Here is a 115,343-nt window from a genome sequence, read left to right on the forward strand (position 1 = left end):
TCCAGGGCTTTGTCATAAGATGCGAGCGCTTCCTCATTGCGTCCTAAATTAAATAGCGCATTCCCCCGGTTGTCCCAAGCGTAGTGGTAATCAGGTTGAAATTCCAGGGCTTTGTCATAAGATGCGATCGCCTCTTCATAGCGTTCTAAATTAAATAGCGCATTCCCCCGGTTGTCCCAAGCGTAGTGGTAATCAGGTTGAAATTCCAGGGCTTTGTCATAAGATGCGAGCGCTTTTTCATTGCATCCTAATTTCCTGAGCGCAACCCCCCGGTTGAACCAAGCTTGGTGGTAATCAGGTTGAAATTCCAGGGCTTTGTCATAAGATGCGAGCGCTTCCTCATAGCGTCCTAATTTCCCCAGCGCAACCCCCCGGTTGAACCAAGCTTGGTGGTCATCAGGTTGAAATTCCAGGGCTTTGTCAAAAGATGCGATCGCTTCCTCATTGCGTCCTAAATTCCCCAGCGCAACCCCTCTGTTGTCCCAAGCGTAGTGGTAATCAGGTTGAAATTCCAGGGCTTTGTCATAAGATGCGATCGCCTCTTCATAGCGTTCTAAATTAAATAGCGCATTCCCCCTCAAGTGCCAAGCTTTGTGGTAATCAGGTTGAATTTCCAGGGCTTTGTCATAAGATGCAAGTGCTGGTTGATAATCTTGTCCAGCAGACTGTAACCTTCCCAACTTAATAAGTAAATCGTATTGACGCTCAGGTGTTTGATGTTCTTCTGCAATTAGCCCTTGAATTTCTAGAATTTGTTGATTTCTTTGTTCTGGAGTTAGCTGAAGTAGTTTTTCATAATCCTCTGCCAAAGAATGACGTAATGATTCTTGCTCTAAAATTTCTGGATCTATAGGAAATTCAAATAAACCAGAACGCCAGTCAAAGAAATCGGGAGCGCGTTGAATAAAATATTTAATAGCAAACTGAGGCAGCAAGAATACAAAACAAATCTTAAAATTATCCCTAAACCGTTCTCGTTGTTGGTTAAGGTTAATTAAAACAGGTGGTACACCCTTCCAACTATATGAATAAATATCCCTACTATTCCATCCCATGAAACTTTTGCATTCTTCGTATTTAATCAAAGAATGCTCTAAGCCTGTAATAAATAAAATTTTAATTTGTTCTTTACTATCTAATTTCTCAATTATTTCATATAAATTATTAACTGATTCCGTCAGCCTCAATACCTGGATATGTTTATTGGCAATATCTGCTTTGATTTTGGTAATTATCTGTTCACCTTCTGCCGGAGAACAACGAGCAAAGAATAAGCCAAAGCCTTCTGTAAATTTCAGAGCGCGGACTAAGGCTTGATATTCTTCATCGCCTTCTGATGGTAAGTTGTTATCCCAATCAGTCAGTTCTAGTGTCATAAACTTCACCAATAAATGCTAACTGTTAATGGGTAATGCCCAAACTGGTTTTATTACGGATATAATTTATTAAAAGCATCTTTAAATTCTTTAACTCCTTTAAGAAGGGGATGAATATCATACCAAACTCGACTTTCTTCATTCTTATCAATATATCTATATTCCAAAATACAGCGATTAAATAATAAACCCCGATATAATTGATCGTTTTGTTTCTCTTTAGAATGATGCACTGTTGCTAGTGCTTCCCATTCATTAGCAAAAACAGTATTACTATACGTATTTCTTAACTCGCTAATTGAACGTTTTACGGCTTTGGTAGGGATAGGCAGTTTGTTAGTGTATTTCATCGCTTCCTTCATTAATAATAATAAATTTCGCACATGACCCCCACTCATCAAGCATATTGCCTCTAATGCCTGACGTTCCTCAAATATATCAACAATAGATAGATTAGGGTCTATCAAACTCAGACGTTTTTGTAACAATTCGGTAACTTTATTAATTCCCCGGTCATATTTTTGATTTTCAGGAGTTTGCACCATAATCATCGGTAATACCTGAGTTTTTCCATAGATATCGGCTACATTAGTCGCGTGGTTAGAATAAAGTAAAGAAATTGGCACTGTATAAATCAGATGGCAATCTAATTCTTGGAGTTGTCCACTGCGGTCTATAAAAATTTGCTCATGATTGCTGCGTCCACCTTCTTGAGGTATAGGCACAATCCGATCTAGATTGTCAGCAATTAATACCAGTTGAGAATAACCTGGAGGTAAGTTTTTTTTAGCATCTCTAATAAACTGATTCAACGCCTTAATCAAAGTGATTGTATGAGGGTTAACTTTTTCGCGAATTTTTTGGCGTTGGCTAGGTTCGGTTTTCAAATTGGCGGTAATTTTGGCAAATTGGGAAATTTGCGCCTCTATACTTAAGCTATCTAGTGATACCTCAGTCAGTGCTAAATCCTTTAAATCTTGCCAACGGTCGTTTAACCAGTTCAATAAACTGTCTGGAGAAGCGTTATCTTTTAACGCCCTCAATAAATGACGCGTACAAGCTAAAAGAATATCTGTATATTGGGCATCTTCTGGATCAATATCTTCTTCATCAGCAGCAAAATAGACAACAAAGCAACCGTTTTCATCTAAATATTTCTGAAGACGCAACAATTCTGTTGATTTACCAGCACCGCGATGACCTGCATAAAGTTGAGAGGTCATTCTGTCGGATAATAAAATCTCTCTTCCCACTTCTACCAAGATGTCACCATCTCCCCGCACTTCTGAACAATCGACATAAGCTGGATCTCCAGCAGGTAAGGGTCGAAATGGGTCAAAGGAGTTATATATCCGTTTTAATATGGCAAAATCTTGGGTCATAAGTTGGAATTTAGCACTGTAGCGTCATATTAACTCAAATATACGGATATAGGTGCGCTCAAACTCAAGTCTGGCGCTACAGGGGTAAACTTTGCCTACGGGGTAGTCTGTAACACGCAATAGATTTCATGGATGGTGGTGGGTTACGCTGTCGCTAACCCACCCTACAATCGTCGTCCAATTTTTGGGGAATTTATTTTTGGGTAATCCCTAATGTGAGTTCGCCAGTGTTTCACAGCCATTTTTAAATCACCTGTCATCCAATTATCAAACTGTGGATAAATAGGCAAACGTGGCACTAACTCCCACCCCGCAGGTTGTAAAATTTCTCTCAAAACTTGTTCCTGAATATGAGGATAATCAGGATTCACTTCATCTTTGGGGCTAATTCCGCCTAAATCTCTCGCGCCAGCTTCGATACAAGCCAGTAACCATCGTTCATCTGCAACTAAATTCGGCGGAATTTGAATTGTAATATCTGGCGGTAAAATCTGACGTGCTTTGGCAATTACTTCTGGTAATTGATGAGGGTCAAAAGCTGCTGCATCAAAGCTTTGCTGATTTCCTGGGCTGTGGGGTTGCAAGATGACTTCTTGAATGTGATGGTAACGCTGATGTAAATCAGATATCGCCGCTAAAGTTTCCCAGCAATCATCTTCAGTTTCCCCAATTCCTAAAAGTAAACCCGTGGTAAAGGGAATCTGCAACTCTCCCGCCCATGCTAATTGTTGCAATCTAATTTCTGGTAATTTACTTGGCGCGTGTCGATGCACAGTCTGTAACAATGTTGGGGTTAACTGTTCCAGCATCAAACCCATCGAAACATTGACATTCTTTAGCTTTTGCATCTCCGCAAAACTTAGTATTCCGGCATTAGTGTGTGGTAAAAATCCCATTCCCAAAGCTAACTCACACAAATCATAAATCCTCTGAAACCACTGCTGACGCTGGGGTGAATGAGGATGCACTTCACCACTGAGGATGAGGATTTCACAGACTTGCTGGCTTTGAAGTTGTAGCAAAATTATTTCTGCTGCTGATAAAGTCATCCAGGGACTTTGACCTGGTGCGGTGCGAAAGTTGCAGTATGTACAACGATTGAAGCACTCGTAAGTCGGAACGATGGTATAAGCCGGGCTATAGGTAACTGTGGAAGAATGAAAATTTGGCATAAGACACTATATATATAGATGTTGATTTGCTCAGATTCCCTACTGCATCAAATATATGGTTTTGCTTGCAGCATCGGGTTTTGGAGGTTTGCACAGGGTGATTGTAAATATATTTGTTAAAAAGCTTTACAAATCTAAATAAATGGTTTAGTATGTGAACAACAGGTAGAAAGACCTACCTGATTCATAAAAACAACCGCAATTATAAAAACATGACTACTACCTTACAACAGCGCCAAAGCGCTAACGTATGGGATCGCTTCTGCGAATGGATCACCAGCACCGATAACCGCATTTACATCGGTTGGTTTGGTGTCCTAATGATCCCAACCCTACTAGCTGCTACAACTTGCTTCATCATCGCTTTCGTTGCAGCACCTCCCGTAGACATTGACGGTATCCGCGAACCCGTAGCTGGTTCCTTGATTTACGGAAACAACATCATCTCCGGTGCAGTTGTTCCTTCTTCTAACGCGATCGGCTTGCACTTCTACCCAATCTGGGAAGCAGCTTCCTTAGATGAGTGGTTGTACAACGGCGGTCCTTACCAATTGGTAATTTTCCACTTCTTGATCGGTTGCGCTTGCTACTTAGGTCGTCAGTGGGAACTATCTTACCGCTTGGGTATGCGTCCTTGGATCTGTGTAGCTTACTCTGCGCCTTTGGCTTCTGCTACAGCAGTATTCTTGATCTACCCCATCGGACAAGGTTCATTCTCCGACGGTATGCCTTTGGGTATCTCCGGAACCTTCAACTTCATGATTGTGTTCCAAGCAGAACACAACATCTTGATGCACCCCTTCCATATGTTGGGAGTAGCTGGTGTCTTCGGTGGTTCTTTGTTCTCCGCAATGCACGGTTCCTTGGTAACTTCCTCCTTGGTACGTGAAACAACCGAAACCGAATCACAAAACTACGGTTACAAGTTCGGACAAGAAGAAGAAACCTACAACATCGTTGCAGCCCACGGCTACTTCGGTCGGTTAATCTTCCAATACGCTTCCTTCAACAACAGCCGTTCACTTCACTTCTTCCTAGCTGCTTGGCCTGTAATCGGTATCTGGTTTACCGCTTTGGGTATCAGCACAATGGCTTTCAACTTGAACGGTTTCAACTTCAACCAATCAGTAATTGATTCTCAAGGTCGGGTTATCGCTACCTGGGCTGACGTAATCAACCGCGCTAACTTAGGTATGGAAGTAATGCACGAGCGTAACGCTCACAACTTCCCCCTAGACTTGGCTGCTGCTGATGTTGCTCCTGTTGCTTTGACTGCACCTGCAATCAACGGTTAATCATTAAGTTTAGCTGAATAAAAATCGCCTCTCAGAAATGGGGGGCGTTTTTTATTATTAGGACTTACGCAAAAACTCTTTCAGACTCTTATTCCTTCGTGTCCTTTGCGCCCTTTGTGGTTCGTTTTTTCTTAATTTTGGGTAAGTCCCGTCCTTAACTGAACGTATTTAAGTTAGAACTAAGACTCTTTTTTTTAACGAACCGCCTTGGCGCTAGCCTCTCCCTTTGGGAGAAGAACGCCAAGGACGCAAAGTAAAGAAAGAGAAGGAAGAAATTCTTAACTGAACTGTATTGCTTCCTATTCCCCATTCCTAACTAAATTGTTGAGCGTAAAATCGCGCGTAGCGTTGCTCAAGTTTTAGCAGTTCTTCGTGGGTTCCTGATTCTACAATTTGTCCCCGTTCGAGAACTAATATGCGATCGCATCTTCGGACTGTGCTTAAACGGTGAGCAATAATAAATACTGTCCGATTCTGCATTAGTCTTTCTAAGGCTTCTTGTACTAAGGCTTCTGATTCGGAATCTAAGGCGGATGTGGCTTCGTCTAATATCAGGATTTGCGGGTTGAGAAATACCGCACGGGCGATCGCAATTCTTTGGCGTTGTCCACCAGATAAATTGATTCCTCTCTCTCCCACCCAGGTATAGTAACCTTCTGGTAACTGAGTAATAAATTGGTGGGCGTTGGCAATTTTAGCGGCTTCTGCAACTGCTTCCATGTCAAAGGAATTTTGTCCAAAGGCAATATTTTGGGCTATTGTCCCGGAAAACATCACGGTTTCTTGGGGAACAATCCCAATTTGTCGCCGCAAACTCTGAAGTTTCACATCGCGAATATCTACACCGTCAATCAAAATTTCACCGGCTTCTGGATCATAAAAGCGGGGAAGTAAATTCATAAAGGTGGTTTTACCAGCACCGGAAGCACCAACTAAGGCGATCGCTTCTCCTGGTAATGCCAATAAACTGATATCTTTTAATACAGGTTCACCGGGTTTGTAGGCAAAGGAAACATGACGATATTCTACTTTACCTTTAACTGGTGGTAAGGCGATCGCATTCGGCTTTTCTAATACGATTGGTTGAATAGCCATCAATTCAAAAACGCGGTCAACCGATGCCTCGCCTTGTTTAAACTCGTTGTAATTATTAGTAGTATGACCAATAGGATCAATTAACAATGCTGCCGCAGTTAAGTAACTAAAAAACGCTTCCACCGTTAAGTTATTTTGGGAAATTTGCCATGTTCCCACTATTACTAAAGATACTGCACTTAAAGCTTCTAGAAAGCCCACTATCGGTATTTGAATTGCTTTTAGGCGTTCGGCAGAGTATTTGGCTTTAAAACTCTGTTCAGCTTCATTGCTAAATCGAGCGATTTCATAGTTTTCAGCAGCGAAGGCTTGTACTAAACGGATACCACTAAATACTTCGGTGAGAATTGCCGATAACCCAGAAACACGATTTTGACTTTTGAGGGAATACTTCCGTAACCTTTCCCCAAACCAGCCAATTAAAATACCCATGATTGGCGCAATCACCACTGTAGCTAGTGTCAATTGCCAATTCAGGTAAATCATGTAGATGGGTATAGCTAGCAATTGCAAAATGCAGGGGATAAAGTCGTGAAATACTTTATTCACAACTTCCCCAACTCGGTCAATATCTTCGGTGAGGCGGTAAGATAAATCACCGGCTTTTGCTGTTTCAAAATAACTGAGATCCAGTTTTTGCAAATGGGAGTAAACCCGCTTGCGGAGGTCAAAAGCCACCCTTAAAGCCACTTTAGCCATGTACATATCTTGCACAGACTGAAAAAAGCCCCGCACGAGAAATACTAAAACCAGGATTCCGGCTAATTGCGCGATCGCTACTACATTACCTTCACTAAAGGGAGTTGCCAATCTACCCGCGAGATTAATTAGGGTTAAAGTCGCCAGGACATAACCGATAATTCCAATAAATCCCTTGGTGATGTTTTGCCAATGGGGTCGGAGATAGGGTGATAATTGCCAGTAATTAGACGGGGTTTTCAAGCTGTAACTTCCACAAAGATATTTTCTATTGTTTGACGCTATCAGCTTTTGACTAGTTTCAGGATATTTATCTGTTTTTCTTGGGAATGTTTGGAGGAAATGATGACGTTAATTTTAGCGCTGGATTTTGGTGGAACGAAACTGGCCGCAGCAGCGGTAAATTCTGGTTCTAGGGAATGGTTAAGCTATGAACGTCGCCTTTCGCCAGATCATGCCAATGCTAGCACTGACTTGGACATCATGCGATCGCTGATTAATTCTTTAATCCAAGAAGAAAAACCTGATGCGATTGGTGTCAGTTTTGGGGGGCCAGTAGATGCTGACACTGGGACTGTGCGACTGTCTCATCATGTGGCTGGTTGGGAAAATATTCCCCTCAAAGAGTTGCTAGAGAATGAGTTTAGCGTTCCTGTGATTGTGGACAATGACGCTAATGTGGCGGCTTTGGGTGAATATCGCTTTGGTGCTGGTGAGGGACACGATAGCTTGTTTTATATCACTATTAGTACTGGTGTCGGTGGTGGTTGGATACTCAATGGCCAGCCTTGGCGGGGTGTGGGCGGAATGGCTGGTGAAATTGGACACATGGTTGTCGATCCTGCGGGGCCTATGTGTTTGTGTGGGAAGCGGGGATGTGTGGAAAGGTTGGCTTCGGGGCCTTATATGGCGAGGAATGTTAGGGAATTTTTGGAAAACGAACCACAGAGGCGCAGAGGACGCGGAGGAGAGATTTTGAGGGGGTTGGTGAGTGATAATTTGGATTTGATTACGGGAAAGGTGGTGAGTGATGCTGCGGCGCAAGGTGATGAGTTAGCGCGGGATGTTTTATTTAAGGGTGCTTGGGCTTTGGGTGTGGGTATTGGTAATGTGGCGAATTTAATTAATCCCCAGTTGTTTATTTTGGGTGGGAGTGTAATTAAGGCTGGGAATAATTGGTGGAATGTGGTGCGAAAGGTGTCACGGGAAACGGCTTTACCGGAAGTTGATTTTAAAGTTGTCCCGGCGGCTTTGGGTGATGATGCGCCGCTTTGGGGTGCTGTGGCTTTGGCTGAATCGGTTTTATAATTCGTAATTAATATTAAAATCATTCATGGGGGTATAATAAACTTTTTTTTACCGAGGTTTTAATGACTATAAATAATCAAGACTATGAGATACATATCCTGAGAAAAGTAATTACTGATCATTTAGATCAGGTTATACCACTTACAGATGAAGGTTTAAATCATCTACTGTCCCACCATGATGATATGGTTTGGAATATAACTACAAAAATTTATAGTCAGAGTGGATACAAGCTTGAGTTTTATTTTACCCGTGATGTTCTTAACTCCTGGATTGAAGTTTTAAAGGAGCGTATAGCGGCTGAAAAAGCTAAACGCGCAGAACAAGCACGACTTCAGGCTGAACGACAAGTAGAACAAGCCCGGATTCAAGCTGAACGACAAGCAGAACAAGCCCGGATTAAGGCTGGATGGCAAGCAAAACAACCAATAATTCAGGCTAAAAGACAAGCAGAACAGACACGAATTGAGGCTGAACGCCACTTGGAGTTAACTAGACAATTAGAAGTGTCTGCTAGCGATAAGAAAAAAACTGAACTTTTTGAAAAGGTGAGAAAGATAATAGTTGATCAGTTATGCGTTGAGTCGGATAGAGTGACTTTAAGTAGTCACATATCTAATGATTTAGGTGCAGATGAGTATGATACTTGTGAACTTGCAAAGGCACTAGAAGAAGAACTTGATATTGAAATACCTTATCATTATAGTCCTGGGAATATTTGGAATTTCTCATCTTATAGTAAGCCAGTATTTTCTCATCCTTGGAGTTCTTGTGTTGGAGAACTCTTGGACTATATTCACCAAAGAATTTCTGAGAAAAATCTTAGCTAACTGAGATTTTTATGAACAAAAATCATCAAGAATATGAGCTAAATATTCTGAAAAAAGTTATTAATGAACATTTAGATAAGAGTATACCAGTTACAGAGGAAGGTTTAAATCATCTACTATCCCACCATGATAATACAATATGGAATATAACTACAAAAATTTATAGTCAGAGTGGTTATAAGGTTGAATTTACTTTTATCCGTGACGTTGTTAACTCTTGGATAGAAGTTTTGAAAAAGCGTATAGCGGCTGAAAAAGCAACAGCATACAAGCGTTTACAATTACCAAAAATAGAACAAGCTAAACAATCAGAGATAGCACGAATTGAGAAAGCTAAATTAGCAGAATTATCACGAATCAGCATCTCTGATCTGTTTCTCAAAGTTAAACCCATGATTAGTGAAGCGTTTAGGCTTGAATTAGATAAGGTGACTTTAATTACTCCCATAAAGAACTTTAAATGGTCATGGAGTGGGGAGGGGAATGCTGAGGATTTGTATTTTTGTGAACTTATAATGGAAATTGAAGAGAAATTTGATATTGAAATACCTGATGAGGATGCTGACCGACTAAGCACTGTTGGAGAACTTTTGGAATATATTCACCAGAATTTGTCTAATAAATATGTTTGATACGAGAAGATTCACCCTGCTTTGCGTCAAAATGATGAATAGTTAACCGTAAAGAGGATGAGCGATCGCAATTAAAATTCCTTCATTTTACACATAATTGATGTTAACTTTAAAAATAGAATTTCATATAAGAGCATTACACTATGTCTTCAGCACCTATCACTACAGTAGTGAAAATGATGGAGTCTTTACCGATTGAGGTACAGAACCAAGTTGCAGACCATCTTCGAGATTACATTAATGATATGCAAGATGAAATTCAATGGAGCGAATCTTTCCAGAAAACGCAACAAAAACTGGTAGCAGCTGCACAACGCGCTAAACAAGAAATCGCTGAGGGACAGGCTAAGGCTTTGGATTATGAGCAACTATAAAATCGGCAGTACTGCCCTCTTTTTGGTCTGAATATCGCCATTTGAGCGATAATATCAGACAAAGTGCTAGGAAAAATTATCGGTTATGGGCAGAAAATCCATTTCACCCTTCTTTGCATTTCAAGTGCATCAATAGCCAAGAGGGTATTTGGTCTGTAAGAGTGACGAGGGGTTATCGCGCACTTGGGCTGCTAGAAGGTGATACTGTTACATGGTTTTGGATTGGTAGCCATGATGATTATGAGCGGTTTTTCTCGTAAATCGTCTTTCAATTAATTGAACTACAGCTACTCCCAACTCCTTATTTATTGATACATTTGCGTTGCTTTGAGCATATGGTAGGTAATAATCAACTGAGTCAGCGCTAAAGGATAACTTTGCAGTGTTTCTCCAGTTGTACCCGCAATTTTACCCAATTCTGGATTACTTTCGCGATCGCATACATTTAATAAATAAGGCATATCCGAACATAATATATGCTCTAACTTATTCACCTGTTCCAAAGTCGCATGACCATCAACTTCCAACACATCCACAGGTTTACTCATATCCCTGTCTAATCCCAGGCGAATCGCTGACTCAGAACTACCGTTAGTTAAATTCAGAATTGGTGTAAAATCAGGATGAGGGATGGTTGGCCGCAGCACCAACCGCACATTTAAATCTCCCTGATTGTCCTCGTCTTCTTCATTACCGGGATAAAAACTCACCACTATATCCGACCATTGACGTTGGGGACGAATATAATTTGCTGAGTCTGGTTCACGCTTTTCTAGTTCTGCCAATACTTGTTCTTCAGTATAGCCCCGTTTTTGAGTATCCCGCTTTACTTTCCACTCAGCGCGTAGTTTTTCAGGAGGTGCAAGGTAAACTTTCACATCGTAGGACTCACGGGCTGCACGGGTAGAATAACCAAGTAAACCTTCAATTATGACGAATTTATTCGGCTTAATATATTGTGGAGCCTCAAACATACCTGTTTTGTGGCTATAAACGGGTTTGAGAATCGGCTGTCCTGTGCGTAACAGCGATAGGTGCTGCTGCATGATATCTAAATGATTACAATCAGGGTGAAGGGCAGTGATCCCAATTTCTGCACGTTGTTGACGATCATAACTGTGATAATCATCGGTACAGATGAGCGTCACATTTTCTGGCCCTAGTACCTGAGCAATTCCCCTAGTCAGTGTTGTTTTCCCTGCGGCGCTATCACCGACAATTCCCAAAATTATTGGACGACCCATCATTCCCCTCCCGATATGAACAATAAGTACAGTGATAAACTTTTCTAGATAATGTTTTTTATTTTAAGAGGGAATTGACCAACTAACTCAAGCAAAACTAGTTACGCAACATCTCTATACATACAATTTATTTATGTCTATTTATTTACAAAAAATCGAGAAAATCTATATTGCATTTAAATAAGTGCTAAATATCGTCAAATATGACAAATATATCCATCCACAGCCCTTTCTAATGAACAAAGATGAATAAAATTTGACTTTTAGTCCTGGTGTTAAATCTACGTGTTTTCTGACGATTCAATTGGGATTGCTATAGTTGTTTGTATGGTTTTCAGAATACAGGCAATATCTGACAAAAATATCTTTTTTTACTGTTGTGTATTTTTACTTCTTGACTCAGCACAGGCTCATAGCAGTCAAAGAAGTGTTGCATATTAGCTGTATCTGACTGGCTTTGGTATATACCAGAGTAGTAAAGCAGTATTGGGGTTCAATACAGGGAAGGGATTATGGAGATGCTGAATATTTCAGAGTTAGACAAAGTTGATAAGTTTCGCCATCTTCAGTTAACTTTATGCGATCGCTGGCCGACCATTGAGCTATTTGACTATGGTGAGGCGGATATTTTAATTATTCCCTCCCTCAGCATCGACCAGCATGAACTGCATAAAATCGAAGGTTGTGAGCATTATGAAGAAAGACTATTATTCTCTTTAATGCGCTTGCGAAACCCCCGGACTCGGTTGATTTACGTCACATCAATGCCTTTACATCCGAGTGTGATTGATTACTATTTGCAATTGTTACCGGGAATTCCCTTTTCCCATGCGCGTAATCGCTTGCTGCTACTTTCAACTTATGATTCGTCCCTCAGACCTCTAACTGCCAAGATTTTAGAACGTCCTCGGCTACTAGAGCGAATTCGCCAAGCCTTGAGACTAGAAAAATCATTTATGACTTGCTACAATTCCACATTTTTAGAAGCTGAATTATCTCTACAATTAAATGTGCCATTGTATGCTGTTGCACCAAATTTACAGATTTGGGGGACAAAAAGTGGTAGTCGCCAAATCTTTGCCGAAAGTGGCGTTCCTCTTCCAGATGGCAGCGAAAAGGTGCTTAATCAGCAAGATTTGGCAGAAGTTGCGGGTAAATTATGGGAACGCCAACCGACATTACAAAGAATAGTCGTGAAACTCAATGAAGGTATTTCAGGAGAAGGAAATGCACTTCTAGATTTGAGACCAATCATGAATCTCGCACCGGGGAAAGTTTCTCATAGCCAAACAGTAGCAGCAATTAGCGATCGCTTCTCCACCATGCGCTTTCAATCCACACACGAGACTTGGGGAAATTTTGCCAACCGAATTACAGAATTAGGTGCGATCGCCGAAGCATTTGTCGAAGGAGAAATTAAGCGATCGCCAAGTGTGCAAGGACGCATCACACCCACAGGTGAAGTCGAAATTGTCTCCACCCATGACCAAATACTCGGCGGACCAGACGGACAAATTTATCTTGGTTGTAGATTTCCGGCTGATTCCCGCTATCGGCTGCAATTACAGCAATGCGGTTTGCAAATTGGGAGAAAACTCTCAGAAAAAGGTGCAGTTGAAAGATTTGGCGTAGACTTTATCACCGTAGACCAAGGAAATGGCCAGTGGGACATTCAGGCGATTGAAATTAACTTGCGTAAAGGTGGGACTACGCATCCGTTCATGACCCTGAAATTGTTAACAAATGGACGCTACGACCTTTCAACCGGGTTATTTTACAGTCAGCAAGGACGACCCAAATACTATATAGCCACCGACAACCTGCAAAAAGACCGCTATCGGGGATTGTTACCGAACGATTTGATGGATATTATTGCCCATCACCGACTGCACTTTGATAGCGGTACAGAAACCGGCACAGTTTTTCATCTCATGGGTTGTCTTTCCCAGTTTGGCAAGTTGGGATTAACCAGCATTGGCGACTCCCCACAACAAGCAGAAGACATTTATCACAAAGTAATAAAAGTCCTGGACGAAGAAACCCGCAGAGAAAACACAGATTTTCCCTTGTTCTCAGATTACACTTTCCCGATGGCTTGGGATGGATATAGCTAGTACCGCCGCAAGGCGGAAAAAAGTCAAAAGTCAAAAAGCCTATAAAATAATCAGCTTTTCATTGATTTAAAACGGTTGGCTATTTGCGCCCACCTGTACTAGAGACTGGGGAATGGGGGAAGAATTTAACTAAGGGAACACCAAAAAATAAATTACCCAAAAATTGTAGGGTGGGTTACGCTGCGCTAACCCACCATTATCCTTAAGTTTATCGTGGGTTACGGACTAATGTCCTAAACTACAAATTAATTGGGGATTTTATTCCTTGGAAGTCCCTGAATACTCGATACCCAAACTTTGGGATTTCCGATAAGTTCGGTCTGGGGACAAAAAACAGGCCGGACTTTTTTGCATAACTTGCATAACTTTAATATGTGCAACTGTGGCTAGATAGGGTTTTCAACCATAGTTGTGACCCCATTAGCTACAAATGACTCAAAAAATTTCAGAAATTTTTAGCATATCATACAGATTTGCTTTGACGACCTCCAACCCCAGTAAAACTACACAGCCCAAGCACCATAACAATTAGAGGTGCAGGTTTTTTAATCAACTTTCTTAAATCATGCTGACTTATCACTCTTTTTACCTGTGGGCGCTGATGAGGTTTTCTGGGAATTTGGCAGTTCCATGTCATTTTTAGCTAACCAATCTTCAATAAGTTCAGCAGAAACGTCAGACATATTCAATCCTTTAAAAAAGCAAATTGTTTTAAACCTGTCTTTGATGTCAGGGGGTAGGTAAACCCGAATCGAAGCTTCTCCTTGTGCCACACTATACTCCAGCTAATAAACTTATTCACTAGTTTATTGGTGTAATGGTTCATCGGGGAAAATTATTCATTAGTTGACTAATGCACCAATGCATTGGTATAGTATCACCTATACCCAAAGAAAGAGAAGTAACTCTCTCCAAGGGGTGACACACAACAAAGGCAATAGAAGCCAGAAAGTGTCAGATTGAGAAAACACATATCAGAATCGCAACAGCCGCTAAATTTTCCTGAATTTGGCTAATTTACCCTGCAATCAATACTTTTAATCAAAACAAAACCAAATGATTGTTGTAAAACCAAGCACAGAAAATACTCGAAAAAATCTTTGAGCGCTAAAGCACTCACTACAAGCCAAAAGTTCAGTTAGATTTTGCAATAGCTTTAGAAACTCAGTCTTCTTCAACCGCAATTTAGTATAAAAAACCACTTTAATTCAAGGTTTAGGAAATTAGGGATGCTAAAAAACTTCTGGTACGCTTGTGAATTTAGTTCTGCTGTTACTAAAAATCCGCAGCAAATTGCGATGTTAAATCAAAAGTTTGTCCTCTATCGTAATTCGCAAGGACAAGTAGTTGTATTGAAAGACCAGTGTTCTCATCGCGGTGCAGCATTATCTATGGGCTGGCTAGAAGACAACTGTATTCGTTGTCCTTATCATGGATGGAAATTTCAAGCTGATGGAAAATGTGTGCAAATTCCTTCTAATGATATTGGTGTACCTATTCCGAAGAAAGCTAATGTAAACAGCTATCCAGTACAAGAAAAATATGGTTTCATCTGGCTATTTTATGGAGATTTGCCAGAATCAGAACGTCCACCAATTCCTGCGTTACCAGAGTTTGACGATCCGAATTTACATCGTTCTTTTTTAGATTTTTCAGTAAATACTCACTATACTAGAGTTATAGAAAATGCTCTAGATGTATCCCATTCACCGATAGTTCATGCTAATTCTTTTGGAGCGGGATTCGCTGAGGATTCCAGGTTTGAAATGTATGATATTCAAGATGAATCCTGGGGTATTAGTGCTAAAAGTAAATACAAAAATTACACTAAACCAAAAGGTTTATTCAAGCTATTTTTTAGAGAAAAAAGCACAGACATCAACTTAAAATGCACCTTCTACTTGCCCAATATTACTAAACTGGAAACTAGTTCTAATAGCATCAAAATTGTCAACTTTGCTATTCATCTTCCTGTTGATGAAAACACAACGATAAGTAAGCGAATCCATTTCCGCAGTTTCCTACGCTACTCTTGGTTAGATGGGATATTTTTAAAATACTATACTAAGATTCATGGCGAAGATATTACTGTTAGCGAGTCACAATATCCCAAAGTTATACCTGAGAGTTTATCAACAGAAGTTCATGTAAATGCTGATGCTTTTACCCTTAATTATCGCCAACTTCGTCAGAAATATTTAGCTATGGGCTGGGGCTTAAAGGCTAATAAAATCGCATCAGATAACTTTCAAAAAAATCAAATACAACATTTTGACACCGCATTCAGAAATTAGAATTACAGTATATTGCAGCGCTGGTTGTATTGACTGAAATAACTTTACCTATAGTGCAGCGAATCGCCAGTGAATTTGCTCTGGATGAATGTGAAAACTATGTTAAATTCTGCTTACCATATATTGTGTATTGTGTTGAAGTGAATTTGGCTAGTGTAAGTTGATATAAAACCACTAAGACAAGATATCTAAAAAGAATAGGAGACAAATATGTTGAAGGACTTTTGGTATGCTTGTGAATTTAGTTCGGCAATTACCAATAAGCCAAAGCAAGTTTTGATGTTCAATCAAAGATTTGTGCTTTATCGCAACTCTCAAGGACAAATAGTAGCTTTAGATGATAAATGTCCTCATCGCGGTGCGGCTTTGTCTCTTGGTTGGATTGAAAAAGATTGTCTTCGTTGTCCTTATCATGGATGGAAATTTCAAGCTGATGGTGAATGTGTGGAAATTCCTTCTAATGGGACTGAAACGCCTATTCCTAAAAAAGCTCGTGTTAATCACTACTCAGTTAAGGAAAAATATGGTTTTGTCTGGCTGTTTTATGGAGACTTACCAGATGCTGAACGTCCTCCTTTACCGACTTTTCCAGAATACATGGTCGCGACTATGCGTCCTGTGTACGATGATGGTATAGATAATGCTAACTATGCTCGTCTCATGGAAGCTAATCTTGATTTTACCCATGTGATTGCAGTTCATAAAAAATCATTTGGTCAGAGAATCCCCATCAATACAACTATTAAATATCAAGTTGATAAATATGATTGGGGTGCAGTTGCTAATGTTAACTATGAATCTTTAGGTAACTCGAAAAGTTTCTTGAACTTTTTACTGGGTGGACGACCAGAATTGAAAACCAAATTGACTTTATATCTACCTAATGTTACGCTCGCAGAAATTAGTGTCGGTCGAGGGAGCAGATTTGATATTAAGTTTGGCATTTTAGTTGCTCACCTGCCCATTGATGAAAATAGAACTCGTGTTAAACGCGTTTTATATCGCAATATTTTACCCCTACCTTGGTTAGATGGCTTCTTCCGAAAAATTGACCATAAGTTAGCCCAAGAAGACACCGTAGTAGTTTCAACTTTACAGTCTCAATCAATGCCGCAAATATCAGAGGAACTTCATGTGGCGGCGGATGCTTTAGATATTACTTTTCGCCAGTTTCTGCAAAAGTCTCAGGCTGATTTTTTGGCATCCAATCAGGAGAAAATAAAGCAACCGCTTGATGTGAAGTAATGCTTTGGTGTGAGCGCCGGGAAGAAATTAGAACCACAGATAACCACAGATCAGAAGAATTTGTTTTGGGTGCAAGCTTACGGTTGTGAAATCGAAAAATTAATCTTGGTTTCACTTGTATAGCACTCATGATTTTGGGCAAATAGTTACACATATATAGACGTACTTCATCAATAGTGGGGAGATAAGTATGACCGATATTCTCGAAAGATCAGTTACACAACACTCAAAAATGCGTGGAGTAATCGACAAGTATTTCAGACAGATGTTTGATAATACTTGCCAAGCGCTGGAACTGTTAGATGGTAAAAAGTTTTCTGAACAGTCCTGGAATCGTGACCATAAGGGAATTTGGACGGTTGGTGAAAGTAGTGAAGACGCTATATATATTGACCGGGTTCTGCACAATGGTAATGTCTTGGAAAAGGTAGGAGTTAATTATGTAGCCATAGATGGTGAGTTACCTCCGGGAATAACCTTTGAGAACTCAGGCGCTCTCGCGACAAATGCAGCAGATAAAATGATTACTAGCAAAGGGAACCGCTTTTTCGCTACAGGTTCTAGCTTTGTTATTCATCCTCATAACCCGATGGCTCCTACGGCTCATGTCAACTATCGCTATTTCGAGATTCGTAATGCTAATCAGCCTGTGTATTGGTGGTTTGGCGGCGGCGCTGATTTAACACCGGCATATCTTTTTGAGGAAGATGCAGTTCATTTTCATCAGGTGCATAAAGATGTTTGTGATCAGTATGGTTCTGCTTATTATCCCCGCTTTAAAAATGCCTGTGATGAATATTTCCACATCCCACATCGCGGCGAACATCGCGGTATAGGGGGAATTTTCTTTGACAATTTAAATCACGAAAATCATGAAATATTGTTGCCATTAGTAACTAATTGTGCTACAGCTTTTCTCCCTGCTTATATGCCTATTTTGGAAAGGCGTAAAAATATGCCTTTTACAGAAGCAAATAAGTATTGGCAACATCTGGTGCGTGGGCGCTATGTGGAGTTTATTTTATCGTGCGATCGCGGAATTCGTTTTGGTTTAGCTAGCGGTATGGTGAAGCAGCAAAGTGTGTTTAATTGTATGCCTCCTGCTGCTAGCTGGGAATATGACGATCAACCTATCCACGGTAGCCAAGAGGCTATGTTGAAAGAAGTCCTAAAAAATCCTCGTGAGTGGCTATAGATTTTTTTGATTGCAACTGATAGAAACTTGAATAAAGGCGACGCTGTAATGAGAAAACCTAAATCAGTCAACATCAGACAATCATTAGCCAAAAGTTTATTTAATAATCGCTCCCAAACCCACACGCAGCCACTACAGGTAATGACAAAAAACTTCATTCTTAACCAACCCAGACAACAGAAATATATTACGAGCGAGCTAGAAATAGACATTGCATTATCCTGTCTTAATGCTTGTAAATATGTCCTAGTTTTGATACTTGGCCTTTGTTTGTATTCAAGTATGTAAGTGAATCTTTACCAGCAGTATCAGGGTATAAGCATAGAAAAATGAGCATGGAAAAGGAACTAGCTACAGGTAATCTCCGCATGGAAGATATCATCAAGTTAGATGAATCTAAAGCCATAAATTTGTTCAGAAAGAGATTTCAAAAATATAAAAATCTGGTAGCAGAAAAAGGAGACGCAGCTGCTTTTGAACAGATGATGGAAAAATATCCTGAACAACAAAAGGCGTTGATGGGTACTTTCATCGATCACAATACCCTAGCCAAAGGTTTCACCCAAGCTGCACCTTTATTGGGACTGATGGGCTTTGTCATGGATGTCGTAGATGTTTCTCAAAATGATACAGATGCAGCATTAGAAATTCAAAGAGTTTGCCCAGTTTTATCTATCGCCAAAGAATACGGTTTTGATAGTCCTTGTCGTGTGTTCTGCGAGATGGAACAAGAAGCTACTAGAAGGGCTTTTCCGGGAATAAAGGCAGCAATTTTGAGTAAACAAGCTGAAGGTGATTGTGTCTGTGTATTTAAGTATGAAAGGAATACAAATAACTTGCTAGTAGATACGACAGATACTCAAAATAGTTTTTCTCAATTAATATCTCGTGTTATTGCTTTTATCGGATTAATTCCAAATTTGTTTAAGGTTGGCTTTAGGATGCTGAAAATACGTTTTTTAAATTAATTTTGGAGAAACGAACCGCCAAGACGCAAAGAACGCCAAGGGAAGAGGGTATAAGAGGTTTTCTCATTGGTATTATGTATTTTTACCAGATTGGGATTGTCGCACTTTTTCACTCACGATTTTCAAATGCCTATTCTTTATTCCTCTGTGTCCTCTGCGTCTCTGTGGTTAGATTAAAATCTTAATTAGAATAACAAAATGAACAACGTTCTCGCTGATTTAAAACAGATTATTTCTGGGGAAGTTAGTAATAAGAAATCAGAGTTAGAAGCAGTTTCTCAGGATTTTGGAAACATTGTTAAAAAACAGCCTCAAGTTGTGATTCGTCCGCAAAATTCGAGTGATATTGCTGCTGCAATTAAATATGCTGCTAAACAAGGTTTAACAATTTCTTCACGGGCTGCGGGACATTCTTTAAGTGGTCAATCTTTGAATCAAGGCGGAATCCTCTTAGATATGAGGAATCTGAATCAAATTGATGAATTTAAACCCAATGAACTTTGGTTTCAAGCTGATCCTGGTGTGACTTGGAAGCAAGTTGTTGATATTGCTATACCTGATGGTGTGATTCCACCTGTCCTGACTAATAACTTTGAAGTCACTTTGGGGGGAACTCTCTCGGCTGGTGGTTTAGGTTTGAGTTCTTTTCGTTACGGTTCTCAAGCTGATAATTGTTTGGGTTTGGAAGTTGTTACTGGTACTGGTGAGATTGTTTGGTGTACACCAGAAGAAAATAGCGAACTTTTTTATCATGTTCTGTGTGGTTATGGTCAGTTTGGTATCATCACTAAAGTAAAAAATCGTTTAAGAAAATATCGCCCTTACACTCGCAGTTATTTTCTTTGCTATGACGATTTAGATCAGCTTTTACATGATGCACGTCGTCTGGTTTCAGAAGGTCGGATTGATGGTTTGGTATCTTTATTTTCACCCTGTTTACAAGGAATAAGCAGGAAAGAAAATCAGATGAAACCTTTAATTCAATGGTTCTACAGGATGCAAATTACGATAGAAGTTGATTCTGTACATGAGATAAATGAGGCAGAATTGCTTGGTAGTTTAAATTTTTATCGTCATATCCACACGGAAGACTTGACCTTTGAGAAGTTCATTCAACCATTAGGTCAAGTTCCTCATCCTGTAAATACTGCTAATACTTGGATAGATGTACTTTTACCAGCTTCTAGGGCAAAGGAATTTATTGATATTGCTATCCAGCGTTTACCTGGGTTTGTTGATTTTCGCACCGTACCTGTAGGTTCGTTTTGTCTCAATTCTTGTAAGCATAAAATGCCAATGTTTCCTTTACCTGATGATGAGTTAATTATCGGGTTGGGAATGTATCCGACTATTCCGAAAGCTCAGGTTCAAGTTGTGTTAGAGCAGTTAAATTTACTCACTGATTTGGGTTTGCAAATGGGCGGAAAAAGATATATGGCGACTTGGGCGGATTTTGATTTGCCAAGATGGCGATCGCAATTCGGGAATTACTGGTCTACTGTCAATGACATGAAACGCAAGTATGACCCTTGTGGGATTCTGAATCCTGGTTTCTTTAAGTATGAACAGCTTGTGGAGACAGGGGCGAATAGGAACCCCACCCCTAGCCCCTCCCCGCAAGCGAGGAGGGGGACAGGAATTTAATATTTTAAACCGCTATACAAGGAATTATAGAATGTTGCGAAATTCTGAGGAAATTAGAAAGTCGTCTTTGTTTCCACCCAATTTACGTTGGTTAGTCGCTTTGGGTATTACCTCGGTAATGGGGATGGGGGCTGGTGTCGTTTATGTGACTCGCCCAAAAACTAGTCCCACTCCAGTTGTGTCCACACAAGTTAGTCCACCAGTTACGCCAAAAATAAATGCGTTGGGAAGATTGTCACCAGCCGGGGAAGTTGTTAGAATTTCGGCTCCTACTGATCCTAGTGGTGGTAGTCGTGTGGCTCAATTGTTGGTTGATGAAGGTCAGCAAGTTAGGGCTGGAGATGTGATTGCTATTTTGGATAATCGCGATCGCCTGCAAGCTAATCTTAAGGAAGCACAGCAACAAGTCCGAGTGGCGAGATCACGGTTAGATCAGGTGAGGGCTGGTGCAAAACAAGGTGAAATATCCGCTAGAGAAGCCACTGTGAGAAATCTGCAAGCACAGTTAGATGGTGAAATCCAAACCCAGGAAGCTACTAATGCTCGTCTGGAAGCTGAGTTACAAAATGCAGAGATGGAATTTCGCCGCTATGAAAGTCTTTACCAGGAAGGTGCGATCGCTGCTTCAGCCCTCGATACTCGCAGATTAACCGTCAAAACCGCCGAAGAGGAATTAAATGGTGCTAAAGCCAGTTTAGGCAGAACTCAACGCACTCTCACAGCACAGATTCAAGAAGCCAAAGCCACCTTAGAGCAAACAGCAGAGGTACGTCCTACAGATGTAGCCATAGCACAAGCAGAAGTCGATAGTGCGATCGCCACTGTGGCAAAAATGCAAGTTGAGCTGGATGTCGCATACATTCGCGCTCCCCAAGCAGGTCAAATTCTCCGCGTTCAAGCTCGTCCCGGTGAAACCATCGGCGAGGAGGGAATTGTCGAACTTGGGGAAACTGATCAGATGTATGCGATCGCCGAAATCTATGAAAGTGATATTGCTAAAATTCGCCCTGGTCAAACTGCGATCATTACCAGTTCTAGTAATGCTTTTAAAGGTGAATTAAGCGGCACAGTGGATCGTATTGGCTTGAAGGTGGCTAAGAAAGATGTGTTAGATAGTGACCCCACGGCCGCTACAGATGCCAGGGTAATTGAAGCCAAAATTCGTTTAGATGAAGCTTCTAGTCAGCAAGTGGCTAATTTTACCAATCTTCAGGTGAATGTTGAAATAGTCATTAGTCCTTAGTCATTAGTTATTATCCGTATGTTTAAGCGTAAAATTCCTTTAGCTTGGCGGCAATTAATGAAGCAAAAAGGCCGGTTTTTAGTAGCTCTTTGTGGAATTACTTTTGCTGACTTTTTGATGTTAATGCAGTTAGGCTTTCAATCGGCTTTATATGATAGTAATACTCGCTTTCATGAACTTTTACAAGCTGATGTGGTGTTGGTGAGCCGCCAAGCGCAAAATTTCGGGCTTCTCAGTAGTTTTCCTCGTCGTCGTTTGTTTCAAGCTGCTAACTTCTCGGAAATTGAGTCTGTTAATCCTTTGTATGTCCGCTTAGGTGTTTGGAAAAGTCCCCAAACGAAGCTGGATGAATCAATTTTAGTCATCGGCTTTAATCCAGAACAACCAGCGTTCAATTTACCGGAAGTAAATCAAAGACTGGATCAGATTAAATATCCCAACACGCTGTTATTTGACCGCAACTCTAGCGGAAAATATGAACAGGCGATCGCACAAATTGCTGAGGGTAAACCTGTCACCACAGAACTGCAAGGGCGTAAAGTGCAAATTGGCGGTTTGTATGAAGTTGGCGCTTCTTTTGTAGCTAATGCTAGTGTGATCACTAGTGACCAAAACTATTTGCGGATTTTTTCAGGACAACAACCAGGTCAAGTTAATTTAGGTTTAATTAACCTCAAACCGGGTAGTGATGCGGATTTAGTCGCCAAAGCCTTGGAGTCTTACCTGACTGATGATGTGCAAGTTTTCACCCGTCAAGAATTTATTGATTTTGAAAAGAAATATTGGCAAGAAAATGGCGCGATTGGTTTTATCTTTTCCTTGGGTGTGACCATCGGCTTTTTCGTGGGTGTAATTATTGTTTATCAAATTATTTACAGTGATGTCATGGATCACTTGCCTGAATATGCCACACTCAAAGCAATGGGTTATCGTAATACCTATTTATTATTGGTCGTATTTCAAGAAGCATTAATATTAGCTATCTGCGGTTTTGTTCCTGGTGGTGTTGTTTCCTTTTTTATGTATGCCTTTACCCGCAATGTAACAAAATTACCGCTATTTATGACTCCTGACCGGATAATTTTAGTTTTAATTTTGACACTGACCATGTGTTTGATTTCCGGCGCGATCGCTATGCGAAAATTAAACTCCGCAGACCCAGCCGATATTTTTTAAACAAGAATAAATTTATAATCATGACATTTTAGCATAATAGCCGTGTTATCATGCTAAAATGATAGTATCATTTAAAGATAAAGGAACTGAAGATATTTTCGATGGTAAGGACTCAAAAGATGCTAGAAAGAAGTGTTCCACTAATCTTTGGGAAGTTACACAGAGAAAATTAGACCAACTGAATGCAGCTTTTTGTTTAGATGATATGAAAGTGCCACCAGGCAATAGGTTAGAAGCACTAAAAGGAGATAAAAAAGGTGATTACAGTATTCGCATTAATGACCAATATCGAGTTTGTTTTGCATGGACACCAGAAGGACCATCTCTTGTTGAAATAGTGGATTATCATTAAGAAGTAATACGCATATGAGAACCCCAAAAAATAGACCTCCGACACATCCGGGAGAAATTCTGCTTAAAGATTTTTTAGAACCAATGAAAATATCGCAAACTCAACTTGCACAATCAATTCATGTCCCCTACCAGCGAATTAATGAACTAGTGAATGGGAAGCGTGGTGTAACCCCAAGCACTGCATTACGTCTGTCTAAGTTCTTGGGAAATAGTTCTGAGTTTTGGCTCAATCTTCAACAAAATTGGGAACTGTACCATGTACTCAAGGAGGAAGAAGATGACCTCAATACTATATTAAGCTTCAGTGAAAACCAAGACCAAAAAATTGCAATCTAACTAATAATTAGTAAAAAACTTGATTAATTACTAATTACCAGTTACTGATCACAAAGTTTCAGGTACTATCGGCACACCATCTTTGAGATTTAACAGTCCTGAAGTCACAATTTGATCTTCTGGCTGTAATCCTGCCAAAACTTGATAATGATCATCTTTAATATTGCCTAACTTTACCGGCTTTTGCCGAGCTATGAGTTGAGATATCCCTTGTGGCGATTCTTCCCTTTTGATCACATAGACAAAAGTTTCCCCACCTAGACGAGACACTGCTTTTGTAGGAACTAATACCCCAGAACGCTGATTCAAAATCACTCTCGCCCGCACTAATTGATCGGGTTTTAGCTGACCTTCGGAATTATTAAAAAGTGCTTTAACTAGAATTGATTGCTGCTCATTATTAGTATCAGGAGCAATTAAAGATATTTTACTAGTACTCAGAATTTGACCTTGTGGATTCAAAACTTCTACAGGCATTCCCTTCCGTAATTGGGTGGTTTCTTCAGGTGGAACAGAAATATTTACTTCTAAAGGTTGTTTCTGTGAAACAGTAACCAGTGGCGTAGAAGTATTGACTAAATCACCTACTTTCACCGGAATTTTGCCAACTATGCCGCTAAAAGGGGCTGTGATTTTGTAATTTTGAGGCTGGACTTGTTGGTTTCTCGTATTTGCCTCAGTTTGTTGCAAGGCTTTTTCAGCCTGTGATATGGTGATTTGCTCTGCTTGAATCTGAGCATTAATTGCACCAAGATTCGCCTTGGCTGTAGCCAGTCTGCTGGCATACTGATCCCTAGAACGTCGAGATACGGCTCCTTGATTTGCTAATTCAGCATACCGATCATATTCCTGTTGCTGCAATTGCAAATCAGTAATTTGAGATTGGCGTGCTGCTGACAAGGACTGAACTTTAGCACGGGAATTTTCCAGTTGGGCGACAGCAGCTTGTCTCGCAGCATTAGTTTCAGCGATTGTTGCTTGTCTAGAGTCTACTTGGATAATTGCTGTTCCGGCTGCAACTGGATCTCCGGATTTGAGAAATATTTGGGTAACTTGTCCCGGAATTTTTGATGGTATTTGTACTGAACGCTGAGAATCTAAGCTAGCAACAAAGTCTGAACTTTCCTCAACAGTACCAACTTGTACTCTTGATACCTTGACTCTTACCCCTGGAGTTTTAATATTAGTAACTGGTGCTTGATTTGGAGGGTTTAGAACACGCCAAACTATAGCCGTGCCACCACCAAAAATTAGTATAAAAGCTAACAATAATCGTAGCCACCGCCGTTGTTTTAAGGGTGACTTGTCTGAGGTTTGTGAAAGATTGTCTGCAAAATCAGTTTGCGGATCAGGGGATGTCATAGAAAACCTAAAAACAAATTTACTAACACACTAAATCAGGATTTGGTATTTTGCCATGAAAATAATTGATTTAGGATGAAACTTTGTGAAATATGATCTAATACATATCTAAATATACTGTTTAATCAATTCTGCTTAAATCTATCTCAAGGTGCATGATAAAATCAACTTAAAAGGTGATGGGAAAAAATTCGGTTGAGCTTTGCCATACTGCCCACACCTGCGCCGTCATGGCTTGGTAAAAATAATTCGTAATTTGTAGTTAAAAACACATAAACAAATTTGATAAGTGGAAATATTGTTTGTATTTCTGTTTTCATCATTGATAAATTCAGAGAAATGTATGATTAATTACGAATTACGAATTACGAATTACGAATTATAGACTACTAATTTCTTTGGCAAATAGCTGAGAAACAAAAGGTAAAATATCCCGCCTTTTAGCGTTGGCTTTACCTTCAGTAAATACTACTAAAATATAAGGACGCTGTTCTGGTAACTCAATATATGCTGCGTCATGGCGAACTTGACTTGTCCAACCGGCCTTTGACCAAATTTGAGCATCTTGAGTAAGTCCACCCCCCAAAAAACCTGTTACCTGATCTTCTTCAACGTCAGTGGGCGAATCATCAGGGTTGAGACTACGTTTGAGCAAACTCATCATGGCTTGCGATCGCGCGCTAGACACTGCCACCCCACCCACAATACTATGAACTAACTTGGCGATCGCATTGGTAGTTACCATATTGCGATTATCGAGCATTTCCCCATAAAATGCCCGTTCCCTACCATAGGGGCCATCACCCCAAGTTTTTTGACAGACGTTAATTGTTTCCATTTCCTCCCAGCCCAAAGACTGGAAATAGCGGTTGACAATCTGACGCTGATATTTCCAAGTTTCAAAGGGGCCAACAGGTAACTCTGGGCCGGAAGTAGTGCCACTGAGGATATCTACAACTAAGCTGGTAGCATCATTGCTAGAATCAACAATCATATCTTTTAAGGCTCTTGACAACTCCTGGGAAGGCGAAGTCATGCCTTTTTCCAGCCATTCGTTCACAGCTACCAAATAAAACAGTTTGACTACACTCGCCGGGTAAATCCGCTCAACACCGCGATAAGTAAAACCACGGACTGAATGATTCCAAAAAGCGTCAGGAGTCAAAGCCCCACCAGTATTTACAGGGACTGGGGGATCGTAAACAATCCAAGTTAAAGCGACTTGGTTACGGGCTAAAGTGGGAAATGTTGACCAAGTTGCCTCTAAAATGCCATTACCAATATTTTCGAGTTGTTCGTCTTTTCTAAAGAAAATCATTGCAGAATGCTCTCTAATCCAGAATCCCAAATCATAAATTTGACATCGGCAGAATACCACTGTATTGCTGACCTGAATTTATATGACTCTCCTGAATGTACGCGCCTGACAACTCAAGCAGCTGCTGGGCGACATTTGCGGATCAGATCAAATCATCAGGTGTCAGCAGTGGAGGTGTGTTTGTGTGAGGATGACTATCCAGGGTGGGTATCTTTTGCCGATTTGGGTATATTACAACCTGCTACTGTACTTTATCAGGCTAAATCATTTTCTGAGTCTGAAATTACGAAACTACTACCAAATGTGATTGCTTTTACCCAAAAAGCGATGCAACAGTCAAATTATTATCTGTGGGGTGGTACAGTCGCGCCAAATTACGACTGTTCGGGGTTAATGCAGGCGGCTTTTGTTTCGGTGGGTGTTTGGTTACCCAGAGATGCTTATCAACAGGAAGCTTTTACTGAGAAAATTCCTTTGACAGAGTTAGCGCTTGGGGATTTGGTGTTTTTTGGCACTCCCGAAAAGGCTACTCATGTGGGGCTGTATTTGGGTGATGGTTATTACATTCATAGTTCGGGAAAAGATCAGGGGCGAAATGGGATTGGAATTGATATTCTCTCGGAACAGGGCGATAGGGTAAGTCAGTCATATTATCAGCAGCTGCGAGGTGCTGGTAGGGTGATGAAGAGTTACAAACCACAGAGACGCTGAGAAATATGAAGGGTGGGTTAATTTCCAAGGAGTTAAATGGGGAAATTGGGGCGATTTCGGTGATTGTCCCCGATGTTTCCGTGGTTGTGCCGGTGCGGGATGAGGTGGAAAGTTTACCACTTTTGCTAGAGGCGATCGCTTCCAATATCATCTCTAGTAATTTTAGTTATGAAATCATTTGTGTAGATGATGGTTCTACAGATGGATCGGCTGAATTTCTCAAGGAACAGGCAAAAATCCGGACTGATTTAAAGGCGGTGCTGTTGCGTCGTAACTATGGACAAAGTGCAGCGATGGCGGCTGGGTTTAAGTATGCGATCGGCAAAGTGATTGTCACCTTGGATGCTGATTTGCAAAATGACCCGGCTGATATCCCCTTATTATTAGCTAAATTGGCAGAAGGCTATGATTTGGTGAGTGGTTGGCGACATGAACGCCAAGATGCGGTAGTTTCCCGCTTAATTCCTTCTAAAATTGCCAATTGGCTAATTGGAAAAGTGACCGAAGTTAAGTTACATGATTACGGTTGTTCTCTCAAAGCTTATCGGTCGGAAGTTTTGGCAGATATGAATCTCTACGGTGAACTGCACCGATTTTTACCTGCTTTGGCTTACATTGAAGGGGCGCGAATCACCGAAATCCAGGTGCGTCACCATGCGCGGCGCTTTGGTCGCAGTAAGTATGGCATTTGGCGGACGTTCCGCGTGATGATGGATTTGTTAACTATCTACTTTATGAAGAAGTTCCTTACCCGCCCGATGCACGTTTTTGGGCTATTGGGTTTAGGTTCGATGGTGACAGGAACGCTGATTGGGATTTACTTAACTTTTATTAAATTAGCTTTCGGTGAAGCTATCGGTAATCGCCCTTTGCTGATTTTGGCAGTTCTGCTGCTAGTCACTGGGGTACAGTTGTTTTGCTTTGGTCTGTTAGCTGAATTATTGATGCGGACTTACCATGAATCTCAAGGTCGTCCCATCTATCGGGTGCGAGAAGTAGTAGCGAAAAATGTTAAGTAACGTAACAATGTGATTAACACTCTGGAAATAAACTTACATTTATTTTGAAAGTTCTTCATACATTGGACGCTAAACTACGACGTAACCTGCTGGTGTTATTTACAGCAGGTTTATTATTCTGGTCTAGCATTGCTTCATTACTGCCCACTCTACCCCTGTATATCGAAGATATCGGCGCAACCAGTCAACAGATTGGCATTGTTATGGGTAGTTTTGCTATCGGGATGTTGCTATTTCGCCCTTGGTGTAGCAATTTAGCCGATCGCCGGGGTCGTAAGATTGTTTTGCTAATTGGGATGTCAGCAGCTGCGATCGCACCTCTAGGTTATATCTTCGCCACGACAATCATCCCATTAATGGTGTTACGAGCCTTTCACGGCATCAGTATTGCCGCTTTTGGGACTGCTTATATCGCATTAGTAGGAGATTTAGCCCCTGCAAAAAATCGTGGTGAAGTGATTGGCTACATGAGTTTGGTCAATCCGATGGGTGTAGCCATTGGCCCAGCCTTGGGGGGATATTTACAAGCCGCAGCTGGTTACACTCCATTATTTATCTTATCTGCGGCTTTGGGTTTGGCAGGAATGTTATGTATTGTACCTATCATCAATCCCCCTATCGCTGATTCCCTCCATACCAGCCCCGCTGATCACCAATTTTGGGGACTTCTATTCAGTCCTCGTGTGCGGATTCCCGCAATTGTCATGTTGTTAATTGGTGTGGCTTTAGGTACTTTGCATACCTTTGTGCCGTTGTTTATCAAATCAACTAATATAGATTTGAATCCAGGACTGTTTTATACAGTAGCTGCGATCGCCAGTTTTAACGTCAGGTTGTTCACTGGTCGAGCTTCTGATAAATATGGCAGAGGTTTATTTATCACCCTCAGCTTGATTGCCTTCACCTTAGCATTGGTAGGTATTTGGCAAGCCAACAGCGCCCCGATGTTCTTACTCTCAGCATTTGTCGAAGGTGCTGCTTCTGGGACAGCAATCCCCATGATGGCGGCGATGATGACAGACCGCGCCCTACCTCATGAACGAGGGCGAATCTTTGGCGTATCTTTGATCGGATTGGATATTGGGATTGCGATCGCCGGGCCGGTTCTCGGTTCCATCGCCGAACAAGTAGGTTACCGCAATATGTTTGGTTATGGTGCTGGTTTAACTTTTTTAGCGATTATCATCTTTCTCACCCAGTCTAGCCATGACCTCAACAATTCCCTGCGCTTTGCTTTGGGGCGTGCTAAAGATACTTATGCGTTAAATAATGGCAACTAGTACCGCTGCGCGGAAGTCAAAAATCAAAAGTCAAAAGTCAAAATTTCAGCCGTTCTGTACTAGAAATTAAAAAAAGGCAAAATAGAATTATCTCTACTTTGCCTTTTTCTTTTTTCAAACGGGCGAGGAGGGATTCGAACCCCCGACACCGTGGTCCGTAGCCACGTGCTCTAGTCCACTGAGCTACACACCCTCACAAGAATTTCATATTAACACTACTATCAAAATAATGCAAGACCATTTTTTATCTAATTCTGCCGATTTAACGCATCTTGATAATCAGGGCGAAGCACAGATGGTTGATGTGTCTGGAAAAGTGCCTACTATCAGAGAAGCAGTAGCCGTGGCTCAGGTGCGAATGTTGCCAGAAACCTTCGCTGCAATTCAAGCCGGCAATGCCCCAAAAGGGGATGTATTAGCCACGGCGAGGTTGGCGGGAATTATGGCAGCTAAACAGACAGCTACATTGATTCCCCTGTGTCATCCTTTGCCACTACAAAAAATTACAGTTGAAGTCACACCCGACCCCCAACTTCCTGGCTATCAAATTCATGCCATAGTCAAAACCAAAGCCGAAACAGGTGTAGAAATGGAAGCATTAACAGCCGTTTCTGTGGCGGCTTTGACTTTATACGATATGGCCAAAGCTTTAGAAAAGTCTATTGTAATTGAATCGATTCAACTAGTAAGTAAAACTGGCGGGAAATCAGGCGACTATTCCTCGCCAGTAGCATCATCTAAATAATGTTGCCGATGGCTTTATTGAGATCAGTTGGAGTTTCGTACTCTTGGTTTTCTGGTAGTTGCTCTAATATGGAAAGTAAGTCTTGATCCGCGCCTTGTTTTTGTGCGTGCTGAATTAATTCTTGCTTGCTAGCCGGATAATCAACACCTTTCAAATGTTTTTGGATTTCAACGGGATTTGCTTTCGTCATTTTGATCAACCTCTAATGCTTATTAATCAGGACTTACGCAACAATTGCCAAAAATCTTGATTTATCGAACCGCCAAGCCGCCAAGAACGCCAAGAAAACGTAGATTATGCGTAAGTCCTATTAATATCTTGACAAGTTAAGGAATTAACTCCGTCTGTCAAAAAGATGAATCATTTTTTACGAAGATAAATTAAAAGCTCAACCAATTGGTTGATGTAGAAATATTTGTCTTTGATAGCTTCTGTAGTTGGTAATATTCATAGCGATTAATCAAGATTGATCACCAGATGTCACTAATCACAGATGAACACAGATAAATTTGTACCTGATCTGATTTTCGAGGTTTTGTGGCCAGAGAACCCTAAAAACCTTAAAATGAGTAAGTACATGGCAATCAGCTGTGTTTCTACTGTGTTCAAGTCTGTAATAAATAAATTTTTATGCCTCCTCGTTGGCCTCGCAAACCCGACCGCAAAGACCCAGCATTCCGCAAGTTAGATGACCGGATTAATTTTGCTGTTCATGTAGCACTGACTACAGCTGTTAATTCTAGTTTATGGTTTATCCACAACCTCAAAGCAGCTACCTGGGAGTGGCTACCCTGGTTAACAGCAGGTTGGATATTAGTATTGTTGGTGCATCTGATTTATATTAGTGCGATCGCTAACTATACCGAAACTCCACCGAAATCCACCTGAAGACAGACTGTTGAGGCTAGGGCGGTTATAACCTGTGGTGGTAGATTCAGCTTGATAATTGCGCGATAATATTAAAGACCCTGATAGTTAACGCTCTTTGTTGATATAAGGTGATTTTTATGGCGACAACTCACACCACAGAATTACTGGAAGCCCTAGCTGCCGAAATTGGCGAAGCCGTCTATATAGACATTGCTAAGTGGCATCTTTATTTATCTGATGCCAAACTACATACTGTCGTGGCTGAACAGATGTATCCCTTAATTAGTTCTAAAACTGTAGATGAAGACCGAGTGATAGCAGTATTGGAATCTATCCCCGTAAAAATTGGTGGTGGGAGAAAAGAATTGCCTTTAAATGATCTACTACCACTGCAATGCCAAGTAAACCTAGTAGATATTTTAGAAAAATATCAAAGTCAGATTTAATTTCTGCGTTCTGAGCGTTAATCATTTGCTTTTTGGGCAACCTCGACCAGGAGGTGAAGGATATGAGTACATATCAGTTTCACGACGAATACAGTTTAGCCGAAACAGCAGAAGAACTTGGTAAAAAAGCTTTAAGCTTGGGTTTAATACCCAGTTTTCTCGTGCGCCATTTTCCTGACAGCAGGCAATACTACATCCCCAACGAAGAAGAATCGGAACCGCTAACGCCAGAACAGGCATATCTGCGGTTTAAGAAACTGGTGGAAAAATCTCATTAAGTAAGAAATTTTTCGGAAAATTCGCATCAATTGTGATTACAAATTTAGTGAGGTTAATTAGATGTTTTTACAACTCAAAGATTCTGAAGATATCATCAAAGTTCTTGATATTCAGGAATTAATCGATCCCAATACTAACATTATCCACGCCCAAGACCAATTAGGTGAAGAAGAACAAGAACCGGATGCCTATAAAAAGCAAAATCTCATATTCCCCTCTGGTGAAGGTCTACCACGTTGTTGGGTAGATGCAAATTATAGACATCCTCAACTTTCATCATCATCTAGCACCGAAAAACAGAGATAAATATCTACGTACTAGGTTGGGTTGTTCGCTTCAGCGTTGCGGAGCAAGGAACGTAGCTTGCTTCCCACAGGTTAACCCCATATTTGCGAGGCTTTGTTGGGATAAATGGGCGGTAAAAAAGCCCAACCCACAAAAATAAACCTAATATTGCCTAACACGAGAATATTTATAGCAACCGCCAAGAAGGTTAAGACATAAACAGATAAGGGAACACCAAAAAATAAATTACCCAAAAATTGTAGGGTGGGTATAGCCCAAGGGGCATGGCTTCGCTAAAGCGCAGCGTAACCCACCATTATCCTGAAGTTTATGCTGGGTTACGGACTAATGTTTTAACCCACTCCCCACTCCCCAGCTATATCTGTGTTTATCTGTGGTTAATTTTTCTGAATCTAACTGCTACTGGAAGAAACAGCCTCTTCTACTACCGCTTCACCTGTCTGTGAATTGGGGAAAAAAGCCTTAGTAATCCAGTCAGTCAAGATATGCGACAGTAAACCCAAAGGGCCAGCAAACAAACATAAGGCAATAGAGTGAATTGTCCAGATACCTGTTTTCTGACCCTCTAAATAAATCCAGCGACCGACAAATAAATCCATCACTAGAAAATGAATCCAACCTGTTGCAGCAGCCGTTTCATCGCTAAAGAATCGGGCAATATCGGCTAATTGGGGATTGGATAAAGCTGCGGCATTTTCTGGCGTAATGCTGTTGACAAACAAATACAAATATGTGCCAGCCAGCACCACAAAAGGTAAATATGATGACATTACCCCCCGTGTTAATTTCCAGTTGGGTAGGAAAATCATCAACACCCAAAAGGGTAAAACGAAAATATTGGCAATGTCAAATAGTTGCGAGATATTCATAAATTTGGGGAGATTATAAAGCTACCAATTGTGATTCTATTTCTGAAGATTTTAAATCACGACCAATGAAAACTAAACTGGTTTGTTTAGCTTCTTGTGGTTTCCAGGGACGATCATAAAATTTATCAAATCGAGTTCCGACACCTTGCATTACTAAGCGCATGGGTTTGTTAGCCACTGCGACAAAGCCTTTGATACGATATATTTCTTGTTGGTTAGCCAGTTTTTGCAGTTGTGCTTGCAGTTTCTCTGGGTCAAAGGTGCGGTCTAAAACTAAGTGAGTTGAGGTAATCTCTTCGTCGTGTTCGTGGTCTTCTTCGCTGTCGTGATGGCTGGGACGACTATCTAAATTATCTTCCACTGCGGCTTGGAATCCTAATAAGATAGAAGCATCCAGTTTACCGCGATCGCTTGACACAATCTTCACCACTCTGGGCAACTCTTGCTTAATCAATTCCTCTACTCGATGTTTGGTGGCAATATCTACTAAATCAGTTTTATTCAACACCACCAAGTCTGCACAAGCCAGTTGGTCTTCAAACAGTTCTTGCAAGGGTGTTTCATGTTCTAGACTATCATCTGCTTGCCGTTGGGCGGCGATCGCATCTGGATTACTGGCAAATGTGCCTGATGCTACTGCTGCACAATCTACTACGGTAATCACTGCATCGACTGTAGCGGCGGCGCGAATTTCTTGCCAGCGAAAGGCTTTAATTAACGGTTTTGGTAAAGCTAAACCAGAAGTTTCAATTAAAATACAGTCAATACTATCTCGCCGCTTGATTAATTCTTGCATCGTGGGATAGAATTCTTCCTGCACGGTACAGCATAAGCAGCCGTTGGTTAATTCAAAAATATTACTTTCATCGTCCCCATCTTCGGGGCAGATTTGACAAGATTTCAACAATTCGCCATCAATACCCAGTTCGCCAAACTCGTTGACTAACACTGCAATGCGGCGACCTTGGTTGTTTTGTAGTAGGTGGCGAATTAAGCTGGTTTTACCACTGCCTAAAAAGCCTGTAATCACTGTGACAGGAATTTTTGTAGCCATAATTTTGCTTTTGCCTGATTTCCACTGGATTTTAAGTGTCAATAATTACAAATTAGAATACTGGTGGTAAGCTGATTTTCAAGTTTGACTCAGTTATTCTAAGCTGAAATCTCACAGGAATGCTCAAAAATTGGTTCATGAAACCTTTGTTGGTGTCTAACGCTTTTTTATGACTCTGATGAAAGAAAAGAAATTTAGGTTGGGTTAAACGAAGTGAAATCCCACAAAACCAAAGATTTTTGGCGTTGGGTTCCGTTTCTTGCTCCGCAACGCTAACGCGAATAACCCAACCTACGCCTAAATTTATCAAAGTCTACAAGTATAACTCTATGCTTTGTCTCCCCTCCTCCCTTGCGCTACGGTAGACACAAATCTTTATCCAGAAAGGGTTTCCCGCCCCTAAAAACAAGGTTTAAGCGGAAATCCAGTTCCCCTCCTCGCTTGCGGGGAGGGGCTAGGGGTGGGGTGTTTTTAGCGAATTACTATAATCACAGAGCAAGTTTACTTATTTTTTAGTGGATTTACTTAAATTTTTAATCTGTTGGAAAATTGCTTTAATTGCAGATAAGAATTGGGGAAAATTATCAGGTATTTCTGGACGACAATTTGACCAAGGTGATTTTTTTAAGTATGTCCAGTAAATCCCTTTATCAGGACTAATACACCAGCTATGCCAGGGTTTTAAAGAACCAGTAAAGTGAACTACAATTGATTGATCATTAGCTTGGGAATTACCCCCATATAAATCAATCAATGAATTCCATTTTGGGTCTACATTCAGAAATTGACCATCAATCACTTTATTTAAAGCATCTTGATCCCATAGCTTGATCATCTCAGGACGATCGCGAATCAATTCAATACATTTATTCCCAATATTCAGATTGCGCCAAGTTTCTAAGTTAATTAACATGACACCGGAGTTGAAATAGTAATTGCTATTAAGTTCTAGCCTTTTTTTGTTGGTGACAACTTTTTTGCCATGAGCTGCAATTATATAATTCGATATGTCATAATTATATAGTTCTAGAATTGAACCATTAACAATTAAATCGGAATCAAGATAAAGTATTTTATCAAGATTATTTGGCAAAATCTCCGCAGCTAGTAATCTATAATATGCAGCAGAAGATATATGTTGAGAGACTTTTAAGTTTTTAACTTCTGCATCGTCTACTTCATAAATCAAAAAATCAATTTTAGCTTGTGTCTTGAGTTGATCAATTTTTTGCTGAAAGTTGCTAGTGATTTTTTTAGTTATTATATGGACTTTGGTTAAATTATCCAGGTTATTCAATATCAGGGAAGTTACAGCTGCACCAAAGTGTTGTTCATACTTGCCATCAAAACAAAACAAAACTTCCATATTCTGATTCCTTAAGTCTTATCCATACTCTAAATATTTTACAAGCACAATATTATTACTTGTTAACCCATAAAACAGATTAACTTGACTTGTCAGGAAGATTTCAAAGTTTTATTTTGCCAGCAAGTTAAGTAAAACGTGACTAAACTCAACTTTATCCATTTACCTGATGGTGACTCCATCGGCTGGAACCCATATCTATCAAGGCTTTAAACTTTGGTAACTTCCCCATTCAGAATTAAAAGCTTTGAGAAATCATGGGATTTGAACCCTTTGTCTGGATAAAGCTGAGTTTAGTATTTTGATTTTAAGGGTGATGAAAATCACTCCTGATTGTTGACTATGTTATTCAGCCGTAGCGAGTTCGGTGGTGCCACGATGGCGGCGGCGTGTGAGACTGTTAAACAGCATGACACCGATGGATTTGATCAGATTACCTTCCAATTCTTGGAACATCTTCATGTTCATGCCAAAAGCGGCGTTAGCTTCATCGACAATGCGATCGCCTGTAGCTTCATCCAGGGGTAATTCATCCAGAGTTTGCCGATATTGGGTTTTGAATGCCTTCTCGTCGGTAATTTCGGCAAATTCATAGAAAGCAGTACCTTGATTTTCAGACAAATTCATCGCTGTGACTGCAATGTTTTTCAGAATTTGACCCCCGGATAGATCACCCAAGTAACGAGTATAGGAATGGGCGATAAGTAATTCTGGTGCTGTTTGAGATATTTCGCGGATGCGTTGCACATAAGCTTCACCTGCTGGCGAAAGTTTCACTTCTTCCCGCCAGTTTGCACCAAAATAGTAACTCAAGTCTTGCTCTAAGGTCTGCTTGCGATTGAGTTGGGGAAAATTAATTTTCGCGAGAATCGGGTGCTGATGGTGCTTTTGCATCTCCTCTTCCATCGCGGAGTAGATGAAGTAAAAGTTAGCAACTAGTTTCCGGTAAGAGTGTTTCTCTACCACTCCTTTTAAAAAGCACTTGACAAAACCCACATTTTCTGCCATTGTGTGCGCTTTTTTAGTACCTAGACGTAATTTGCTGGCTAAATTGCTGCTCATACTAAATTTCTCAACTTAAAAGGTTAACTGCTGAAGTTACGATTTATGAATGGCTAAAAAAGACCATCAAAAAGTTAGATTAAAACTATTTGATGAGAATTTATATTAAAATTTTTTAAGTAGCCGGAATTTGTACTTGAATGCAAACATCAATGAGGCTCAGTAATTGAGAAAGTCCATAAGCAAGTTTTGATGAATTTTTTGTGGTTCTGAGCTAAATTTTGGTTTTACCTTTAATATCGCGGCAAAATTCTCATATTCACAGTTTTTCAGCCTTTGATAAACTTGGCAAATAGCCGCAAATAACTATCGCTAGGAAGAATTTCATTGAAAACCATTAAATACGAAAAAATTAGAGTTACATAAAATACTGACATTTCCAAAAAGAAAACCTCAGTAAATATACTTAAAAAAATCGAATTAAGCTGATTTTTGAAATAAAAATCAGTATATATTACAGATAAACGTTTAGCTCAGTTGAAATTGCTGAATTAACGTGTAAAGTGATATTTTCCAATGTGATGGTGTGAGGAGTTTAAACTTATGGTTACATCTATAAATAAAACCCAAGGCGAGATTCGAGGTAGTTCTAAGTCCGAATCTCACAAACCAGCAAAAGGTTTGGATGGCAATTTTGCACTGAACTTATTATCACTACCGACGACGGCCTTATTTGGCACAGACGGCATTCGTGGAGAAGTCGGAGAATTACTGAATGCGCCCTTAGCATTACAAGTGGGTTTTTGGGCGGGTATGGTTTTGCAAAATCATAGTTGTCACCCAGGGCCAGTCATCCTGGGGCAAGATTCCCGAAATTCTAGCGATATGCTGGCGATGGCTTTAAGTGCCGGGTTAACAGCAGCCGGGGTGGAGGTTTGGTATTTGGGGTTATGTCCCACTCCTGCGGTTGCTTATCTCACCAGTATTAGTGAAGCGATCGGTGGAGTGATGATTTCTGCCAGCCATAATCCCCCAGAAGACAACGGCATTAAGATTTTTAATGGCAATGGTGCGAAGTTATCTCCAGCATTGCAGGCAGAGATTGAGGCGGGACTACGTGGACATACAGTTGCAGGTAAAGTTAGTCATTGTGGACGGCATTATTCCCGCTGGGAATTAGTGGATCAGTATGGCGAAACTTTGAAAGCATCTTTGCAGAAAACGGAAAATCTGCAAGGGCTGAAAATTGTTTTAGATTTAGCCTGGGGTGCAGCCGTTGGGTTAGCCGCCAAAGTCTTTACCCAAATGGGGGCAGAGGTAATCTGCTTACATAATCAAGCTGATGGCGATCGCATTAACGTTAATTGCGGTTCCACTCACTTAGCAATTCTCCAAGCCACAGTCCAGGAACATCACGCCGACTTGGGTTTTGCCTTTGATGGCGATGCTGATCGCGTCTTAGCTGTCGATCATACTGGTAGAGAAGTCGATGGCGATTACATTCTGTACTTGTGGGGAAAACACTTACAACAACAGCAACAACTGCCAGATAACCTGATTGTTTCTACAGTCATGGCCAACTTAGGCTTTGAGAGGGCGTGGGAACAACAAGGTGGGAACTTAATTCGTACCGCCGTCGGTGATCAATATGTCCAAGCAGAAATGATGCGGACTGGGGGAATGTTAGGCGGTGAACAGTCTGGTCATATTCTGTGCCGCCATTACGCCATGACCGGGGATGGCTTGTTAACAGCTTTACATATAGCAGCTTTAGTCAAACAGGCTGGTGTTCCCCTCAGCGAAATGGTAGATCAAAGCTTTGAAACTTATCCCCAATTTTTGCGGAATGTCCGAGTTGTAGATCGCGATCGCCGTTTGAATTGGCAAAATTGTATACCAGTACAACAAGCGATCGCCTTAGCCGAAACAGCAATGGGTGATGCAGGCCGAATCTTAGTCCGAGCTTCTGGTACAGAACCAGTCATCAGAGTCATGGTCGAAGCCGCCAATGCAGAACTGGCTAACCACTGGACAAACGAATTAGTCTATCAAGTCCAGCAACACTTAGCCCGATAAAGTCTGGGAAATTTGCCACAGGTAGATTTGGGTTAAATGCCCAGATAAAATCCCAAATCTGGAATTTTACCTAAAATATCGCCATCCAATTTTATGCTAGGAGTCCTATATGCTGAACACCAAACGCAAATCGAAAAACTCAAAAAAACAGCAGACCAAGCAAGCTGCAACTTCTAGCCTCAAAGAACGGTTAGCCCAAAAAAGTAAAGCAGCTCAAGCACATAAAGAATTTACCACCCTGCTGGGCGTAACTGTCTTTGCCAGTGTCTTATTTGGCATTCTATTTTTTTTCGTAGGTGGAATTAAGGCAGTAATTCCTGGGGTTTTGGCAATCCTGGTCATGACCTTTTCCTACAAATATCCTCGCCCAGCCTTGTTTGCTTTTCTGATTTATATGCCCTTTGGGGGTACGATCACCTACTACATCGGCAACAGTCCCATTCTGCAACTGGCTAAAGATTCTTTCTACATTCCCGCCTTGATTGCATTTTGGCAGACTTGCCGCCAGCAAAAGCTACCACTGATAATTCCCAAAGCTTTGAAGATTCCTCTGTTTATTTTCGGGGGTTTTTGCCTGCTAACGCTGATATTTATCAATGGTGGACAACAGTTCAATCCTGCCGCCGTGGGACTTCTAGAAACATCAGCCAAAGAAAATCCTTTAGCTATGGGTATTCTGGGACTCAAAGTATATTTGGGCTATATACCGTTGATTGGCTGTGCTTACTATTTAATTCGGAATAAAAAAGACTTCCTATTTTTATCGCGCCTACAGGTAGGAATCATACTTATCTGCTGTACTCTGGGAATTATTCAATATATGTTACTAGTAAGCGGAGTCTGTGAAGGTACTAGAAACGCCACAGGAGCAGATTTATTTAAAGCCACAGTAGAAGCCCGGTGTTATTTCGGGGGTTCTCTACTTTATAGTCCTAGCCAGGGAGTAATTCGATTACCAGGAACCTTTGTAGCCCCTTGGCAATGGGCATGGTTTTTGATTTCTAGCACCTTTTTTGCCTTTGCCACCAGTTTCACTGATCCGGCAATTATTTGGCGGGTACTAGGTTTAGGTTCTTTGGCAACGGTTTTTATCAATGCAGTCATCTCTGGACAGAGAATTTCCTTAGCCCTAGTACCTGTCTGCTTTACAGCCTTGCTAATAGTTACAGGTGAAATTCGTAACCTGAAACGCTTTATCCCGATGGGGCTAGCACTTTCCCTGATTCTGGGAATAGCTATGGCAATTAACCCAGGCGTTGTCCAACAGAGGATAGATAGTTTTGTGAATCGAGTGGAAGCTGCACCTCCCGAAACCTTTATCGTCCAGCAGTTTAAAGAAAATTGGCAGAATGTAGCTAGCCCCATTGGTAGTGGTTTAGGTCGGGCGACTAACTCCGCTCGCTCATTGGGTAGAACCAAGCTTGTAGAAACATACTACCCTAAATTGTTATGGGAAATAGGTATTGTGGGAGTCCTGGGATTTTTCGCCTTGGTCACAACCCTGACAATTACTGGTTTCAAAACATATCGTTCGATCAGAGACCCTAATCTCCGGACTTATGCTGGTGCTTTGTGGGTGTTTATCCTATTTATTAGCTATAACACTTACTATTATCCTTTAGATGTTGATCCGGTAGCTGTATACTACTGGTTTTCTGCCGGGTTACTGTTCAAATTGCCAATCCTGGATAAACAAGAAAGACAAAATGCTCATCTGCTAAAAACCACAAAGCAGAAAGTTTCCCCGATCAAAATTTAACGCTTCTATTGCCATTGTTAGTGAAATAAAATGGTCAATAGTAACTTCATTAGACAATTCCATGATCAAACCGCAAGTTTATTTGAATATCAAAAAAGATGAATGATTTGCCTTTGATTTCTGTCATTATTCCCACCTATGGAAGAGAAGAAACACTGCGGGATAGTATTATAGATGTTTTAAATCAGCACTATCCCAACTTTGAGGTTTTGGTAGTAGACCAATCTCCCACGCACAAACCAGAAATTCAATCTTACCTAGCAGAAATCTCAGCCGCAGATAAAATTCAATGGTTTCGCTTAGATTGGGCGAGTTTACCAGGGGCGCGTAATTATGGTGTGCGGCGCTCAAAAGGTGAAATAATTTTATTTATTGATGATGATGTGAAAATCACCCCGGAATTCTTAGCCGCCCATGCCAAAAACTATGTGCAGAATCCAGAAATTGGGGCTGTGGCTGGGCGGGTATTTGACAGAGATAAATTAAGTGATTCGGGTGGAGAGTTGCAGATTGAATATTTACCTCCCGAAGCAATGGACCCTGGAATTGCTTGGTATCACATTGATTTAGTCCACACAATCAAACCCCAGCAAGTCCTCACAGCCAGGGGTTGCAATATGTCTTTTCGCCGCGAAATTTTTACTCAACACGGATTGAACTTTGACGAGAGGTTTCGCGGTAGTGCGGTGCGCGAAGAATCAGACTTTTGTTTACGAATCCGACAGACGGGATATAAAATTTGGTATGATCCAGACGCTTGTTTGATCCATTTGGGCGAAGAAACTGGGGGTTGTCATGATATTAGTATGCGATCGCTCAAGTATCAACTCACCTTCTATCACAATCATTTCTTAATGGGGCTAAAGAACCTCAACGCCATGCAAGCTTTACGTCTCTACGCCGCTTTATTTGACTGTCACGTCCTCGGACACCCGCCTTGTAACAAAAGTGGTTCCCCCATGAAAATTGTGACTCGCGGGATTTTTTACACTTTAGGTTTTTTCAAAGCCTTGGGTACTGTCATTCAGTCAATCTGGAATGATGGTCAAACTTATAGTCACCTTGATCAACAAGTTTAGTCATTGGTCATTGGTCATTAGTCATTTCTGATATCTGGCTATTAACAAATACCCAAATTTTATGAAAATCTTAGTTGCAAGTCATTCTTATATTGTAGACCTTAATTGTGAAAAGTTACGCGCTTTAGCTCAATTAAAACCAGGAATTGAAGTAACAGTTGTCGTTCCTAAAACCTGGAAACCTGGGGGTGTACAAAATAAAATTATTACTACTGAATACCGCGACGAAGGCAATTTTAAAATTGTCCCAATTTCTAACTTTAGTCAAAATCATCAAGGTCTTCTCACCTTTGGAACTGACTTAATCTCTTTATTACGAGAATTTCGCCCTCAAATTATCCAAGTGGAACAAGGTTCTAGAGGACTAGCATATACTCAGATGATTGTTCTGAATCAGCTATTAGGACTCAAAGCAAAAAATATCTTTTTTACTTGGTGGAATCTGCCCTACGAACTAAAATTCCCTATTGCTTTATTAGAAAAATTTAATCTTAACCATAGTCACGGTATTATTTCTGGGAATCAAGATGGGGCAGAAGTTCTCAGAGAACGGGGATATCAAGGTAAAATTAAAGTTATGCCACAATTGGGTGTTGATGAACGCTTATTTATGCCGCAAAAGCAACCAGAATTAGCCGATAAATTGGATATTAATTCTGATGATTTTGTGGTGGGATTTGTGGGGCGTTTTGTCCCAGAAAAAGGTTTATTGACTCTGCTGCAAGCTTTATTAACTATCTTAAATAAACCTTGGAAATTATTATTACTAGGACGGGGAGAGTTACAAGTAGAATTAATCAAAATTACTACAGAAAATAATATTAGAGAACGGGTGATTGTGGTCGAAAGTGTCCCCCATGATCAAGTTGTCAATTATATCAACTTAATGAATACTTTGGTACTACCTTCAGAAACTACTTATAAATTTAAAACTTTGACTGCTGTAGGCTGGAAAGAACAATTTGGTCATGTCCTAATAGAGGCTATGGCTTGCAAAGTTCCGGTGATTGGTTCTGATTCTGGAGAAATTCCCCATGTAATTGGTGATGCTGGTTTAGTCTTTCCTGAAGGTGATATTCCAGCTTTGGCTAATTGCTTAATTCAGTTAATGGAAAAACCAGATTTTGCTGAGAGTATGGCTGAAAAAGGTTACGAAAAGGCAATGAATAAATATACTAATCAGGCTTTAGCACAGCAGCAATTTGAGTTTTATCAAGAATTGATTAACGGATATAACCCCTCTCCAAACCTCTCCCCTGTAAGGAGAGAGGCTTAAAAAGCCTATTATTTCGTACCAAATTAGAGATTTTTTGCCCCTTCCCTACCAGGGAAGGGGTTGGGGTTAGGTTCCGTCTAACTCACTTTGGTTAATAGTTAAAGGTTCGCATACGGACGCAAAGAAGAACGCAAAAATATGAAAATTTTACAAATTATTCCTTCTATTTCTCTGGTTTATGGTGGTCCCAGTCAAATGGTAATTGGGCTGGCTTCTGCTTTGGCGAAAGAAAACGTAGAAGTTACGATTCTCACAACTGATAGTAATGGTGATAGTGGACAAAAATCTCTGGATGTGACTTTAAATTGTCCAGTGAAACAAGATGGTTATGAAATTATTTATTTTCGTTGCGCGCCATTTCGTCGCTATAAGTTTTCTCTGGATTTACTAAAATGGTTAAAAGTTCACGCTTGTGAATATGATTTGGCACATATTCATGCTTTATTCTCTCCGGTAAGCAGTGCGGCGGCTAGGGTCTGTCATCAGCAAAAGCTACCTTATATTTTGCGTCCTTTGGGAACTCTTGATCCGGCTGATTTACGCAAGAAAAAGCAATTAAAACAGATTTATGCTGGACTTATTGAACGGCGTAATTTAGCTGATGCAGCAGCAATTCATTTTACAAGTGAACAAGAAGCGAAAATATCAGAACGCTTTGGGGTAATCACACGAGATTTGGTGATTCCTTTGGGTGTGATTCCCCCGGAAAAGATAGCAAATCAGGAGAATTTAGTACGCAATAAATTGGGAATACCGCCAGATTCGCCTTTAGTGTTGTTTATGTCGCGCATTGACCAAAAAAAAGGCTTAGATTTGTTGATTCCAGCTTTAGAACAGCTTTTAGAGTCTGAGTGCAATTTTCACTTTGTTTTAGCTGGGACAAATTCTCAAGATCCAGATTATGAGCAAAAGATTAAAGCTCAGATTGCCAATTCACTATTGCGATCGCAAACTACGATTACAGGCTTTGTCAGTGGTGAGTTAAAAGCTAGTTTACTACAAGCTGCTGATTTATTCGTTTTGCCTTCTTACTATGAAAATTTTGGGATTGCTGTCGCTGAGGCTATGGTAGCAGGTATACCCGTGGTTATTTCTGACCAGGTGCATATTTGGCAACAGGTGCGTGATAGCAAGTCGGGTTGGGTAGGTGCAACAGAGGTAGAAGCTTTTGTCGAATTAATTAGAGAAGCTTTGCAAAATCCCCAAGAATGTCAGCAACGGGGAATAAATGCCCAGAAATATGCTTTAGAGTATTTTAGTTGGAGTGCGATCGCGCGTCAAATTATCCAAGCCTACCAAAAAATTATCACAGATTAAGAAATGCTATGTTTATTAAAATTTAATTAATTTGTACTTCTTGATACGTTAAAAAATTAAAATTTTGTTACAAACTGCTAAAAGCCGATGGAGAAACCGTGATTTATGCCATGATCGCAATGTAGAATACATAAGCCTTTCTAAATTACAGGGAATCTTGCATGACTCTCCGTCTTGGTGATACAGTACCCAACTTTACACAAGCCTCTACACACGGCGATATCAACTTTCACGAATGGGCGGGTGACAGCTGGGTAGTGCTGTTTTCTCACCCTGCTGACTTCACGCCTGTTTGTACCACAGAATTAGGCACAGTTGCCAAACTGAAGCCAGAATTTGACAAGCGTAACGTCAAAGCGATCGCACTCAGTGTAGATGATGTTGACTCCCATAATGGCTGGGTAGGAGACATCGAAGAAACTCAAGGAACTGCTCTCAATTATCCCATTCTCGCAGATGCAGACAAAAAGGTTTCTGACCTTTATGACATGATTCACCCCAACGCAGCTGCAAACATCACAGTGCGTTCCGTATTCGTTATCGACCCCAACAAAAAACTGCGTCTTAGCTTCACCTATCCCCCCAGCACCGGACGCAACTTTGATGAACTATTGCGAGTAATTGATTCTCTGCAATTAACAGATGATTACAGCGTAGCCACACCAGCTGACTGGAAAGATGGAGAAGACTGCGTAATTGTACCCTCATTGAAAGATCCCGAAGTTCTCAAAGAGAAATTCCCCAAAGGTTACAAAGAAATCAAACCTTATTTGCGGATGACACCTCAACCTAACAAGTAAATTTCAGTAACACCAATATTAGTATATTCCTAGGGTGGGTTAGCGATCGCGGAACCCACCATTTTTATATATAGATATAATTAACTTATTTGGGTTAGCAAAGTAGGAGAGATTTACCATGCTTTCATCCCCTTTGATATTGCATTTTCCCTCATCAATGCCCATGACAGACGAACAATTCTTTGAGTTCTGTCAAGAAAACCGCGACTTACGCATTGAGAGGAATAAATGTGGAGAAATCTCAATTATGCCGCCCACAGGTTCAGAAACAGGAAACCGCAACTTTAATATAGCTGGACAGTTATATGTTTGGGCAGAACAAGACAACACGGGTATTTGTTTTGATTCTAGCACAGGGTTTAAACTATCAACAGGTGCAGAGCGATCGCCTGATGCTTCCTGGATAAAATTAGCCAGGTGGAATCAACTCACATCAGAACAAAAACAAAAATTTGCCCCTATTTGTCCAGATTTTCTGATTGAATTAAGGTCAGCATCTGATAACCTGCAACCATTAAAAGACAAAATGGTAGAATATATGCAGGAAGCAGAAATCCAATTAGCTTGGTTAATTGACCGTAAACATCGCCGAGTTTATATTTATCGTCCTGGACAACCAGAAGAATGTTTAGAAAATCCTGATACTGTTAGCGGCGAACCCGTTGTATCAGGATTTGTTTTGAAGATGGATAAAATTTGGTAATCACAAAAACAATCAAAACTATGCAATCTCCTCTAAATATTCTCACAGTTGCAGAATACCTAGAAGCCGAAAAATCCAGCGATATTCGTCATGAATATATAGGCGGACAAGTCTTTGCAATGGCGGGTGCTAGTGAAGAACACAACCTCATATCAGGTAATATTCTCACCATATTACGTCCTCATCTTCGCGGAAGTTCCTGTCGTGCTTTTATCTCAGACATGAAACTTAAAGTCAAAGTACAAAATGCCGATATATTCTACTACCCTGATATTTTAGTCACCTGTGACCCCGAAGATAAAGAAAGATATTTTAAAACTCATCCTAGTTTAATTATCGAGGTTTTATCTGACTCAACAGAAACCACAGATAAACGAGAAAAACGCATTAATTACCAAACTCTAGATACCTTGCAAGAATATGTCTTAGTTTACCAAAACCAAATCAAAGTAGAAGTTTATCGCCGAGAACTTTCGGGTAGCTGGTCAATGCAAATTTTGGGTAAAGATGATAAATTGCGTTTGGATTCTATTGGGTTGAATTTGACAATGACAGACATTTATGAAGATGTGAATATAATTCGTAATTCCTAATTGGAGGAATAAAATTAAATAGAAAACCTTCTACTTCTTGGCTATTGTTGTGAGAATGATTGAGAGCGATGTTTATATTTTTCTGAATGTGCGATCGCTTATTAGTTTAAAATCAAATTCACTTATAATTATCTGCTAAAATATCATAAGCCTCATTAATTAACCGCATCTTTTCCAGCGCCTGTTTTTGCAATTGTGGCTGATTTACAAATAAATCAGGATGGCATTTTTTCACTAAAGTTTTATAAGCCTGTTTCACCTCAGCCAAAGAAGCACTAGGTTCTAATTTCAAAATGCGATAAGCGCGAGCAATTTTATCTTTTTCCGCCTGGGTTTTGGGTGGGTTAGATGCTTGTTTATTTTGGGTTTGCTGTTGTTGGCGATTTTGAGAACCAGGAGAACGCATTTCTGCTTTCATCTGCGCTATTTCTTCTTCAACTTCCCAATTGCGAAATTTTGCGTCCACCTCTTGGGGACGAGGAGAAGCTTTAGGAGGTGGGGAAACTTGCTGTTTTGGAGATTCTACCCTGGTTTGTGTTTGCGTCTTCTCAGGTGTGGAAGTCACTCTCTCCCGTTTGGGAATATATACACGGTTAGTATCTTGGTTTTTGGGTATTTCTGCATAAGGTTGATAATTTAAAGGTATTTTTGATTTTTCTAACTCACGCAATAACTGATTAAAAGAATTTTGTAATTTCTGTAAATCGGCACGCTTTTGAGTAACTTCTGGCTTTTCTGGGGTGACTGTAAAGCGAATAACTTGATCAGCTTTTTGTTCATACTCAGCCAAGATTGATAAACCTTGATTACTGAAATTAGATAAATAATCTTCCATAGCTTGAATACAAAGTTTAGCAACCTGCTGATGATAAGATTCCTTAGCTAATTGGTCATCTTGTTCTTGAATCTTCTTATTTAATAAATAAGAAATACTCCCAGCTACAGCAGCACCTAGTGGTCCACCTAATAACCAACCAATACCACCACCCACGGCAATTGAACCCGGTTCGCTTAACTCATCAGTTTTACCTGGCTTTGGTGGTAGGGGTATTTGCGGTTGATTAGGAAAGAGAATTAATAAATCTTCTGGTCTTTGTTCTTTGAAGAAATCATAAGCATCATATAGCCATTTAATTACAGCTAGCCTTAACTCCTTCAAGTCTTTCTTTATACTTTCTGTTTGCCAAGTATTAAATTTATTTTCTGCTAATGCAATTGCACCATCAGTTTGATATTTTTTTAGTAAATTAGGTAATTGTAGCCAATCAGATAACTCTTTTACCGTTTTGGTAAAACCTTGACTAATTACGTTAGCAGCCTTTTCTTTAATAACAATTTCTTTATTTTGCTTCTCGTTTATGGCGGTAACTTCATCTAAAAGGGGGTCAATTTTAGCCTTTAATGATACTTCAATTTGAGATGCGATCGCTTGCACCCTTGGCAACCTTACACCACCGCTATTTTGTTGTAAAATACTCACAATATTCTGCAACGCAGTTTCAAATGCTACTAAACCGCTACTACTAGCAGCTGCTACATCACCTTTTAATCTAGCGCGTAAAGCAGGTAAAGCATCAACCCGATATAAATTACTAAAACCTGGAGGTAAATCTGTACGAAAACTTTCCGCCACAAATAGCAAGCGATTTTGGACTTGTTTCTGTTCTTCAGGTTCTAATAAATTCAGAAAATTAGCCACAAAAATAACTGTTTTAATTCCCCTGTCAGATAACCAATCGCGCAAATTTTCTCGTTCACCTAAAGTCATTAACTTGCGCGCATCTAGTAACTGAACTACTAAATCTACACTTAAAAGTTTCTCTTTAACTAAATTATCTTGTGCTTCTCGATCATTTGTTCCTGGTAAATCGATAAATTCTACACCAGTTTTCAAAAGCGGATGGGGATAAAACACTTCCACAGCAGCGACATCTTTTCGCATCTGTCTATTACCATCAAGAATAGCAAATTGCTGTAAAATCTCTGTCCCACTGCGAACAACTTCTGTACCATCTACCAAAATGATGCGAGTCCGCACATCTGAACCATATTTAACAGTAATCATTGCGCCTGTGGTGGGAATCAAATCAATTGGTAACGTGCGAGTTCCCAAGATAGCATTTAATAAAGTAGACTTACCATGATTAAAAGGGCCAAAAACCGCAATGCGAAAACTGGGATTAACTAGATGATTGCAGACAGTAATAATATCTTGATTCAATGATGACCGAAATTCTAAATTTAGTAATGCAGATGCAGATTTTAGAGAATCTGCTAAATTCCTGTAACCTTCAGACTGTTGTTGCATCTTTGCCTGATTATATAAATTATCGATAGTGCTTCCCGGTCTAATAAACCAATTATTTATCTGTGTACCCTACGGCAAACCGCTAACGCGTCTACATCTGTGGTTAATTAATTACGTATTTTATCAAAAGACTGCATGAATTGCGTCTCTATAAGGCAAAAACTGCTATATAAACTTGCACTTAATAAATAACCCTTTCCACCTTGGCGTTCTTGGCTTCTTAAAGCAGTTAGTTATTTAATATTACAAGCTATACCTGGAATTGTTGCCGGTGCATTGCGCTGCGAGACAACACACCCTAAATTTTTATCATAGAGAATTGCTAAACCAGAAATAATTATCAGCTATAGTAAGCCAACAAATCACTGTACACTGCCTCAATTTGTTGCATTTCAACTATTACATCTTCCTGTAATTTTTTCAACCGTTGTAACTCACTGTCACGATTTATTTCCCGTGTTTCTTTCTGCTGAATCAGATTATCTAACTCAGCTTTGCGAGAGACAATATCATCATTAATTCGCAGACTTACCTCTTTTTCATATGAATCAAAGCACTCTTTCACTGCATCGTATACAGTTTGAGATTGTTCATGGGCTATTTGTGGTAAGTATTTAACTAACTCCTTTTTAGCAGTTTTAACTAACTCCTTACGCGCTTGGTCTGCTTGTAAAAAGCCTACTCCCAAGCCTAGCAAAGCAAATCCAATGGGGCCGAGAAAAATATTTGTAACCGCTGTCAGTATTCCTGCAACACCAATGACAGTGAAGTAGTTTAATAAAATGTTTTTCCAATCAAATCCCGCACCAGCTAAAGCTACACCAGCCAAGTTTCCTCTAGATAAAGATAACAATCCCATGGCCCATTTTGCCCATCCTGGGGATTTATCATCTTCTGGGGTGGAATGAGTATTTACTTTAACAGGCTGTCCGGTGAGTTTTTCGGTAATTTGGTCTGTGACTTGATTGTAAGATGCGCCATACTGTGCAGCACTGCGAGAAAGTTCTTGAAAAGCGCCATTAATATCTTTTTCAGCAGTTAAAGTCCAACTAGCAGCTTTATCAGCAATATATTGTTCAAAGGCTTTTTGCAGTGCTTCGTTAAATGCTTCCCGTTTACCACTACTCAGGAAATCTAAAACATTTAATTCCGGTTGATAGCGTAAGAAATCGGTTTCAAAAGTATTGCCTAAATTTAAGACATAACCACGGAAAGATTCCGAAATTTTTCGCGCTTGGGTATCTCTGGTATTGATGATTTCTTTTTGAAATTCATCCCGAATACTAGTGAGTTTATTAAACTCAGGTTCTACAGAATCTAGCCGTTTTTTTAATTCGTTGACATCTTGATCAAGTAATGGTAAACGCCTGGAAATTGCTTCTTGGGTATGCTTACAAGCTTGTCTACCTAATGTTCTCACTTGGCGGAGTTCGGCGATCGCACGTTCTCTGGTAAGAAAAGTATTCAGTGACCCCATAAATTCTGGAAAGCCAGTTCCCGCCAAATTCCCTTGGGGATTCTTCAGTCGTCGTCGCAGCGCTTGAATTGATGAAACTTCAAACACACGTTCTTCGTAGATATCCTGACCATCTACAGTACAGTATTCAGCTAAATTCGCCTTAAATACTTGCCGCAATCTGTTTTCAGAAGCTTGTAACTCCTCTGTATCGTCCGGATCAATTAAAGATTCTCGCACCTGATCCCAAGCGTTGATTAAAAAGAAAACCGACAATCCTCGACCTTTAATATAATTTTCTAGGTAGCGACGCTCACCCAAAGTACAAGGTTGAGAAGCTCTCATCACAAACAAAATTGCGTGACAATTATTCACATAGCCTAAAGACAATTCATTTCGGGCTTCCGTATCATTCAAGCCTGGACTATCAACAATTTCAATGCCCTTTTCTAATAATGCTAAAGGATACTCTACAACTGCATAATCAACATCAGGAAAAGCTTGTTTTTTCTCCTGTTCTAGTTTTTTAGCTTCTGCTGGGTCAATCGTATATTTATACTTAAAACTGGAAAAATCTAGCTTTTGGGGATGCTTACCATCATTAAAATGAATGGTGACTGTTTTCTCAGCACCGTAACGTAAAATCGTTAACACTGCTGTACAGGGATTAACATCACTTGGCAGTAAATTTTCCCCAATTAAGGCATTAAGAAACGTACTTTTCCCCCGTTTCATATCGCCTAAAACTAAAAGGCGAAACACACCTTTTTTCAGGTTTTTACTAGCTACCGTAATATCTTCAATATCTCGTTCTAAACTGAGTTTTCCTGAAGAAGATTCCCCAGACAACTCTGCTTGTTTAATAGTATCAGCCATTCTGCTCAAACATCCAGAAATTTCCGAACGCACTTGAGCGACCCGTTCTAAATCGTTGATAAATCTATCAGTATCAAGTTGTTGGTTCATCACAATTACCCTGTAATTAACTACGATTGTTTTTGGAATCAGAAAATAGTTTGTAAGATATCCACACCAATGCAGAGATCATGATTATTCCCGCGACTGCTGAGGCTATTCTCACAGCTACCAATGTTGCTACACCGAGAAGAAATAATTTTCCACCGAGAACAAGTTTTTTCATCCAGGGTTTTTGGGAATTATCCGGCTGATGCTTAATTGTTTGATGAATAGGTGCATTAATCTCGGTTTCCATTTCCCGCAGTCGTAATTCAACTTCTCTTTCCCGCAATTTGCGTTCTCGTTGCTCTATTTCTTTCTGGCGATTATCTTGGGATGTCATCAGTCTCAACTCCATCTAAAACAATGAAATGATAACAGCACTAATAAAATAGGTCTATTGTATATTATAGTACAAGGAATTGAGATAACCATAGTGAAACTTCTTCTGGATTTAGTATTGCTGGCTGATGAAACACTAAAAGTTAGATTCCACTTGCTGCACTTGCATTCCAGAAATATTTAAAATAATTGTGTCAGGGACTCACGCAGAGTCGCAGAGAATGAGCGAGTGAGGTGATCGAAGTTTTAACTATATGAGAATGTGTATGGTGTATTTGTATTTTGATTGCCAAATCTGTCAATATTATCACCGCTATACGCCAAAATTTTTATAGACCAGAACTCAGGAAAGTCAAAATGGATATCAAAAATGGATTTGTCGGCACTGTTGGGAACACACCACTGATTCGGTTAAACAGCTTTAGTGAAGAAACAGGTTGCGAAATCCTTGGTAAGGCAGAATTTCTAAATCCTGGGGGTTCTGTCAAAGACCGCGCTGCACTTTACATGATTGAAGATGCAGAAAAAAAGGGTCTACTTAAACCGGGTGGTACTGTGGTTGAAGGAACTGCTGGGAATACAGGCATTGGTTTAGCACATATTTGCAATGCCAAAGGCTATAAATGCCTGATTATTATTCCCAATACCCAATCCCAAGAAAAAATTGATGCCCTCACCACTCTGGGCGCAGAAGTGCGTCCTGTGCCGGCTGTTCCCTACAAAGACCCCAATAACTATGTCAAACTATCTGGCAGAATCGCCGCGGAGTTAGATAATGCTATTTGGGCAAATCAGTTTGATAATTTAGCCAACCGCCTCGCCCACTACGAAACTACAGGCCCGGAAATTTGGAGTCAGACCAACGGTAAAATTGATGGCTGGACTGCTGCAACTGGTACTGGTGGTACTTTTGCTGGTGTGTCTTTGTATCTTAAAGAAAAAAATCCAGCTGTTAAATGTGTGGTTGCTGACCCTATGGGTAGCGGACTATATAGCTATATCAAAACTGGTGAAATTAAGATTGAGGGTAGTTCTATCACTGAAGGCATCGGTAATAGCCGCATCACTGCCAACATGGAAGGCGCACCCATTGACGATGCTATCCAAATAGATGACACAGAAGCTTTGCGGGTGGTTTATCAACTTTTGCGGCAGGATGGGCTATTAATGGGCGGTTCTACGGGGATTAATGTTGGAGCTGCTGTGGCTTTAGCAAAACAGATGGGGCCAGGACATACTATTGCTACCATTTTATGTGATAGCGGTTCCCGGTATCAGTCCCGAATCTTCAACCGTGAATGGCTAGCGTCAAAAGGATTAGTCGTTAGTTATTAGTTATGGGGATGGGAGTATCTCACTCTATCAAACCTTACTCCCTACGGTGTACACACAAGTGATTGGGGGACAACTTCAAAGTCTAAAAATGTCAGTGAGACTAATACCAATTTCAGATAAAGATGCATAGAAAGAACCCCTCCCTAACCCTCCCCGCAAGCGAGGAGGGAACCGGATTTTTGTGGTGTAGGGGGGTCAAAATAATATGCAGCCTCACAAATAATTGGTATAAGGGTTGATAATTGGTTTTAAGTTGTCACAAATGTGCTTTGGCAAATTATCCCGAAGTATGGCATTTAAAAGGATTTGCAGCCATTTAATCATTTGTGTGTACACGATGGTTCTTTGGTAAACAGAGGAAGTCGAAATCTTGTTCACTAATTATTTCACGGGTTGGTTGTAGGGAAATTTCGCCAATAACATGGCCATAGCACAAGTGTTAGTCACTCCAGCAAATACTAAGCCTGCGCCTACAAAGCCACTCAAAATTAAAAACCAAGGCGAAATAAAAGCACCCAAAATATTTCCTGTAAATACTAATGAACCAGCTACAATTTGTACTTGCCTCATTAAACTAATTGGGGCATTTTTATTAATTTTAGTTGTATAATTTAACTGTTTCCAACGGGTAATACCCCCTTGTAGTTGAGCGAAATCTGAAAATCCAGCATTAATCAGTTTCTGTGCGGCTTGGTTAGAGCGATTTCCTGATTGGCAATAAAGCACCACTTTAGTATTACGCTGAAAAGGTACTTGTTTTGGTTGGAATTGAGAAAGGGGTAAAAGTTTAGCACCTGGAATATGTTCCGTTGCATATTCGGAAGGTTCGCGCACATCTATCAGATGCACTTGTTCGGTTTCAGTCAAGCCTTTGAGAGTCAAAACATCAATTAATTGTAATTTAGTTTCTGGAGTCATATTTTTACTTTCTGATCTTAATTGTGAACATCAAAACATTTCATCGACGTACCCTGCGGTCAGCCGCAAAAATGTCTAGATCGACATTTATTCCCGGTTAAATCTTGATTTCCCCAAGTTTTACCCCAAAAGCACTGTCTAATTCATGCTTTATTATATAACTATATAGTAGAGTAATTAATATAAAAGTAAAAAAATATTTAGTATTGTATGTCAGATATATTTCCCAACGCCCTCAGCCAAGTTGCCGATTATTTCAAAGTTTTGTCAGAGGTCAGTCGGCTACAAGTATTATGTTGTTTAAAACCTGGAGCTAAAAATGTTACAGAGATTATTACGCAGACTGGACTAGGACAGGCCAATGTATCAAAGCATCTCAAGGTTTTAGCACAAGCAGGTATTGTCAAAAGAACACCAGAGGGAGTCAGTGTAATTTATGAAATTGCTGATCCAATATTATTTCAGTTGTGTGATTTAGTGTGCGATCGCCTCTCCGTCCGACTGCAAGAACAAACCCAACAGTTGTCACAATTGGAGATTAGGGAGTGGGGGACAAAGGGATAATTTGATTCCCCATGTCCCATAATTTAGCTAAATTGCTCGCCTGCATCTAAATTAAACAAAGTTTGCAGGGTTTGCATACAGTGTCGTCTCGCCTCAACATCCTGCTGCGCTCGTAATTGCACCATTGGATCATGTAAAATTTTGTTCACAATCCCTCGTGTTAAAGCTTCGATGACTTCTTGATGTTTTTCGGCAAATTCCGAACCCAATCGAGACAATGCTTTTTCTAATTCTTGTTCACGGATGGTTTCAACTTTATTTCTCAAACAACTGATCGTGGAGACAGTTTCTAGCGATCGCCACCAAACATCAAAAGCTTCCACTTCTTCATCTAATAGCTTCTCGGCTTCCTGCGCCATCTTACGGCGGCTTTCATGGTTTTGCGCCACTACAGCCTTCAAATCGTCCACATTAAAGGCTTGCACATTTGCCAGTTCATTGACATCACTGTGGACATTACGCGGCACAGAAATATCAAATAGCATCAAAGAGCGATTCGACTCTAAAACTATTTCTAACTTGGTGCGGTCAAGTATTGGTTCAGTTGCTGAAGTGCTAGTAAATACTAAATCACTTTCGGCAATCACTGCCATCATTTGTGAGAGCGTATGAGTATATATAGACTGATCGGGATAAAGTTTTGCCAATTGCTGGGCGCGTTCTTGAGAGCGATTCACAATGCTAATTTGTGCAGCACCTTTAGAAATCAGGTGTTGTACCAACAGACGTGACATTTTACCAGCACCGATAATTGCGACTCGACAAGCGGCTAAATTACTCGCCTTCATTTGTGCCAACTCCACAGCCGCGGAACTAATAGAAACAGCACCAGTACCAATATTCGTTTCAGTCCGCACACGCTTACCGGCTGTCAGAGCTTGTTTAAATAATCGATTTAGAACTGTTTTTATACCGCTGTATTGCTGTCCCAGTTTGTGAGTATTTTTCACCTGAGCCAGAATTTGACCTTCTCCTAGGACTAAGCTATCTAAGCCAGCAGCTACCCGCATAACGTGCATTACTGCATCATCATGGAGCAACATAAACAAGTGTTGACGCAGAGACTGCACAGGTAATTTGCTGTGTTCCGAAAGAAACTGAGTAACTTCTCTGATGCCTTGCTCTGTTTCACTGGTAACAATGTAAATTTCCAGGCGGTTGCAAGTGCTAAGTATTGCTACTTCGTCAATGTGGGGATAGCTGCTCAGATGAGCGATCGCACTTTCCATTTGTGGTTCTGGAATACTCAGCTTTTCCCGGATTTCAACTGGGGCTGTTTTATGACTTAACCCCACCACTGCAATATTCATTATTTATCGTTAATTGGTAATGGATTATTGATTATTGATGATTGATTATTTTGGATAGGTATCAGGGATGAGGAGAAGAAGCAGGGGAGCAGGGAGCAGGGAGCAGGGGAGAAGAAGCAGGGGAGCAGGGAGCAGGGGAGAAAATTCTCCATCTCAATACACAGTCCCAAATACCCAATACCCAATACCCAATACCCAGTCCCCAATACCCAGTCCCCAATACCCAATACCCAGTCCCCAGTCCCTATTCCCTAATTCCTAATGCAATTGTAGATTCTTGGGTTCGTCAAACATATGGATAGTATCAACAAAACGGGCTGTCTTAGACTGGTTGGAAATAACCAAGCTTTGAGTCCTTGCACCACCGCTGAAGAAGCGGACACCGTTCATGAGAGTACCGGGGGTAATACCGCAAGCAGCAAATAGAACTGTTTCGCCAGAAGCTAATTCGTGAGCATCGTAAACCTTATCAGGGTCATTGATGCCCATTTCACTCAGCCGTGCGAGATTTCCTTCTCTGCTTTCGCCAATCAAACCTGTTTGCACTACAGCTGGATCATAGATCAGTTGCCCTTGGAAATGTCCTCCCAAGCAGCGCATAGCCGCAGCTGAGATGACTCCTTCAGGTGCTGCACCGATACCCATCAAAGCATGGATATTAGTACCACCAAAAGCACAGGAGATGGCAGCAGAAACGTCACCATCGCTGATTAGTCGGACTCTCGCGCCGGCGGTGCGAATTTCCTTAATGAGTTCTTCGTGGCGGGGACGATCCATCACCACAACTACCAATTCTTCAATAGAACGGTTTAAGCACTCAGAGAGGATTTTCAGGTTTTCAGTAGCAGACTTGTTAATATCTACTAAACCTTTGGCTGGAGCTGGGGCTGCAAGTTTCTTCATGTAGAAGTCAGGCGCAGCAAATAAACCACCCTTTTCGGAAATTGCCAAAACTGCCATTGAACCATTTTGACCGTAGGCGACCAAGTTTGTGCCTTCGCAAGGGTCAACAGCAATGTCAATTTCAATTAATTCATCAGGGTTACAGAAGTTTTTGGCATCTGGTTGGGTACAAATACCCACTTCTTCGCCAATGTAGAGCATTGGAGCTTCATCGCGTTCGCCTTCACCAATCACAATGCGTCCGCGCATATAGATTTTGTTCATCCGCTCCCGCATGGCTTCCACTGCTACTTGGTCAGCAATGTTCTTTTCGCCTTTGCCCATCCACTTTGAGGAAGCGATCGCCGCTTGCTCTACTACTTCAATAATCTCTAATCCAAGTGTATTTTCCACAGAGTCACCCTCTAAACTGCTTGACTTATGTCTTTTTATCTGGCTATTTCAGTCTTCAAGTCTACCAAAGGGCGGATACACGTGGGAAATACTATCTACTACCAGATGTGTTAAGTTTTGCTGCTTAATGCTAATTGTTCCCTACTAAATGACAATTACACTCATTTTTTCCCAGTAAATGCCGTCATAGTTAATCTAGTTTACTAGTATTGTCGTCATGCGATCGCCACAATTAGCGGGTATGGGGATACTTTGTTAACTCCATCGCCGATCATCTACGCTAGAGATAATTAACAAAACTCCATAAGAAAAAATATGCTGAATTTCCTCAACCCCATTTTTGGTCGTCATCCAGAACGCGTTAAAGCCAACGTGGAAATCTACACTTGGCAAACCTGCCCTTATTGCATCCGTGCCAAAATGTTGCTGTGGTGGAAAGGTGTCAGATTCACCGAGTACAAAATTGACGGCGACGAAGCCGCCAGAGCCAAAATGGCCGAACGTGCCAATAGTCGCCGTTCAGTACCACAAATTTTTATCAATAATCAACACATTGGTGGTTGTGATGACCTTTATCAGCTAGATGCAAAAGCTCAACTCGACTCACTTTTAGCCCATTTGTGATTGCTGAATAGCCAGGGGAAAATGTTAATTGAATATCCAGAATATTTGATCCATCGGCAATGGATGAGTCGCGCCATAGACTTAGCGAAAATCGCAGGCGATGCAGGTGAAGTCCCTGTGGGTGCAGTGATTATTGATTCGGGTGGAAATGTGATTGCCGAAGGCGAAAACAGAAAAGAACGTGATCAAGACCCCACAGCTCACGCAGAAATCCTGGCTCTGCGAGCTGCTGCGAAAAATTTACACAATTGGCGCTTAAATCAATGCACCATGTACGTCACCCTAGAACCTTGTCCGATGTGTGCAGGTGCTATTGTCCAAGCACGTTTAGGAATGCTGATCTATGGAGTGGACGATCCTAAAACTGGCGCAGTTCGCACTGTTACCAACATCCCTGATGGCTTTGCTTCTAATCATCGTCTGCGAGTCTTGGGAGGCGTTTTAGAATCAACTTGTCGTCAGCAATTACAAACCTGGTTTGCAACTCGTCGTCAGAGAAATAACGGACAGAGATAAAACTGTCCAGTAGCTTTAACACAAGTTACAAAAGAAAAACTACGGTGTAACTAATCAAGGGTTCATTGTATTTTACAGGACAAGCAGCAGCTACCATCATCATGGAATTTTATACAAACCACGAGACCTGCCCAGAAACACCAGCTAGTACCAAAACAAATACTAAGGTAGCTCATACTACTTCGAGGGTGTCTCCTTGGTTAAGTCCTTTATTGTATCTATTAGGCCGGCATCTTCTTTTACCGTTATTCTTTCGACAAATTGAAATCACCGGACAAGAAAATATTCCCTTAACTGGCCCTGTAATTCTCGCCCCTACCCATCGGTCACGTTGGGATTCATTACTTCTGCCCTATGCGACAGGTCGCTGTGTGACAGGGCGAGACCTGCGATTTATGGTAACGATCAATGAGTGCCAAGGTTTGCAAGGCTGGATAGTAAAAAATATGGGCGGGTTTCCTGTAGATCCTCAACGTCCAGCCATTACTACTCTGCGTCATGCTGTGGAATTACTTCAACAAGGTGAAATATTAGTTATTTATCCAGAAGGTGATATTTATCGCGATGGCAAGCTTCACCCGTTAAAACCGGGAATTGCTCGTCTGTCTTTGAGTGCGGAATCTAGTCATCCAGGACTGGACGTAAAGATTTTACCCATTAGTATAAACTACAGCCAACCTTATCCTAAGTGGGGTACAGGTGTGAAAATTTCTATTGGCAGTGCATTAAATGTCAAAAAATACACTGTGGGAAAGGTGAAACAAAATGCCAAAAATATCACATCAGATTTAGGATTAGCACTACAACAATTAAGCAATCAAGAATCAGAAATTGCCAGTCATATATTAACAGATATTTCCAAATCTTGATGCAGTTATTAGTCAATATAACTAATAACCAATGACCAATGACCAACTATTGAGTTTTCCGACATCTTGTGGGGCGTAGTCGATTAACCATAACTGCCAATTTCCTTTAGCTGCAAGAGAAAGTAACTGTTTGAGGGACGGGTGCGACGCAATTGTGTATGTTGTTTGTAAATTAGTGCGGCGGCCTAAAGTGCGGTTTTGTAACAACACCTGTTGATTATTCGGAGCTATTAAATAAATTTCTAAATCGCCTAAGAAATCATGGGTGATATTCACTGTTATTTCAATATCTTTAATACTGCTGGATTCCTGAATAGCGATCGCACTTTTGATTCCTGCTTGATAATTATCTGGAATGTTTAACTGACGGGAATTCTCCACCCTGACTTTTTTACTAACGGATGGTACAGCAGTAAGTAGTTTCTGGGCTGCTTGCACTGCCTTAGCAGCATTCACTTTGCCATAACCAAACCATTGAGAATGTCCGTTACTGTCATAAGTACCTTGTCGCATACCCAACTGAGGATCTGGATCAGAATCCACAATTTTATCAGCAGATTCTTCCAGAATAAATTTTACCTGTTGAGCTGTTAAGTGAGGATTTGCTGACAAAACTAAAGCGGCGACACCAGCGACTAAAGGAGTAGCGGTGGAAGTACCGCCGAAATTGTTGGTAAAATCACCGGGATCTAAACCTGCGGTTCCTACTTGGTCAGTAGTTAAAATTCCGCGTCCGCTCAGAGTACTGGCGATCGCAGGTTGTGTATTCATAAAACCCCTACCCTCAAATGATAATCCTGGTGGAGCGTTGTTACTAGGCGCACACAGAGCAATATTAGTTCCCCAGTTACTGTAAGCAGCTTTCTTGTTCAAGCTAGTAGAAGCAGCAACAGCAATTACATCTGGATGTACAGGAAATCCACTTAACCAATTTGTATTACCTTGTAATAAATTTCCTGGCCAATTTCGTTCAAAGACAGTACCGTTAATGGGACGGTTAGCATTTCCCGCAGCAAATAAAACCACGCAACCCTTACCATTGCGTCCTGTAGTCACAGCACGAGTAATCGCCGCCCGTTGGCGCAAAGACAAGGGAAAATAGACCGCAGAAGCTCCCCAGCTACAAGAAATCACACTAGCTCCCTGATCCAGAGCATGGTTAAACATATTCTCAATCGATTCATCATCCAAAAAACCAGTACTCCGAATCGGCATCAATGCACAACCAGGAGCAACCCCCACAATTCCCGTACCATTTTCTTCCGCCACAGCCAACCCAGCACAAGCGGTTCCATGACTGGTTTCTCGCTCCCCAGGAATAGGTAAAAAGCCATTTTTCTTTAAGTCTCTAGGGGCAACAATTTTGCCACTACCTTGCAAATCTGGATGGTTCAAATCAAAAGAATCATCCACCACCGCCACCACCACAGAACGCACACCGCGAGTAATATCCCAAGCTGCTTCCACCGCAATATGAGAACCCGCCAGCAACTGGTTACCGCCATTGTGGTCAAGATACCATTGCTGAGGATACAGAGTGTCACGGGGTCTGTAATATGATTCACTGTTAACGAGGATATTAGGTTCAGCCGCTAACACCTCTGATAACCCTTGCAACTGATTAGTGATTTTTAGGGGATTTTCTCTGGCTTGTTTGCTGACTAGATACACAAAAGTATGAGGAAGACCCAGGACTGGTTTTGGCTGAGTTAAACCAAAACTAGAAGCGATCGCATTATATCTGGCAGAATCTACCCCAGAGGCAAATTGCACAGTAACTTGGTCACTCAGGTAAACAAAAGTGCCAGGATCATCTTTGATTCGATAAACATGACCAGCAAAAGCCACATTTTCAGCCGCCCGTGCTTGAGACATCGCCGACTCTAACTGGTCAGATCCAACTGTGAAAAGTTCTAAATGTGCTTGGGGAATACTACGTTGCCAAATGCCCCAAATAACCTGAGATAATTGTTGGGAAGTAAATTCAGTTGTCGGACGGACGGTGAAGCGGTCTAAAACTTTTTCTAAAATTAATTCTTCACCACCGCGTTGTAAAATCATTCCCAAACTGCTTGCTGGTACACCTGTGTTAGCAAAATCAGAGTCATTAGCGTGATCGTTCATTATCGGCGATTTTAGTGAGTTGATATGCAGAAGCAATGGGAACTTGATCAAACCGATTTTCAGTCTAAATCAGAGAAACCTAAGTATGTAACTTTCTTTTGTCAAAGACGAAAACAGAGTTAAGATACCCGAAGTTTACATTTCTTTTCTATATAGTTGTTGCACTACTTGAGCCCATGAACTCTGCCGCCGTTCCTCCTTTCATTAGCCTGACTTCGTTATCATTCATCGCAGTTATCAGCTTGTTATCACCTGTTAATGCTCAAGTACAAAAGCTGCCCAGTATTTATACTCAAGTACAAATCATTGAACCCAACGATCCCAACACTCTCCGTCCTACAGCCCAAAATAATAGCGTTTTGAGTATAGCGGGAGGTCAAAGGCTAATGGAAGAGGCAGATCAAGCCGTTTCTGCTCAAAACTACCCTTTAGCAGCTCAAAAACTCCAAGATGCGCGTCAAGTTTATAATCAATTATCTAATTTCTATCAAGAATTAAACGCTAGCTTTACAGGAATTGATACGAGAGTTTCCGATTCCCAGCGTCAAAAAGCCCTAGAAACAGCCCAAAAGCGCGACGAAGCCACCTATCAGTTAGCACTGGTACATCGAGCGCAAAATCAGCCCGAATTAGCCGTACCGTTGTTAATTCAGATTATTAAGAGTCAAAACCCCACACGGGATTTAGGCAAGAAGGCCTATCAGCAATTATTTGAATTGGGTTTTGTGGATGCACCCTTTCCCAGACAAGGTAGTAGTTCATCCCAAAATTGATAAATTCTGCACATCTGCCGGGAAAACCCAAATGCTAAGATAGAACTAGCTACCAAAGGTTGGTTTTATTTAGCTAACCGCTAAAATAATCCTCAAAGGCGCGTTTACCGTTAGCCTGTCCAAAACCCGAAGTTTTCATGGGCGGAAAACGCCATACGTTGCATAGGCGTATCTGTTAATAATAGAAAAGTAAGTTTTTTCAGGAATTGCGTTAAGCAACCCACGGCTTTCAGTCGTGGGCTTCAGCAAATGTTGAAGCCCCAGCTTACCAGACTCAGTACAAAACGTACTACGTTAACGGCAAGAGTTAAAGACCTACCCTGGGATGCGTAGCCAGTTCCAGGCACTAGAACTGGAGGATTAAACAGGTTTATGGGTTAAGCCAGTGTCTTCTAGATAGTTACCGACCGTTAACATTGTCGAGGCTAACATTACCGGAGTAGCGAAGCGATTCCCCGCATCAAGGGAAGTGGGCAAGCATTACTCCTCTACTTACCCCACCCCGAAAGGGCAACGGCATGAAAAGTGCCGAGTTGTGTTTCCTCCCACCGATTAAAGTCGTGGGTTTCCATATTACGCGCAAGGTTTTTATGATTAATCCGCAGCAAGTTGAGGCAATGATTAAGGCGGAACTGCCAGATGCCCAAATTCAGGTGCAAGACTTAACTGGTGGCGGTGACCACTATCAAGTGACAGTAGTTTCATCGCAGTTTACCGATAAGGGACTGGTACAACAACACCAGTTAGTTTATGGTGCTTTGCGACAAGCTATGTCAACTGAAGCGATTCATGCCTTGGCTGTCAAAACCTATACTCCCGAAGCTTGGCAAGCAACAGCAGCTTCTTAAAAATCAATCAGTCTCAAGTTCAACTGAAACACTGACTATTGACATCTTCGCTATTAGCAACATAGGAAACAAAAAGTCCATGACTCCAGAAACCAAAGAAAAAATTGATAATTTGTTACAAGAAAACAAAATCATGGTTTTCATGAAAGGAAACAAGCTGATGCCTCAGTGTGGTTTCTCCAACAACGTTGTGCAAATTCTCAACACCTTAGCAGTTCCTTTTGAAACCGTGGACGTTCTCGCCGACTCTGATATTCGTCAGGGCATTAAAGAATATTCCAACTGGCCGACAATTCCCCAAGTCTATATTGACGGTCAATTCGTTGGCGGTTCAGATATCCTGATTGAACTTTACCAAAAAGGTGAATTGCAGCAATTAGTAGAAGTGGCACTGGCTTCCTAATATCCATACAGCAGCCAAAGGGCTGAGTTTGTAGGGTGTGTTGTCACGCAGCGCAACGCACCGTTAACAATATAAAGTGCGGTGGACTGAAGGTATAACACACCTTACTTTCACAAAAACCATATATTTTTACTCAAAAATCCCCTCATCCGAGTTGGCAAAACCAAAACCGGGCAGAGGGGGTAACTGCTTTATCTAAAATATATCCAAATTCCACACCACTAAACCCTTGACCTGGGCAAATGATATGCTATAATCATCAGCGTTGACCTAACGATTACTGTCAATGAACGACTAAGTAAAAGTCATTAATAGTAATCTAGTTGTGCTTGCGTTTGAGTTTGAGTCATAACAAAATTTGATGAATCGTACAGGTAGCGGCCAGCTTCCTCTTCTAAGCGATGAATCAGCATAGGTTCAATAGCGTTACTTTGTCGCAGTGCGGCTAGATACCCATCCAAATACATCCGCATATCGTCCGTCCGATAACCGCGATTCCATAACTCGACGAAGGCGTCAGTAATTCGTTGGTAATAGCGGATGGTTTGTGTGTCTTGGAGCATAACTGCTATATTAATCTCTTTAGAATGAGAATTGTAAATGATTCACGCTCAAATGTGAAGTGTTACTTTCACCTTCTTCGCTTCAACTCAAGGACAAAAAATCTACCGTAAGCTAGATCCTCCTGAAGGTACAACGTGATCCTATCCTATTCCATAAAAACTGGAATATGATGGTTTGGTAAGTTATTTTTATGATTCTTTGTGTAAACTGCCTGAATTTATCAGGACGTAAAAAGTCTAATATGCCTACCCTACGGGAACTCCCTGGGAGTAAGTTTACACTGAGCTTGTGTTTGGTTCTGGGTTTAAATCCCCACCAGAAACAATCTTTAAGTGGGAATTTGGAATTTGGAATTTGCAATTGTTTATTGGCGAATACGGTCATAAATTTTTCCCAAATTTAATCCGATAGCACAATAAAGCTAAAATATAGCTTAAGTAAAGCTTACCCTGTTTATCGAGAGTTTATTGGTCAGCGACACCCCTCTGAGGGAAGATGTTTAACCAAAAACACCTTTTGATAAGTCTAACAAAAATTTAAGAATAAATTAAAGAATATTACTAACTCTGCTTTGAGCAAGGTATCAGTGAAGGATTTTGCTGCTTTTTGTATGAGGTAATGTAAAACGAATAGCAATGGAAGTAACAATGGCTACAAAACCTTGAGCATGGGCTTGTTACTTTAAAATTCATCGACGCTAAGGGGTTTTGCCACTGTGGGTTCGGTTTGTATTGAAATCGTTGAGGGAAATCCCCATCTAAGGTCGTTGCTGGGATGGCACTTGCAGCAGTTGGAATACCGTGTGCATCAAGCCGCCAGCATTTATCAAGCAAGAGAAGTGTTTTTGAGCCAACAACCAACCCTGGTGATTCTTGATGCCGATTTGCCTGATGGTGATGGGATTGAGTTTTGTCGTTGGTTGCATCGTCAGCAACAACCTTTAATTTTGATGTTATCGGCTCGTAGTAATGAAGCTGATATTGTCGCAGGTTTAAAGGCGGGGGCTGATGACTATTTAAGCAAACCTTTCGGTATGCAAGAGTTTCTCGCTAGAGTAGAGGCGCTAATTCGCCGCAGACGCACGCCTACTGCACCAGCTTATTTGGATTATGGCAGTTTGCAAATTGATTTAGTCCAGCGCCGAGTCCGATTCCAAGGGGAGTTCATTGATTTAACGCCGCAAGAGTTCAGTCTATTGTATGTTTTGGCACAAGCTGGAGGAGCAGCGCTGAGTAGATCAGAATTACTGCGTCGTGCTTGGCCTGACGCAATTGATAATCCCCGCACCATTGATACTCATGTTTTATCATTACGAAAAAAGGTCGAACTTGATCCTCGTCAACCTAGTTTGATTCAAACTATCCGGAATGTGGGATATAGATTTAACATGGAAAGTTTAAAATCCAATGTTCCGCAGTCACCAGCCAAGTTAACGAAAGAAAGAATCAGTCATCAACGCTCTACAGTTACTCAAAGAACTTAAAAGCAGCAGTATAAATTAATGTTCAAAATGCCAAATTCCCCAGGTGGATGGTGCTGTTGGAATCTTAATTTTTAATTTGACTAAATCCATTCTTCGGCGGCTTGGGTTTGGGCTTGTATCAAGCGTTCTCGTAAGTTAATCCAATTAATTTCAGAGGCGGCTTGATTTGTGAATAACTGACCTTGTTGTAAATATAATAACCGGGTGCAGAATACCTGGGCTAAGTCAAGCTGGTTATTCACCATCAAAATTGTGATTTGGTGCGTTTGAGTTAGCTGAGTTAAGACTTGTATGACATTGGCCGCTGTTCCAGCATCCAAGGCAGATGTTGGCTCATCTAATAATAAAACTTTTGGTTGGATAATTAAAGCACGAGCGATCGCTACTAATTGTCGTTGTCCAGCAGAAAGTTGTAATTCAGTTCTTCCCAACCATTCACTAGGAATGTGCAGTTGTTCTATCCAGTGAGCAATTCTTTGTTGAATTGTCTGTGGAGGCACACCACGCAAAACTAAAGGATAAGCTAAAGCTTGCTGGACTGTCATTCCTAACAGCTTCGATTCTTGTAATACCAGTGTTATTTCCTGGCGTAGCTGTAGAGTGGGGATTTGGCTATAGTCCTGATTTTCCCGATAAATTTTGCCTCTAGTGGGTTCACTGAGGCGGTTAATCAGGCGTAGTAATGAGGTTTTTCCAGCACCGGAGGGTCCGACAATGACGATGCGATCGCCTGGAAATACCTCGAAGGAGATATCCTGTAATATGGGGTATCCCTGAAGCTGGGTTTTCAGCTTGGCGAATAAGTTAATTTGTTCTAGCCTTAGTTGGGCTGTTTTAGTTTGATTCTCCAAAGGAACGAACCGCATTGGCGCTAGCCTCTCCCTTTGGGAGAAGGACGCAAAGTACACAAAGGAAGAAGGAAGAAGGAAGAAGGAAGAAAATAGATTGTTTTATGTCTGAGATATTCCTAATGCTGTGGTGATAGTCCAAGCGTCTATTAATAACAGCAGCAGGGTAAATCCTAACAAAGTTAAGTACATCCACGGTTGTGCTAATGGGCGTACATCTGTTGTGTTTATGCCTGTTTTGGTTTCGACTATTTTCACTAACCGGCTAAATCCGGCTACACGCATTGGTAATAAATACGCTTTGCCATCCTGACTGAGAAAATAATACACCAGTCCGCCTTGACCAGTGGAACGCGGTTTTAATTCTTTGACATCTAACCAAGGTAATGTCCAACCTTTGCGAAAAAAGCGGGGAACCCAGGCTGGGTATGTAACTTGAATGCTTTGGTCATCGACTATAACTCGCTCGGTTAAGACTGCATATAAGCCGATAAAGCCTATACTAATTCCTATCCACAAGAATTTCGGCGGTACTGGTGCGTCTGTTGCTTGGGCTAAAAATGGTAATGGGACTGTGAGTGCTATATATAGACTCAGTAGTGTGATCCGAATTAACGGAGACAGGCGAAAAACCGATGTGGGAATGTTGGTTGATGTTGCTGTCACGGCTGTATTATCCAATGAAGAGAAACGAACCACAGAGACGCAGAGGACACAGAGAAATGAGGAACGGAGGGCTTTTATGGCGTTTTTAGTATGAAATGCCAAAATGACCTTTCTTCTTCTTCTTCTTCGTACCTTTGCGCCTTTGCGCCTTTGCGTGTTAGCGTAGTGGGGCGTAGCCCAACAAATATCTTAATTCAGCAACGCCTGGAAGCGCCTTATGCAAAGCTGGAGTCGAAATTTGGGGGAATGTCTTGAATGCGTCCGGGACCGATGGCGCTGAGTGCTTCTCTGAGGGAAATATCGCCAGTATATAAGGCTTTTCCGACTATTACACCTTTTACTCCTTGCATTTCTAAACCTAATAGACTTAATAAATCGGTAACAGAACTGACTCCCCCAGAAGCAATAATGGGTATGGATATTGCACTCGCAAGTTCTCTTAAGGCTTCTAAGTTGGGACCTATGAGTGTACCGTCACGGTGAATATCTGTGTAGATGATGGCTGCTGCACCTAATTCTTGCATTTGTACGGCTAGTTGGGTGGCTAAAACTTCGGAGGTTTCTAACCAACCACGAGTTGCGACTAGTCCGTTACGCGCATCTATCCCTATAATAATCTTTTCGGGAAATTCTTCACAGAGTTCTTGGACTAGTTGGGGTTGTTCTACGGCTACAGTACCGAGAATTGCCCATTGTACTCCTAAATTAAATACTTGTTCTACGCTGGTGCGATCGCGCAATCCTCCACCAATTTCAATGGGTATGGATATCGCTTGAGCGATCGCTTCAATTGCTGCTAGGTTTACTACTTTACCTGCTTTTGCACCATCTAGATCAACTAAATGTAATCTGGTCGCACCTTGATCAACCCACTGTTTAGCAATATCTACGGGGTTTTCACTAAAAACTTGCGATCGCTCGTAGTCTCCCTGATATAGTCTGACACAGCGACCTTCTAATAAATCAATTGCTGGAATTACGTCCATTTATTTATTCCTTATATTCATTTTTCATTTTTAATTCTCTAATGGCTTGGGCGAAACCCACTACCAGCAGAATGTTAGCTAGGGTTAAAAAGACTTCTGCACCCCCGTGTAACCAATCTACGTCAGCCAAGGAAACACCATAATGCAATTGAGCGTAAATTGCCGCCGGGATGGTAATGGCAACAAATACCAGCGTGCCATAAAATCCATATAGGGCTAAACGTGGCATTTGGGGACTACGGCGAATAAACCACAAGAAACCCAAATAGGGAAATAAGGAAAGGACAAATAGGGTTTCTTTAGATATCATGATTTTGATTCCATCGGTTGGGCTGTAACTGTCTTGGTTGTACTATCCTCTGGTTTTGTAGAACGCCAAATCAAGACCGCAGCTGCCCAAAGTGTAAAATTACCAATTAATGTCATTGCAGCTTGCAGCGTTACCAACCATTCTAAAGATGCCGGATTATCGAAATAATGCCAAGTACAGGCACACATGGCACTCACTAAAGCTGGTAACATGGCTAGAGATAATCCCCACCATGTCCGATTACCAGTGAGTTCGCCGTAAGTCCAAATTAACCAGATGGCGACAATCCACTCAATAACGCTAGAAACGTGAATAATCCAGGTGGGAATAGAAAGGGCGTGCATAAGTAAATAAAAATTCAGTAATTTAAAATTATCAATTTAAAATGGCAAAGATGCGGGCGTTATTGTCTGGGTATTACGGTAAGGGTAATGGTGGTGACGAGGCTTTATTGGCGACGCTTTTGCAAATGTTACCACCTGATGTGACTCCTGTGGTGCTTTCGGGGAATCCAGAACAAACGCGCGATCGCTATGGGGTGGAATCTCACAACCGCATGAAGATTTTACCTGTAATCCAAGCTTTGCGTTCTTGCGATGCTTTCATTTGGGGCGGTGGGAGTTTAATTCAAGATGTCACCAGTACCATTAGTCCATTTTATTATGGCGGGCTGATGGTATTGGCTCAGAAAATGGGTTTAAAAACTGTAGCTTGGGCGCAAGGTATCGGCCCCTTAGTTCGTCCCCAAACTCGCAAGTTGGCAGAACACTCCTTCGGATATTGTAGCAGAGTTAGTGTGCGCGATCGCTCTAGCGCGGCTTTATTAGCTGATTGGCAAATTCCTTGTTTGCTTGCGCCTGACCCAGTTTGGGCGTTAGAAAGTAAACCTGTACCAGGACTTTGGGATTTACCTGCGCCGAGAGTTGCTGTGACTCTGAGGAATCATCCCCAACTGACTCCCCAACGTTTGGCAAACTTGACTCGCGCCTTAGTAGACTTCCAGAAAGCAACCCAAGCCTTTATTTTGCTGTTGCCATTTCAGAAGAGTGAAGATTTAGCGATCGCCCAAGCGATTCAACCCCAATTAAAAGATGTCAGTAAAATTCTGCTTTTAGAAGACCCGCAATTATTAAAGGGTGTCTATAAAGGTGTGGAGATGGCCATTGGGATGCGTCTGCACAGCTTAATCATGGCTGCGGCTGAAGGTTGTCGCTGTTTCGCCCTCAGTTATGACCCCAAAGTAAATCGGCTCATGGAAGATTTACAAATGCCAGGATGGGATTTAGCCAGCTTACCAGATGACCCCAATCTAATTAGTAAAACTTGGATAGAACATTATGCCAATGGTGATCCGTTATCATCTGAGCAAATTCAGTCTTTAGTAGATCGCGCTTTAATGCACCGCGACGTTTTGAGTATAGAGTAGTCACTTTGCGTCTACATCTTCTGTGGTTCATTATTTCTATGGCTACGCCACGCAAGCTATTCGTGTACCTTATAACCTGCAGTACGCTGAAGTAATCGCGCTTTTAATAAATAGATACAGCTATTGGCTATTATATCTACAGTTGACAGATGTAACCCCAGGGGTTACGATTTAAGGTGATAAAAACGTTTAAGCATAAAGGACTGAAAAAACTTTTTGAGGATGACGATAGAAGTGGTATTCAGCCAAAACACGCAGAAAAAATCCTAGATATTCTCGACAGACTTGATGCGTCTACTGAAATTCAGGATATGAGATATCCTGGTTCCGGACTTCATCAATTAGTTGGTGATCGAAAAGGAGAATGGTCAGTTACAGTATCTGGTAATTGGCGTGTAACTTTTCGATTTAAAAATGGTGATGCTTACGTTGTTAACTACGAAGACTATCACTAGGAAATCAGTCATGATAACTAAGAGAAAGCCTAGACATCCTGGAGCATTAATTAAGCGACAATACTTAGAGCCATTAAATATGACTAATACTCAGCTTGCTGATATTTTAGGCGTGTCACGTAAAACAATATCTGAAATTGTGAATGAGCAAGCAGGTATTTCTCCTAATATGGCGCTTCGTTTAGCGAAAGCTTTTCAGACTACTCCAGAACTTTGGTTGAATCTTCAACAAAAGTTTGACCTTTGGAATGCAGCACAAGATTCTGAAAGTTTTAAACAAATATCTCCTATCAATTCACAGGCTGTCTAAAGTTTAGGGATACGCAGCTATGCAAACTAAGTTTGCTTATGCGGACTAAGAAAAAGCAAAGGCTTTGAACCCGCGTAGGCGGGTTTTGTCTGTGTAGCCGTGACTTCTAGGAGCCAGGTACTTTTAAGTTACAAATTGAAAAGCCCGCTAATCTTTAATTTAAAGACTAGCAGGCAGGGTCTTTTGTCTATCGGAGCGGCGGGATTCGAACCCACGACCTCCACTACCCCAAAGTGGCACGCTACCAAGCTGCGCTACGCCCCGGTCAGAATTATCATTCTACTGCAAAGCTTTAAAATAATCAAGGGGTTATTTAAAAAACTTTCAACATTCCCGCCGCTTGTAATAATTCTGGGACTGCGACGGTATCCCATTTAGCTTCTACACCGCGTCCTGTATTCAGGATTAAGCATAAACTATAGGCGTGGGGATAGCCTTCTACTTCTAGCCATAATAAATCGCTTTCGGCTTCACAGGCAATTTTTTCTTCATCCATTAATTCAGATGCGAGTTGTTTCATGGTGTCTGCTAACTGTGCAAAAAGTCGGCAAAAATCATTTAACTCGGCTTCTGTTAATTCTATTGCCCAATCTTCTGTTCCTATTAATCCTTTGAATACGGGTGCGTTGGGTTTCCAGCCAATTCGCCAACCCAGTCCGCTTTTGATTAAATGTTCCATATTAAACGCAGAGGGGCGCGGAGGTTCACGCAGAGGGACGCAAAGAGGTTTTTTATTTGAGCAGTTCAGCACCGCCTCTTTGGGGTGGTTGTGGTGTGCTGGGTGTGGGTGTTGTCTCTCGCCTGGGTGTCTGGCTGTTCTGAGGGTTGGGATTGAAGATATCGGCTAAAACTTGCACTAGGGCGTTTCTCTGGTGGCGATTGAGTTTGGCTATGGCGGCGCGATCGCCTTCTAGCGGATTTTGCTGTAATGTATCGTTACCAGGATAGGAGTCATGATACATAATTTCATTCGCGTCTAAATAATCAGCCAAAGTTAATTTCCAATCCAGCCGATAGTTGGGGGCGCGTCCTTTTCGATAAAGATGATAGGTAATCAGGCGACTGGCTAAGGTGTTATTTTCAGCAACTTGTCCAGTATCTTTACTTTTATACTGATTTTCTTGGGGCAGATCGGGTAATTGCTGATATACTTGCTGCCAAATATCTCCAGGACTAATTCGTTGAGCTAACGCCGGGTGAATACCAAATAAGTTTGTTGGTATGATTTTATCTGACCCTGAACTCAACACCAGCACACCCACCACCATACAAGCAGTGAGTGTTTGTCCAGGTTTGAGTCGGAGTTGAATGAACGATAAATTTTTGCTCATCGTCATCTTTGCAAAAGTTCTGATTATAGTTCGCCAATGATTTCGGGCTGAGTCAGTTCATCGGACATTTCAATAATTGCCCTCAGCACTGGCTTCATCATCACATCTTCCGATGGGTTATCAAAGTCTTCATAACGCCGACGCTTGGCACGGTTAGCCACCTGAACCGTAATGCGGTAGCGATTTGAAGCGGCACTAATCAATTCCTCTGCACGGTACATGATTTGAGACTGTGTGGTCTCGAACTTAGAACGCTTTAGCATATTCAGTGGTTCATGAGGTCACTCCCCAGTTTAGCAGCACTGAGAATTTATGGCTTGGTATTTTTGTCTCTGTTGATAGAGGCTGACAGTTTTTTTTGACTTTATAAGAGGGATATGTAGAGAAATTAAGAAATCAACCCAAATTTATGGCTGATATTGTAGAAACTGCTATTAATGCCGGAAATTTCCAGAGTTTACTTCAGGCTGCTACTATCACAGAAATTATTGAAACTCTGAAAAGTCCGGGTTCGCTCACACTTTTTGCACCCACTGATGATGCTTTTGCTCAATTACCACAGGATACTTTAGCTTCACTACTGCAAGACATCCCCAAGTTGCAAAAGGTATTAATGTATCATGTCGCTTTTGGGGATGTCAGGTTTGAAGATTTGCAGCAGATTTCAGAAGCACCAACTCTGGAAGGATCAGTGGTGGCGATTGATTCTGATCAAGGTGTGATCAAGGTGAATGATGCTCATGTCCTCGTAACGGATATAATTGCCGACAATGGCGTGATTCATGTGATTGATCAGGTCTTAATGCCAGCAATGGTTGCAAGACGATAGAAACCTAACCGAGAATACAGCCAGTGCGTGGGGGAAGAGTTAAGGAAAGCTGCGTACCATGCCACTCAAATTCGGCAGCGCCATATAATAACTTGTGGGATTTAGTCAGCAAACCTGCTGTGTCTATATTTGCTGTTGTCTTTCCTGTACCAGCGTTAACGGCAATAATTAATTCATCAGTTTCTAAAGTTCGGGTAAAAATATACAATGCTCCCTGGGCGAATAGAGTTTTGTAATCACCTGCGCGTAAAGCTGGGTATTGGTGGCGAAGAGCGATTAATTGGCGGTGAATGTTGAGGATTTCTTGATTCCAATTAGCTTCTGTGGGAAAGCCACGCCGGGAGTCGGGATCTATTGCTCCAGGTAAACCCACTTCGTCACCATAATAGATACTAGGCGCACCGGGAAAGGTGAGTAACAGTAAAGTTGCTAATTCTACACTGGGTTGATCGCCGTCAGCAATAGTAATTAATCGAGCTGTATCGTGGCTTGCGAGTAAATTCAGTTGCGTGAGTTGAATTTCCCAAGGGTAAAGTGCGAGTAATTCCTGAATTTTGACGGCGTATTCAGTCGCAAATAAAGGTGGGTAGGGTTGATAGTCACGGGTTTGCACTTGTTCTAAAACTACGCGATCGCCTGCGGTAAAGGCAATGGTTAGTCCGGCAAATAAGTAATTCATCACGCCATCAAATTGCGTACCATCTAGCCACTCACGGGAATCTCCCCAAACTTCGCCCACTATATAAGCTTCGGGGTTAATGGCTTTGATGCGATCGCGAAATTCTTGCCAAAAACCCGGTGTTTTGACTTCAAACGGCACATCTAACCGCCAACCATCAATGCCGAATTTGAGCCAATATTCGCCAATTTCCATGATGTATTCCCGCACTTCCGGATTGTCATGGTTAAACACTGGCAAAGCCCGATTATCTGCCCAACCTTCGTAGTTGGCGGGTAACTCCCCGGTGTAAGGCGCAAGGGGCCAATCTGTAATTTTAAACCAGTCCACCCAAGGAGAACGAGCGCCATTTTCTAAAACATCGTGGAAAAAGAAAATGCCCCGACTGGCGTGGTTAAACACTCCATCCAGCACAACTTTGATATTCCGTTCATGGGCTGCGTCTAGCAATTCCTTAAATGCCTCATTACCCCCCAACAATGGATCAACCTGATAATAATCATGGGTGTGATAGCGGTGATTACTCGCTGATTGAAAGATGGGAGTAAAGTAAATAGCGTTAATCCCTAAACCCTGGATATAGTCTAATTGCTCAATAATGCCCCATAAATCGCCGCCTTTGTAACCTTGGAGTGTGGGCATAGCATCCCAATCTTCCCAACGGGCTTCATGTAACAGTCTTTTGTGAGGCTGTTTGCTTCTGGCAAAGCGATCTGGGAAGATTTGGTAGAAAACAGCGTGTTTAACCCAGTCTGGTGTTTGAATTTGCATGAATTAATTTTTATACCTTAAGCAGTGATTGTGGCAAATATTTGCTAATTTACATCTCTCACTGATGATAGAAAATTTTGGCGTGTTCCTGATTTCCTTGACGTTTTTAGGGTTTTTGACAGTACGCGCTACGCCAAAGTAAAAAAAATAACTATATATAAAGGTAGGTAATCAAAAGTCAAAAATTTGATAACTTGGTTGTGGGCTGGCTGGAAAATTGCTTCTGAGTGCAGTATCAGTTAAGTGTCCCCAAATTACCTGTAGCTATTTTGACTAAAAAAATAGTTATCAACCTTTTTCTAAACACTTTGTGGGTATGTACTGAAGAATAACTGTATCGCTGATCCTCGTTTTCCCGGAGTCAAATTTGCTACTGTTATCCCTGGGATTCATCCATTACTCACAGCATTCTGTAAACGTGGCTAATTATTAATCTGTGATCCCCCCTTACCAGTAGTCTCAGACAGTCCTAAACTGAAGGTGAGAGTTGAAAGGCAGTTGGGAGAAATCTTGTGAAAAAAGTATTAGCAATCATTCTCGGTGGTGGCGCGGGTACTCGTCTTTATCCGCTAACAAAACTACGTGCTAAACCAGCCGTACCAGTAGCAGGAAAGTACCGTTTAATAGATATTCCTGTCAGTAATTGTATCAATTCAGAGATATTCAAAATCTATGTCCTGACACAATTTAACTCAGCGTCCCTGAATCGCCATATCGCCCGTACCTATAATTTTACCGGATTCAATGAGGGATTTGTGGAAGTTCTCGCGGCACAGCAAACGCCAGAAAACCCCAATTGGTTCCAAGGTACGGCTGATGCTGTGCGTCAGTACCTATGGCTGTTAAACGAATGGGATGCGGATGAGTATTTGATTCTCTCCGGAGATCATTTATACCGCATGGATTACCGCCAGTTTATCCAGCGCCATCGGGAAACAGGGGCTGATATTACGCTTTCGGTGATTCCCATCGATAAAAGTCGGGCTTCAGACTTTGGTTTAATGAAAATAGACCAGTCTGGGAGGGTGATTGACTTTAGCGAAAAGCCCAAAGGCGATGAATTAGATCGGATGCAGGTTGATACTAGCGTGCTGGGATTATCGCCAGAACAAGCGAAGTTACAGCCCTACATCGCTTCGATGGGGATTTATGTCTTTAAAAAAGATGTTTTGATCAAATTGTTGAAAGAGTCTTTAGAAAGTACTGATTTTGGTAAAGAAATTATTCCTGATGCGAGCAAAGATTACAATGTCCAAGCTTACTTATTTGATGATTACTGGGAAGACATTGGGACAATCGAAGCTTTCTATCACGCCAATTTAGCTTTAACGAAACAACCTTTACCTCCATTTAGTTTCTACGATGAACAAGCCCCAATTTATACTCGTGCGCGTTATTTACCACCGAGTAAACTTTTAAGTTGCCATGTCACAGAATCGATTGTGGGCGAAGGTTGTATTTTGAAGGATTGCCGGATTCAGCATTCGGTTTTGGGAGTGCGATCGCGCATTGAAGCTGGTTGTGTGATCGAAGAATCTCTACTCATGGGCGCAGACTTTTATCAACCTTTTGTGGAGCGTCAATGTAACTTAGAAAAAGGTGACATTCCCGTAGGTATTGGTACGGATACGATTATTCGCCGTGCCATTATTGATAAGAATGCCTGCATCGGTCATGATGTGAAAATTATCAATAAAGATAACGTGCAAGAAGCCGAACGGGAAAATCAAGGCTTCTACATCCGCAGTGGTATTGTTGTGGTGCTGAAAAATGCGGTAATTCCTGACGGAACTATAATTTAGTCATTGGTCATTGGTCATTGGTGATTAGTCATTGGTTAATAATAATTAAAAACTGACAGATGGCAAATGACTAAACTCCAGTTACTAATTGGTCTTCCTGGTAGCGGTAAGTCAACTTTGGCAAAACAATTAGTCTCAGAATGCCCCCAAATGCAGCTGATTTCCACGGATGCTATTCGGGGGCAGCTTTTTGGTTCGGAGGCCACTCAAGGACCGTGGTTGCTGATTTGGCGAGAAATAGAACGGCAATTTCAACAAGCAGTAGCCGTAGAGAGAACAACAATTTTTGATGCTACCAATGCCCAAAGGAGCCAGCGCCGTGAAATTATCGCCTTAGCCCGCGAGGTGGGTTTTACAGACATTACGGGGTTATGGGTGAGAACGCCTGTTTGGTTGTGTTTAGCACGCAATCAAAAGCGTCAGCGCCAAGTTCCCCCAGAAATCATCTTGCGAATGCATCGTCAACTCCGGGATGCTCCCCCCAGTCTAGAAGAAGGAATAGATTACCTGATTTGTGATCCCCAGAGGAGAAAGTACGGAAATTGCGCTGGTGGAGTGAGCGGGAACCCCACTTGAATTGCTGTAATGTCTGTTAATTTAAAATCAGAGTTTTTTATGCTGGGGATTTGACCGGACAAAAACTCATCTCACATTTTACGAAAAAACATAACAGAAATTTTTATAGGAGGCTGGTAGATGGCTGCAACCGACTTCAAAGACTATTACGCAATTTTGGGAATCAGTAAAACTGCCAGTCCAGAAGAAATTAAACAAGCTTTCCGTAAACTAGCTCGCAAGTATCACCCTGATGTTAACCCCAATAACAAGCAAGCTGAGGCGACCTTTAAAGAGGTGAATGAAGCCTATGAAGTTTTGTCAGATGTTGATAAGCGCAAGAAGTACGATCAATTCGGTCAATACTGGAAACAAGCTGGCCAAGGTTTCCCCACCGGCGGTGCTGGTGTGGATATGGGTGGCTTTGATTTCAGTCAATACGGCAGTTTTGATGAATTTGTCAACGAGTTATTAGGGCGCTTTGGTGGACCTAGCCCCGGTGCTGGGCGGCAAAGCTACTCTTATAATCGTACTTCCACAGGTAGACCCGGTGGTTATGGCGGCTTTAATGATTTTGGTTTTCAAGATGTCGGTACGGGTGCGGCTCCAGACACAGAAGCAGCGATCGCCTTAACTTTGTCCGAAGCTTTTGCTGGTGTCAAAAAGCGCTTTAGTTTAGGTAACGAAACCATTGAAGTGAGCATCCCATCTGGGGCTAAAACTGGTACTCGTCTGCGAGTGCGGGGGAAAGGTCAATTTAACCCCATGACTCAACAACGGGGTGATTTATATTTAAAAGTTGAACTTCAGCCACACTCATTCTTCCAATTTGAAGGCGATAACCTTGTCTGTGAAGTTCCCATCACTCCAGATGAAGCCACTTTGGGAGCCTCAATTGATGTCCCCACGCCCGATGGTTCCGTAAATGTCAAGTTACCTGCTGGTGTGCGTTCTGGTCAATCTTTACGGTTACGGGGTAAAGGCTGGGCTTTAGCTAAGGGTGGACGTAGCGATCAGTTGGTAAAAGTGGCGATCGTGCCACCAAAAGACCTCAGTTCACAAGAGCGGGAATATTATGAAAAAATTCGGGCTATACGTACCTATAATCCCCGCAGTCATTTACAGCAGTTCAAGTTTTAAGGTTTCATAACTAGAGACGTTCCGCCCAAACGTCTCACTAGAAAAGTGCTGAGTATCAACTTAGTTGCTTCCAGAATCTTAAGCAATCAACACTGTTTTAATTACCTTAGCCAGTAAATTACGAATTACGAATTACGAATTACGAATTACAAATTACGAATTACGAATTACGAATTACAAATTACACCGATGGGCAAGGGCAACCCATTCGTTTAATCGTTCACAATCAATTACCTCGAATCCGGCTTCAGTCAAGGCTGTGGTGACACTTTCTTCATGATCTGTGGTAAATCCAGCTGTAATTAATAGCCCCGGTTGTGTTTGATTTTGACGCAAGGCTTCCCGAAAATCATCAGCAAGGGCAATATGCACCCGTGCGAAAATATTGGCGACAATCAGATCAAATGTGTCTTTCGCTTCAATTTTTGACACATTATTAACAGTGTTTCCACCCATCCAATGCCCCAGATCACTGCCACATCCCAGGCTACCTTGCATCACCTGTACTTGCTGCTCTACAGCATTCAGAGATACAGTTTCCTGAGTCGCTTGTACAGCAACACTGTCATTATCTAAAGCTAAGACATTTGCCCCTAGCTTCGCGATCGCTACACTCAAAATACCTGAACCTGAGCCAAAGTCCAGCACTTGCATATTAGGGGCTATGTAGCGTTCTAGCAGTCGGAGGCTGACAATGGTTGCTGGATGTAAACCACTTCCGAAGGCGAGGGTTTTTTGGATTTTTAAGGTGATTTTGTCTGTGACCTCAGATTGAGCAGGTGTATCAGAATTGACTATAATAAATCTTTCCCCAATGGGATATAAAAGTGGTTTCGGCGCATCTGTAATTTTATTTTCCACAACAGTTGTCTGAATTGCTGTTGTCATTCCAGTCCGATGCAAAGGCGAAAGCAGACTTTCAATTTTTTCTATCTGTGTCCGCGCACTGACATCGTAGGGTAAATATAACCGCATCGTAAATGTCCAATCAGAATTATCCGAATGAGATTCTGCATATTCAGTAATATAAATATCATTAATATCAATAGTTTCAGCCAGTAGTGTACAAACCCAATCAACAGCTTCATGGGTTGTATCCAGGCTTAATTCCATCCAAGACATATTATGTTCCTTTCATCTAGCTGCTGCTTTCCGATAACTTCTTGTCTGCTTCTTTATGTCTTTGCGTCTTTGCGTGAGACAAAAAATGCAAATACCACAGCATTCACAAACATGAGCAGACTATAAATAGCCGCCGGAATAGCCATTGTGGGAGCATTCAGGAGTGTAGGGGAAGATGCGATCGCCATCGCTAGAATCCCATGTTGAATGCCTACTTCAACTGTAATTGCTCTCACGCTTTTTTCTCCTAATTTGGCTAAAGTAGCGATCGCAAAACCTAAAGCCATTGTTACCAGATTCAACGTTAGAGTCACCCAGCCCACATCAATCACATAAGACATCAAATTATTTCGTTCTCGCAGCAACACCCCAGTCACCACGACGGCCAGGAAAAATAAAGATAGCCATTTCACAGGTTGATTTACCTTTGCGGCTATTCCAGGAGCATATCGATTCACTACCATCCCAATTGCTAAAGGTAGAAGTGTCATCACCGCAATCTGCACAACTGTATTTAAAAAAGGTAACTGTAGTGTTGTCCCTGCTCCCAAAAATATCTGCATTGAAAAATTGACAACCAGAGGAATAGTCAAAATCGTAATTAAACTACTGATAGCTGTTAGCGTCACAGAAAGAGCAACATCTCCCCCAGCCAAAAATGTGATCATATTAGAAGTTGAACCACCGGGACAGGCTACTAATAGCATCACACCTACGGCTAATTCTGGGTTAAGGGAAAACACCGACGCAATACCAAAGCCCACAATCGGTAACATGATCAACTGCGCCATCAAGCCAATCACTACGGCTTTAGGATAGATAAAAACTTGCTGAAAATCTTTTAGGGTCAAGGTTAACCCCATGCCTAACATGATAATAAATAGAGCTAGGGGCAGAAAAACAATCGTCAGAAAATTTGCTTCCATGCTTAACCTGCATTAGTTAAAATAAAAACCCCTTGGATATTACCATATTCAGGGAGAAATCTGGATTATTATTGACTATTCGACTATTTTCATGAAGTCTGCTTATGTGCTAATTTCACCACAGATCCAGCAAATATAGAAAAAGTGGCGTTGCTGAAACCAAATATGAATTTAAATGTAGAGACGTTCCATGGAACGTCTCTACAGGGGTTTTAACATCATCACAAATCCTGTTCATACTTCAAATCAGCAACGCCTGTAATAATTCGGGCTTGACTGCAAAATCAAACCAAGTCATAGATGTAGTTAAACCCACAGTTTATTAGGCTGTGGGCGTTTTTATTAAACCAGTATACTTACTCTTGGGTTGACACCGTTAATACCTGCGGTGGTGTCGCATCTGGGGGATAGATCAAATCTACTTCTACTAACCTGCGATCGCCTGGTTTCAAATTCAATAAAACCAAGGGTTCTCCCTGTTGACCCCGCCGTTGCACTAAATGAGTAAACTGAGTTTTTGCATGACCTTGATCATCTGTGTAACGTACCCGCACTGACCCCCGGAAAAATACTTGCGGTGCTGTAGTCGTCAAGAAGCGTAATCCCTGTTTAACTAAATTATCTTCTTTAATTGGTGTTTGTACTGAGACACTCACGCTTTGGGATTTTTCACTATTATTATGTAGTGGCAACTGCAAACTATATTGAATGCCATAGTTGCCATGAGCGCGATAGGCGGTATCTGGATAACGTACCAGCATGGGCGCAGTCTGAATTTGATTTGTTCCTAACGTACCACCATGCAGGCTACTTAAAGGATAGGAAAAAGCTTGACCAGCTTGGGGAATGGTTAAATATCTCGCTTCGGAATTATCCACTACCAAGGATTTCCACTGTGAACCTTGAGCAACTCCGGCGACACGTCCATAAATTCGCGGCTGGTCGGTTACTTCTAGAGGTGTGGGAACTCTATCCCGTGGAGTTGACAATTCACCACTTTGCAGTAAATTTTGCCACTCTTCTAAAGTCGGGGCGCGTTCACTACCATCGGCATTCTGACGGGCAAATAAAGCCATACTAGCTGCATAAACAGTGCCACTACTCTGCAACCGCATCAGCGTAGAGCGACCATTTAAAGGTGGTGTCAGTTCTTTGACAGGAATGGGCAGATTTAGCAACATCTGATTTTGCCCTGGAGGAATGACAATTTGGGCTGGAAAACTTTCTTGTCGTCTTCCCCTTAAAACATCAGATGTGGCGCGATCGCCAGGCCCTGCAAAAATATTACCTAAAATATTCTGACTTTTAGCTGGTAACTGAATAAATGGTGCATCTGGTTGACTTAAATAACTCGCTGCTTGCAAAATATTCACCGTTACTGGTTCGGTTCCAGGATTGTGCAGCATGATTCCTATATGCAATGACCTTAAATCCTCCGGTGGATCAGCCTTAGCAACATGATGGGCAAAAACATCAAATCGCCCGCTAAACGGATAATTTAGATGGGCTTCTGACACTTTTTTGCCATCGGCTGGAAACGTAGACAGTAAAATACCTTCTTTTAATACCAATTCTGGACTATTGCTGTTAAATACAGGCACATTATCCAGTTGTCCCGGTAAAGGTCGCACTTCTTGGGTTTGTACCACTTCTTCCGGGGGTGGGGTAGCAGGTGTTGATTGGGCGAGGATTAAATTGAGTAAAAATGACAACATAATACTGAGAAAATTGCTTCTCCTTAGAGACGCAGACGACTTTATGAAAGTGCCAAATTGTTAATAATTAATAAGAAATCAGTCAAGACAACTGGCAAATTGTCGGAATTTAACACTGGAACATGGACAAAAATACAACCTGCTGCCAGTTGATTTTGGCACAAGTAATTCAAAACTGCATAGTACAACCCGTTACAAACAAATTTACCGCAGTCGTGGCTAATCTCAGTTTTTGTAGCAGCTGTGACTAATTTTTCCAAATTAACAGTTGTCGGCAAAACACTTGACTCGCAGCTAGCAACCGCTTCCAGACTTAGTTTTGTCCTGTTAGCAGCCATACCACAACAAATAATGTAATCAGGTTGCAGTTCAGATATTTTTTGAATTACTTGTGAACTAGCCAGATGCACATCCACAGGTAAACGCCGCAAAAAGTTTAAATCATCAGGGAGCGAGTCATGTTTAATCACTTCCAGTAATAAATCATCGCTAGAATTTGACTGTTGCTCGCTCAACCAAACTTCAAAAGAAGTTAATAGTATTCTTTTCGCCATAGGAAATATTATTTAGAATAGAAACACCCTCCATAATAAACTTACAAGGAGCCGGTCAATGCCAGTCATTGCAGTCGTAGATTACGATATGGGAAATTTGCACTCAGTTTGCAAAGGTTTAGAAAAAGCTGGAGCAACTCCTCACATTACTCATTCTGCTAAAGATTTAGAGATGGCAGATGCCGTAGTCTTGCCAGGAGTGGGAGCATTCGATCCCGCAGTTCAACAGCTGCGATCGCGTGGTTTAGAACAACCGATTAAAGATACGATCGCATCTGGGAAACCCTTCTTAGGCATCTGTTTGGGATTACAAATTTTATTTGAATCCAGTGCCGAAGGAACTCAACCAGGGCTAGGAATTGTACCAGGAAAAGTGCGAAGATTCCGACCAGAAGCAGGCATTACTATTCCTCATATGGGATGGAATCAACTAGAGTTCACGCAACGAAAAAATATTTTGTGGGAGCATTTGCCGGCCGATCCTTGGGTATATTTTGTGCATTCTTACTATGTTGACCCAACTGATCCCCAAGTTCGAGCTGCAACTGTTACCCACGGTTCTCAAATTATCACAGCTGCGATCGCTCGTGAAAACCTGACAGCTGTGCAGTTCCACCCGGAAAAATCTTCTAACATCGGATTGCAAATTCTCTCTAATTTTGTTGCACAAGTCCGCGAAAAAATTGCTGCATAATCCAACTTTGAATTTGAGATTTTGTCAATTGTTATTCGTCCTTTGTCATGGTTTTTCCCTGACTGTTGACCAATGACTCATGACCAATGACCAATGACTAATGACCCATGACATTAAGAATTTACGGGAATCGCCAAATTAAAACTTTACCAGGGCAAGCTACTAGACCCACCAGTGCGCGAGTCAGGGAAGCAGTGTTTAATATTTGGCAGGGAACAATTGTGGATTGTTGCTGGCTAGATTTATGTACCGGCACTGGTTCAATGGGTGCAGAGGCTTTGTGTAGAGGAGCCAGCTTAGTAGTAGGGATAGAAAAATCAAGCCAAGCTAGTGCCATAATTCAACAAAATTGGCAACAGGTGGCGCATGGCGAGCAAAAATGGCAACTCTTGCGAGGAGATGTCATTCAGCAATTAAAGAACTTATCAGGAAAGCAGTTTGACAGAATTTACTTTGATCCACCTTATGCTAGTGGATTATATCAGCCAGTGTTAGAGGCGATCGCACATCATAATTTGTTAGCTGTGCATGGTGAAATCGCCGTAGAACATAATCCCCAAGGTTGGACACCTCCAGTCATACCCACTTGGGAGATTTGCCGCGAAAAGGTTTACGGTAATACTGCGCTGACGTTCTACAGAATTATGGATGAGGGAGTGACAGAAGAGGGATAATAATGAAAAACAATTATATTGTTTATGACTATGAGTCAGTATATAAGGCAAGTAATTTTATACAAGGATGAAGATGGTTATTGGATTGTAGAGTGTCCCTTTCAGAAGCAATATCCTCATCTCGCTCAGTTTCAAGAGCAGCAGATAGAAACAATTCAAGCTTCGTAATATCTGATTGCTAAAAAATCTCCCAGTGTCGTTGCAGTCTACTTATATAAGTACTTCTTCCGGTTTTTATGACTAATTTGCCAGAAATTGAAGCAGCTATCCAAAAATTACCAGAAAATGACATTCGCCAACTTGCGGCATGGCTTCTAAATTATCTGGATGAGGTGTGGGATCAACAAATTGAAACTGATCTCGCATCAGGAAAACTGAATCATCTAATCGCCAAAGCAGAAGCAGACGTTGCAGCCAATAAAGTGAGAGATTTAGATGAAGTCCTTCGCAACTGCTGATTTTTGGCAAGCTTATCTAAAGTTATCTCCAGAAATAAAGGAAAAAACTCAAAAAGCCTATCAACTTTGGCAAGAAAATTCCTTGCATCCCTCTCTACATTTTAAAAAAGTAGGCAACAATCTCTGGTCTGCGCGTGTTACTGGTGGTTATCGAGCGTTGTCCTTAAAAAAAGGTAACGATTATTACTGGTTCTGGATTGGTTCACATGACGAATATGAAGCGATGCTGAATTGATTTAGTACATTTTCAACATCTCGCTCTACAGGTATGAAAATTAAAGCAATCATTCATCCAGCCGAAGAAGGTGATTATGAAATTTGGTACGCTGGTTTTTCGGGAAGATTACCAACACAACGTCAATACGATGACGGATTTGTGAGTTTGGAGCATTGCGATCGCTAGTGGTTTGCAGATTTGTGTCAGCCCCACCACCCGGAAGCGTTAAGCGATCAGTTGTTCGTATTTGACGTTTAAACGAAAACTGTCTTGTAGAGACGCGATTAATCGCATCTCTACTCAGAAATCTTAACCCCCCAATTCGTTGGGGCGCTTGTATTGCTGATAGGCGGCGAAGAATAGCCCAGAAAGGGTAACAAAAATCAGACCAAGGACAATACCTGAAAGCAGGGGTTCAACCACTTTAAATCTCCTGTTGGCAAATGTTGAATATTCGTTTCTGGTTTTAATTCTACCAAATAAGGGATGAATCCCTAGTCATACAATGTTTTTAGAGGAAAAATGATTATAAAAAAATTATCATTTGTGCTTGCAGACACCATCAAGAACTTTTAAGCTATGTGTAGGAACATGAAAAACTTTTAGTACACTCCACTTCTACGGCAAACCTTTTGGATAACCAAATTACCAAACCAGAAACTCGGATACAGTGGATCGCCTTATTGGCTCTGGTGATACTGCTAGCAGCCCCTTTGGGCATTTTTGGTGTTCAAATGGTTAGAGCTGCTGATCCTTATGTGAAGAATGTCTTTTCCCTCAAAGGAGACTCAGTTCAAGGACACGCGATCTTTCAAATTAACTGCGCTGGTTGTCATGGACTGGAAGCCGATGGGCTAGTTGGCCCTAGCTTACAAGGCGTATCCAAGCGCAAGTCACAATATAAGCTGATTCACCAAGTGATTAGTGGCGAAACACCGCCCATGCCAAAATTTCAACCAAGCGTTCAAGAAATGGCAGACCTATTGAGCTATTTGGAAATGTTGTAGTTTAAATTTGGATAACTTTTATACCTAAGTATTGGTGTTTGAATTTAAAGATGTATCATATTTATTGTCTACATAGATAGTCAGAAACATTACTATGTCAAGTTTTATAGCTAAATTACTGGTGCTAACACTCATAGCAATTTGGAATTTGTGATCAAAAGTCTTGATTACAAGGCTGTTATAGGAATCTCGAACAATACTACCTTTGGCAATTTGCGATCAGAGATTAACTCTCAACCCATCTCAATATGTAAGAATGAGTGGCGTGATTCTGGAATTACTTACAATCATCATGAAGGAATGGTATTTGTGAACCAACGCCCTAACCCCGCAATTAGAAGATTGTTGTACATTTTTGGTGTTTCTATTGGTCTTGCTTTATTACTGACAGCTTTAATTTATCTCCTGCTGGGAATTGGTGTACTCAAGGGAATTCCCACATACGTGATCTGGGCAATCATTCTGTTTTCCATTGGTGCAGGTATATTAAGTGGTGTTGGTAGCAGACGCTAATCACCTGACCGCATTTTACGAAATATCTGCGAAAAATACATGGGTGATTGTGGGCGGGGGCGTAATACCTGAAGGATTTGATATAAAATCTAAAACTTAAAATCAAAAATCACAATGACAAAGCTGACTCCTAATTCTAGTTTTAGTGTGACCCTGCGGTTGCAAATTCCCAACCGTGTGGGGATGTTAGCATCAATTACCCAGGCGATCGCCACCTGTGGCGGAAATCTCGGACAAATTGATTTAATTGAGCAAACCCGTCATCAGTCTACCCGTGATATTACTGTAGATGCAGCTAGCACCGAACACGCTGAGACTATTGTGCAAGCAGTGAAAGCATTGCCAGATATTAAGTTACTCAGTGTTTACGATCGCACCTTTAATTTGCATCGTGGTGGCAAAATTAGCATTGTCAGCCGCATTCCCCTGAAGAGTGTTTCTGATTTAGCAATGGCCTATACCCCAGGCGTTGGTCGAATTTGTACGGCGATCGCTCAAGACCCAGAGGAAGTTTACAACCTGACCATCAAAAAAAATACTGTCGCCATTGTTACCGATGGTAGCGCCGTTTTAGGTTTGGGAAATCTCGGCGCGTCGGCGGCTTTACCAGTCATGGAAGGTAAAGCGATGCTATTCAAAGAATTTGCCGGGCTGGATGCTTTTCCCATCTGTCTTGACACCCAAGATACAGATGAAATTGTGCGGACAGTTAAAAATCTCGCTCCGGTTTTTGGTGGTGTCAACTTAGAAGATATTGCTGCGCCTCGTTGCTTTGAAATCGAAAAGAGATTACGAGCTGAACTAAATATTCCAGTTTTTCATGATGACCAACACGGTACAGCCATTGTTACCTTAGCAGCGTTGTTTAACGCCTTAAAACTTGTCAATAAGTCAATGGCAGAAATCCGCATTGTGATTAACGGTGCTGGTGCGGCTGGAGTGGCGATCGCTCGGTTACTTCGCAAAGCTGGAGCCGAAAAAATCTGGATGTGCGACTCCAAAGGAATTATCTCTACCAGTCGGACTGATTTGACCCCAGAAAAGCAGGAATTTGCCGTTAAAGCCCAGGGGACTCTAGGGGGTGCAATGCAAGGTGCAGACGTGTTTATTGGCGTGAGCGCACCAGGAGTTTTGACAGTGGAAATGGTGCAAGCAATGGCCAAAGACCCGATTGTTTTTGCTATGGCTAATCCCATTCCCGAAATTCAGCCCGAATTAGTCAGTAAAATTGTCGCTGTCATGGCCACAGGTCGGAGTGACTACCCAAATCAAATAAATAACGTGTTGGCTTTTCCCGGAGTATTTCGTGGGGCTTTAGATTGTCGCGCCCAGACAATTACCACCACCATGTATTTAGAAGCAGCCAGTGCGATCGCATCCTTAGTGAAACCTTCAGACTTAAACCGGGAACACATCATTCCATCAGTCTTTGATCAACGTGTTGCGCCTGCTGTTGCTGCTGCTGTCCAACAAGCCGCCCGTCAAGAAGGAATCGCCAAAAGTTAATTAATTCCAAAGGAGTGGGAAAATAAGGTAGAGGAGCAGTGAAAAGAGGAAAGGTCGTTAACTCTCAAGAAACACAAGCAAGAATGTTATTTTTTTCAATCTCCCCCCTGCTCCCTGCTCCCTGCTCCCTTGCTTCTTTCCCCCACTCCCCACTCCCTACTGCAAAGAAATAAAACCAGCTCGTTCGACAGCTTTTTGTCCTGAAGGAGATAGGGCGAATTCAACAAATTGCTTAACAGCTGGGCTAGTTTTGCGCGGTACTGCTAAATAAACAACTCGACTAATCGGGTAAGTACCATTTTTCACTAAAGCTTTATCTGTCGGCGATATTTCATTAATGGGAACGACGCGGACAGTTTTCTGATTTTCAATTTGGGTAACTGTACTGTAGCTAATACCATCATTACCTAAAGCTCGTAAGATGGGCGTAGTTTCATCTTGCTCCACCGTGGTAAAGTTACCGCCATCTGGTGCGAAAGGTTTACCAGAAAGTATCGCCTCTTGAAAAAATGAATGACTCCCACTCTCACGAGAACGGTTAATCACTTTTATAGGCAGATTCGGTCCACCCACCTCTGACCAGTTGGTGATTTGTCCGAGGAAAATTAAACGCAACTGTTCTATAGTTAATCCCCCTTTGTATGGGTTATTGATACCTACCGCCACAGCTAAACCATCTCGCGCGATGGGTACTCCCACAATTCCCTCTGACAATTCGCTACCATTCAGGGGACGTGAACTAGCGGCCATCAAGACTTTGCCATCAATCAGGTTTTTTAGTCCGGCATTAGTGCCATTAGGTTTACCGTCAGGCATCCCGAAAGTTGTCGGTAAGTTAGGATTGAGAAAGTTATAGCCAACTTGAAACTGCTTGACTAGAGTAACTATAGTTACACTACCATCAATCGTTAAAACTGTCGGATTTGGCAAACTTGTATCTAAACTTCCTAAGTCAAAACTTTGACCTGGGTTAGATTCAGAGCCAGAAGATTGATCATTATTTAAAGGTTGCGATGCATTCTGATTCGGAGATATAGGACTTTGTATTAGTCCAGGCAATAGTTTGAAGTACCACAAACCCGATCCTAAAACTCCACCAGTGAGCAATAGAGTTAGCACCAGTATGAGTATTTCTCGATTTTTGCTGTTTGTAGCCATATTGTAATATTTACCCTAATTCACCAGGTTTACAGAGGTTTTCAGCTACTACCCAAACGTTATTTTTAAATGAAATTGCCCTCGGATAAATTTCCCATTCACATGGACTCGACAACCCAAAAATCACATCCTTACCCTTGCTTTACCCCGTGGGTAAATGGTAAATCGTTCTCTCTCATTATTAAGAAGGGATATTCGCAGGACAGGGTGAGCATTTTTGGTAGTTTTTGGGTAATCTGATCACTTGGATGGTGATATTTTTACAAAGGCAGGATGCGTCACAAGAATATTATACTGATGAAAATTCTTTTCTAACTGGTGTTTTTAGCCTGAAACAGAAGTTTCTTCTGGAGACAAAGAGTATAAATATTTTTATTTGCTGGCTAAAAAAATTACAAAATATAGGACTACTATTTGATTTTTGTTGGCGTAGCCTGCGCTTTGCGCTTACAGATACGTAGGGTGTGTTAGCGGTAGCGTAACGCACCAAAGCCTTAATAATGGTGCGTTACGGACTTCATCCTAACGCACCCTACAATACTTAATTTTTTCATAAATCAAACAGGATTCCTATATATCTCCAACAAAGAATGTAGAGAAAATACCCTTCTCTTACGGTTTTGAAAAAAGTATATTTAATTTTTGGCGATGTCTCAAGTAGAGACGCGATTTTTCTCACGTCTCTGTTTTGTTAGCAGTGCTATTGTGCGTTCAAAAATTCTAAATACCCATTGCTGAGTTCTTTCACCGCCAAATCATAAAATTGCTGACCATGTTCTGGTGTTGCTAAAGCCGGATTTGAACCCATACGTCCATCTGGGTAACGTCCTCGAAAGTCATTTGCACTATAAATTTTGTGTCCGCTGGCAACTTCTGGCGAGAGGGGCGCTTGTTTTATGGACTCTGGATAAATATACTGGGTGAGGGCTACTTCACTGGGAGTCGCATGAGAACCTTCTTGGTCGCCATATAATTCTTTAGCGAGTTTGTATACAGAACTGCACATAAACCAGTTAGCCACTTGACATTGTACCTGTTGGGCGTTGGCAATCTGCAAATCTTCCAAATGAGCGTAAGTTTCGGAAAAAGCAGCTTTGAGGGTGGCAATATTACCGCCGTGTCCATTGATAAAGTAGAATTTGGAAAACCCAGCTTTAGTTAAACAAGTTATATAATCTCGTACTACCTGAATCAGAGTACTGGGACGCAGACTTATTGTGCCAGGAAAAGCGGTATGGTGTAATGCCATGCCCACATTGATTGTAGGGCCAATGAGCGCCTGAGTTGCTTCACCTACACCGCGTGCGATCGCCTCTGCACAAATCGCATCAGTCCCAATTAAACCTGTGGGGCCATGTTGTTCAGTAGAACCAATGGGGAGAATAATACCCCGTGATTGTTGTAAATAGGCTTCAACTTCTGGCCAAGTGCTTAAATGTAGTTGCATTTTGGGGGAAAATCTAGTTTAGGAATATCCAATTTCTAGCATTTTAAAAAATTCCTCGACTACCTCATCTGGATTTTCATAACACCTACAGGAATCAAATCTTTCCACGACCTTGATACCGTGTCTTCTAAAAATGCGTTCCCTCTCTTGTTCTTCTACTCTGCGTTCTGGGGTATGATACGGCCCATCAACTTCCAAAATTCCCCATTTACCGTGGTAACAAATTAAGAAATCAGCTTCTTTATTTGCTCTACCATTGGGTGTATTGAGTCGAGCTAAACAGTTTGGTAAAAATAAAACTTCAGCCCTGTCTAGTGCTTCAGCAATTTTGATTTCTGTTTTTGAGCGAAATGTTAGCCTTTCCCAAATATGCGTTTTTTGATTTGAATAAAACTGAACTCCTTGATTATTGGCAGTATTAGCGCTTTTGGAATTTTTGCGTAAAGTTAAGTCTGTATTTTCTATAATCTTTTTGTATAAACTAGCAAATTCTCCAGGTAAAAATTCACCTGCTAGCGGTCGTCGGCTTTTTGGTTTAATTATGTCTTCTTCTTCTTCATATTCACCAGATAAATAAACATATTCACAAACTACTTTATCTAGTTTTGTTTCACTGTTAACACTCCAATCTTTTATACAAGCACCTGTCAGAGTTGCGTGGTCAAAATTTGTAGCTATTACTTTCGATTCATATAAAATAGTCCTACCCAGGTCAGCACTACTTAAATTAGCTCTACTTAGGTCAGCACTACTCAAGTCAGCACTATTCAGGTTCGCCCTAATGAGGTTCGCCCTAATGAGGTCAGCACTACTCAGGTTCGCCCCATTCAAGTTAGCACTACTCAAGTTCGCCCCATTCAAGTTAGCACTACTGAGGTCAGAACTACTGAGGTCGGAACTACTCAAGTTCGCCCACATCAGATCAGCCTTACTCAGGTTCGCCCTACTCAGGTTCGCCCCATTCAGGTTCGCCCCATTCAAGTTCGCCCCACTCAGGTCAGCAATACTCAGGTCAGCACTACTCAGGTTCGCCACAATCAGTTTAGCCTCAATCAGGTAAGCCCTATTCAGGTTAGCCCTATTCAGGTTAGCCCCACTCAGGTTAGCCCACATCAGGTTAGCCCCACTCAGGTTAGCCCCACTCAGGTCAAACTCAAACAAGTCAGCTTCACTCAGGTTCGCATTACTGAGATCAGCTTTTACATTTGTATTTTTCCGCTTCCACTCATTCCAAACTTCTACACCCTGTTTCAGTATTGCTAAATGCTGCTCATTTGCCATTATCGATTTTTTATACTTAAATTTTTCAATATTCGGATTTTAACCTAATACCGGAAAACAAGCTCTTTAAAGTTAGCACTGTCAATAATTCAAGGTGGGTTACGCTGTCGCTAACCCACCCTACGAGATGTTTGCGTTCTGGAGAATCAAAGCCACCAAAAGACTAGGAAATTAATTCTTGATGCTTGACACTTGACTAATCAAAGCAATAATGTTTTTTTACGTCGCTTGTAATTTCCCATGTACAGGACATCCCAGCAGGAAAAGTCACTAAATCACCTTTACCCATCTGCACTGGTTGTCCACCATCAGGCGTAACAACGACATCACCTAACAAAAAATAACAAGTCTCTTGAGTATCATAAGTCCAGGGAAATTTGGATATTTCTTTCTGCCAAATTGCCCATTTTAAAACACCTAACTCTTTAAGATGTTCTTCACTCGGTTGATGCTCAATTTTAATTTCCATGCTATGTTTTCTCGGTTGGGATTTAGCAGTAGGTCTGGATGTCTTCTCCACACTTATCTACTAAATAACACAATGCCCGAAAGCGCAAGCCGACAAATTCATCATACAGGGGATTAAGCTTACACATTGGGGGAATGTGGGCTATTTTGCGACCAAACAGCATCACATCGCGCTCGAAAGGACACTGTGAAGGAATCAATTTAGCAATAAAGTGAGCAAAATCACGATTGTGAATTTGCAGGTTGTCTAGTCTTTTACGCAATGGTTGCAGTAAATCGAATTTAGGGCGAGTAAATTTATTTTGGCTACCTGCTTGATGCGTGGCTTCTACTTCTGCGGAGTTGATAAAAGCAGGTAGGATAATATGTTGATTATTTGTTTTAAGCATAGTTCTGAGCAAGGTCTTCCTTGTATTGATAAACTATTTGCCAATTTCGAGCTTTACCATGCAATCTATGTCGGTAATTTTTCTTGTGCTGATGAATATAACGAGCAAAAGCACAAAGTGAGTAATTTGCATAGAACTTGCTGGTAAATAGTTCACTTAATTTACATTTAAGCTCACTAGATAACGAATAACTGTCCCGTTAAATACAAAATAACAAAGAAAATATAAAAATGGCCTTCCATTAACTTATACTTATTAATTGCTGATTTTCAAAGTAGTGATCCCCTATATTTGATTTCAATTCATAGTTAAGAAATTGCCTAGTAGTTTGATTTGTAATTTTGCCAGCTAAAGCAGGGTGTAACATTGACTCCAGCTAGGCTTTATTTCTAGTTATTGCTTAACTCTGAATGATATTAGAGCCTTGGTATCAAAAAAAATGTTGCTTTTGCTACAAAAGTCCTAATGGATATTATTTAATCAACTGCACAATATCCTTTGATAAGTACAAACTAATCTCATCCTGCTAGTTTCCGCAATTCTTACCATAATCTCAGCTAAAGCGCAAGTAGTATTAAGCACATAAAAATTACCTGGACGGATGATCTCGAAGTAGTGACAAGATTTGTCGCAAAAAACCTATGAAGTTAAATTACAAAATTTGCCAAAATATTGAGAAATTGACTGCAAGCCAAACATAGCTTTAACGTAGAACCTATAGGAGAGATTTGAAGCAAATATAAAATATGATGAACAAGAGTAATACTCAAAAATACCAGTTTGTTTGTACCCTGACCTTTGGTGACATCTACGGTCAGATCATTATTTGGTTAATCACAATCACTATTAGTTTGGCATCTGCTTTGGCGTTAATGGGTGCTAAACGGCCTGTATATGCTTTAGTAACGGTGGGTCTTGTAGTTCTGTTATCGCTGCCATTTTTGCTGTTTGCATTCGTGACTACGTTATTCAATCATATTGAGGTCACAGCGATATCTCCAGGAATGAAGACTGAACCCATACCCGGTAATATTTCCCAGCAACAACCAGTACAAGCAACTAGCTGAGGAACTCCAATTAAAATCACTACGGTGCGTTAGGTGGAATACCATAACGCATCCTATCGCTGTCTGACTCTAAAATGTGATCGCCTGCAACTCTAGGGATTTTTCTTGAGAGTTGCAGATAACTCACCGTCTGATAAATCTGGTCTCTACAATAGAACAGCAGCTTTATGCAGTCGGGGGTTAGTGATGTTGGAACATGATGTGCTTATTGTCGGAGGGGGATTGGCGGGATGTCGCGCTGCTGTGGAAATTGCGCGCACTGATCCTAGTTTAAATGTGGCTGTGGTGGCTAAAACTCATCCCATCCGTTCCCACTCGGTAGCCGCTCAAGGTGGGATGGCGGCTTCTTTGAAAAATGTTGATTCTGAAGATAGTTGGGAAGCACACGCTTTTGATACTGTCAAGGGTTCTGACTATTTAGCAGACCAAGACGCAGTGGCAATTCTCGCCCAGGAAGCCCCAGATGTGGTAATTGATCTGGAACACATGGGTGTTTTATTCTCGCGTTTACCTGATGGTCGCATTGCCCAACGCGCTTTTGGTGGACATTCTCACGATCGCACTTGCTACGCTGCGGATAAAACTGGTCACGCGATTCTACATGAGTTGGTTAACAACCTGCGGCGTTATGGTGTGCATATCTATGAAGAATGGTATGTAATGCGCTTGATTTTAGAATCAGGTGAGGCCAAGGGTGTGGTGATGTTTCACCTGTTAGATGGGCATATAGAGGTGCTGCGGGCGAAGGCGGTCATGTTTGCTACAGGTGGCTATGGTCGCGTTTATAATACGACTTCTAATGATTACGCTTCTACGGGCGACGGTTTGGCGATGACGGCGATCGCAGGTTTACCCCTAGAAGATATGGAATTTGTGCAGTTTCATCCCACTGGTTTGTATCCGGTAGGTGTGCTGATTTCGGAAGCTGTCAGGGGCGAAGGCGCGTATTTAATTAATAGTGATGGCGATCGCTTCATGAAAAACTATGCACCCAGTCGCATGGAATTAGCTCCTCGTGATATTACCTCACGGGCGATATCTTACGAAATTCGCGCCGGGCGTGGAGTTCATCCCGACGGAAGTGCAGGCGGCCCCTTTGTCTATCTTGACTTGCGACACATGGGCAAAGAAAAAATTATGAGTCGTGTTCCCTTCTGTTGGGAAGAAGCCCACCGCTTAGTCGGTGTTGACGCGGTAACTCAGCCGATGCCAATTCGCCCCACAAATCACTATTGTATGGGTGGTATCCCAGTGAACACCGATGGACGAGTTCGCAGCAGTGGAGATAACTTAGTTGAAGGCTTTTTTGCTGCTGGTGAAACAGCTTGTGTATCTGTACATGGTGCTAATCGTCTTGGTAGTAATTCGCTGCTGGAATGTATAGTTTATGGTAGGCGTACCGGAGCGGCGATCGCTCAATATGTGCAGAATCGGAAGTTACCTGCTGTGAACGAAGAACACTACATCCAAGAAGCCCAGCAACAAATCCAAGCCTTAATAGAACAGCCAGGGAAATATCGGATTAATCAAGTGCGTCAAGCCTTCCAAGATTGTATGACTGAATGCTGTGCTGTTTTCCGAACTGAAGACGTAATGCGTGAAGGTTGGCAAAAAATAACAGAATTGCAACAGCAATATCCGCAAATTTATTTAGATGATAAAGGTAGCTGCTGGAATACAGAACTTGTAGAAGCCTTAGAATTACGAAGTTTGATGGTGGTAGGACAAACAATTCTCGCCTCAGCCCTGAATCGCCAAGAAAGTCGCGGCGCACACTTCCGCGAAGATTATCCCCAGCGAGACGATACTAATTTTTTGCAACACACAATGGCTTATTATTCACCAGCAGGTATTGATATTCAATATCGCCCAGTGGTAATTAATATGTTTGAACCAAAAGAGCGAAAGTATTAGGAATTTTCTCAAATTAAATTATTCATTTTGTAGTTTTCCTCTATATCGGATGGGTATTTTAATGTACATAAAAACAAGAATACCCATCACTCAATAAAATTTTGGATATTGATTTTTCATCTAAAACTACCCCAGTTAAAGTAAAAAAATACAATAATAAATAATTATTCTCACATCTTCAATATCTATAAAAATGTATAAATTTGTCATACTTAGTCTTTATAACAGTTCTGTCACAGGCATATTTGATATTGATGCTTGGTTATTCCCTAATTTAGCTTTGTATGGGAAAATTTTTTAAATATAGGAATCCGGTTTGATTTATGAAAAAATTAAGTATTGTAGGGTGCGTTAGGATGAAGTCTGTAACGCACCATTATTAAGGTTTTGGTGCCGTACTCTCCCTGCTAACATACCCTACGTGTCTGTTCATAAATCAAATATGAGTCCTATAGTAATTCAATCAAACTTCTAGTTTGATTCGCTATAAAATTTTTCTAATCTTACCCCCTTGCACAGTTTAGTGAAAGTGTTCACAGTTCACTGTCGCCTCAACATCAGAAAGTTATGAAAATGACAATTACTCGGTCTGCCCTATTATCATTTTTTAGTGCAGCACTTGCTTTTGCAAGTATTGTGCCACCAACTCCTGTGCAAGCACAAACTAACTGCCCCAAAGTCACTAGACCAGAAATCGCCGGACTTTTCGACCGATGGAACAGGTCTTTACAGACTGGAGATCCAAATTTAGTGACTCAGAATTATGCCAGAAATGCTATTTTGTTGCCCACAGTTTCCAACCAAGTGCGACGAAATCATGAAGAAATTCAGGACTACTTTGTAAAATTCTTGCAACAGAAACCTGTAGGCAAAATTAATTACCGCAGTATTCGCCTTTATTGCGGTGTCGCTATTGATTCAGGGACATATACATTTACAGTCGTAAATAATGATCAAATTCAGGAAGTTCCAGCAAGATACACCTTTGTCTATAATCGAGTCGGTAATAAATGGCTAATAGCAGAACATCATTCTTCCGCTATGCCAGAAACAATTACTAGCAGCGCTGAATAGTAGTCTCATCCTTGTTGTCAAATCAAACCGCTTCACGGAGTCATGAGCTTTTGAAATATCATGTCTTTTTAGAGCATGGTTTGAATTAGTCCACAATCCACAAATTTTTTCGCCGACAATGGACTAAGAATGACCAATGACTACTTAATCAAAGTGGAGTTAAGCAACAATAAATTTTGCTTGACTCTTACTAAAGATAGATGTATAATTAATATCAAATCGAAGGGGAGTAGCTGCTGGTACGTAAGTTTTAATTTGCAAGCCAGTACATCTGAATCAACATACTGGCGATGAGCCTGGTTCAGATGACAAATAAAAAATATTTGGTAGCGAGACTTTCACTGAGTTTACACAAGAAAATTGTGTGAAGCTCTCAGTGAAGTCTGACCACTCTCATTGAAGCTCCACACAGGTAAAAAATCCTTCAGGAGTTTGAGAGAGTGTTAACAGCATTTACCGCAGGTTTATTATTAATTACAATTTCCGAGCTAGGGGATAAAACATTCTTTATAGCTGTAATTTTAGCGATGAAACACTCGCGAAAGCTAGTCTTCATCGGTGTGACAGCCGCCTTAGCTGCGATGACAATTCTATCAGTACTATTCGGACAGATTGTATCTTTATTGCCACAAACTTATGTGAAGTACGCCGAAATAGTTTTATTTTTTGCCTTTGGGATGAAGCTGTTATATGCAGCTAGTAAAATGTCTGGTTCTAGCTGTGAGACAGAAGTAAACGAGGCTAAAGAAGCAGTAGAAAAAGCAGAGTTACAAACAAAGGTAAAAACTCCCTTAGCAATTTTAATAGAAGCCTTTACACTGACATTTGTAGCAGAATGGGGCGATCGCACACAAATTGCCACCATTGCCCTAGCTGCAAGCTATAACACCGTGGGAGTCGCTGCGGGTGCAGTTTTAGGACACGCCATTTGTACAGCGATCGCGGTCATTGGAGGTAAACTTATTGCCGGACGCATATCAGAACGTCAACTCACCTTTGCCGGAGGCTGTCTATTTCTCATCTTTGGGATAGTTGCTGCTGTAGAAGGAGTCTGAGGCAATAGGGAATGGGGACTAGGTATTGGGATTGAGAAGTTTCTTTCCCCCTGCTCCCTGCTCCCTGCTCCCCTGCCTCTTCCTTCCCTACTCCCTACTCCCCCTTATTCTTCAGCAGGAGTTGAAGGCGATTCAGCAGACGGAGGCGCAGGACTCGGAGAAGCAGCCGCCCTGTTGATTTCGTCTTTGTATTGAGCAGGTGCTAAAGCCACGGCGCTATCAAATAAAGGTTTGGCTTCTTCGACTTTACCCTGTTCTCTAAAAAGCATTGCTTTTGCTAAAACGGGACGAAAATCTTGAGGATCTTTCTTAATTGCTTGATCATAGACAGAGGTAGCTTGAGGATAGCGCTTCTGAGAAGCATGAACAGTACCTAATAGCACCTGTACAGCCACCGCATCCACACTTCCAGGCTGAATTTTATTGCCCTGATCTGCATTAGAGAGAGTCTCTTCAAGTAAACCAATGGCGGCTTCGGGACGTTCCTGATCTAGCAACAAAGCTACCATGCCCTGCAAAGCCTTTAAATCCCCAGGTTGAGTGTCTAAAATTGAGCGGTAAGCTTGAGCTGATCCTTCCAAATCGCCCATTTGCTGCTTGGCTTGGGCTAATAGCACTCCATATTCCGACTGTTGGGGATTGAGTCTAGCGAGTTTTTCTAGAGGCTCAATTACTCCTTGAATATCACCCTGTTTTAAACTGAGAAGTTGTAACCTCGCTTGTAATAAGCCATTCAGCGCAGTTTGATTTTCCGGTTCCCGTTGTAAAACCAATTCATAACCTCGTACCTCGTCTTGCAACTTTGATAATTGATTAGAGGCAGATCCGCTGCTGCTAGTGCTAGCGGCATTTTGGTTTAAGGGCGACGGATTATTAATGGCGCTAATGATCGGAATTACCGAAACGCCCACAAAAGCAGTAACTGCCAGCGCTAAGATGATCCTAACTATCCAACGATTGCGCGGTTGAGACACAGTTTTGTCTTACTCCAGAATTCAAACGACATGATCATTTACATAAATCGGAAAGCGAAAAATTTCCAAAACCTTGCGGAATACCGCCAATTGCCTGTGAATTTTATAACAATTAACTATTCACATTGCCAAAGTAAGTGATGACTTTAGGAGGAGCCGTCAGAATTGTACTTATGATATGCTTCCGAAACTAGTGTAAAGGCTCTCAGTTACATTAGCGTATTAATGCAAATGTAGCTTCTTTACCATTGTATTGGGCGCTCTGGTGTAGGTTTGTCAACAGCCAATCTTTCATCAACCGCACAAACGCTTTTTTTCATTGCCTTCGTAAAATCCCATTATGGGATGTATCTCCGCCGCAAGGAGTTTTTATGAATTCCGACCTGATGCCTTTGCCTGAATCTTCCCAGTCTTCTACCAACCATCAGCCTCAAACCCATAAAGAGGCAGCTGCTAATGTTCATACAGTAGTAGTCCAGGAATCTCACCTGGAAAATTCCTCCGTTCAGCCCAGGGAAACTTCCTCAAATGGAAACCCAGGTCATCGCCTTCAACCGATTCCGCCGCCCAGTGAACCGATGCAGTACCGCGCCATCGGGTTAGTCCGAGGTCGCTACCTTGCCAGCAGTGAACAATTTACTCAAGGTATACTGCTCACCAAAGATGGTGTAGAACTTAATGCCGTCCTACTCGGCCGGATTATGAGCTTAGTCAAAAATCACCTTGATTTAGAAAAAGATCATTTGTGGGTAGTTTATCCACGTACACGGCAAGAAAATGACACCTTACACCTCCAAATTGTTGGGGTTTGGGAGCCAGAAAATCTGGCTCAACAGCCAACAGATGAGGAGAAGCAAGATTCGGGATCACAGAAGTTGCAGACAACTGATGATGATGTCCCCGAAAATCAAGAAGAATCTAGAAGTGAATTGGGATCTGCCTCTGAACTTTCTGATGGTAGTTTTTCCGTGCGTGGTGAGGTAGTTTACCAGTCTTTTGACGCTAAGAGTTTAGTGGTCAAAATTAAGCAAGCGCCGCGCAAATCAACTGATAAACCCAAATATTTTAAGTTGAAACTGCGGGGTGTCCTGACGACTAAAGCCGTGAGCAAGTTCTGGGACTTTAAAGCCAAGCGGGAAGCTGACGTATTAGTTTTAGAAAAAGCGGAAGCGATCGCTGATCTGCCCAAAAAACGCAAACCACCCTTCAAAGGCGGCTTTCGTGGTGGTGGTGGCGGTGGCGCTGGGAGAAAACCATTTCCCGCTAGACGCAGTGGGGAAACCCCGAAACCAATCAAGAAAACAGCCGGCGAACCATCGGCGGTATCCAAACCTATACCGAAAGCACCTGCGCCTAAGCCCATTAAACGGCCAAAACCAACTCAGGAGTAGGTAAAGAGGCAGGGGAGCAGGGAGCAGGGAGCCGGGGGAAGAAACTTCTCAATTCCATTACCCAGTACCCAATCCCCAGTCCCCAGTCCCCAATCCCTAGTTCTAGTTCTAAAAATCTGTCCAACGGTCTTGGGGTAAAAATGACCTGTCCATCGGAATGGGAGCCACAGGTTCTGTGAGGGTAAAAGTACCTGCGGAAATCCATTGTTTTAATTCTGTGGCGATTTGCCGAGAAAAAAACATACTGGCTAGGGGAGCAACCCTCACAGTTTTACCCTCAATGGTGATGCGCCCAGATTTGAGTTGGGCGTAACTCACCAATCCAAAGGTAGGACGAACGCGCCGAGGAATCGAAAAATCCACGATTGGCGCGACTAAATCTTTATCTTGGACACTACAGCGTTTAACTACTTCTTCGTTTAATACCGGGAGTGGGACACCTACCCCCAACATTAACGAGGGACCATAGCTTTTAAAGTAACAACCACGCACCCAACGCGCATCCATTTGTTTGGCATCACCGATTAAGGCTAAAGTCGCAGAGGGACCAATGGGTGTACGATTGGGCAAACGCTTTTGTAAGGGGAAATGTTGAGTACCTTCCCACGCAACGTAGCCGATACCGCCACCTAGAAATATTCGTGTGCCAATACCAACGAGTTGCAAATCAGGGTCGTTAAGTAAGGGGGAAATTGCGCCAGGGTTAGAGTAAACGGCGTTTCCTAAACTAGGTTGTAAAGGGCCTAGATAGGTAAATAGTGAGCGATCGCCTCCGTTCACACCTACAATAAAATTTTGATACAGATTACGCGGATTGAATAAATAAAACTGATTGATTGTGTCGCGGGTAACAGTAGTTTCAAAAGTCGCCCGTGGGTAACAATCGGTTACCTGTCCTTGAGCTTTTATATGTACAGGTTTCCCGGCAATCAAATTTTCAATCACATGACCACCACCATGTTCACGGATTTCTTCGCCATCGATGACATCTACAGAACAACTCGCACCCAAGTATAAATCCACTGCTCCAAAACCTGAGTATGCTGGGACACCATCTATCCAGCAGCGCCGAATTTTGATTGGCGGGTCGGTATGTCCGAGATTAATAATTGCACCACTGGATTCCATCGGCTCAAATGTGCCAGTGGTAATGACATCAACTTCTTTAGCAACTTTGCTCACGCCGACTTCAGCAACTCGTGCTTTTAATTCTTCAATTGTCAATACTACTGCACGTTTGCGGCTGATTTTTTCGTTGATTTCGGCAATTGTTCGCATTTTAAATATAATTTTCCGATAAGTAATTTAGCCCGCAAATTTTCCTTAACTGTCTAATCAATGGTTAAATTAGAAGAATGACTTTCACCAAATCATGGGCGATATTATCAATTTTTTCAAAATCATTGATTTTGACTTTTTTGTTTTGAGTTTCTCTATCTTGTTGATATTCAACATCTACCCCATCTGTGAAGTTTTATGGCTAAATAAAAACTAAGTCACATATAGGACTACTATTTGATTTTTGAACAGACACGTAGGGTGTGTTAGCGGTAGCGTAACGCACCAAAACCTTAATAATGGTGCGTTACGGACTTCATCCTAACGCACCCTACAATACTTAATTTTTTTATAGATCAAACCGGATTCCTATATTAATTTGATTCTAATAAATGAGAGTTAACAAGCTGTGCAAATTCTTCTACAGAACTAACATTAATTGTTGATAAAAGAAGTTGTTCTAAAAAAGATACATCATCAATTTGATTCATGCTTGCAACCAGATTTTCGGGAATATTACCAAAACGCACTTGTACAAGTGTGACAATATTTTGTTTCCGAGTCTTTTTAATAGTCCGTTGTTCGATGTTAGTTAAAAGTGGCATTTTTCGTTCCTCCTGATAGGTAGCTATTTTTTTTCAAAACTTAATTGCAGGTCTTGAGATAAAGCCATTATTAAATAAATGACCTTATACAAATCAATAATTTCTTTACGGTTATAACCTCTTTCGTAAAGTATATTATCAATTGTTGGGTTGCGCTGTCGCTTAACCCAACCTACATCTATTAATCTGCTTCTGGTAAATTAGAGTTAACAAGCTGTGCAAATTCTTCTAAAGAATTAACGCCAATTGTTGATATTAGAAGTTGTTTCAAAATATTTATATCCTGAATTCTTCCAATATTTTCGGTCAGATTTTCGGGTAAATTACCAAAGCGACTAACCAGTAAATCAGAAATATTTTGTTTCAGAGTTTGTTTTGTGGTTTTTTCTATCGCGCGTTGTTCGATGTTAGTTAACAATGGCATTTTTCGTTCCTCTTGATAATTAGCTAATTTTTCCTCAAAACTTAATTGCAGGTCTTGAGATAAAGCCATCATTAAATCAATGACTTTATACAAATCAACAATTTCTTTACGGTTATAACCTCTTTCATAAAGTAATCTAGCTAAGTTCCATTTCCACTGTTCCCTAGCTGACAAATTGCTGTTAGTGGCTTTAGTTTTTAAATGTGCCATTACCACTATAGCAAAAATATTATTACTTTGCTCTAACTCTTCCCATTGATAATCGAGAAGCTTAACACTAGAAAAGTTAAAGATTAATTGACTACTTCCTAAGCCATACTGATAAAAATTAGGTCGCCAACTGTTAGTTTCATCTCCTAGTATGGCTAAACTAATAACTGGTTTTTGATATAAATCAAAAGCTCGATAGTTATAGATAAACATTCTTTGGGAAAATTCTTTATCATATTGACTTTGTACTTCTACATGAATTAATATCCAAACTTCTTGATTATCTAATAACCACACTTGAAATAATTTATCAGCATGGCGTGTTTTGCTGTCCGCAGATGCGGTAATCTGTTCTAATTCTTTATCTAGAGAAATGGGGTTTTTATTCCAATCTATTTGTTGATAGATTTCTGGGTAAAAGAAGTCGAGAAATGAATCAAAGTAATCTCCTATTACTTCTTTCCAGGTTTCATCATAGTTAGCTGTAATTTCCGTCATTGTAATTAAAATAGTGTCAATAGTTTAATAATAGTATTTGTTTATACAGCGTATCGCAGATTGATGAGATACACCAAGAAATAATCAACCACAGATAAATCTGTACTCTATTGAAATGGAAACTGCTGTATATTGGGCGAAGTTTTACCTATACAGGGCTAGTATTCTGAGACACCTACACTTAATAATAAAGTGATTTGTACAATAAAGTGGCCCCAGAAGGGTTAATAACGGGCGAGGATCTCACCCCAAATTTTCGGTAGGATGATTCAAGATGCAAAAGAGGCTAGGGGTGACAGACTAGATATTAGTCTTCTCCCGCTTTTGTCAAGACGAGCTTAATTCGCTCTCTACAGCACTCGGCAATATTTCAACAAGCAATCACACTCCATGCGTATTTCTCTAAATTGGCTGCGGGAACTGGTAGAAATTAAACTTAGTCCGGAAGAATTGGCGGAAACCCTGACAATGGCTGGGTTTGAAGTAGAAGAGATTGAAGACCGCAACACTTGGGCTAATGGTGTTGTTGTGGGGAAAGTGCTTGAGCGTCAACCCCACCCCAATGCTGATAAATTAAGTGTTTGTCAAGTGGATATCGGTGCATCTGAGACTTTAAATATTGTCTGTGGTGCATCCAATGTCAAGGCTGATATTTATGTACCAGTGGCAACGACAGGCACGTATTTACCGAATATTGATTTAAAAATTAAACCGGCAAAGCTGCGCGGTGTCCCATCTCAAGGGATGATTTGTTCTTTAAAGGAACTCGGTTTACCTACTGATGTAGATGGGATTCATATTTTTCCCCAGAAAAATCTGCCTCTGGGTAGTGATGTGCGTCCCTTATTAGGTTTAAATGACGTAATTTTAGATGTGACTGCAACCGCCAACCGGGCTGATGCTCTATGTATGGTCGGGATAGCGCGGGAAGTTGCAGCTTTGACTGGTGGTAAATTAAGTATTCCTGAATTTGGTAAAGTATCTCTGCCACTAGGTGCAAGCAAAAGTAATCTAGCATTAAAAATTGCTGACCAGCAAGCTTGTCCTGCTTACATTGGTACAGTCATTGAACAGGTGAAAATTGCCCCTTCTCCTGATTGGTTGCAACAGCGTTTACGGGCGGCTGGGGTGCGACCGATCAATAATGTGGTGGATATTACTAACTATGTTTTGTGGGAATGGGGACAACCACTACACGCTTTTGACAAAGACCGTTTACACTCTGTTGCTGGTGGTGAAGGTTTAACGATTGGTGTTCGCTTCGCTGGTTCAGGGGAATCTTTGAAAACTCTGGATGGACAAACGCGCAATTTGTCAACCCAAAATTTGTTAATTACTGCTAATAATAAACCTGTTGCACTGGCGGGTGTGATGGGTGGAGAAGAAACAGAAGTTCATAGCGGTACTCAAAGCTTAGTTTTAGAAGCAGCATTGTTTGATTCTGTGGCTATTCGTCGTTCTTCGCGGAGTGTGGGGTTAAGAAGTGAGGCTTCTGGGAGATACGAACGGGGAGTAAACCGGGCGGAATTGGAAATCGCTTGTAACCGGGCTTTATCACTATTGAGTGAACTGGCTGAGGGCGTAATTGTGCAACAAGAAATTGCTGACACTCGCCCAGACCAATCTACTTGGAGTCGTTCTATTGCTCTGCGTCTAGACAGAGTTAATGAAGTTCTGGGACCAGTGGATTTGGGCGAGGAGACAGGAGAAATCACTGAAGCTGATGTTGAGCGGATTCTCTCGGCGTTGGGATGTCAATTGACTTCTTCCGGTGAACGGACTTGGACGGTGACAGTTCCGCCCTATCGTTACCGCGATTTAGAACGAGAAATTGATTTGATTGAAGAGTTAGCCCGTCTCTATGGCTATGATCATTTTTGTGATACTTTACCAGAGAAGTCTGAGGCTGGTTATTTACCTTTAGATCAAGAGTTAGTCCGCAAGATCCGGGCTTTTCTCAGGGCGGAAGGTTTAACGGAAGTTATCCATTATTCTTTGGTGAAACCTGGGAATAATAGAGAGATAGTTTTGAGTAATCCGCTTTTTGGGGAATATTCGGCGTTGCGAACTGATTTGATTTCCGGCTTGATTGATGCTTTTCAATACAATTTGGAGCAGGGAAATGGTTCTTTGAATGGTTTTGACCTGGGGCGGATTTTCTGGCAGGAAGAAGACGGTTTGCAGGAAACTGATGCGATCGCTGGTATTATGGGAGGCGATCGCTCTCTTGGCAAATGGTCAAAAGGTAGCAGTGAAAACCCGATGACCTGGTTTGATGCTAAAGGTATTTTAGAAAGCGTCTTCCAGCAACTTAATTTAAAGGTAGAATATCAACCCGATTGTCGCGATGAGCGTTTACATCCAGGACGCACTGCTTCTTTATGGGTGGGTGGAAACAGACTTGGTATTTTTGGACAAGTTCATCCCCAACTGCGACAAGATAAAGGTTTACCCGATTCTGTGTATGTGTTCCAGCTTGATGTAAATATACTGTTGGATGCTCTTGATCAAGATGAAATTCTGGTTCCCACGTTTCATGCTTATTCTACCTATCCAGCGAGCGATCGCGATATTGCCTTTTTCGCGCCGGTGAAGGTTTCGGTGGCGGAAATTGAAAAATCAATTAATAAAGCTGGGAAGGGACTGCTGGAATCTGTGGAATTGTTTGATGAATATCGTGGTGAAAACGTACCCGATGGACAACGTAGTTTAGCATTTCGCTTAATTTATCGGTCAAGCGATCGCACTCTCACTGAAGCGGAAGTGGAACCTGTTCACAATAAAGTCCGTGAGGCTTTAGTGGAGAAATTTGGCGTTAACCTGAGAAGTTAGTTAATAAGTAGCTCAAACTTAAAAAACGTAATACCCAGATCCCCGACTTCTCGAAGAAGTCGGGGATCTATATCGTCAAGGTTTTATGTTTAATTATATCGCTTACAAATCTGGTTTAATCACGGGATATACTAAACTCTGGGCAAATATCAATAGGATAAACAAGTAATCATGGCGAAATACATCATGTGGGGAACTTACTGTGAAAACGTTCTCGAAAAACGCGCTCCTTATCGTCAAGACCATTTAGACGGATTAGCGAAACAGAAAGAATCGGGTGTACTCATCACCCTTGGCCCCACCAAGGATAGTACAAAAGTTTTTGGAATTTACGAATCTGAAGACGAAGCCACTGTACGCCAGTTGGTGGAAAATGACCCCTACTGGAAAAATGGCATCTGGACTGAATATTTTATCAAAGAGTGGATTCAAGCGTTTTAAATATCAGGAAATACTCATTTCATATTTAATGTTTCCTGTCAATATGCCAATTCCATTACTGTCCACTAAATCAGCCCAATAGTTACAGAAATTACATTCTAAATTCTGACTTTCAGTAGATGCATTGAATATTTTGTTAGTGTAATTATGATAATGTTCTCACTTGCTGCTGCAACTGATAAACGTTTAATTGCTTAATCAGGTACTACCATGCATAAAATTTTCCAACTTACACTTTTACCCAGCCTCATGGCTGCAAGTTTAACTAGTCTCGTTCCGACTCAACCAGCTGCTGCTAATGGATTTCTCAGAGATTTAGGTACTGGCGCTGCTGCTGGTGCGGCTTCTGGTGCTGTTAGAGGATGTGGTTCCTTAGTCAACAATGCGGTTAAAGGTGCGGCCGCTGGTGCGGCTGTCAATGCGGCTAATAATAATAGACGCAACCAAAGCGATCGTAACTTAGCTCAAGATGCTGGAGTTGGTGCAGTTGCGGGTACTGTAGCTGGTGCAATTACTGGTGGACGTTGCAGCGATCCTCTTGGTAATGCTGTCGATGGTGCAGCTGCGGGTACTGTTATCCATATTTTGAACAACCGGAAATAAGCTAATTTGTAATTCGTGTTGAAATTGTAGATTTGAGATTTAATAATTCAAATTCCCAGATATTGCTATCTATATCTTCACAACGAATTACAAATTGTTAGATTACTGGTCTAACTAGCAGATTTATTGGAAGTTATTAGTAAGTAATAAATCCACCTGCTAATAACTTTTATTCTAAAGAATTTGGTTCAATAAACTGTCGATTGGCTCTGACAAAACAAGTTCCTTGAGTTTTTCCTTGATTGTTGGCTATCTTTACCCGTAGCCAAGGATTACCCTGTGAATCCCGCACAATAGGTTCTTGAGAGTTCTTAGCACCCGCATCGGCTTGGAGTAGCTCATTTGCTTGAAATTGCTTGATAACGCGCTGATTTACTCCAGGGGCGCTACGGCAGTTTAGTTTACCACTACGAATCTTCGTAAACCATGACAATAATACAGCTTGACTACCATCTGGAAATTTGGTAATGGCTGAATTGTAGTCACCTTGACGGGTAGGGGTGGGTGTCTGGCGTTGTTGGGCTAGGGAAGGTAGAGAAATGATACCAATTAAACTAGCGATCGCGATCGCGGCAACAGGACGAACCATGATTGAAGCTCCCAAAGTCTGAGATGTATGACCACAAACCAGGGAGCGTCAATTTCGGAAACCAAGGCGTTTTTGGGAAACCCCAGATTTTAATTATCAGGATTTCCCTTTTGACTTTTGACTTTTGACTTCCACCCTGTGGCGCTAGCCTTTTAACGCCTTTCTAAAATTGCGACGATATGATTTATTAGCAATAAGTAAAGCTGGCCATAGCAATGATAAACCGATGCGATTAGGCAAAGTTTGACTAAAATTAGTTCGTTCAAACCCAGTCCATAACTTCCAAACACCACCTACATAAACCACCACAAGACCGAAAATAATTAACTTAATCATTTTTATTGACTCCTTTAGTAAATGACAGTAGTTAAGTTAAGTGTGATTACACCATTGAGATGATGCAGTACCTACGCTGATCAAAGATAACTAAATTCCTCATTACTTCCACACCTGAGTCACCTATAAATACATTCTTTGATTTTATAGTCAAGGACATTCCTGTATTGCAGCTGGTCAGCTTGTACCAAAATGGAGTATCTATTGCCACAATAGAACATATAACCCAGAAAGAACAATGAAAAAATAAAATATCAAAAAAATGTTTTTTCTCCATGCTTTTTGTTCCTTTTTTCCTGAAAGTTTCTAGGAAAAGAGCGTAAGTCAACCGTAGGAAACAAGTGCGGTTGGGGACAACTCGAAGCCAGTTTTTGATGTTGATTGTCTTTGAACATACAGGCTAAAGTGATGAGTAGATTTGCTTATCTCACAGCAGATGCTTCTGAGGTAAGTTACTCAAATACCAATATCCATAGGAGACTAAAGAAAGAACATACAATACACTCTCACGGGTCTGTAAGCAGCAAATGCTGCAAATAGCTAAGGAGAATTTATGCGTGCAGTACTGATGGCAGGCGGTTCGGGAACGCGGCTTCGCCCGTTAACTTGTGATCTACCCAAACCGATGGTTCCTATTCTCAATCGGCCAATTGCTGAACACATCATCAATCTACTCAAGCGGCATCAAATCACAGAAGTTATTGCGACATTGCATTATCTACCCGATGTCCTGCGAGATTACTTTCAAGATGGCAGCGATTTTGGCGTTCAGATGACCTATGCCGTGGAAGAAGACCAGCCTCTAGGCACGGCAGGCTGTGTGAAGAATATTGCCGAACTTTTAGATGAAACATTTTTAGTGATTAGCGGCGATAGTATCACAGATTTTGACCTGACGGCAGCGATCGCCTTTCATAAACAAAAACAGTCAAAAGCCACTTTAGTTTTAACCAGGGTTCCCAACCCGGTAGAATTTGGGGTGGTAATCACCGATGACCAAGGGCATATTAGCCGCTTTTTAGAAAAACCTTCTACCAGTGAAATTTTTTCCGATACTGTCAACACAGGTATTTACATTCTCGAACCAGAAGTATTAGATTATTTGCCATCTAACACCGAAAGCGACTTTTCCAAAGACTTATTTCCCTTAATGCTGGCAAAAGGTGAAGCCCTGTATGGCTACATTGCCCAAGGTTACTGGTGTGATGTCGGTCATTTAGATGCCTATCGTGAAGCTCAGTATGATGCCTTGGATCGAAAAGTTAAACTCGACTTTGCTTATAAAGAAGTTTCGCCTAATTTGTGGGTAGGACAAAATACATTTATCGCCCCCACCGCAAATATTGAGACTCCCGCCGTGATTGGTGACAATTGCCGCATTGGGGCTAGAGTCCAAATTGAGGGTGGAACAATCATTGGGGATAATGTCACCATTGGCGCTGATGCTAATCTCAAGCGACCAATTTTGTGGAATGGGTCAATTATTGGAGATGAAGCACATCTCAGCGCCTGCGTGATTTCTCGTGGTACTCGTGTAGATCGTCGCGCTCATGTATTAGAAGCCGCTGTGGTGGGTTCCCTTTCTACTATCGGCGAAGAAGCACAAATCAGCCCAAATGTACGCGTTTGGCCGAGTAAAAAGATTGAATCAGGGGCAATTTTAAACATTAACTTGATTTGGGGTAACACTGCTCAAAGAAATTTATTTGGGCAACGTGGTGTACAAGGATTAGCGAATATTGACATCACCCCAGAATTTGCCGTGAAGTTGGGTGCTGCTTATGGTTCCACCTTGAAACCAGGTTGTAAAGTCACGGTTTCCCGCGACCAGCGTAACATTTCTCGCATGGTTACCCGGTCATTAATTGCTGGTTTGATGTCTGTAGGGATTGATATTCAAAACCTCGATGCTACAGCTATTCCCATAGCGCGCACAGTCATACCTACAATGTTCGTAGCTGGTGGGATTCATGTGCGGGTACACCCGGATCGCCCTGACTATATCCTGATTGAATTTATGGATGTTAAGGGGATTAATATCACCAAAGCTCTGGAGAAGAAAATTGAAGGAGCTTATTTTAAAGAAGATATGCGGCGATCGCAAATTCATGAAATTGGCGATGTAGCTTATCCGAGTCAAGTCATGGAACGCTACTGCACAGCCTTTGAAAAGCTGTTAAATGTAGATACTCTCCGCAACAGTCGCGCAAAAGTCGTAATTGACTATGTTTATGCGGTGTCTGGCGCAGTTTTACCCATGATGTTAGACAAATTTGGCGCTGATGCAGTGGTGTTGAATGCGAGTGTGAATAAAGCGGCGATGTCAGTGACTGATCGGGAAGCATTGCTGACTCAGTTAGGTCATGTAGTGGAAGCGTTGAAAGCTAACTTTGGTGTGCAAGTCTCGGCCAATGGGGAACAGCTAATTTTAGTTGATGAGTCAGGCTTTCCGATTCGGGGGGAAATTTTAACCGCACTGATGGTAGACATGATCTTAACGTCTAACCCCAGAGGGACGGTAGTTGTCCCGGTTCATGCTTCCAGTGCTGTGGAACAAGTCGCTCGTCGTCATGATGGTCGGGTAATTCGCACTAAAGCCAATCCTACAGCTTTGATGGAGGCTTCGCAGAAAAATCCCAATGTGGTGTTAGGAGGTAGCGGAGAAACTGGTTTTATTTTCCCCCACCTGCATCCGGGATTTGATTCGATGTTCTGCATTGCGAAGTTAATTGAGATGCTGACAATTCAAGAGCGATCGCTGGCTACAGCCCGTTCAGAATTACCCCGTGTAGTTCACAAAAGTTATACAGTTCGATGTCCTTGGACTGCTAAAGGGGCGCTGATGCGTTATTTGGTCGAAACACACCCAGCCCAAAATTTAGAGTTAATTGATGGGGTGAAAATTTGCCAACCCTATGATGATAGTTGGCTATTAGTTCTACCAGATGCTAGTGAGCCTTTAGTACATTTATATGCGAATAGTAACGATCGCGATTGGGTAGATGAAACATTGAGAAACTACCGCACCCGTGTTCAGGCCTTTGTGGAAAGACAACAAGAATACCAACCAGCAGAGGTGTAAATTTAGGGAATCTTTAACAACGTAATACCCATATCCCCGATGAAAAGTCGGGGATCTATATCGTCAAAGTTTTATGTTTAATGAGGTTGACCTACTTACAATCCCAATAGAGATGAACCAGCCGCCGCACCTAACCAGCCAGCAACTTTTATAATAATCGGTTTGGCTACTGTCCAAAGTTGCTTACCAGAATCAACAGTTTTAGTGGTTTTTTCTAGGGTTTCTGTCATGCTTTCCAAGCGGTCTAACGCACGTTTTTTATTCGGTTCTTCCTTATCCGTTGCGTTTTTAGCTGCATTTAAATCTTCAATTACTTCTTCTTTGGTGTCGGCTGGTAATTCTGCACCTTGAATCAAAGTTTCTAATTGTGCCAGTAACTTGACAATATCCTCTTTAGTCAGCGTTTCTCCCGTATCTGCGCCCACTTGATTTTGTTGCGTTACTTGATTATTGTCACCAAGAACAGCCTGATTATTGTCTCCTTGTACTGCGCGGTTGTTATCCCCTTGAACGTTGTTGACATTACCGCCTACAGAACCACCAACTGAAAACCCACCTTGATTACTAGCCATAGTTCCTACCTCTTGTATTTGTGTACTTGAATAAAAATTAGGGCGCTCCAGCGCCGTCATTACCATATTCTCTAATCTACGAATTTGATTATCTTTTTCTGCTAGTAGTAAATTAATTTGGCTCTCTGGCAAGCCTTTTATCTCGTTATAAGTAGCGGAATATTCGGCACTCAGTTGGGACTTGTCAGCTGTAGCTGCGGTTTTGGCACGAAGTAAAAATTTATCTTCACCTCGTACTTCCATGCCGACAATTCGCAGGTCTGCTTCTGGGTGATTCTCTGCTAACTGCTTGAATGAAATTGCAATAGCACGAGGGTCAACATCTTGGTTATGGTATAAGTCCAGGGTGTCAAATATTGGCTTGATAAAATCCCCAAACTCACCATCTGCAAACACTTCTTTATTGTTATCAGGTTTGCGGAAAGGGTCAGGATTTTCATTTGTGGGGAGTCGCATATAAACGTATTCACACCGCACACCATCAAATTTGGTCTCAGTGGTAATGCCCCAATCTTGAATGTATACCCCGGTGAGCGTAGCCCCTATAAAATCCGTGCCTTTTAGTTGAGCCTGTACTAATTTTGCTCTGGATAAATCTGCATCTTGTAAGTTGGCTTCGCTCAAGTCTGCACCAATAAAACTGGCATCTACTAAATTAGCTCCTTCTAAATTGACTCCGCGCAAGTTTTCATGATCCAAATTTTTTTCCTGTCCTTGTCCCGTAATTAGCAATTGACACACTGATGCCTTTTGCAAGTAAGTTTTACCAGGACGAACATAATTAAGCATTTTAGCTTGTCGGAAATTAGTGTGAGTTAAAATAGAATTTCTGAAATCTGCACCCTTAACCTTTGCTCCTTTAAAATTAACGTTAGTTAAATTAGAGTTACAAAAATTAGTGCCACCTACAGAAGCCAAAAAAATAGCATTTTTGTAAATCCAAACAAACTTTTCGTCTCCAACTAAAGCTTGCCAACTAATGTAGCTTGCTAGCATAGCTATAGTAGGTGTGGTGAATGTTGATAGCTTTATTCCTAAATTGGCAGATGAACCTATAGCTGTACCTGTAGCTACGCAGATAGCTACGCAGATAGCTATAGGTACAGACTCTAATAAGACTATAATAACAGCCGTAGCTAAAGTCATGATTGTGTAACTAATTGCAATTAGAGGTAGTTCTATAACTCCGCTAACGGAAGCTTTAGCTATCTTTTCAATAAGACAAGGGAGAGGCGATATAATCCAACCTAGAGCTAATCCTGGAATAAAAACTGCAATGCCAGAGCATAAACCTGCTAGAAAACCTTTTAAGTGAGTAAAAGATAAGAACAATAATATGGAAACTAAGATTATTGCATTAGATATGAAATGGCCTTCCTCTGGAAAGATAAAATCTCCACCCAATGTTGAAATTATACCTGCTATAGCTATTAGCAGTAATGAAACAAGAACTAGACAGATTCTGACGTAATTTCGTGTTCCAGATATTGTATAACTAAAGTTGGCATTTGTAAGAATAGTGTTAGTAAAGTTTACTCCTCTAATATCAGCACCTTGAAAATTGGTATTAGCTAGATTCTGATCTTTAAAGGATTTACCACAAAGTTTTTTTCCATGAAAAACATTCGACATGAAACTATAATTTCAAATATTATTAGAGGATGTTTGAAAAATCCTATTGTCGGTAGCAAAAAATTTTATATCCCCCTAAATCCCCGTAAAAAAGGGGGCTACGGGGGATTAATAAGTGCCTAATATCACAACGCGACACTTTTAAAGCGGACTCTTACAATCCTTAATACAAATTTTATATTTGGATTGATCCTTATGTAGTTTGCATCCTATTCTGCACTTTACTTCTTGTAAAATTGTGTTTATGATGCGAGGACCAGCTATGGCAAGTCTTATTTTTTCTTTTTTTTCTATTCTTTTAATTAATAAATCCAGTTTTCCTTCTATTTCATTTACTTCTACTTCAATATTAGAATCATTAAAATCATTTAATAATGATTCAAGAAAACGATTTCTAGCTTCCTCATCATTTTCTATTGGTAGTAGAATCCAATCTAAAAATAATTTTCTTTGAATAAGTGTGTATTGGTTAAATTCTGGAACTAAAGTAGTTATGTCCATATTTTTTGGTTTAGTAGCTTTTACTGATTTTCTAAAAAAGCGATAGGTGACAGTGAAGTTAACTTATGCAGTCTTTGCTAGATGCAAAGGCGATTGACAGCAATTAACCTCTTGATAATACCGTAATCGACACCATTTCTCTGATTGACTGACAAAACTCAAGTAAAGTAACAGTAAAAGTATAATTTGAGACCAAACAAGAAAGCAAAACTAGAAATAACGCCCAACGCTTTTACAGTCGAGCTTGAGCATTTGTGAAGTTAGCACCAGTAAAATCAGCACCACTAAAATTTGCACCCTCAAGGTTTTGACCTTTGAAAGAATGACCTCTGAGATTTTTACCGGATAAGTCTTGGGTCATGGCTAAGTACAGTAGGCAAATTTCTGATGTTTTCTAACTTAGCTACAGATATACCACGAATATTTCCGGTCTAGTAAGTAGCTCAAATTAAAAAACGTAATCCCCAGATCCCCGACTTCTTCGAGAAGTCGGGGATCTATATCCTCAATGTTTTATGTTTAATTATGTTGACTTACTTAGTTGAAATAACAGATTAGGCTATTGTTGAAACAGCTTGTAAAAAATCGAATTTCGACGCATAAAATATATTATCGATTTTAAGTTCTGGGAAAGATTGCTGACTCGGTGTGAGGATCAAAAAAGTGCAGTCTTTCGGGATTTAACGATAACCATAATTGCTCACCAACACTTACTAATCTATCTGGTGGTATTCGTACTTGGAGATAATTATCTGTATGAATAATTTGAGATTCTGGTTCTGAAATTCTCACTGCTAGGAAAGAATCATTACCCAGATTTTCTACTAAGTCTACTTTTACGGGTAAATTTTTGGTCGCAGGTACGCTCAAAATTAAATGTTCTGGGCGAATACCTAAAATAATGGTTTGCTTATCGTATTTTCGCAGCGCTGTTTCCCAAGTTTCTGGGAGGGTAAGACGGAAATTATGATGAGTAATTAACAACGGCGCATGAAATGTTACAGGAATAAAATTCATCGGTGGTGAACCAATAAACTCGGCGACAAAGCGGTTTGCAGGGCGGTTATAAAGTTCTAATGGGGAAGCTACTTGCTGAATCTGACCTTGATTCATAATCGCAATGCGATCGCCCATTGTCATCGCTTCGGTTTGGTCGTGGGTAACGTAAATCGTCGTAGTTCCTAGTTGGCGTTGCAATTTGACAATTTGGGCGCGAGTTTCGGCGCGGAGTTTTGCATCCAAGTTAGAAAGGGGTTCATCCATTAAAAACACTTGAGGATCACGGGCGATCGCTCTTCCTAATGCTACCCGTTGTCTTTGTCCCCCAGATAGCTGTTTGGGTAAGCGATTCAGCAAGGTTTCCATTTGCAATAATTGAGCCACATTTCTTACTTGCTGGTCTACTTGCCTTTCTCTGTCTGAAATGTAACGCAGTCCTTTAGGTAACTTTCTGGTAACACCCACCAGCAGATTTTTCGCCCAATCAGGAAGTGAAGAGTCCTGAGTTTCCCGATGCTCTAATTCTCGCCGGCGGAGTCCAAAGGCGATGTTGTCATACACCGTCATGTGGGGATAGAGGGCGTAATTTTGAAACACCATTGCAATGTCTCTTTCTTTGGGAGGTAGATCATTGATTAGGCGATCGCCTACAGTAATATTTCCTCCTGTCATTGCTTCCAACCCAGCGATTAACCGCAGTAGAGTGCTTTTACCACAACCCGAAGGACCGACAAGCACCATAAATTCACCATCGGCGATAGTTAGGTTAATTCGCCGTAAGACAGTAATAATGTCTGTTTCTGGAGTTGGATCATTTTTTTGGCGATCGCTAGGAGAGGTTGGAGCAGCTACACTTTCCCCCTTGCGCTGGGGAAAACTTTTATAGATATTTTCTAAGACAACTTGCGCCACGAGTATTTGGGGTAATGGTATGCAATGGATAACTGATTCCACAAAGCGGAACATTCAGCGCCCATGATATATGTTACCTGTGACGACGAAAAGTAAAAAATAGCTGTCAGCAAAAAGAGCAAACTACCCTAGATTTATCGCAGTATCAGTAGGTATTCTCATGACTACCGATGTAACTGAAAATCCTGTCCATGAAATTGTAGATGTAACAACTACCGATTGTTGTATTGTCGGTGGTGGTCCAGCCGGGGCGGTTTTGGGACTACTCTTAGCACGTCAAGGCGTTTCTGTAACCTTGTTGGAAGCGCATAAAGATTTTGACCGGGACTTTCGGGGGGACACAATTCACCCCTCGGTAATGGAAATTATGGAAGAGTTGGGGTTAAGCGATCGCTTGCTACAACTACCCCATGCAAAAATGCACAGTCTGAGGATTCGCACTCCTGAAAATACCGTCACCTTAGCCGATTTTAGTCACCTGAAAACCCGCTATCCTTACATCACAATGATGCCCCAGGTAAAATTTCTGGAGTTCATCACCCAAGAAGCAGCAAAATATCCGAATTTTCACTTAGTCATGGGTGCGAATGTGCAGGAATTAATTGAGGAAAATGGCGTAATTCAAGGTGTCCGTTATCGGCAAGGCGGCGGCTGGCATGAAGTCCGGGCTGTACTGACAGTGGGTGCAGATGGTCGTCACTCACGTTTAAGACAACTGGGTGGTTTTGAGTCTATTCAAGCTTCGCCGCCAATGGATGTTCTCTGGTTCCGTTTACCCCATCACCCAGAAGACCCAGAAGGAGGCATAGGAAACCTTGCTCAAGGTCGGATTGTGGCTATGCTGGATCGTGGTGATGAGTGGCAACTTGCCTATGTGATTCCTAAAGGTGGTTATCAGCAGATTCGGGCTGCTGGGTTAGAGGAATTGAAAAAATCTGTAGTCGAAGTTGTGCCAAGTTTAAGCACGCGCATCGAACATTTACAAGATTGGTCACAGGTATTCTTTCTCTGTGTGGAATCCAGTTTCGTCAAACGCTGGTATCGTCCGGGACTGTTACTCATAGGTGATGCGGCTCATATTATGTCCCCAGTGGGAGGAGTGGGTATTAACTATGCAATTCAGGATGCTGTCGTAGCTGCCAATATCCTCAGTCAACCTCTGAAAAACAAACATATAGAACTGAGTGATTTAGCAAAAGTGCAGCGCCAACGAGAGTTACC

General features: G+C 41.3%; 116 protein-coding genes, 2 tRNA genes and 2 pseudogenes (1 of these 120 running past the window's edge). 67 read left to right on the forward strand and 53 right to left on the reverse strand.

The genetic code is table 11. The annotated features are described in order from the left end of the window. The 3 genes from AACX33_RS16640 to cofG all read right to left on the reverse strand — a co-directional run. Nucleotides 1-1,376, reverse strand: a 1,376-nt coding sequence (locus tag AACX33_RS16640) for a tetratricopeptide repeat protein (RefSeq protein WP_227788693.1), incomplete at its 3' end; no start/stop codon positions are given. A 53-nt stretch (nt 1,377-1,429) separates the two neighbouring features. After that, the gene (locus tag AACX33_RS16645) at nt 1,430-2,758 is read right to left on the reverse strand and encodes an ATP-binding protein (protein ID WP_194000756.1); all 1,329 of its coding nucleotides are present in this window, start codon (nt 2,756-2,758) and stop codon (nt 1,430-1,432) included. Between the two features lie 164 nt (nt 2,759-2,922). Then, complete coding sequence (gene cofG / locus AACX33_RS16650; protein WP_194000754.1) at nt 2,923-3,930, reverse strand: 7,8-didemethyl-8-hydroxy-5-deazariboflavin synthase subunit CofG; 1,008 nt, start codon at nt 3,928-3,930, stop codon at nt 2,923-2,925. Nucleotides 3,931-4,142: 212 nt separating this feature from the next. Between cofG and psbA the strand changes: the two genes are divergently transcribed. After that, nucleotides 4,143-5,225 carry a photosystem II q(b) protein gene (gene psbA / locus AACX33_RS16655; protein WP_089090755.1) on the forward strand — a complete coding sequence of 361 codons (1,083 nt, stop codon included), beginning with the start codon at nt 4,143-4,145 and terminating at the stop codon, nt 5,223-5,225. Between the two features lie 312 nt (nt 5,226-5,537). Here the strand turns inward: psbA and AACX33_RS16660 are convergent, their stop codons facing one another. After that, nucleotides 5,538-7,262 carry an ABC transporter ATP-binding protein gene (locus tag AACX33_RS16660; RefSeq protein ID WP_194002634.1) on the reverse strand — a complete coding sequence of 575 codons (1,725 nt, stop codon included), beginning with the start codon at nt 7,260-7,262 and terminating at the stop codon, nt 5,538-5,540. A gap of 102 nt (nt 7,263-7,364) precedes the next feature. Between AACX33_RS16660 and AACX33_RS16665 the strand changes: the two genes are divergently transcribed. The 5 genes from AACX33_RS16665 to AACX33_RS16685 all read left to right on the forward strand — a co-directional run bounded on the left by AACX33_RS16665 (nt 7,365) and on the right by AACX33_RS16685 (nt 10,423). Then, nucleotides 7,365-8,327 (forward strand): ROK family protein, encoded by a 963-nt coding sequence (locus AACX33_RS16665; RefSeq protein ID WP_194002656.1) that lies wholly within the window; start codon nt 7,365-7,367, stop codon nt 8,325-8,327. A 62-nt stretch (nt 8,328-8,389) separates the two neighbouring features. After that, nucleotides 8,390-9,157, forward strand: a complete 768-nt coding sequence (locus tag AACX33_RS16670; RefSeq protein ID WP_194002632.1) for an acyl carrier protein — start codon at nt 8,390-8,392, stop codon at nt 9,155-9,157. Between the two features lie 11 nt (nt 9,158-9,168). Then, nucleotides 9,169-9,789, forward strand: a complete 621-nt coding sequence (locus tag AACX33_RS16675; RefSeq protein ID WP_194002630.1) for an acyl carrier protein — start codon at nt 9,169-9,171, stop codon at nt 9,787-9,789. Nucleotides 9,790-9,932: 143 nt separating this feature from the next. Beyond that, a complete protein-coding gene (locus AACX33_RS16680; protein WP_194002628.1) occupies nt 9,933-10,163 on the forward strand; it encodes a hypothetical protein in 231 nt (76 codons plus the stop codon). Between the two features lie 41 nt (nt 10,164-10,204). Then, nucleotides 10,205-10,423 carry a ParE family toxin-like protein gene (locus AACX33_RS16685; RefSeq protein ID WP_445253329.1) on the forward strand — a complete coding sequence of 73 codons (219 nt, stop codon included), beginning with the start codon at nt 10,205-10,207 and terminating at the stop codon, nt 10,421-10,423. Between the two features lie 45 nt (nt 10,424-10,468). Here the strand turns inward: AACX33_RS16685 and AACX33_RS16690 are convergent, their stop codons facing one another. Further along, nucleotides 10,469-11,407 (reverse strand): phosphoribulokinase, encoded by a 939-nt coding sequence (locus AACX33_RS16690; protein WP_194002654.1) that lies wholly within the window; start codon nt 11,405-11,407, stop codon nt 10,469-10,471. A gap of 512 nt (nt 11,408-11,919) precedes the next feature. On the opposite strand from AACX33_RS16690, the gene AACX33_RS16695 reads away from it, so the two are divergent. Continuing rightward, on the forward strand, nt 11,920-13,521 hold the full coding sequence (locus AACX33_RS16695; RefSeq protein WP_194002626.1) for a peptide ligase PGM1-related protein: 1,602 nt from the start codon (nt 11,920-11,922) through the stop codon (nt 13,519-13,521). Between the two features lie 563 nt (nt 13,522-14,084). On the opposite strand, the gene AACX33_RS16700 is transcribed toward AACX33_RS16695, so the two are convergent. Next, entirely contained in the window at nt 14,085-14,294 is a 210-nt protein-coding gene (locus AACX33_RS16700) for a hypothetical protein (protein ID WP_194002624.1), read from the reverse strand. Nucleotides 14,295-14,750: 456 nt separating this feature from the next. Here AACX33_RS16700 and AACX33_RS16705 point away from each other — a divergent pair, with 456 nt between their 5' ends. From AACX33_RS16705 to AACX33_RS16745, 9 genes are all read left to right on the forward strand, one after another. Then, on the forward strand, nt 14,751-15,815 hold the full coding sequence (locus tag AACX33_RS16705) for an aromatic ring-hydroxylating dioxygenase subunit alpha (protein ID WP_194002622.1): 1,065 nt from the start codon (nt 14,751-14,753) through the stop codon (nt 15,813-15,815). Between the two features lie 210 nt (nt 15,816-16,025). Next, entirely contained in the window at nt 16,026-17,060 is a 1,035-nt protein-coding gene (locus AACX33_RS16710) for an aromatic ring-hydroxylating dioxygenase subunit alpha (RefSeq protein ID WP_194002620.1), read from the forward strand. Nucleotides 17,061-17,250: 190 nt separating this feature from the next. Continuing rightward, the gene (gene hemF, locus AACX33_RS16715) at nt 17,251-18,255 is read left to right on the forward strand and encodes an oxygen-dependent coproporphyrinogen oxidase (RefSeq protein WP_194002618.1); all 1,005 of its coding nucleotides are present in this window, start codon (nt 17,251-17,253) and stop codon (nt 18,253-18,255) included. A 335-nt stretch (nt 18,256-18,590) separates the two neighbouring features. Continuing rightward, on the forward strand, nt 18,591-19,223 hold the full coding sequence (locus tag AACX33_RS16720; protein ID WP_227788694.1) for a hypothetical protein: 633 nt from the start codon (nt 18,591-18,593) through the stop codon (nt 19,221-19,223). A 198-nt stretch (nt 19,224-19,421) separates the two neighbouring features. Next, a complete protein-coding gene (locus tag AACX33_RS16725) occupies nt 19,422-20,867 on the forward strand; it encodes an FAD-binding protein (RefSeq protein ID WP_194002617.1) in 1,446 nt (481 codons plus the stop codon). Nucleotides 20,868-20,898: 31 nt separating this feature from the next. Further along, nucleotides 20,899-22,110 carry an ABC exporter membrane fusion protein gene (locus AACX33_RS16730; RefSeq protein WP_194002616.1) on the forward strand — a complete coding sequence of 404 codons (1,212 nt, stop codon included), beginning with the start codon at nt 20,899-20,901 and terminating at the stop codon, nt 22,108-22,110. An 18-nt stretch (nt 22,111-22,128) separates the two neighbouring features. Continuing rightward, entirely contained in the window at nt 22,129-23,286 is a 1,158-nt protein-coding gene (gene devC, locus AACX33_RS16735; RefSeq protein WP_194002615.1) for an ABC transporter permease DevC, read from the forward strand. Nucleotides 23,287-23,344: 58 nt separating this feature from the next. After that, nucleotides 23,345-23,638 carry a type II toxin-antitoxin system RelE/ParE family toxin gene (locus AACX33_RS16740; protein WP_194002609.1) on the forward strand — a complete coding sequence of 98 codons (294 nt, stop codon included), beginning with the start codon at nt 23,345-23,347 and terminating at the stop codon, nt 23,636-23,638. A gap of 14 nt (nt 23,639-23,652) precedes the next feature. Next, the gene (locus AACX33_RS16745) at nt 23,653-23,976 is read left to right on the forward strand and encodes a HigA family addiction module antitoxin (RefSeq protein WP_194002607.1); all 324 of its coding nucleotides are present in this window, start codon (nt 23,653-23,655) and stop codon (nt 23,974-23,976) included. Between the two features lie 48 nt (nt 23,977-24,024). On the opposite strand, the gene AACX33_RS16750 is transcribed toward AACX33_RS16745, so the two are convergent. Continuing rightward, nucleotides 24,025-25,338, reverse strand: a complete 1,314-nt coding sequence (locus AACX33_RS16750; RefSeq protein ID WP_194002605.1) for an efflux RND transporter periplasmic adaptor subunit — start codon at nt 25,336-25,338, stop codon at nt 24,025-24,027. 379 nt (nt 25,339-25,717) lie between these two features. After that, nucleotides 25,718-26,656 (reverse strand): serine hydrolase, encoded by a 939-nt coding sequence (locus tag AACX33_RS16755; RefSeq protein ID WP_194002603.1) that lies wholly within the window; start codon nt 26,654-26,656, stop codon nt 25,718-25,720. 6 nt (nt 26,657-26,662) lie between these two features. On the opposite strand from AACX33_RS16755, the gene AACX33_RS16760 reads away from it, so the two are divergent. The 3 genes from AACX33_RS16760 to AACX33_RS16770 are packed head-to-tail and all read left to right on the forward strand — an operon-like array spanning nt 26,663 to nt 29,666. Continuing rightward, nucleotides 26,663-27,367 (forward strand): C40 family peptidase, encoded by a 705-nt coding sequence (locus tag AACX33_RS16760; protein WP_194002601.1) that lies wholly within the window; start codon nt 26,663-26,665, stop codon nt 27,365-27,367. A 5-nt stretch (nt 27,368-27,372) separates the two neighbouring features. Then, the gene (locus AACX33_RS16765) at nt 27,373-28,386 is read left to right on the forward strand and encodes a glycosyltransferase family 2 protein (RefSeq protein WP_194002599.1); all 1,014 of its coding nucleotides are present in this window, start codon (nt 27,373-27,375) and stop codon (nt 28,384-28,386) included. 44 nt (nt 28,387-28,430) lie between these two features. Next, nucleotides 28,431-29,666, forward strand: coding sequence for an MFS transporter (locus AACX33_RS16770; protein WP_194002597.1), 1,236 nt, complete (start codon nt 28,431-28,433; stop codon nt 29,664-29,666). 119 nt (nt 29,667-29,785) lie between these two features. Here AACX33_RS16770 and AACX33_RS16775 read toward each other — a convergent pair. After that, nucleotides 29,786-29,859: transfer RNA gene (locus AACX33_RS16775), tRNA-Arg, on the reverse strand. A 36-nt stretch (nt 29,860-29,895) separates the two neighbouring features. On the opposite strand from AACX33_RS16775, the gene moaC reads away from it, so the two are divergent. After that, nucleotides 29,896-30,411, forward strand: coding sequence for a cyclic pyranopterin monophosphate synthase MoaC (gene moaC / locus AACX33_RS16780; RefSeq protein ID WP_194002595.1), 516 nt, complete (start codon nt 29,896-29,898; stop codon nt 30,409-30,411). On the opposite strand, the gene AACX33_RS16785 is transcribed toward moaC, so the two are convergent. Further along, on the reverse strand, nt 30,404-30,601 hold the full coding sequence (locus tag AACX33_RS16785; protein ID WP_194002593.1) for a DUF2795 domain-containing protein: 198 nt from the start codon (nt 30,599-30,601) through the stop codon (nt 30,404-30,406). The two genes, moaC and AACX33_RS16785, sit on opposite strands and share 8 nt — an antisense overlap. A gap of 440 nt (nt 30,602-31,041) precedes the next feature. On the opposite strand from AACX33_RS16785, the gene AACX33_RS16790 reads away from it, so the two are divergent. The 4 genes from AACX33_RS16790 (at nt 31,042) to AACX33_RS16805 (ending at nt 32,312) form a co-directional block, all read left to right on the forward strand. Next, nucleotides 31,042-31,299, forward strand: a complete 258-nt coding sequence (locus AACX33_RS16790) for a 2TM domain-containing protein (RefSeq protein ID WP_194002591.1) — start codon at nt 31,042-31,044, stop codon at nt 31,297-31,299. Nucleotides 31,300-31,418: 119 nt separating this feature from the next. Further along, nucleotides 31,419-31,727: a DUF3181 family protein gene (locus tag AACX33_RS16795; protein WP_194002589.1), complete on the forward strand. Its 309-nt coding sequence runs from the start codon at nt 31,419-31,421 to the stop codon at nt 31,725-31,727. 62 nt (nt 31,728-31,789) lie between these two features. After that, nucleotides 31,790-32,005 carry a hypothetical protein gene (locus tag AACX33_RS16800; protein WP_194002587.1) on the forward strand — a complete coding sequence of 72 codons (216 nt, stop codon included), beginning with the start codon at nt 31,790-31,792 and terminating at the stop codon, nt 32,003-32,005. Between the two features lie 61 nt (nt 32,006-32,066). Continuing rightward, complete coding sequence (locus AACX33_RS16805) at nt 32,067-32,312, forward strand: acetyltransferase (RefSeq protein WP_194002585.1); 246 nt, start codon at nt 32,067-32,069, stop codon at nt 32,310-32,312. A 392-nt stretch (nt 32,313-32,704) separates the two neighbouring features. Here AACX33_RS16805 and AACX33_RS16810 read toward each other — a convergent pair whose 3' ends face one another. The 4 genes from AACX33_RS16810 to AACX33_RS16825 form a co-directional block, all read right to left on the reverse strand. Beyond that, nucleotides 32,705-33,181: an ABA4-like family protein gene (locus tag AACX33_RS16810; RefSeq protein ID WP_194002583.1), complete on the reverse strand. Its 477-nt coding sequence runs from the start codon at nt 33,179-33,181 to the stop codon at nt 32,705-32,707. 13 nt (nt 33,182-33,194) lie between these two features. Then, nucleotides 33,195-34,235 (reverse strand): cobalamin biosynthesis protein CobW, encoded by a 1,041-nt coding sequence (cobW, locus tag AACX33_RS16815; protein ID WP_194002581.1) that lies wholly within the window; start codon nt 34,233-34,235, stop codon nt 33,195-33,197. Nucleotides 34,236-34,740: 505 nt separating this feature from the next. Then, nucleotides 34,741-35,601, reverse strand: a complete 861-nt coding sequence (locus AACX33_RS16820; RefSeq protein ID WP_194002579.1) for a glycosyltransferase family 8 protein — start codon at nt 35,599-35,601, stop codon at nt 34,741-34,743. Nucleotides 35,602-35,946: 345 nt separating this feature from the next. Further along, complete coding sequence (locus tag AACX33_RS16825) at nt 35,947-36,663, reverse strand: biliverdin-producing heme oxygenase (RefSeq protein ID WP_194002577.1); 717 nt, start codon at nt 36,661-36,663, stop codon at nt 35,947-35,949. 543 nt (nt 36,664-37,206) lie between these two features. Between AACX33_RS16825 and glmM the strand changes: the two genes are divergently transcribed. The 8 genes from glmM to AACX33_RS16865 all read left to right on the forward strand — a co-directional run bounded on the left by glmM (nt 37,207) and on the right by AACX33_RS16865 (nt 46,206). Beyond that, nucleotides 37,207-38,679 (forward strand): phosphoglucosamine mutase, encoded by a 1,473-nt coding sequence (gene glmM, locus AACX33_RS16830; protein WP_194002575.1) that lies wholly within the window; start codon nt 37,207-37,209, stop codon nt 38,677-38,679. Nucleotides 38,680-38,788: 109 nt separating this feature from the next. Next, the gene (gene hpsL / locus AACX33_RS16835) at nt 38,789-40,438 is read left to right on the forward strand and encodes a hormogonium polysaccharide biosynthesis protein HpsL (RefSeq protein ID WP_194002573.1); all 1,650 of its coding nucleotides are present in this window, start codon (nt 38,789-38,791) and stop codon (nt 40,436-40,438) included. Nucleotides 40,439-40,536: 98 nt separating this feature from the next. Beyond that, entirely contained in the window at nt 40,537-41,517 is a 981-nt protein-coding gene (gene hpsN / locus AACX33_RS16840; RefSeq protein ID WP_194002571.1) for a hormogonium polysaccharide biosynthesis glycosyltransferase HpsN, read from the forward strand. Between the two features lie 61 nt (nt 41,518-41,578). Next, the gene (gene hpsO / locus AACX33_RS16845; protein WP_194002569.1) at nt 41,579-42,793 is read left to right on the forward strand and encodes a hormogonium polysaccharide biosynthesis glycosyltransferase HpsO; all 1,215 of its coding nucleotides are present in this window, start codon (nt 41,579-41,581) and stop codon (nt 42,791-42,793) included. A 138-nt stretch (nt 42,794-42,931) separates the two neighbouring features. Next, a complete protein-coding gene (hpsP, locus tag AACX33_RS16850) occupies nt 42,932-44,110 on the forward strand; it encodes a hormogonium polysaccharide biosynthesis glycosyltransferase HpsP (RefSeq protein ID WP_194002567.1) in 1,179 nt (392 codons plus the stop codon). A gap of 161 nt (nt 44,111-44,271) precedes the next feature. Next, nucleotides 44,272-44,910: a peroxiredoxin gene (locus AACX33_RS16855; RefSeq protein ID WP_194002565.1), complete on the forward strand. Its 639-nt coding sequence runs from the start codon at nt 44,272-44,274 to the stop codon at nt 44,908-44,910. Between the two features lie 118 nt (nt 44,911-45,028). Further along, entirely contained in the window at nt 45,029-45,613 is a 585-nt protein-coding gene (locus AACX33_RS16860) for a Uma2 family endonuclease (protein WP_194002563.1), read from the forward strand. Nucleotides 45,614-45,633: 20 nt separating this feature from the next. After that, nucleotides 45,634-46,206 (forward strand): Uma2 family endonuclease, encoded by a 573-nt coding sequence (locus AACX33_RS16865; protein ID WP_194002561.1) that lies wholly within the window; start codon nt 45,634-45,636, stop codon nt 46,204-46,206. 118 nt (nt 46,207-46,324) lie between these two features. Here AACX33_RS16865 and AACX33_RS16870 read toward each other — a convergent pair whose 3' ends face one another. From AACX33_RS16870 to AACX33_RS16880, 3 genes are all read right to left on the reverse strand, one after another. Beyond that, the gene (locus tag AACX33_RS16870) at nt 46,325-48,514 is read right to left on the reverse strand and encodes a dynamin family protein (RefSeq protein ID WP_194002559.1); all 2,190 of its coding nucleotides are present in this window, start codon (nt 48,512-48,514) and stop codon (nt 46,325-46,327) included. A gap of 340 nt (nt 48,515-48,854) precedes the next feature. Beyond that, entirely contained in the window at nt 48,855-50,936 is a 2,082-nt protein-coding gene (locus tag AACX33_RS16875; RefSeq protein WP_194002557.1) for a dynamin family protein, read from the reverse strand. Between the two features lie 16 nt (nt 50,937-50,952). Next, complete coding sequence (locus tag AACX33_RS16880) at nt 50,953-51,270, reverse strand: hypothetical protein (protein WP_194002555.1); 318 nt, start codon at nt 51,268-51,270, stop codon at nt 50,953-50,955. 356 nt (nt 51,271-51,626) lie between these two features. Between AACX33_RS16880 and AACX33_RS16885 the strand changes: the two genes are divergently transcribed. Then, the gene (locus tag AACX33_RS16885; protein WP_194002553.1) at nt 51,627-52,604 is read left to right on the forward strand and encodes a cysteine synthase A; all 978 of its coding nucleotides are present in this window, start codon (nt 51,627-51,629) and stop codon (nt 52,602-52,604) included. A gap of 381 nt (nt 52,605-52,985) precedes the next feature. On the opposite strand, the gene AACX33_RS16890 is transcribed toward AACX33_RS16885, so the two are convergent. Beyond that, entirely contained in the window at nt 52,986-53,522 is a 537-nt protein-coding gene (locus AACX33_RS16890) for a rhodanese-like domain-containing protein (RefSeq protein ID WP_194002552.1), read from the reverse strand. A 210-nt stretch (nt 53,523-53,732) separates the two neighbouring features. On the opposite strand from AACX33_RS16890, the gene AACX33_RS16895 reads away from it, so the two are divergent. Further along, nucleotides 53,733-54,086: an ArsR/SmtB family transcription factor gene (locus tag AACX33_RS16895; protein WP_194002550.1), complete on the forward strand. Its 354-nt coding sequence runs from the start codon at nt 53,733-53,735 to the stop codon at nt 54,084-54,086. 23 nt (nt 54,087-54,109) lie between these two features. On the opposite strand, the gene AACX33_RS16900 is transcribed toward AACX33_RS16895, so the two are convergent. Together AACX33_RS16900 and glpX are read right to left on the reverse strand one after the other, a co-directional pair. Continuing rightward, entirely contained in the window at nt 54,110-55,396 is a 1,287-nt protein-coding gene (locus AACX33_RS16900; protein ID WP_194002549.1) for a glutamyl-tRNA reductase, read from the reverse strand. A 258-nt stretch (nt 55,397-55,654) separates the two neighbouring features. After that, on the reverse strand, nt 55,655-56,692 hold the full coding sequence (gene glpX, locus AACX33_RS16905) for a class II fructose-bisphosphatase (protein WP_194002547.1): 1,038 nt from the start codon (nt 56,690-56,692) through the stop codon (nt 55,655-55,657). Between the two features lie 315 nt (nt 56,693-57,007). On the opposite strand from glpX, the gene grxC reads away from it, so the two are divergent. The 3 genes from grxC to AACX33_RS16920 all read left to right on the forward strand — a co-directional run bounded on the left by grxC (nt 57,008) and on the right by AACX33_RS16920 (nt 58,701). Beyond that, nucleotides 57,008-57,316, forward strand: a complete 309-nt coding sequence (grxC, locus tag AACX33_RS16910; protein ID WP_194002545.1) for a glutaredoxin 3 — start codon at nt 57,008-57,010, stop codon at nt 57,314-57,316. A 21-nt stretch (nt 57,317-57,337) separates the two neighbouring features. Next, nucleotides 57,338-57,832, forward strand: coding sequence for a tRNA adenosine(34) deaminase TadA (gene tadA, locus AACX33_RS16915; protein ID WP_194002543.1), 495 nt, complete (start codon nt 57,338-57,340; stop codon nt 57,830-57,832). 101 nt (nt 57,833-57,933) lie between these two features. Then, the gene (locus tag AACX33_RS16920) at nt 57,934-58,701 is read left to right on the forward strand and encodes a lysophospholipid acyltransferase family protein (RefSeq protein WP_194002541.1); all 768 of its coding nucleotides are present in this window, start codon (nt 57,934-57,936) and stop codon (nt 58,699-58,701) included. A gap of 21 nt (nt 58,702-58,722) precedes the next feature. Here AACX33_RS16920 and AACX33_RS16925 read toward each other — a convergent pair whose 3' ends face one another. After that, entirely contained in the window at nt 58,723-60,825 is a 2,103-nt protein-coding gene (locus AACX33_RS16925; RefSeq protein WP_194002539.1) for a S8 family serine peptidase, read from the reverse strand. Between the two features lie 176 nt (nt 60,826-61,001). On the opposite strand from AACX33_RS16925, the gene AACX33_RS16930 reads away from it, so the two are divergent. The 3 genes from AACX33_RS16930 to grxD all read left to right on the forward strand — a co-directional run bounded on the left by AACX33_RS16930 (nt 61,002) and on the right by grxD (nt 62,849). Continuing rightward, nucleotides 61,002-61,598, forward strand: coding sequence for a hypothetical protein (locus AACX33_RS16930; protein WP_194002537.1), 597 nt, complete (start codon nt 61,002-61,004; stop codon nt 61,596-61,598). A 590-nt stretch (nt 61,599-62,188) separates the two neighbouring features. Further along, nucleotides 62,189-62,446, forward strand: a complete 258-nt coding sequence (locus AACX33_RS16935; RefSeq protein WP_194002650.1) for a BolA family protein — start codon at nt 62,189-62,191, stop codon at nt 62,444-62,446. A gap of 79 nt (nt 62,447-62,525) precedes the next feature. After that, nucleotides 62,526-62,849 carry a Grx4 family monothiol glutaredoxin gene (gene grxD / locus AACX33_RS16940; protein WP_194002536.1) on the forward strand — a complete coding sequence of 108 codons (324 nt, stop codon included), beginning with the start codon at nt 62,526-62,528 and terminating at the stop codon, nt 62,847-62,849. Nucleotides 62,850-63,157: 308 nt separating this feature from the next. On the opposite strand, the gene AACX33_RS16945 is transcribed toward grxD, so the two are convergent. Next, nucleotides 63,158-63,412, reverse strand: a complete 255-nt coding sequence (locus AACX33_RS16945) for a DUF6761 family protein (protein WP_194002534.1) — start codon at nt 63,410-63,412, stop codon at nt 63,158-63,160. A gap of 716 nt (nt 63,413-64,128) precedes the next feature. On the opposite strand from AACX33_RS16945, the gene AACX33_RS16950 reads away from it, so the two are divergent. Continuing rightward, on the forward strand, nt 64,129-64,896 hold the full coding sequence (locus AACX33_RS16950; RefSeq protein WP_194002532.1) for a response regulator: 768 nt from the start codon (nt 64,129-64,131) through the stop codon (nt 64,894-64,896). Nucleotides 64,897-64,976: 80 nt separating this feature from the next. Here the strand turns inward: AACX33_RS16950 and AACX33_RS16955 are convergent, their stop codons facing one another. The 5 genes from AACX33_RS16955 to AACX33_RS16975 all read right to left on the reverse strand — a co-directional run bounded on the left by AACX33_RS16955 (nt 64,977) and on the right by AACX33_RS16975 (nt 68,050). After that, a complete protein-coding gene (locus tag AACX33_RS16955; protein ID WP_416209824.1) occupies nt 64,977-65,762 on the reverse strand; it encodes an ABC transporter ATP-binding protein in 786 nt (261 codons plus the stop codon). An 84-nt stretch (nt 65,763-65,846) separates the two neighbouring features. Then, nucleotides 65,847-66,410, reverse strand: coding sequence for a hypothetical protein (locus AACX33_RS16960; protein WP_194002530.1), 564 nt, complete (start codon nt 66,408-66,410; stop codon nt 65,847-65,849). Nucleotides 66,411-66,625: 215 nt separating this feature from the next. Then, nucleotides 66,626-67,396 (reverse strand): 1-(5-phosphoribosyl)-5-[(5-phosphoribosylamino)methylideneamino]imidazole-4-carboxamide isomerase, encoded by a 771-nt coding sequence (gene hisA, locus AACX33_RS16965; RefSeq protein WP_194002528.1) that lies wholly within the window; start codon nt 67,394-67,396, stop codon nt 66,626-66,628. Nucleotides 67,397-67,400: 4 nt separating this feature from the next. Further along, complete coding sequence (locus AACX33_RS16970; RefSeq protein WP_194002526.1) at nt 67,401-67,706, reverse strand: DUF3593 domain-containing protein; 306 nt, start codon at nt 67,704-67,706, stop codon at nt 67,401-67,403. Further along, the gene (locus tag AACX33_RS16975) at nt 67,703-68,050 is read right to left on the reverse strand and encodes a DUF2499 domain-containing protein (RefSeq protein ID WP_194002524.1); all 348 of its coding nucleotides are present in this window, start codon (nt 68,048-68,050) and stop codon (nt 67,703-67,705) included. Before AACX33_RS16975 ends, AACX33_RS16970 begins: the two co-directional genes overlap by 4 nt. A 50-nt stretch (nt 68,051-68,100) precedes the next feature. Here AACX33_RS16975 and csaB point away from each other — a divergent pair, with 50 nt between their 5' ends. The 3 genes from csaB (at nt 68,101) to AACX33_RS16990 (ending at nt 69,897) form a co-directional block, all read left to right on the forward strand. Continuing rightward, on the forward strand, nt 68,101-69,132 hold the full coding sequence (csaB, locus tag AACX33_RS16980) for a polysaccharide pyruvyl transferase CsaB (protein ID WP_194002646.1): 1,032 nt from the start codon (nt 68,101-68,103) through the stop codon (nt 69,130-69,132). A gap of 176 nt (nt 69,133-69,308) precedes the next feature. Then, nucleotides 69,309-69,587: a type II toxin-antitoxin system RelE/ParE family toxin gene (locus AACX33_RS16985; RefSeq protein ID WP_194002521.1), complete on the forward strand. Its 279-nt coding sequence runs from the start codon at nt 69,309-69,311 to the stop codon at nt 69,585-69,587. Nucleotides 69,588-69,597: 10 nt separating this feature from the next. Then, nucleotides 69,598-69,897, forward strand: a complete 300-nt coding sequence (locus AACX33_RS16990) for a HigA family addiction module antitoxin (protein WP_194002519.1) — start codon at nt 69,598-69,600, stop codon at nt 69,895-69,897. A 190-nt stretch (nt 69,898-70,087) separates the two neighbouring features. Here the strand turns inward: AACX33_RS16990 and AACX33_RS16995 are convergent. From AACX33_RS16995 to AACX33_RS17010, 4 genes are all read right to left on the reverse strand, one after another. Continuing rightward, a tRNA-Pro gene (locus tag AACX33_RS16995) sits at nt 70,088-70,161 on the reverse strand. A 49-nt stretch (nt 70,162-70,210) separates the two neighbouring features. Next, entirely contained in the window at nt 70,211-70,576 is a 366-nt protein-coding gene (locus AACX33_RS17000; protein ID WP_194002517.1) for a DUF1818 family protein, read from the reverse strand. Nucleotides 70,577-70,628: 52 nt separating this feature from the next. Further along, nucleotides 70,629-71,228: a hypothetical protein gene (locus tag AACX33_RS17005; RefSeq protein WP_194002515.1), complete on the reverse strand. Its 600-nt coding sequence runs from the start codon at nt 71,226-71,228 to the stop codon at nt 70,629-70,631. A 23-nt stretch (nt 71,229-71,251) separates the two neighbouring features. Then, nucleotides 71,252-71,491, reverse strand: coding sequence for a DNA-directed RNA polymerase subunit omega (locus tag AACX33_RS17010; protein WP_194002513.1), 240 nt, complete (start codon nt 71,489-71,491; stop codon nt 71,252-71,254). 146 nt (nt 71,492-71,637) lie between these two features. Here AACX33_RS17010 and AACX33_RS17015 point away from each other — a divergent pair, with 146 nt between their 5' ends. Beyond that, nucleotides 71,638-72,057, forward strand: coding sequence for a fasciclin domain-containing protein (locus AACX33_RS17015; protein ID WP_194002511.1), 420 nt, complete (start codon nt 71,638-71,640; stop codon nt 72,055-72,057). Nucleotides 72,058-72,061: 4 nt separating this feature from the next. On the opposite strand, the gene AACX33_RS17020 is transcribed toward AACX33_RS17015, so the two are convergent. Beyond that, nucleotides 72,062-73,507: a glycoside hydrolase family 13 protein gene (locus tag AACX33_RS17020; protein WP_194002509.1), complete on the reverse strand. Its 1,446-nt coding sequence runs from the start codon at nt 73,505-73,507 to the stop codon at nt 72,062-72,064. A gap of 512 nt (nt 73,508-74,019) precedes the next feature. Between AACX33_RS17020 and AACX33_RS17025 the strand changes: the two genes are divergently transcribed. From AACX33_RS17025 to AACX33_RS17035, 3 genes are all read left to right on the forward strand, one after another. Further along, entirely contained in the window at nt 74,020-75,309 is a 1,290-nt protein-coding gene (locus tag AACX33_RS17025; protein ID WP_194002507.1) for a glucose-1-phosphate adenylyltransferase, read from the forward strand. 66 nt (nt 75,310-75,375) lie between these two features. Then, nucleotides 75,376-75,885, forward strand: a complete 510-nt coding sequence (locus AACX33_RS17030) for an AAA family ATPase (protein ID WP_194002505.1) — start codon at nt 75,376-75,378, stop codon at nt 75,883-75,885. A gap of 120 nt (nt 75,886-76,005) precedes the next feature. Continuing rightward, a complete protein-coding gene (locus AACX33_RS17035; protein WP_194002503.1) occupies nt 76,006-77,004 on the forward strand; it encodes a DnaJ C-terminal domain-containing protein in 999 nt (332 codons plus the stop codon). A gap of 174 nt (nt 77,005-77,178) precedes the next feature. Here the strand turns inward: AACX33_RS17035 and AACX33_RS17040 are convergent, their stop codons facing one another. From AACX33_RS17040 to AACX33_RS17055, 4 genes are all read right to left on the reverse strand, one after another. Beyond that, nucleotides 77,179-78,126: a 50S ribosomal protein L11 methyltransferase gene (locus AACX33_RS17040; protein WP_194002501.1), complete on the reverse strand. Its 948-nt coding sequence runs from the start codon at nt 78,124-78,126 to the stop codon at nt 77,179-77,181. Between the two features lie 53 nt (nt 78,127-78,179). Further along, on the reverse strand, nt 78,180-79,052 hold the full coding sequence (locus AACX33_RS17045) for a bile acid:sodium symporter family protein (protein WP_194002499.1): 873 nt from the start codon (nt 79,050-79,052) through the stop codon (nt 78,180-78,182). 356 nt (nt 79,053-79,408) lie between these two features. Beyond that, nucleotides 79,409-80,767 carry a DUF3370 domain-containing protein gene (locus AACX33_RS17050; protein ID WP_194002497.1) on the reverse strand — a complete coding sequence of 453 codons (1,359 nt, stop codon included), beginning with the start codon at nt 80,765-80,767 and terminating at the stop codon, nt 79,409-79,411. 41 nt (nt 80,768-80,808) lie between these two features. Continuing rightward, nucleotides 80,809-81,321 carry a pyroglutamyl-peptidase I family protein gene (locus AACX33_RS17055; RefSeq protein ID WP_194002495.1) on the reverse strand — a complete coding sequence of 171 codons (513 nt, stop codon included), beginning with the start codon at nt 81,319-81,321 and terminating at the stop codon, nt 80,809-80,811. Nucleotides 81,322-81,379: 58 nt separating this feature from the next. Between AACX33_RS17055 and hisH the strand changes: the two genes are divergently transcribed. The 6 genes from hisH to AACX33_RS17085 all read left to right on the forward strand — a co-directional run bounded on the left by hisH (nt 81,380) and on the right by AACX33_RS17085 (nt 83,550). After that, a complete protein-coding gene (gene hisH / locus AACX33_RS17060; RefSeq protein WP_194002492.1) occupies nt 81,380-82,015 on the forward strand; it encodes an imidazole glycerol phosphate synthase subunit HisH in 636 nt (211 codons plus the stop codon). A 107-nt stretch (nt 82,016-82,122) separates the two neighbouring features. After that, nucleotides 82,123-82,689 (forward strand): 16S rRNA (guanine(966)-N(2))-methyltransferase RsmD, encoded by a 567-nt coding sequence (gene rsmD / locus AACX33_RS17065; protein WP_194002490.1) that lies wholly within the window; start codon nt 82,123-82,125, stop codon nt 82,687-82,689. A 30-nt stretch (nt 82,690-82,719) separates the two neighbouring features. Then, nucleotides 82,720-82,857, forward strand: a complete 138-nt coding sequence (locus AACX33_RS17070; RefSeq protein WP_194002658.1) for a hypothetical protein — start codon at nt 82,720-82,722, stop codon at nt 82,855-82,857. Between the two features lie 68 nt (nt 82,858-82,925). Then, nucleotides 82,926-83,147: a hypothetical protein gene (locus AACX33_RS17075; protein WP_194002488.1), complete on the forward strand. Its 222-nt coding sequence runs from the start codon at nt 82,926-82,928 to the stop codon at nt 83,145-83,147. Further along, complete coding sequence (locus tag AACX33_RS17080) at nt 83,125-83,382, forward strand: ParE family toxin-like protein (protein ID WP_194002486.1); 258 nt, start codon at nt 83,125-83,127, stop codon at nt 83,380-83,382. The genes AACX33_RS17075 and AACX33_RS17080 overlap by 23 nt, the downstream gene beginning before the upstream one ends. Nucleotides 83,383-83,415: 33 nt before the next feature. Continuing rightward, nucleotides 83,416-83,550: a hypothetical protein gene (locus AACX33_RS17085; protein WP_265338615.1), complete on the forward strand. Its 135-nt coding sequence runs from the start codon at nt 83,416-83,418 to the stop codon at nt 83,548-83,550. A 123-nt stretch (nt 83,551-83,673) separates the two neighbouring features. On the opposite strand, the gene petG is transcribed toward AACX33_RS17085, so the two are convergent. Continuing rightward, the gene (gene petG, locus AACX33_RS17090) at nt 83,674-83,787 is read right to left on the reverse strand and encodes a cytochrome b6-f complex subunit V (protein WP_194002484.1); all 114 of its coding nucleotides are present in this window, start codon (nt 83,785-83,787) and stop codon (nt 83,674-83,676) included. Between the two features lie 209 nt (nt 83,788-83,996). On the opposite strand from petG, the gene AACX33_RS17095 reads away from it, so the two are divergent. The 3 genes from AACX33_RS17095 to AACX33_RS17105 all read left to right on the forward strand — a co-directional run bounded on the left by AACX33_RS17095 (nt 83,997) and on the right by AACX33_RS17105 (nt 86,390). Beyond that, on the forward strand, nt 83,997-84,371 hold the full coding sequence (locus tag AACX33_RS17095) for a c-type cytochrome (RefSeq protein WP_194002483.1): 375 nt from the start codon (nt 83,997-83,999) through the stop codon (nt 84,369-84,371). 150 nt (nt 84,372-84,521) lie between these two features. After that, nucleotides 84,522-84,884, forward strand: coding sequence for a hypothetical protein (locus AACX33_RS17100; protein ID WP_227788695.1), 363 nt, complete (start codon nt 84,522-84,524; stop codon nt 84,882-84,884). Between the two features lie 114 nt (nt 84,885-84,998). Next, nucleotides 84,999-86,390 carry a malic enzyme-like NAD(P)-binding protein gene (locus AACX33_RS17105; RefSeq protein WP_194002481.1) on the forward strand — a complete coding sequence of 464 codons (1,392 nt, stop codon included), beginning with the start codon at nt 84,999-85,001 and terminating at the stop codon, nt 86,388-86,390. 156 nt (nt 86,391-86,546) lie between these two features. Here the strand turns inward: AACX33_RS17105 and AACX33_RS17110 are convergent, their stop codons facing one another. From AACX33_RS17110 to AACX33_RS17130, 5 genes are all read right to left on the reverse strand, one after another. Continuing rightward, a complete protein-coding gene (locus AACX33_RS17110; RefSeq protein ID WP_194002479.1) occupies nt 86,547-87,548 on the reverse strand; it encodes a phosphate ABC transporter substrate-binding protein in 1,002 nt (333 codons plus the stop codon). Nucleotides 87,549-88,248: 700 nt separating this feature from the next. Then, on the reverse strand, nt 88,249-88,995 hold the full coding sequence (locus AACX33_RS17115) for a creatininase family protein (RefSeq protein WP_194002477.1): 747 nt from the start codon (nt 88,993-88,995) through the stop codon (nt 88,249-88,251). 18 nt (nt 88,996-89,013) lie between these two features. Beyond that, on the reverse strand, nt 89,014-90,276 hold the full coding sequence (locus AACX33_RS17120; RefSeq protein WP_194002475.1) for a pentapeptide repeat-containing protein: 1,263 nt from the start codon (nt 90,274-90,276) through the stop codon (nt 89,014-89,016). 196 nt (nt 90,277-90,472) lie between these two features. After that, the gene (locus tag AACX33_RS17125; protein WP_194002473.1) at nt 90,473-90,745 is read right to left on the reverse strand and encodes a cupin domain-containing protein; all 273 of its coding nucleotides are present in this window, start codon (nt 90,743-90,745) and stop codon (nt 90,473-90,475) included. Nucleotides 90,746-90,767: 22 nt separating this feature from the next. Further along, complete coding sequence (locus tag AACX33_RS17130) at nt 90,768-91,133, reverse strand: Mo-dependent nitrogenase C-terminal domain-containing protein (protein ID WP_194002471.1); 366 nt, start codon at nt 91,131-91,133, stop codon at nt 90,768-90,770. Between the two features lie 749 nt (nt 91,134-91,882). Between AACX33_RS17130 and AACX33_RS17135 the strand changes: the two genes are divergently transcribed. The 4 genes from AACX33_RS17135 to AACX33_RS17150 all read left to right on the forward strand — a co-directional run bounded on the left by AACX33_RS17135 (nt 91,883) and on the right by AACX33_RS17150 (nt 96,243). Further along, a complete protein-coding gene (locus AACX33_RS17135; RefSeq protein WP_194002642.1) occupies nt 91,883-92,200 on the forward strand; it encodes a hypothetical protein in 318 nt (105 codons plus the stop codon). Nucleotides 92,201-92,386: 186 nt separating this feature from the next. Further along, a complete protein-coding gene (locus AACX33_RS17140; protein WP_194002640.1) occupies nt 92,387-94,114 on the forward strand; it encodes a succinate dehydrogenase/fumarate reductase flavoprotein subunit in 1,728 nt (575 codons plus the stop codon). Nucleotides 94,115-94,681: 567 nt separating this feature from the next. Beyond that, complete coding sequence (locus tag AACX33_RS17145; RefSeq protein WP_194002469.1) at nt 94,682-95,188, forward strand: SgcJ/EcaC family oxidoreductase; 507 nt, start codon at nt 94,682-94,684, stop codon at nt 95,186-95,188. A 440-nt stretch (nt 95,189-95,628) separates the two neighbouring features. Next, on the forward strand, nt 95,629-96,243 hold the full coding sequence (locus AACX33_RS17150; RefSeq protein WP_194002467.1) for a TMEM165/GDT1 family protein: 615 nt from the start codon (nt 95,629-95,631) through the stop codon (nt 96,241-96,243). 104 nt (nt 96,244-96,347) lie between these two features. On the opposite strand, the gene AACX33_RS17155 is transcribed toward AACX33_RS17150, so the two are convergent. Continuing rightward, complete coding sequence (locus tag AACX33_RS17155) at nt 96,348-97,217, reverse strand: tetratricopeptide repeat protein (RefSeq protein WP_194002465.1); 870 nt, start codon at nt 97,215-97,217, stop codon at nt 96,348-96,350. 371 nt (nt 97,218-97,588) lie between these two features. Between AACX33_RS17155 and AACX33_RS17160 the strand changes: the two genes are divergently transcribed. Then, nucleotides 97,589-98,608, forward strand: coding sequence for a hypothetical protein (locus tag AACX33_RS17160; RefSeq protein WP_194002463.1), 1,020 nt, complete (start codon nt 97,589-97,591; stop codon nt 98,606-98,608). A 108-nt stretch (nt 98,609-98,716) separates the two neighbouring features. Here the strand turns inward: AACX33_RS17160 and AACX33_RS17165 are convergent, their stop codons facing one another. The 3 genes from AACX33_RS17165 to AACX33_RS17175 form a co-directional block, all read right to left on the reverse strand. Beyond that, entirely contained in the window at nt 98,717-99,886 is a 1,170-nt protein-coding gene (locus AACX33_RS17165) for a homocysteine biosynthesis protein (RefSeq protein ID WP_194002461.1), read from the reverse strand. Between the two features lie 374 nt (nt 99,887-100,260). Continuing rightward, entirely contained in the window at nt 100,261-100,491 is a 231-nt protein-coding gene (locus tag AACX33_RS17170; protein ID WP_194002459.1) for a hypothetical protein, read from the reverse strand. Nucleotides 100,492-100,672: 181 nt separating this feature from the next. Beyond that, the gene (locus AACX33_RS17175) at nt 100,673-101,623 is read right to left on the reverse strand and encodes an Rpn family recombination-promoting nuclease/putative transposase (RefSeq protein WP_194002457.1); all 951 of its coding nucleotides are present in this window, start codon (nt 101,621-101,623) and stop codon (nt 100,673-100,675) included. Between the two features lie 390 nt (nt 101,624-102,013). Here AACX33_RS17175 and pheT point away from each other — a divergent pair, with 390 nt between their 5' ends. The 3 genes from pheT to AACX33_RS17190 all read left to right on the forward strand — a co-directional run bounded on the left by pheT (nt 102,014) and on the right by AACX33_RS17190 (nt 105,499). Beyond that, on the forward strand, nt 102,014-104,455 hold the full coding sequence (gene pheT, locus AACX33_RS17180; RefSeq protein ID WP_194002455.1) for a phenylalanine--tRNA ligase subunit beta: 2,442 nt from the start codon (nt 102,014-102,016) through the stop codon (nt 104,453-104,455). A gap of 171 nt (nt 104,456-104,626) precedes the next feature. Continuing rightward, nucleotides 104,627-104,896 (forward strand): YciI family protein, encoded by a 270-nt coding sequence (locus AACX33_RS17185; RefSeq protein WP_194002453.1) that lies wholly within the window; start codon nt 104,627-104,629, stop codon nt 104,894-104,896. A gap of 210 nt (nt 104,897-105,106) precedes the next feature. After that, nucleotides 105,107-105,499, forward strand: coding sequence for a hypothetical protein (locus AACX33_RS17190; RefSeq protein ID WP_194002451.1), 393 nt, complete (start codon nt 105,107-105,109; stop codon nt 105,497-105,499). A 169-nt stretch (nt 105,500-105,668) separates the two neighbouring features. Here AACX33_RS17190 and AACX33_RS17195 read toward each other — a convergent pair whose 3' ends face one another. Both AACX33_RS17195 and AACX33_RS17200 read right to left on the reverse strand, forming a co-directional pair. Further along, nucleotides 105,669-106,088 (reverse strand): SH3 domain-containing protein, encoded by a 420-nt coding sequence (locus AACX33_RS17195; protein ID WP_194002449.1) that lies wholly within the window; start codon nt 106,086-106,088, stop codon nt 105,669-105,671. A 144-nt stretch (nt 106,089-106,232) separates the two neighbouring features. Further along, nucleotides 106,233-106,424, reverse strand: a complete 192-nt coding sequence (locus AACX33_RS17200; protein ID WP_194002447.1) for a hypothetical protein — start codon at nt 106,422-106,424, stop codon at nt 106,233-106,235. A gap of 553 nt (nt 106,425-106,977) precedes the next feature. On the opposite strand from AACX33_RS17200, the gene AACX33_RS17205 reads away from it, so the two are divergent. Then, on the forward strand, nt 106,978-109,506 hold the full coding sequence (locus tag AACX33_RS17205; protein ID WP_194002445.1) for a mannose-1-phosphate guanyltransferase: 2,529 nt from the start codon (nt 106,978-106,980) through the stop codon (nt 109,504-109,506). Between the two features lie 95 nt (nt 109,507-109,601). Here the strand turns inward: AACX33_RS17205 and AACX33_RS17210 are convergent, their stop codons facing one another. The 5 genes and pseudogenes from AACX33_RS17210 to AACX33_RS17230 all read right to left on the reverse strand — a co-directional run bounded on the left by AACX33_RS17210 (nt 109,602) and on the right by AACX33_RS17230 (nt 114,122). Further along, nucleotides 109,602-111,224, reverse strand: coding sequence for a pentapeptide repeat-containing protein (locus AACX33_RS17210; protein ID WP_227788698.1), 1,623 nt, complete (start codon nt 111,222-111,224; stop codon nt 109,602-109,604). A 384-nt stretch (nt 111,225-111,608) separates the two neighbouring features. Next, nucleotides 111,609-111,710, reverse strand: a pseudogene (locus AACX33_RS17215) (pentapeptide repeat-containing protein); the annotation flags it as partial. 141 nt (nt 111,711-111,851) lie between these two features. Continuing rightward, nucleotides 111,852-112,211 (reverse strand): hypothetical protein, encoded by a 360-nt coding sequence (locus AACX33_RS17220; RefSeq protein WP_194002441.1) that lies wholly within the window; start codon nt 112,209-112,211, stop codon nt 111,852-111,854. A 247-nt stretch (nt 112,212-112,458) separates the two neighbouring features. Continuing rightward, a pseudogene (locus tag AACX33_RS17225) lies at nt 112,459-112,572 on the reverse strand (pentapeptide repeat-containing protein); the annotation flags it as partial. A 257-nt stretch (nt 112,573-112,829) separates the two neighbouring features. Next, nucleotides 112,830-114,122, reverse strand: coding sequence for an ATP-binding cassette domain-containing protein (locus tag AACX33_RS17230; RefSeq protein ID WP_194002638.1), 1,293 nt, complete (start codon nt 114,120-114,122; stop codon nt 112,830-112,832). Nucleotides 114,123-114,282: 160 nt separating this feature from the next. Between AACX33_RS17230 and AACX33_RS17235 the strand changes: the two genes are divergently transcribed. Next, nucleotides 114,283-115,343, forward strand: the 5' portion of a protein-coding gene (locus AACX33_RS17235) for an FAD-dependent oxidoreductase (protein WP_194002437.1). Its footprint extends 172 nt past the window's final position; the window shows 1,061 of its 1,233 coding nt (coding positions 1-1,061); its start codon is at nt 114,283-114,285; the stop codon falls past the right edge of the window.

Source organism: Nodularia sp. LEGE 04288 (genome assembly GCF_963896525.1).
In the GTDB taxonomy this organism is placed as follows: domain Bacteria; phylum Cyanobacteriota; class Cyanobacteriia; order Cyanobacteriales; family Nostocaceae; genus Nodularia.

Excerpts from the sequence above, each read along its gene's own strand:
- AACX33_RS16800 (WP_194002587.1), top strand. The coding sequence starts at position 31,790 with ATGAGTACATATCAGTTTCACGACGAATACAGTTTAGCCGAAACAGCA.
- AACX33_RS16765 (WP_194002599.1), top strand. The coding sequence starts at position 27,373 with ATGAAGGGTGGGTTAATTTCCAAGGAGTTAAATGGGGAAATTGGGGCG.
- AACX33_RS16875 (WP_194002557.1), bottom strand. The coding sequence starts at position 50,936 with ATGAACCAACAACTTGATACTGATAGATTTATCAACGATTTAGAACGG.
- AACX33_RS16825 (WP_194002577.1), bottom strand. The coding sequence starts at position 36,663 with ATGAGCAGCAATTTAGCCAGCAAATTACGTCTAGGTACTAAAAAAGCG.
- hpsL (WP_194002573.1), top strand. The coding sequence starts at position 38,789 with ATGCTGAACACCAAACGCAAATCGAAAAACTCAAAAAAACAGCAGACC.
- AACX33_RS16750 (WP_194002605.1), bottom strand. The coding sequence starts at position 25,338 with ATGACATCCCCTGATCCGCAAACTGATTTTGCAGACAATCTTTCACAA.
- AACX33_RS16895 (WP_194002550.1), top strand. The coding sequence starts at position 53,733 with ATGTCAGATATATTTCCCAACGCCCTCAGCCAAGTTGCCGATTATTTC.
- AACX33_RS17170 (WP_194002459.1), bottom strand. The coding sequence starts at position 100,491 with ATGCCACTTTTAACTAACATCGAACAACGGACTATTAAAAAGACTCGG.
- AACX33_RS17115 (WP_194002477.1), bottom strand. The coding sequence starts at position 88,995 with ATGCAACTACATTTAAGCACTTGGCCAGAAGTTGAAGCCTATTTACAA.
- AACX33_RS17105 (WP_194002481.1), top strand. The coding sequence starts at position 84,999 with ATGACAAAGCTGACTCCTAATTCTAGTTTTAGTGTGACCCTGCGGTTG.
- AACX33_RS16665 (WP_194002656.1), top strand. The coding sequence starts at position 7,365 with ATGACGTTAATTTTAGCGCTGGATTTTGGTGGAACGAAACTGGCCGCA.
- AACX33_RS17005 (WP_194002515.1), bottom strand. The coding sequence starts at position 71,228 with ATGAGCAAAAATTTATCGTTCATTCAACTCCGACTCAAACCTGGACAA.
- AACX33_RS17165 (WP_194002461.1), bottom strand. The coding sequence starts at position 99,886 with ATGCGAACAATTGCCGAAATCAACGAAAAAATCAGCCGCAAACGTGCA.
- hisH (WP_194002492.1), top strand. The coding sequence starts at position 81,380 with ATGCCAGTCATTGCAGTCGTAGATTACGATATGGGAAATTTGCACTCA.
- AACX33_RS16725 (WP_194002617.1), top strand. The coding sequence starts at position 19,422 with ATGAACAACGTTCTCGCTGATTTAAAACAGATTATTTCTGGGGAAGTT.
- AACX33_RS16990 (WP_194002519.1), top strand. The coding sequence starts at position 69,598 with ATGATAACTAAGAGAAAGCCTAGACATCCTGGAGCATTAATTAAGCGA.
- AACX33_RS16945 (WP_194002534.1), bottom strand. The coding sequence starts at position 63,412 with ATGCTCCAAGACACACAAACCATCCGCTATTACCAACGAATTACTGAC.
- AACX33_RS16795 (WP_194002589.1), top strand. The coding sequence starts at position 31,419 with ATGGCGACAACTCACACCACAGAATTACTGGAAGCCCTAGCTGCCGAA.
- AACX33_RS17000 (WP_194002517.1), bottom strand. The coding sequence starts at position 70,576 with ATGGAACATTTAATCAAAAGCGGACTGGGTTGGCGAATTGGCTGGAAA.
- AACX33_RS17125 (WP_194002473.1), bottom strand. The coding sequence starts at position 90,745 with ATGGAAATTAAAATTGAGCATCAACCGAGTGAAGAACATCTTAAAGAG.
- cobW (WP_194002581.1), bottom strand. The coding sequence starts at position 34,235 with ATGGCTACAAAAATTCCTGTCACAGTGATTACAGGCTTTTTAGGCAGT.
- AACX33_RS17045 (WP_194002499.1), bottom strand. The coding sequence starts at position 79,052 with ATGGAAGCAAATTTTCTGACGATTGTTTTTCTGCCCCTAGCTCTATTT.
- AACX33_RS16805 (WP_194002585.1), top strand. The coding sequence starts at position 32,067 with ATGTTTTTACAACTCAAAGATTCTGAAGATATCATCAAAGTTCTTGAT.
- AACX33_RS17205 (WP_194002445.1), top strand. The coding sequence starts at position 106,978 with ATGCGTGCAGTACTGATGGCAGGCGGTTCGGGAACGCGGCTTCGCCCG.
- AACX33_RS17015 (WP_194002511.1), top strand. The coding sequence starts at position 71,638 with ATGGCTGATATTGTAGAAACTGCTATTAATGCCGGAAATTTCCAGAGT.
- AACX33_RS17210 (WP_227788698.1), bottom strand. The coding sequence starts at position 111,224 with ATGACTTTAGCTACGGCTGTTATTATAGTCTTATTAGAGTCTGTACCT.
- AACX33_RS17185 (WP_194002453.1), top strand. The coding sequence starts at position 104,627 with ATGGCGAAATACATCATGTGGGGAACTTACTGTGAAAACGTTCTCGAA.
- csaB (WP_194002646.1), top strand. The coding sequence starts at position 68,101 with ATGCGGGCGTTATTGTCTGGGTATTACGGTAAGGGTAATGGTGGTGAC.
- AACX33_RS16645 (WP_194000756.1), bottom strand. The coding sequence starts at position 2,758 with ATGACCCAAGATTTTGCCATATTAAAACGGATATATAACTCCTTTGAC.
- AACX33_RS17160 (WP_194002463.1), top strand. The coding sequence starts at position 97,589 with ATGAATTCCGACCTGATGCCTTTGCCTGAATCTTCCCAGTCTTCTACC.
- AACX33_RS17120 (WP_194002475.1), bottom strand. The coding sequence starts at position 90,276 with ATGGCAAATGAGCAGCATTTAGCAATACTGAAACAGGGTGTAGAAGTT.
- AACX33_RS16890 (WP_194002552.1), bottom strand. The coding sequence starts at position 53,522 with ATGACTCCAGAAACTAAATTACAATTAATTGATGTTTTGACTCTCAAA.
- AACX33_RS16855 (WP_194002565.1), top strand. The coding sequence starts at position 44,272 with ATGACTCTCCGTCTTGGTGATACAGTACCCAACTTTACACAAGCCTCT.
- cofG (WP_194000754.1), bottom strand. The coding sequence starts at position 3,930 with ATGCCAAATTTTCATTCTTCCACAGTTACCTATAGCCCGGCTTATACC.
- AACX33_RS16705 (WP_194002622.1), top strand. The coding sequence starts at position 14,751 with ATGCTAAAAAACTTCTGGTACGCTTGTGAATTTAGTTCTGCTGTTACT.
- AACX33_RS16955 (WP_416209824.1), bottom strand. The coding sequence starts at position 65,762 with ATGCGGTTCGTTCCTTTGGAGAATCAAACTAAAACAGCCCAACTAAGG.
- AACX33_RS16860 (WP_194002563.1), top strand. The coding sequence starts at position 45,029 with ATGCTTTCATCCCCTTTGATATTGCATTTTCCCTCATCAATGCCCATG.
- AACX33_RS17050 (WP_194002497.1), bottom strand. The coding sequence starts at position 80,767 with ATGTTGTCATTTTTACTCAATTTAATCCTCGCCCAATCAACACCTGCT.
- AACX33_RS17030 (WP_194002505.1), top strand. The coding sequence starts at position 75,376 with ATGACTAAACTCCAGTTACTAATTGGTCTTCCTGGTAGCGGTAAGTCA.
- AACX33_RS17190 (WP_194002451.1), top strand. The coding sequence starts at position 105,107 with ATGCATAAAATTTTCCAACTTACACTTTTACCCAGCCTCATGGCTGCA.
- AACX33_RS16740 (WP_194002609.1), top strand. The coding sequence starts at position 23,345 with ATGATAGTATCATTTAAAGATAAAGGAACTGAAGATATTTTCGATGGT.
- AACX33_RS16785 (WP_194002593.1), bottom strand. The coding sequence starts at position 30,601 with ATGACGAAAGCAAATCCCGTTGAAATCCAAAAACATTTGAAAGGTGTT.
- AACX33_RS16670 (WP_194002632.1), top strand. The coding sequence starts at position 8,390 with ATGACTATAAATAATCAAGACTATGAGATACATATCCTGAGAAAAGTA.
- AACX33_RS16745 (WP_194002607.1), top strand. The coding sequence starts at position 23,653 with ATGAGAACCCCAAAAAATAGACCTCCGACACATCCGGGAGAAATTCTG.
- AACX33_RS16820 (WP_194002579.1), bottom strand. The coding sequence starts at position 35,601 with ATGGAAGTTTTGTTTTGTTTTGATGGCAAGTATGAACAACACTTTGGT.
- AACX33_RS16790 (WP_194002591.1), top strand. The coding sequence starts at position 31,042 with ATGCCTCCTCGTTGGCCTCGCAAACCCGACCGCAAAGACCCAGCATTC.
- AACX33_RS16870 (WP_194002559.1), bottom strand. The coding sequence starts at position 48,514 with ATGCAACAACAGTCTGAAGGTTACAGGAATTTAGCAGATTCTCTAAAA.
- AACX33_RS17020 (WP_194002509.1), bottom strand. The coding sequence starts at position 73,507 with ATGCAAATTCAAACACCAGACTGGGTTAAACACGCTGTTTTCTACCAA.
- AACX33_RS16730 (WP_194002616.1), top strand. The coding sequence starts at position 20,899 with ATGTTGCGAAATTCTGAGGAAATTAGAAAGTCGTCTTTGTTTCCACCC.
- AACX33_RS16920 (WP_194002541.1), top strand. The coding sequence starts at position 57,934 with ATGGAATTTTATACAAACCACGAGACCTGCCCAGAAACACCAGCTAGT.
- AACX33_RS17085 (WP_265338615.1), top strand. The coding sequence starts at position 83,416 with ATGAAAATTAAAGCAATCATTCATCCAGCCGAAGAAGGTGATTATGAA.
- AACX33_RS17110 (WP_194002479.1), bottom strand. The coding sequence starts at position 87,548 with ATGGCTACAAACAGCAAAAATCGAGAAATACTCATACTGGTGCTAACT.
- AACX33_RS16695 (WP_194002626.1), top strand. The coding sequence starts at position 11,920 with ATGGAGATGCTGAATATTTCAGAGTTAGACAAAGTTGATAAGTTTCGC.
- grxC (WP_194002545.1), top strand. The coding sequence starts at position 57,008 with ATGCTGAATTTCCTCAACCCCATTTTTGGTCGTCATCCAGAACGCGTT.
- AACX33_RS16865 (WP_194002561.1), top strand. The coding sequence starts at position 45,634 with ATGCAATCTCCTCTAAATATTCTCACAGTTGCAGAATACCTAGAAGCC.
- AACX33_RS16680 (WP_194002628.1), top strand. The coding sequence starts at position 9,933 with ATGTCTTCAGCACCTATCACTACAGTAGTGAAAATGATGGAGTCTTTA.
- AACX33_RS17010 (WP_194002513.1), bottom strand. The coding sequence starts at position 71,491 with ATGCTAAAGCGTTCTAAGTTCGAGACCACACAGTCTCAAATCATGTAC.
- AACX33_RS17220 (WP_194002441.1), bottom strand. The coding sequence starts at position 112,211 with ATGGACATAACTACTTTAGTTCCAGAATTTAACCAATACACACTTATT.
- AACX33_RS17075 (WP_194002488.1), top strand. The coding sequence starts at position 82,926 with ATGACTAATTTGCCAGAAATTGAAGCAGCTATCCAAAAATTACCAGAA.
- AACX33_RS17135 (WP_194002642.1), top strand. The coding sequence starts at position 91,883 with ATGAACAAGAGTAATACTCAAAAATACCAGTTTGTTTGTACCCTGACC.
- AACX33_RS17140 (WP_194002640.1), top strand. The coding sequence starts at position 92,387 with ATGTTGGAACATGATGTGCTTATTGTCGGAGGGGGATTGGCGGGATGT.
- hemF (WP_194002618.1), top strand. The coding sequence starts at position 17,251 with ATGACCGATATTCTCGAAAGATCAGTTACACAACACTCAAAAATGCGT.
- psbA (WP_089090755.1), top strand. The coding sequence starts at position 4,143 with ATGACTACTACCTTACAACAGCGCCAAAGCGCTAACGTATGGGATCGC.
- devC (WP_194002615.1), top strand. The coding sequence starts at position 22,129 with ATGTTTAAGCGTAAAATTCCTTTAGCTTGGCGGCAATTAATGAAGCAA.
- AACX33_RS17070 (WP_194002658.1), top strand. The coding sequence starts at position 82,720 with ATGAGTCAGTATATAAGGCAAGTAATTTTATACAAGGATGAAGATGGT.
- AACX33_RS16900 (WP_194002549.1), bottom strand. The coding sequence starts at position 55,396 with ATGAATATTGCAGTGGTGGGGTTAAGTCATAAAACAGCCCCAGTTGAA.
- AACX33_RS16690 (WP_194002654.1), bottom strand. The coding sequence starts at position 11,407 with ATGGGTCGTCCAATAATTTTGGGAATTGTCGGTGATAGCGCCGCAGGG.
- AACX33_RS16720 (WP_227788694.1), top strand. The coding sequence starts at position 18,591 with ATGGAAAAGGAACTAGCTACAGGTAATCTCCGCATGGAAGATATCATC.
- AACX33_RS17040 (WP_194002501.1), bottom strand. The coding sequence starts at position 78,126 with ATGTCTTGGATGGAATTAAGCCTGGATACAACCCATGAAGCTGTTGAT.
- AACX33_RS17195 (WP_194002449.1), bottom strand. The coding sequence starts at position 106,088 with ATGGTTCGTCCTGTTGCCGCGATCGCGATCGCTAGTTTAATTGGTATC.
- AACX33_RS16885 (WP_194002553.1), top strand. The coding sequence starts at position 51,627 with ATGGATATCAAAAATGGATTTGTCGGCACTGTTGGGAACACACCACTG.
- AACX33_RS16925 (WP_194002539.1), bottom strand. The coding sequence starts at position 60,825 with ATGAACGATCACGCTAATGACTCTGATTTTGCTAACACAGGTGTACCA.
- pheT (WP_194002455.1), top strand. The coding sequence starts at position 102,014 with ATGCGTATTTCTCTAAATTGGCTGCGGGAACTGGTAGAAATTAAACTT.
- AACX33_RS16970 (WP_194002526.1), bottom strand. The coding sequence starts at position 67,706 with ATGATATCTAAAGAAACCCTATTTGTCCTTTCCTTATTTCCCTATTTG.
- AACX33_RS17055 (WP_194002495.1), bottom strand. The coding sequence starts at position 81,321 with ATGGCGAAAAGAATACTATTAACTTCTTTTGAAGTTTGGTTGAGCGAG.
- AACX33_RS16880 (WP_194002555.1), bottom strand. The coding sequence starts at position 51,270 with ATGACATCCCAAGATAATCGCCAGAAAGAAATAGAGCAACGAGAACGC.
- hisA (WP_194002528.1), bottom strand. The coding sequence starts at position 67,396 with ATGGACGTAATTCCAGCAATTGATTTATTAGAAGGTCGCTGTGTCAGA.
- AACX33_RS17130 (WP_194002471.1), bottom strand. The coding sequence starts at position 91,133 with ATGCTTAAAACAAATAATCAACATATTATCCTACCTGCTTTTATCAAC.
- AACX33_RS16930 (WP_194002537.1), top strand. The coding sequence starts at position 61,002 with ATGAACTCTGCCGCCGTTCCTCCTTTCATTAGCCTGACTTCGTTATCA.
- AACX33_RS17035 (WP_194002503.1), top strand. The coding sequence starts at position 76,006 with ATGGCTGCAACCGACTTCAAAGACTATTACGCAATTTTGGGAATCAGT.
- AACX33_RS17175 (WP_194002457.1), bottom strand. The coding sequence starts at position 101,623 with ATGACGGAAATTACAGCTAACTATGATGAAACCTGGAAAGAAGTAATA.
- glmM (WP_194002575.1), top strand. The coding sequence starts at position 37,207 with ATGGTTACATCTATAAATAAAACCCAAGGCGAGATTCGAGGTAGTTCT.
- hpsN (WP_194002571.1), top strand. The coding sequence starts at position 40,537 with ATGAATGATTTGCCTTTGATTTCTGTCATTATTCCCACCTATGGAAGA.
- AACX33_RS16935 (WP_194002650.1), top strand. The coding sequence starts at position 62,189 with ATGATTAATCCGCAGCAAGTTGAGGCAATGATTAAGGCGGAACTGCCA.
- tadA (WP_194002543.1), top strand. The coding sequence starts at position 57,338 with ATGTTAATTGAATATCCAGAATATTTGATCCATCGGCAATGGATGAGT.
- AACX33_RS16710 (WP_194002620.1), top strand. The coding sequence starts at position 16,026 with ATGTTGAAGGACTTTTGGTATGCTTGTGAATTTAGTTCGGCAATTACC.
- hpsP (WP_194002567.1), top strand. The coding sequence starts at position 42,932 with ATGAAAATTTTACAAATTATTCCTTCTATTTCTCTGGTTTATGGTGGT.
- AACX33_RS17080 (WP_194002486.1), top strand. The coding sequence starts at position 83,125 with ATGAAGTCCTTCGCAACTGCTGATTTTTGGCAAGCTTATCTAAAGTTA.
- AACX33_RS16810 (WP_194002583.1), bottom strand. The coding sequence starts at position 33,181 with ATGAATATCTCGCAACTATTTGACATTGCCAATATTTTCGTTTTACCC.
- AACX33_RS17200 (WP_194002447.1), bottom strand. The coding sequence starts at position 106,424 with ATGATTAAGTTAATTATTTTCGGTCTTGTGGTGGTTTATGTAGGTGGT.
- AACX33_RS17145 (WP_194002469.1), top strand. The coding sequence starts at position 94,682 with ATGAAAATGACAATTACTCGGTCTGCCCTATTATCATTTTTTAGTGCA.
- AACX33_RS16675 (WP_194002630.1), top strand. The coding sequence starts at position 9,169 with ATGAACAAAAATCATCAAGAATATGAGCTAAATATTCTGAAAAAAGTT.
- moaC (WP_194002595.1), top strand. The coding sequence starts at position 29,896 with ATGCAAGACCATTTTTTATCTAATTCTGCCGATTTAACGCATCTTGAT.
- hpsO (WP_194002569.1), top strand. The coding sequence starts at position 41,579 with ATGAAAATCTTAGTTGCAAGTCATTCTTATATTGTAGACCTTAATTGT.
- AACX33_RS16975 (WP_194002524.1), bottom strand. The coding sequence starts at position 68,050 with ATGCACGCCCTTTCTATTCCCACCTGGATTATTCACGTTTCTAGCGTT.
- AACX33_RS16760 (WP_194002601.1), top strand. The coding sequence starts at position 26,663 with ATGCTCTCTAATCCAGAATCCCAAATCATAAATTTGACATCGGCAGAA.
- AACX33_RS16755 (WP_194002603.1), bottom strand. The coding sequence starts at position 26,656 with ATGATTTTCTTTAGAAAAGACGAACAACTCGAAAATATTGGTAATGGC.
- grxD (WP_194002536.1), top strand. The coding sequence starts at position 62,526 with ATGACTCCAGAAACCAAAGAAAAAATTGATAATTTGTTACAAGAAAAC.
- rsmD (WP_194002490.1), top strand. The coding sequence starts at position 82,123 with ATGACATTAAGAATTTACGGGAATCGCCAAATTAAAACTTTACCAGGG.